Genomic DNA, 115,343 nt, shown 5'->3' on the forward strand with positions numbered 1-115,343 from the left:
CGGTGACGCTCGATTCGTCATCGGCACGCGAAAGGTTGGACTTCGCACACGCTTGTGGTCGACACTGGTCACATGTCCGAAACGACGCAGCCGCAGGAAGCGCAGTTGCTTGAACGTCTGCGTACTCAGGCGCGACCGAGGCTGTCGGTCAGGGGTGCGGCCAAGGCTGCTGGCATGTCGGATTCGAGGTGGAGGCAGATCATCAAGGGCTACCGCCAAGAGACTGCCGACATTCGCGTACCGGTGCGCGCGCCAGCCGAGACGTTGGCGCGCATGGCTGACGTGGTGGGTGCGACACCCGATCAACTGCGCGAGGTTGGACGGGAAGACGCGGCAGATGAACTTGAATCGCTGGGTCTCAACGCGCGCACTTACACCACCGCGCAGATCGCTGGCGAGGGATACGGGGTGCTCGCTGCAGCGGCGCAAGAGGCGAGCCCCCTTCCGCGACGATCTACGCCAAGCGTGTCCGACGGGCAGGATCAGCATTCGCTCGCGGACGCTGCGATTAATCGACTTTTTGGCCGACTACGACGACTCAGTCCTCAGAACATCGTCCGCCTCGACCGCGAGATTGACCGAATGCTCGACGAGCAAGCGCGGATTGACGATGCGATGAAGCGGATCATTGAGCTAAGCGACTACGACCCTGTCGGAGATGAACCTCAGAAGGTAATTGAGGCTGCTCGAAATGCGGAGAAGGCCTTCGCTGATGTGCTGTACAAGTCGTTCAGCGGGAAACTGTCCGCCGATGATGTCGACGTTCTTGCGGCATATGCGGCGGCCGTGAACCGGCGTGTCCACTCGCTCGAAGATGATCTCCTCGACGAGGACAGCTTGTTCTATGAATTCTCGCCCACGGACGAAGACCTGGCCGAGGTGCGGACGATCGTGGAACGCGTTGACCGAGTGACAGGCCCCCTTGCCCGCGCTGTTCGCCAGGGCGGAGACGTCGTCAGGCGAGTTCGCGCGCTTCGGAACATCCTCGCGCATGACCGCAAGGCGATTCCGGACCTCACAATTGACCAGGTGATGGAAATTATCGGCCCGCCGTTCGTCGCTGATACGGTCTCGCTCAGCTACGCGGAACGGCTCGGTGTCGCCGATATCATCCGCCTCTACAACGCGCACAGGCCCCAGCAAGACCGCATCGCATTCAAAGCGATGTGGGATGCCGGTTACCGTTCCGAGCATGCTGATCTGATCCGTCAGGCTTTCAACCATGCCCACAACACGACCCGCGGCGGGTCGAAGTTCTGGAAGGTGGTCGCCGAGCAACTCGGGGGCACCTACGACGGCTTCGGATGGAGACTTGACCCAGCCCCTGATGTATCCGACTACGACCTCGTCGCCCGTACCCGCGATCCCCGTATCGCCCCCGGTGATCCAGGTGCGTATGACGAACCCGGCATGCCAGCGGATCCGGAAGGTCCCGAGACGGGGGCATGAATCGATCCGCATAGCGAGATCGTTTTAGCCCCGAATGCACTAGGCGCCCGCCTCCGCGATGCGCAGCGACTCCCGGAACTGCTCAGCATCCGGTTCCACCCGATACTCCAGCACGCTGCCATCCAGGTCAGCCAACTGCGCCCGCACCTCGTCCGGGGTGGCGTAGAAGAACTCCCGCCGGTTGTTGACCCGGTTCACCTTCTGCGCGGCTAAGCGGCGGTGCAGTTCAGCCTCGACGCCGACGGCGTCGGCGGAGAAGAACAGGGTGTGCACGTCGAAGTTGAACGGCACCGACGCGTCGCCAAGTTCCCGGACCCGGTCCATCGGCTCCAGGCGGCGCGTCATCCCGATCTTCACCATCTTCTCCCCGAACGACCCGAGGTTGGAGATCACATACACGTAGCCGGCACGGATGTTTGCGGCACGGTAGTCGAGATCTTCGATGCCGTGCTGGATCTCTTCGAGCTTGGTTTCGAGGTCGGCGATCTCGTCGTCGCGGCCCTGTGCCCGGAGGGCGGCGACGGTGTTCTCGTAGTGCTGCCGTTCCTTCTCGAGCGTCTTCTCCAGTCGCTTGCGCTCGGCCTCCATCTCCTTCTGGGCTTTAGCTTCTTCGCGGAGTCGGGCGCGTTCCTCTCGCTCGGCCTCCTTCGCTGCCTGCTTGGCTTGCAAGTGCCGGGCGGCGAGGCTGAGCTCGGCGATCCGGAGTTGGTGGTAGCGGGGCGCGATTCGTAGGTCAATGAGGCGGCCGAGGCGCTGTGCCTGGTCGCGGGATTTCTCGACGCGCTTGGTGGCTGCGTCGAGGTTTCCGGCCTTGACAGTGAGGACAGCGTTCTCGGCTTCGGCGTTGTAGGCGCGCAACATCATCTTCGACATGTCGGAGATGAACGTGCGGCCCTGTGCTGCGGAGCCGTTGAAGGTGAACCCCGTAGCGGCGTTCACCGCGGTCTTGGCGCGCACCATCTCCTTGATGTCGGCGCGGACTTGGGCGAGTTTGTCGCCGAGTTCGATGGATGCTTGGGCGGGGTTGGGGAAGTCGTAGAGGCCCGCATCTTGCAGGTCGATGGCGTTCTTCGTGTCGAGGACCTCGCGCCGGAGTTCGGCGAGTTGCGCGGTGGTCTGCTCGATCGTGGTGCGGGTGGCGGCGAGCTGCCGGTCAACGTTCGCGCGTTCGTTCGCTGCCCACTGCTGGTACTGGTCGTACTGGGCGGCGGCCGCGACGTGGGCGTCGCGGATCCGCTGCACATCCCCGGCCCCGGTTGTGTTCAGCGTGTACTCCAGCTGCGCGATGTGGGCTTGAAGCTGAGCGAGGTGCTGTTTCAGCTGTTCGTTCTCTTGCCGCGCGTTTCCGCCGAACATGGTCAGAGGTCCCCCTTCGTAGATGTTCGCCCAGCCCTGAACGATAGTGCAGCGGCGTTGGCAGGGCAGTTGATTGCGTCCAGCAGAGGGGCGGGCCAACCAGTTGGCCCGCCCCTTGCTCGCGTTCACGCATCTCGGCGGCACCGCTCCCGCATAGAATCCGACGCAACAGCCGCTCACCATCCGAAGGGGACCACGATCATGGGACTGACACGCAAGATGATCTCGGCGAGCGGGGCGGGAGAGTGACGATTGGGGCAGTGTCGGGTGCAGACGTGTCGGAAGGCGGGGCGTGAGTCGACCACGAGCATGGCTCAATAGGACGTTTATCACCCCGGATGGCGCGAGTCCCCATGCTCCGCGAGGCCGTATCGGACCGTGGATGGCCCTATTCCTCTCCTTGGGCGTGGTGACCGGTGGACTCCTCACTCTAGTGCTGGCCTGGTTGCCGATACCGCACCATGATGGCTTCTGGTGCTTCCGGTGGCTCGACAACGTCACGGGCGACGGCTGGTTCAACGCTGCACGCACAGCGGTCACTATTCTCGGCGCTCTGGGCATCGGCGGTGCCGCGTACATTGCGTTCCGCCGGCAGGCAGCGAAGGAAGTCGAACGGTACGACGCACTCGACCGCGATCAGCAGGTGATCGAGCGCGCCCTGCACGACCGCACCACGACGGCGGCTGAGCAACTGGGCCACGACAACGCCTCGATCCGCATTGCTGGCGTGTACGCGCTCGCCGCAATCGCCGACGACTGGCTCCGGATCGAGCGACCGGATCAGGCGCAAGCGGTCGTCGAAGTGCTGACGGCCTACTTGCGTAGCGACACTCTGCCAGCCGAAGCCGAAGCCGGAGCCCTAGAACGTTTCATCGCCGGAGCTGAGCGTGCTCGCCAGCGTGAGAATGGTGTGAGGGCGGCTATCATCGGAGCAATCGGTGACCGTCGACAGTCACCCGAAGGGTGGACCCGATTGACACTCAATCTAGTTGGCGCGTACCTGAACGGCGCGCACCTAAACGGTACGAACCTGACCGAGCAAGACCTGGCCGGCGCGGACTTGGCCGGCGCGGACCTGACCTTCGCGGACCTGACTGACGCCGACCTGACTGACGCGGACCTGACCAATGTGGACCTGACCGGCGCGAAGCTGAACGGCACGAACCTGAGCGGTGCGGACCTGACCGGCGCGAACCTGACCGGCGCGGACCTGACCGGCGCGTTCCTGATCGACGCGACCCTGATCGACGCGACCCTGCCCCGCGCGCAACTGATCGGCACGTACCTGGACAGCGCGAAATTGATCGGCGCGAATCTGGCCCGCGCGAACCTGGCCCGCGCGTACCTCGCCCGCGCGGACCTGACCGGTGCGGACCTAACCCGCGCGAACCTGGCTGGCGCGCTTGGTGCCCGTCGTATTCAATTCACTACCGAGCAGTTGGAGTCGATGAAGGTGCAGGCCCCGTTCGACGATTCCGACACCCAGGCCGATGACGGCGAGACGCAAGAGATGGCCGACGTTGCGGACCCTGAAGCTAAGGAGATCGGCGCATGATCAAGGCTCTCCGCACACTCGTCATGACCATCGCCGGGATCGTCCTCGGTGGTCTCGTCTTGAAATGGTCTGAGACCGGAGCCCTGGGCCGGGGATGGGGAAGGGCTGTCGAGGCGGTCGACGGTCGGGCTGAAGCGGTCGCCGCGACCGTGTTCCTGGCTGGAATCGCGGCCCTCGGCCTGTGGGGTGTCGACTACGCGGTCCGCCACCTAGACGCGGCGCGTTCGCTCAACTACCGCGAGTGGGCCGTCACCCGTCAGCATTGGGGAGAGCTCGCGTTCTCCTCGTTCGTCATCGCCGCGAGCGCCGGTGCGCTATTCCTGATCTACGCCTGACTCCGACCACCGACCGAACCTGAAGGGGACCACGATCATGGGACTGACACGCAAAGTCACCTCGGCGAGTACGCTCGGTGCCGTCGACTTCCGTTCCGACAAGGAACGCATCGCCCGCTCCACCCGCCAGGGCGCGAAGGCGACGAAGAAGCAGAACAAGCTGATCGCCGAGCAGAACGACCTCCTCGCGCAGCAGGCCGCGCCGGCACCGTACGTTCAGCAGCCGCAGTACGTCGCGCCTGCGCCGCCGCCCCGCCGTCGGCGCTCGGCCTGATGCAGCGACTCGTCTCGCAGGCTATGCCGCAGCCCACGACGGCACCGCCCGCCGCTGCCCCCGTGCCCCCGCCGCCCGCCGTGCCGGCCGGCTGGTACCCGGATCCGAACGGCGCACCCCTGCAGCGGTACTGGGACGGCGCTGCCTGGACCGAGCACACCGCGCCGCAGGCGCCAGGGCAGTAGGACAACGAGGGGGACAAGATGGCTGGACGCGGGTGGGGGCCGTGGTCGCGGATCAAGCTCGAGGCACTGTCGGATTACCTTTCGGCGTTCACTCGCGCCTCGCAATCCGCGCACCGATCGCTCTACCTGGACCTGTTCGCCGGTGCGAAGGACAACTTCGAGCGTGGTACCGGCAACGTGATCAGAGGGTCGGGACAGCGTGCTTTGTCGACCCAGCCGCCGTTTTCAAAGGTTGTGCTGTGCGAGCTCCAACCTCGCACCGCTGCGGAATTGAAGGCGGACCTGGAATCGGAGTTCCCTGGCCGCGAGCCTGAGGTGTTACCCGGCGACTGCAATGTCACCATGCCGGACTATCTTGATCGGCTCGATCGGCGGTGGCGTCGGGGAGCTGTTTTCGCAATGGTTGACCAGTATGCGGCTGAAGTCCGCTGGGAAACCCTCCAGTACCTCGCCAACTGGCGACAGAACGAGCGCGGATTCCGCGTAGAGCTGTGGCTCTACTTCGGTCATGCGCTGCTCCCTCGTGGTCTGGGAGTTCGGCAGACCGAACCAGACCCGGAGTTCGCCGAGCGAGTCGACAGAATGTTCGGTACGCGGCAATGGCGAGAACTTTGGCATGCCCGTCGCGACGAGGTAATCGATGCGGAGCAGTTCAGAGCCGAATTAGTGAACCTTATGCGGTGGCGACTCGAAAACGAACTTGGTTACGGAGTAACAATTCCGCTGGAGTTCACGAATTCCAGCGGTACACCGATCTACACGGTCATTTTCGCGACGGCCAACGAGACCGGAGCGAAGGTCATGGGCGACGTTTTCGCGAAGCACGGCGTTGAGCTCGCGAAGATGCGAAATCGATCGAAGGCTCAGAAGAAGCTTGACAAGGATCCCGGTGACAGCTTGTTCAGTGCCGATGAGGTGACGGAAATGTTGACCGGTAAGCCGGAGCGTGAACCGCTCCAGCCTCCCGTGGAACCGATGCGATACCCGCCCAACCGGCTCTAGCCAGCCGCTCGGGCGGGCATCTCGTCCCAGAGTTGGCCGTCGAGTTCTCGGCCGAGGGCCTTCGGGGTGCGTCCGCCCCACTGCTTGAAGAAGAATGCGACCTCGGCGTCCTTGCAGGCGTCGCGGATTCCGCGCGCCCATGACAGCTCCATCGGCCGGTAGCGTGGCCCAGATTCGCCGCCGGCGATCACCCAGCTGATCCCGTCCAGGTCGATCCCGTCGAGCGGGCCGAGGAGTGGCTCGCACGACAGGAACCGCACCGCGGCCGGCACCTCACGCAGATGATCGACCCGGTCGAGCACCTTCGACGATTCGACGGACACGCCCATCCAGCAGTTGTCCGGCCAATCGAGCTTGTGTCCGATCCGCTTCAGCCGGAGAGACCGCTTCGTCAGCACCTGGTAGGTGTGCTGCGGCGTCTCCCGCATCACGTCGAAGACATCCTGAATGAACTCGACCGGCACCCGCGCATGGAACAGATCGCTCATCGAGTTCACAAACACGGTGCGCGGCGCGCGCCACCGCTTCGGCTCGCCGAGCGCCTGCGGATGGAGAGTAAGGCCGAATCCGGGGCCCGAGGTTCGAGAGTCGCCGTCGTTCTGGTACTTGTCCGAGCCCATCGCTTTCAGGCGCTTCGCCAGCGTCATCGCGTAGCAGTGATCGCAGCCCGCAGACACCCGGTCACATCCGGTCACGGGGTTCCACGTCGCCTCTGTCCACTCGATCGACGACTTGTCTGCCATGGCTTCTCCAATCCCACGAATCGAACAACTGTTCGCACGACAATTCTATCGCGGCCCCCGACAAACGTGTCTAAATGACACGCATGTAATTCACCTAGTTGCACGACTGTTATTCGAGGTCAGGAGGCATTTTTTCCGACCTCAACGATATCGTCCGCGGTCATGAACCTCTGGCATCCGTGGCGCTGGCTCCGCGACCGCTATCCCGACATCGTCGTGCACCACACGCCGCTCCCATCCGGCCGGATGGGTCAGCTCTCCGGTGTCGAGATCGTCCTCGATGTCTCAGGCCGAGCGGCGCTGCACCCTCACCCACGAGCTGGTGCACATCGAGCGTCGCGGCGCCGAGCATCCCAACCCGGTCGTCGAGATCTCCGACCTGAAGAAGTCGCTCACGATCGCCAACCAGCGGATGTGGGCGTCGATCGGCTACAACCGCGTGCTGCGGGACTCGCACCGCAAGCATGCGCCGCACGCCGATCTACCGGAAGTGCCGGAGCAGCTGCGCGACCTGATCTGACCGCTACCATCACAGGGGACACATTCGGTGTCTGTCCGGTGTTTGGAGGTCGGGTGAGGTCGTACGGGTGGACCACGTCGGGGGAGATCGTCGACAACGAAGCCGAGGTGGTGCGGCGGGTCGCCGCCCAGCTTGATGACGGGGAGCCGCTGCGCGCCGTCGCCCGCCAGCTCAACGACCGCGGCGAGGTCACCGTGCAGGGGGAAGACGTGGGCGCCGCTCACCGTGAAGCGCATGGTGACCTCGCCGCGCATGGTGGGTGACGTCGACGGGTATCCGCCGATCCTCGACCGTGAGCGGTGGGAACGGATCCGCGCCGTGCTGACCGATCCGGAGCGGGCCCGATTCACGCAGAAGGGCGGGAAGTCGTGGATCTCCGGCCTTATCCGGTGTGCGCGCTGTGGGGGCGCGATGTACGCCCAGTCCGGTCTCGACCTGAAGTGCGCCGGCACCCCGCCGGACGGCGGTGAGCCGTGCCGGAAGACGACGATCCGCCGCGAGTTCGTCGAGACCGACTGCGAGAGCCGGATCGTGGCCCGGCTGTCGGACAAGAGGGTGCGGCGGGCGCTCGCCAAGCTCGACCGCGACACCCTCGCCGCGATGGTGGCTGACGCGGAGCACCGCTCCCGGGTCCTCGCGGCCGAGTACGGCGCCGGAACCCTGTCGGAGGCGGCGTTCACTGCGGGCGCCCGCGCCGCCCGCGACACGATGACCGCCACAGCGGGCCGGCTCCGATAGGCCGGGCTGGCTGCCGAGCTACCGAGCGGGGAGGAGGTGGTGTCGTGGTGGGAAGGTCTGCCGACCGACCGCCGCCGCGAGGTCGTCGGGATCCTCCTCGCGGACGTGGTCGTGACGCCGAAGGCGCCGGGTGTCACCGATCGGATCAGCTACACGTGGAAGTGATCGCTGTGTGCCCACATTCTGCCCACAGTTGAGCGGTAAACCCTGGTCGGCGCCGGTAATCATCGGGCAGGAAGATGCACGATAATGGCGGTCTACCACCTTGAGCAGTACCCCGAAACGGGTTCGATTCCGCTTAGCTCCACATCCGCCGCCCACCTGTTCACGCAGGTGGGCGGCTTTTTTCATGCCGGATTGGCGGTCGCCGTCCCGACTTCCGGTCGACGGACCGACCGGGGCGGGTGCGGCGGAGGTGCGCGGTCTCCCGGCCGGCGTCGCAGAGACGACACTCCCGGACGGAGCGCAGCTTCTCTCCGCGGGCGGTCACGACTGTTTCCGTCCGTCGAGCACGGTGATGTGTCCGGCATCCTTCGCGAACCGGTCTTCCGAAGTCGTCACCGGTGACGAGGGCCCATACCTATGATCCGAGAACCACTTTGCGAGGAAGGGGCGATCATGACCGAATTCTGGAAGCTGTGGTTCCAGCGAAAGCGCGGGAACAGCCGGATCCGGACAGGGTTGTGGGTGGTCACATTCGCGTTGGCCGCGCTCGTCCTCATGATGTGGATTTCGGTCGACGCGATGCAGGTCACGACGACGGTGATCGAGGACGGCGTCACCAAGAGTGAGACCAAGACGAATGTCGAGGGTGTCACCGCGCTGATGGGCGTCGTCGTCGCTCCCGTGGTCTCGATCGCCGCAGCGTATTTCGGCATGAGCATCGCTCGAAGCGGCGACGACAACGGCAGGAGTAGCGGCAGCAATACCGAAGGTGACAAGAAGGGGAAGAAGGGTGAGGAGGACGCCGGCGACGACTGAGTCCGTCTTTCGGTCGGTGAGCGCCCGGCCGTTGGGTCGGCCTTCATCGCGCTGCGCGAGTCGGTGACGATCTGTACGAGGTCGCTGGTCGGGCACCTGCCGGACAGGTGGGCTTCGGTCCAGTCGCGGAGTAGGCGCCGTCGAGGTGCCAGGTCGGCAGCGCACTCGGATCTGAACGAGGCAGATCAGAACAGGGGAGTTCTCCATATCCGGGCTCGCCGGATACGCCTAGGCGGACGGCTCGATCGTTTGAGCCGCAGCGCATCCCGGCGGTCGGTCTCTTCCTCCGGAAGGACCGATCCGCGCGCCGGCATGTCGCTCCAGCACGTCCACCGAGTCATCGGGCTCACGCCGAGCACATACCGAAGCACTTTCGACGCGCGGCCCCGGTAGGTTGGCGCCATGGCTATGAGTGACGCGCAGATCGCCACGATCCTCGACCGGGCGGCGTCGGTCGCCGACCCGATCCTCGATATCCTGGCGACGTCGGACCCGCTCAACCTCAAGCCGCGAACCTTCGGCCGCCGCTGGTACGACCTGATCCCGACCCGATTCGGTGACGTGACGGCGACCGCGCTGACCATCGCGGACTGGCCGGGTACCGCAGGCTGGGAGAAGCTGAACCTGCAGGAGCGCATCGACTGGTGGGTGGGCCGGGTCGGGGCGCTCAGCACGCTCGGCGTGGCCTTCCCGGGCATGTTCGGCGCGTGGACCAAGAAGCTCCCGGTCGGCCCGCTCCTCGGGGCCGCGAGTCAGGCGCTGATCGTGCTGGCAGCCGGCCGCGAATACGGCGTGGTCCGGCGCAGCGACCAGATCGCTCTGCTCGGTGCGGTCCTGTTCGGCCGCCAGGTGGACGGGTCCGACATCGACCACGCGCCGCCGCGCGAATTTCCGTCATCCGCGGGGGAACTGACCACGGCCGTCGTGAAGGGTCTCTGGGACATCGCGACCGGCCTGCGAAAACTGGAGAAGGCGCTCGGTGCGCGGCCGCAGTCGCCGGCACTGCTGAGTCACCTCGGCTGGGTGCCGCTGCTGGGTGGCCCGGCCACCTACCTCGGCGAACGGATCGCCCTGCGCCGCGCGGTGAAGGCCAGCCAGGCGTGGATCGACGACCATCCCGAGGCGATCGGCCTCTGACCGGGGAGCGTTGTCGGAGGTGCGTCGTACTGTCCTGACATAACACACACCGTGAAGGGGGGAGCGATGGATCCGGTATTGATCGTTCAATGCGTTCTGCTGCCGGTCGTCGTCATCGACCTGATGGCGAACATCCTGCACACGAGGTCGGTGCCGGGGAGTCACCGGCGATATGTCCTCGCGTCGGTGCGCGCGGTGACCGTGCTCGCGGTGCCGGTCTGGGCCCTGATCGGGCTCGCCGACGATCTCGCCGGCGGCGCGGGTCCTTGGTCGCTCGGTCTGGACGCCGCGTTGCTGATCATGGGTCTGTGGGTCGCGAAGACGTTCTACGACCGTGGCGACGACAACTGGTTCAAAGGCTTCGGACGACGATTCCGGCGCCGCTGGAGAACATTCGTGGCACCCCGGGGCCTGGCGCGGGGTGCCGCGTAGCGACGCCCACCCGTGACTACCGAAAGAGATCGACGATGGCGTCCCGAGACCGCTCGACGACGATCCTGCTCGCGATCGTCGCCACACTGCTGGCGATCGCGGTGGCCGTGGTGGTGACCATCGTCGTGCTGCACCGCGGGACCGGGGATGCGGCGCCGCCGGCGGGGGCCACGGCGACCGTCATCGAGACGGCTCCCGCCCCGCCGCCGGTATCGACGACCACCGAGACGGCCTATGTGCCGCCGCCGGTGCCGACGGGGTCGACGGTGGTCGAGGGCGGGCCGTGTCTGGAGTCAGAAGCGCGGAGTTTCGGTACGGCGGCGGACGGGGAGAGCCTGGTCTGCAACTACATGGGCGCCGACGGCGGCTACGTCTGGGTGGGCCACGCCGAGAACTCGGGCGAGGTCCACGACATCGGCGAGCCGTGCGACATCTCCGTCGACCGCGTCGCCCAGGATCCGAGCGGCAAAGCGATCATGTGCGGGGGCGAGACGTGGGTCGGCGGTCCCTGAAGTCCGGTGACGCCGTGGGGAGGTCCGTCGGCGGTGCCCACGATCGGGTCATCAGCCCCGGGCCTTCGCGGGCTGCGAGTCCCGGAGATGCCGGAACGCCCCGGTGAAATGAATCACCGGGGCGTTCTGGGTGTATCGGTCTCAGACCGCGGAGACGTTCGTCGCCTGCGGGCCCTTGGCGCCCTGCTCGATGTCGAACTCGACGCGCTGAGCCTCTTCCAGGTTGCGGAAGCCGCTACCGGAGATCGAGGAGTAGTGGACGAAGACGTCCTCGCCACCACCGTCGGGAGCGATGAAGCCGAAGCCCTTTTCGCCGTTGAACCACTTGACGGTTCCCTGTGCCATGCTTATTTACTGCCTTCTTCAGAGTGTCAGACCAAGATTCTGGCCCCGGTTCACTATGTCACGTCTCGCCCGGAATTGGGAGACCGGGACGCAGATTTCTTGGTGAACGCTGGTCGGCGGCCTGCGACGGTACCGTGTCCGGGGTGAACTTCCTGCGGAAGCTGCTCTCGACATGGCGGGGCCGACTGCTCATCTTCGGTGTGCTCGCGGTGGTGGCGCTGATGGTGGCCGGTCTGATCGCTTCGGCCCGCCGGGCGGCGGAACTGGCGAAGCAGCCGCCGTCGCCGCTCAGTGCGGTGACCCCGGAACTGTCGTCCCTGACGGCACAGCCGGCCATGCGCTGGACCTTCCCCGCCGAGCAGCCGGAATTCGTGGCGGCACCGGTCGGGGGCGACAGCCGCCGCGTGCTCTACGCACTGCGGGACGACCCGTTCAGCGCCTGGTCACTCGCCGTCGTACGGGCGACGACGGGCGAGCGGATCGCCACCATCGGCCTGGGCGAGAAGACCGCCGTGCCGGACTGCCTGGTGAACGACGCCCGCGCGTTGTGCGCCGTCGGCGGGCCGGACGGCCCGGAACTCTTCTTCCTCGACCTCGACGCGGGCAAGGTGGTTCAGCGTGTGACCGGCACCGGCGCGGCGGCCGGCTACCCGGTGGGCGACGGCTTCCTGGTCTGGTCCCCGGACAGTCCGCCCACCCGCTTCCGTACCGACGGCACCGTCGCGTGGCGGGCGAGCGGCGACTCGTTCGTCGCCTCGCCCGGGGCGCACACGGTCTACGAACTCCACAAGAAGCCCGGTGCCGACGGCGAGGGCATCGTCCGGTCGGCCGACGACGGCCGTGAGTTGGTCAAGATCACCGTCAAGCAGGGACAACAGGTGCGCTACCTCGGCTATCCGGGTGGCTTCGCGCTCGAACGGGGCGGCAACGCGATCCGGTTCTTCGACGGCCGAGGCACGGCGCTGCCCGGCGCGGTGTCGGCCGAAGGCGGGCAGCGGCTCGCGGCGGTCACCATGTCGCCGGTACCCCGGGACGACCGGTTCGACGCCGGGCTCGCGTACCGGCCGCTTCCGGCCGCCCCCGTCCCGGTGGTGCTCGAAGAACGCGACGACCGTGACGTCGTCGTCGTGGCACTGGACCCCGCGCAGAAGCGGAACCTCTGGAAGAAGACGGTGTCGCAACGCGACGCGTCGAAGATCCAGGTGTGGGGTGTGGGCAAGCAAGTGCTGGTCGACGCCGGTGCCGGTCACTGCTACGCCTTCGCGGCCGCGAACGGGTCCGGGGGCGCCATCCCGTGCTCGCCGGTGCTCGGCACCGACGGTGAGGACCTGGCGATGCTGACCTACTTCAGCGACGGCCGGGTCGATACCTCCGCGGTGGTGGCCTACCGCCCGGGAGACGCGGTCCACCAGCGCTGGCGCGTCCCGCTCGACGGTGCGGCGGCGTTCGGCGGCGGCCTCTACGGCACGGAGGGCCGCCTGTCCTGACCCCCGAATAGACTCACGCCGTCCACCCCGGCTGGGGCGAACGGCGTGAGTATCCTCCGACAGGAAATGCGGTCCGGCGATCAGCCGCCGAGGCCGAGGGTGATGGCGATGTGCAGCAGGTCGCCGCCGAAGACGGTGAAGCTGTCGAAGAACTGGGTCAGGGCGGGGAACATGGTGTTTCCTTTCGTTGGGGTGAAGCACATCGTTCGATGTGAGAAAAGCGTTGCACCCCAAGCGCTTTCAGCTCTGCAGTGCGGCGCCGAATCACATTGGAGGCGTCATGTGATGCCACCCATACCCGCTTCCGTGAGGACCGGTTCGCGGCGCTTCACCTCCGGAAACCCCGGCGATCGCCGGATCGGGTCAGTCTGACCGAAATCCTCCGGTCACGCGCTGTTCACTCGCGCGGATCCGGGTGCGGACCGTATCGCGACTTAGGACCCTTGAGTAGTCCTTGAGCTTCGGCATAGAGTGCTGAGGCCGTGGTTTACTCGGCGCCGGACACGAGGGGGACTGTGGCGATGGATCGATCCGAGCAGAAGGCGGCCTTCGGGCGAATCAAACGGCTGGGCGTGCTGTCGTGGTCGGCGCTGGGCGTGATCGCCTTGATCGTGGTGGTCTTCCTCGCTCTGGCCGCGGTCAGCGGCATCCTCATCCCGCTCGCGGTCGCGGTGATCCTCGGCGTGGTGCTGGAGCCGATGGTCGGGTTCCTGGAGCGGCATCGCTGCCCGACCTCCCTGGCCACGGCGATCACGCTGCTCGTCGCGCTGGCGGTCCTCGCCGGCACCATCGCGATCGTCGTCTTCGGGTTCATCGATCAGTGGTCGGAGATCCAGGCCCAGCTGACCGCGGGTTGGGACAGTCTCCTCAAGTGGGTTGAGACGCTCGACATCGAGGATGCCTGGATGGAGCGCGGCCGGGCGGCGCTCGACGACGTGGCCCCCGCGGTCGGCTCGGGTGTCCTCGGCGCGGTGACGAGTACCTTCTACGGCACCATCTCGCTCGTCATGGGTGTCTTCTTCGGCGTCTTCTTCCTGTTCTTCGTCCTGCGCGACAGCCGGCGGTTCGCCGCCTGGTTCGCCACCGTCGCACACCTCGACCTCGGCACCGTCGACGAGGTCACCGAGATCTCCCGCCAGTCGATCCGCGGCTACTTCCGCGGCACCGCGATCACCGCCGTCCTCACCGCGCCGATCTTCATGATCCCGCTGTTCATCCTTGGTGTGCCACTGGCGATCCCGATCTTCATCCTGTATTTCTTCCTCTCCTTCGTGCCCTTCCTCGGGGCGTGGATCGCCGGGGCGTTCGTGGTGATCATCGCCTTCGGATCGGGCGGTACGACGGCCGCGGCGGTCATGGCGGTGACCTTCCTGATCTCCAACGGCACCATCCAGAGCGCGGTCAGTTCGTGGGCGCTCGGTTCGTCGCTGCGGCTGCATCCGATCTCGGTGCTGCTGGCGACCATCATCGGTGGCACCATCGCCGGTCTGCTCGGGATGGTCCTGGGCGCACCGGTGCTCGCGGCCGTCGTGAAGTCGGTGGAGGCGGTCGGTCGACGCCGCCGGGCCGATCACTCGCAGGCGATACCGTCGCCGTCACGGTCGAGCTTGGCGGAGTAGCCGGGCTCGCCGCGAAGCAGCGGCGCCTTGCCCGCGGCCCGGACCGCCGCGCAGTTCTCGTAGTAGACGTCGCCGCCGGCCTGCGGGGTCTCCACCAGCGGCCGGGGCCGCGGCGTCTCGGGCGTCTCGCCGGGGGTGGTCGTCGACGTGTTCTCGTCGGCCGGTGCGGTACCGCCGCACCCGGTGAGCACCCGCGTCATCGCCGCCTTCTCCGCGGGCGTCACCCACAGCCGGTAGGCGGCCTTCACCTCGATCTGCCGGGCCACGTAGGTGCAGCGATAGCGCCGGTTGGGCGGGAGCCAGGTGGCGGTATCGCCGTCGCCCTTGGCCTGGTTGGTGGGACCGTCGACGGCCTGAAGATTGCGCGGGTCGTTCGCGAAGTCGCGCCGTTCGTCGGACGACAGCTGCTGCGCGCCCTTCTGCCACGCATCCGACAGCGCCACCAGGTGATCGATCTGCACCGCCGCGGACGACGACTCGCCCCGGGTGAACGCGATCGTCTTGCCGGTGTACGCATCATCGAGGGTGCCGGCGGCGACGACGCAGTCGCGGGTGCCGGCCTTCGCGACGACACCGGTCAGGTCGCGGCGCAGGATGTCGTTGCGGGTGTCGCAGCCGTTGTGCCCGAACTCGACGTTCACGTCGTCGCTCCAGCGCTGGCCGAACAGGTCGCGCGCGTACCCGGTCTTCGGCGCGCGGCCCTTGACCGGCAGCGTGCCCAGGGTGGTCAGTGCGGCGGTCGCGGCCTGATCGGCGCTCCCGGTGTCCCGGCTCGTCGGTGCCGCCGCGGTGGTGGTGTCCGCTGTCCGGTCCGTACCGGACGCGGCGGCGGCCGACGACGAGTCCGCGGCCCGCATGGTGTCCTGCGGGCCGCACCCGGACAGCGACAGCACCGCGCCGACCGCTGCGGCGAACACGACACGTCGTCGAGCAGTGACTTTCACTCCGACCCCCCGGGTAACTGAAGACTCTCGCCCCAGTATCGCGGATCGACGCGTAGGGTCCGAAATCGTGAGCCTCGACCAGAATGCCTCCGATACCCGGCCCGTCGTCACCGTGATCGCGGGCGAGGTCCGCGGAACCACCGCCGGCGGCATCAGTGCCTTCCTCGGGATCCCGTACGCCGCACCGCCGACGGGCCGGGCGGCCTTCGAGCCGCCGGCCCCCGTCGAGCCGTGGACGGGAGTCCGCGATGCGACGTCGTACGGCCCGACCGCGCCGCAAGTCGGCTATCCGGAACTGATCGCCGCGATCCTCGACAACGTCATCGAACTCGGTGACGACTACCTCAACCTGAACGTCTGGACGCCGGACCCGAATGCCGACGGGCTGCCGGTGATGGTGTGGATTCACGGCGGGGCGTTCGCGCGCGGCTCCAATCGCCTTCCGATGTACTCCGGCGACACCTTCGCCCGAGACGGCGTGGTCGCGGTCGGTATCAACTACCGGCTCGGTGTTCCCGGCTTCGGGTCGGTCGACGGGGCTCCGGAGAATCGCGGTCTGCTCGACCAGATCGCCGCGCTGACCTGGGTGCGCGAGAACATCGCCGCCTTCGGCGGCGACCCCGCGCGGGTGACGATCTTCGGGGAGTCGGCGGGCGCGATGAGCGTCGCGTCACTTCTCTCCTCGCCACTGGCCGAGGGGCTGTTCCAGCAGGCGGTGATGGAGAGCGGCGGCGGGCACATCGCCGCCGACCCCGCCGACGCGCGCCGGGTGACGGCGCGGATCGCCGAGATCGCCGGGGTCCCGGCCGACGTCGACGGCCTCGCCTCGCTGCCGGTGGAGGCGCTGCTCTCCGCGCAGACGCAGGCGGCGCTCGAGCTGACACTGAACCCGGACCCGGCGATCTGGGGCCGCACCGTCGTCGACCAGGGCATGGGCATCATGGGGGTGTTCCCGGTGCTCGACGGTGCGGTGCTGCCGGACGTCCCGGTGGCCTCGATCGCCGCGGGCGCCGGGCGCGGTGTGCCGCTGCTGGCCGGCTGGAACGCCGACGAGTTCCGCTTCTTCCTGGTTCCGACGGGGGTGGCCGCGATGGCGACCCCGGAGCTGGCCCGCGGCATGCTGCTGCGCTCGAACATGGACACCGCCGACCTGGATGCCCGACTGGCCGCGGGGGAGTCGGCCGGCGACGCGCTGTGCGCGGCGCTGACCGCGGTCGCGTTCGCGCTGCCGACGCGGGCGATCGCCGAGCTGCGGGCCGACTCGGCGACGTACCTGTTCGAGTTCGACTCCCCGAGCCCGGTCGCCGACATCCGCGCCGGCCACGCGGTGGAGATCCCGTTCGTCTTCGACCACCTCGCCGACGCGGAGCGGCTCGCCGGACCGGAGCCGGATCAGCGGGTCGCCGACGACATGCACGGCGCCTGGGTCCGCTTCGCCGTCACCGGCGATCCCGGCTGGCCCGCCGGTGAGATCCACCGATTCGCCTGACTCAGCGCCGTCAGTGCGCGAGGAGTCCGGCCAGGGCGCCGGCGAACGCGGTGATCGGCATCCCCGCCGTGCCGAAGGGAGCCTCCCCGGTGCGTTCGGAGCCGGGGATGTCCGGCCCACGATCGACGTAGGGGGTCGGCGTCTCGCCGCGGAGGATCGTCACCAGGTTCCCGAACGCGGTCGAATCGGGATCTTCGAGGTACGCCGAGTGCGCGTCCATCCCCGCGACCAGCGCGCCGGGATGCTTGCCGTGCGGACCGTAGAACCCGGTGTCCAGGCGCTGCACGCCGGGCACCGAGTCCGGATCGCCGCCGTGCACGGCGCCGCCGTACCGCTGCGCCACGTGGATCGGATCGCCGGGCGGGGTCATCGAATAGCGGTGGACGTCCGGGTTCGGGTCGTGCCACGGCGTGTGGGCGACGCCGATGCCCGCGGAGGAGGCGAAGACGACGTTGTCGGCGCGCAGACCGTACTGCTCGGCGGTGCCGAGCACCGAACCGCCGTACGAGTGGCCGATGTAGGTGGTCGGCGCACCGGGTGCCTGCGCGGCGATCTCGGCGTCGAGGGCGCGGCCGAAGCCGACCAGCGAGGCGCCCATCGTCGCGGCCGGTCCCGGGTCGACCGCGGTGCCGGTGACGCCCAGCGGGTCGCCCAGAGTGCTGTGCCCGCCCTCCGGGGCGATCCGCTGCGGCAGGTCGCCGTCGCAGTAGACGAAGACCGGGGCGCCCGAGCGGGCGGCCAGTTCGGCCGCCTTGCTCCGTGACTTGTCGCTGTTCCCGAGGTGGGAGCCGGTCCCCGGGATCAGCACTCCGACGCCGGGCACCCCGGGATGCAGCTCGCCGACCTGCTCGATGTAGCGGCCGTTGCCCGCGAGAGAGAAGGCGATGAACGTGCGGGGGACGAGTTCTCCGTCGCGGCCCCGCACCGGACGGAGGAGATCGGCGAGTTCACGGGCGCGGGATCCGCCGCCGCGGCCCTCCGCGTATTCCACGGCCAGCGCCACGCGGATGTTCACGTTGTTGGCCCGGGCCCGGTCGGCGAACGGGATGCCGTCGAGGTTGCCGAGTGTTTCCGGTCGCGTCGCGAGCAGGACGTCGATCTCCTCCGGCCAGAGCGACTCCCAGTACGCGCGACGCGCTTGCGGCGGCATGCGTTTGAGTGCCTCGATGGCGCCGACCGGCATGTCCCAGCCGCCGCCCGGGGCGGCGATCAGCCGGCCGTGTCCGGTGAGCTGCCCGGCCCGCTCCGTCAGGCCGCGGCCGATCTCCGCGTCCAGGTCGCCGATCCTGTGCAGCAGCGGCGTGATGCGGCCCGCCAGATACGACGCGTCCGCGCTCCGCTCGGCCGCGGTGTGCGTCACCCGGCCGTCGTCGGTCACGGTGAAGCCCGCGGCCTCGGCGGCGCCGACCAGCTTCAGCAGTTCCGAGCGCATCGGGATGAGTTCGCCGCTCGCGCGCCTGCCGTCCGCGGCGACGGCCTCGAGGGCGGTCACCAGGCGCTTGCCGCGGGCCGCCTGAATCTCGATCGCACGTCCGGCGGCATCGTGGGTGGCGCCGATCCAGTCGCCGCCGCCGGACATGGCCGACTGCGCGCGTCCGGTGCCGCCGAAGATCGACTCGGCGCCGCGGTCGACGGTGCCGGTGGCCGGTTCCAGTTGCTCCAGCGGCCAGGCCCGTACCGCGCTGAGGCTGATCACGACCCGCCGCCGATGATCGCCGCGGCGGCGGCCGCGTCCGACTCCTGGGTGAGCGCGTTGAAGCGGCCGACCGCGCGGCCGAGGGCCGCCAGCTCGTCACCGAGGCGTCCGGACGTCTGCTCGGCGGCCTCGGCGCACCGCAGCAGCCCGTCGAGCGTGGCGCACCCGAACGCCGGCGCGAGACCGGGCGTGAACCGCAGCCCGGTGAGGGTCTGCCCCTCGTGCTGCCAGGTGTCGGCGATGGTGTGCAGATGCTCCGGTGTGATCCCGAACTCGCTCATGAGAACCCCCGTGGTCGATGCGATGTCCTCCCATTGACGCGCATCGCGCCTCCGCGTGGGTGGCGCTGTCCACAGGCCGGACGAGTCCGCCCGGGCTGTCCACAGCCCGGGCGGTCGATCTCGGTGTTCTCTTGTGTTCGGTGTGCCTCTGCGCTATACGCCGACCGGAGCCGGGGACAGCAGGCCCGCTTCGGCGTCGGCGAGCAGCTTCGCGACCGTCTCGGTGGAGTCGGTCTTGTTGGTGCCGATGAAGCCGTTCGGTCCGCGTTTGATCCAGCCGGTCACGTACAGACCGGGCACCGGATGCTGATCGGCGACCACCCGGCCGGCGACGTTGGCGACGGTGCCGCGCGCGTCGTCGAACGGCAGGCCCGGGACGGGGCGGCCGCGGTAGCCGATCGCGGTGAAGACGAGCCCGGCGTCGAGGTCGGCGAACTCGCTGTCGGTCGTCGTCCGGCGGAAGCGGACGCCCTCGGCGCGATCGGTGCCCAGAACCCGCTCGGGGGTGAGGCCGAACGCCAGCCGCAGGTACGGTTCTTCCGGCTTCGGGCCGGCCGCGATCTCGCGCAGGAGCACGATCTTCTCGGCGGTCTCGATGTCGTGCACCGCGTCGTCGTCGACGTGTTCCAGGTCGGCGGGGTCGACCCAGACGCGGGCCGGTCCGTCGGCCAGGCCGATCAGCTCGGGCAGCGTGAACGCCGCGTGCTCGGGGCCGCGGCGAGCCACCACGACCACCTCGCGGAGCTGCGAATCACGCAGCGCCGCAAGGGCATCGAGAGATATCTCGGTGACCGCGAGTCGATTGGTGTCCGCGGTGAGGATACGGGCGACATCCAGGGCGACGTTGCCGTTGCCGATGATGACCGCGCGCTCGGTGTCCAGTCGCGGGCCGGCCGTGACGAAGTCGGGGTGGCCGTTGTACCAGCCGACGACCGAGGTCGCGCTCTGCACGCCGGGCAGGTCGACGCCGGTGATCTCCAGCGGCCGGTCGGTCGGCGCGCCGCCGGCCCAGAGCACGGCGTGGTTCTGCTCGCGCAGTTCGTCGAGCGTGATGTCGCGGCCGATCTCCACGTTCAGCAGGATCCGCAGGCGCGGGTTCTGCGCGATCGTGTTGAACAGGTTCACCACGCTGCGGGTCGCCGGATGGTCGGGCGCGACGCCGAAGCGGGCCAGACCGAAGGGCTCGGTCAGCCGCTCGTACATCGTGATGTGGACCTGCCGGTGCTTGAGCAGCTCGTCGGCGGCGTACATGGCCGACGGCCCGGAGCCGACGATCGCGACCCGGAGCGGGTCGGGGGTGCCGTGCAGCGATCTCGGCTTCTCGATCGGCGCGAGCGGCTTGCGCCACAGCGCGCTGACCGGGAACCGGACGGCGTCCGGCGACGGATCGCGGTAGTGGTCCGCGTTCACCGAGGCGAAACGCTTCTGCGTCTCCGGGATCCGGTGGCCGGGGGAGATCGCGCCGACCGGGCAGGCGGTGACGCAGGCGCCGCAATCGACGCAGGTGTCCGGATCGATGTAGAGCATCTCGGCGGTGCCGAAATCGGGTTCGTCCGGGGTCGGATGGATGCAGTTGACCGGGCAGGCGTAAACGCACGAGGCGTCGCCGCAACATGCCTGGGTGACGACGTGGGGCATGGAGTCACTCAGTTCGTGATCGGAGACGCCTCGAGGCGTCTTGCGGTGCTTCGGCTCAGTGCGCGTCGTACGCGGGCTCGCTGCGGTAGCGCGAGGCGCGACCGTAGATGCCCAGGGCCTTCCAGACCCGTCGCGAGACCGGGTTCATCAGGCCGCACTGCTCGGCGAGCATGCGGACGTCGCCGAAGACGTCGATCAGGAAGCGCTCGGAGTCCTCCGACTTCCAGAACATCTCCTTCCAGACGTCGTCCGGGATGTCGAACGTGCGCGGGAAAGCGGCCGGGGGCTTCGCGATGGCGCTGCACAGGATGCGCATGACGAGCGGCATGGTGACCGACAGGGCGAGCCGAGTCGGCTTGCTGCGGCGGGGGATGGTCTCACGCAGGTGGTGGTGGGCGAACGAGATGTGCCGGGCCTCCTCGGCCACGTGCAGCTCCATCACGGCGGCCATCACCGGGTGCACGTTGGCGCCGGCCCGCAGGAAGTCCTTCTGCAGGTGGTCGATCGGCTCCTCGCCAGCCAGCACACCGAAGAAGAACACCGACGGGAAGATGGTGGAGAACAGCGGGATGATCGGATCGATCGTCCGCAGGAAGCGCGGCATGCCGGGCACGTCCATGCCCACCCGGTTCACCATCTCCTGGAACATCAGGGTGTGGTTGCACTCTTCCTTGGACTCGTGCGTCACGTAGCGGAAGCGCTTGTCGCCGTTCTGCAGCTTCGAGGCGTACTGCAGCAGGCCGCGAATCAGGATCGACTCGAACTGCAGGCCGACCTTGGCGACGTTCGACTGCCGCCACATGCCCATCTCGATCTGCTTCTCGATCGGCTGGGCCTTGTACCAGGGGTGCTTGCCGACCGGGTCGACCTCGGGATCGAGGATCCAGCGTTCGTCGTTCGGGATGATCGCCATCTCCGGGGCGTCCCACGCGATGTGCACGTAGGGATCGAAATTCCGGTGCACCGAGGCGGCGGAGAGGTCCTCGACGATCTGGTTGTAGTCGGCGTCGGTCCCGGCCTTGTCGGCGGGCGGCTCGTACGCGATCGGTCGCGGCTGTGTGCTGGTCATGTCGGTCCCTTCGGCGGTCCGGACAAGTCATGCCCGGCAGCGAGAACGTGTTCTGAATCAACGGTGACAGGCCGGGTAGTTCTTGTCAACGAGCGATGTCATGATCTGATCTGATCTGCGGGAAGAAAGAGGCGTCCGCCACAATGGGGCGGTGGACCCGATAGAGATCGCTGTCGTCGCGGTGCTGTGCGTCTTCGCGATCGCCGCCGCCAACACGCTCGCCCCCAAGCTGCGGATCGCAGCGCCGCTGCTCCTCGTCGCGGTGGGTGTGGCGGTGAGCTTTCTGCCCGCGATGCCGGAATTCGACGTGGATCCGGAGATCATCCTGGTCGGCGTGCTGCCGCCGCTGCTCTTCGCCGCCGCGCGAGCCATGCCGGTGATGGACTTCCGCCGCGACTTCCAGGCCATCGGAGCGTTGTCGATCGTGTTGGTGGTGGTGTCGGCGCTGGTGCTCGGCCTGTTCTTCGAGGCGATCCTGCCGAACATCGACTACGCCTTCGGCGTCGCGCTCGGTGCCATCGTGAGTCCGACCGATGCGGTCGCCACCGCGACCATCAAACGACTCGGCGCGCCGAACCGGATCGTCACCGTGCTGTCCGGGGAGAGTCTGTTCAACGATGCGAGCGCCCTGGTGGTGCTGCGCGCGGCCATCGCGGCGACGGCGGGCGGCATCTCGTTCGGCGGCGTGGTGCTCAACTTCCTGTGGTCGCTGATCGCGGCGGTGGCCGTCGGCGTGGCGATCGGCTTGATCAGCGGCCGGTTGCGGGCCCGGATCCGGAACACCGCGGTGGCGACGGCGGTGTCGTTCACGCTGCCCTACATCGCCTACATCCCGGCCGAGCTGATCGGGGCGTCCGGGCTGGTGGCGGCGGTGGCGGCGGGTCTGGTGTCCGGCCTGTCCGCGGTGAAGTACCTGACCGCCGCGCACCGGCAGTCCGATGTGCAGAACTGGCGGACCGTCGAGGTGCTTCTCGAGGGCTGGCTGTTCCTGATGATGGGCCTGGAGCTGTGGACCCTGGTGGTCGAGGTGAGTCACGAACACGAGAGCTGGCTGCACGCGCTGTGGCCGGCCGCGGTGGCGCTGGTGATGATCCTGGCGCTGCGCTGGGTGTTCGTGGTGCCGATGGTCTGGCTGCTGGAACGACGGTCCCGGCGCATCATCGCGCACGAACAGACGCTCGCCGCCATGAAGGACTCGCTCGACCCGCTCGAGGACGCCGACACCCGCGGCCGCCGGTATCACTCGATCATCGACCGGCGGCTGGCCGACATCGACTACTACCGCACCGAATCGATGGGGGTGCGGGAGGGCACCGTGGTCGTGTGGGGCGGTCTGCGCGGTGTGGTGACGCTCGCCGCGGCGCAGACGCTGCCGGCCGACACCCCGTACCGGGCGCTGCTGATCCTGGTCGCCTTCTTCGTCGCCGCGCTGTCGCTGACCATCCAGGGCGGCCTGATGGGGCCGGTGCTGCGCGCCCTGAAGCTACCTGACCAGTCCGCGCTGGTGCGCGCGGAGAAGAAGCGGCTGCGCGGGGAGATGATCGAGGTCGGACGGGAGGTCCTGTCCGATCCGGCCGTGGTCGGCGAGGACTCGCTGATCGCCCAGCAGGTGGAGCTGCTGAACGAGCTGGAGAACCCCGAGGACGAGGACCACGACGACGCGCAGGTGCTGGAGCGCCGGATCGCGACCGCGAAGGAACTGCGGCGGATCCGCCGCCGGATGGTCGCCGCCCAGCGCCGGCGGCTGCTGGAGTTGCGCAACCGCGGCGCCTACAGCTCTGCGGTGCTGACCGCGGAACTCGCCCAGCTCGACGCCGCCGAGCTGAGCATCAGCGGCTGAGCGTCTCCCGGGCCGCGAGCCACATCGCCAGCGCGACCGCGCACACCAGACCGGTCAGCACGAAAGCGGGGCCGAAACCCCAGGCGGTGGCGACCGCGCCGGTCACCATCGGCCCGGTGACCGCGCCCAGATCGGACGACATGCCGTACGCGGCGAGCGCCGAACCGCCGCGCTGGTGGATGCCGAGGACGTCGCCCAGCGCGGCCTGATGGGTCGGCGCGAACAGTCCCGAACCGAGGCCGCCGACGGTGGTGAGGGCCAGCGCCACGGCGAGGTTCGGGGAGTAGCCGAGGGCCGCGGTCGATGCCGCCGCGATGGCGAGACCGGGGATCAGGACGGGGCGTCGCCCGAAGCGATCGGAGAGCCGGCCCGCGGTGAGAATGGCGATCATGTTCCCGCCGGCGTAGAACGCCAGGATGACGCCGGCCCAGGCATCCGAGGAACCGAGGCCCTGGGTCACGAAGAGGGGGACCAGGGCGATGCGCACACCCATCGAGGCCCAGCCCTGGGCGAAGTTGGAGGCGAGGATCGCGCGGTATGCGTCGTCGCGGCACGCCCGGCCGAAGGTGACCGTCTCGACCGGGGCGGTGGCGGTCGCCGGCGTCTGATCCACCCCGTGCGCGGGCACCGGCGGCATCATGGTGGCGACACCGATCGCCGCGATCACCAGGGCCACCGCGTAGACGACGAACGGAAGTTGCAGTCCATAGCCGACGAGCGCCGCGCCGATCAGCGGTCCGGTGAGGTTGCCGATCAGGAAGCCCGCCGAGAAGTACCCGGAGGCGCGTCCGCGGATCTGCGGCGGGGCCAGCCGGATCAGCAGCGCCATCGCCGACACGGAGAACATCGTCGACCCGATGCCGCCGGCGGCGCGGAAGACGAGCAGCTGCCAGTAGCTCGCCGCGAAGGCGCACGCGAGGGTGGACGCGGCGACGATCGCCAGACCGGTCAGATAGATCCGGCGTTCGCCGAGCACGGTCACCAGCCGCCCCGTCGCGGGGGCGAACAGCAACCGCATCACGGCGAACGCCGAGACCACCGCGGTGACCGCCGTCAGGGACACCCCGAAGGTGTCCGCGAACAGCGGCAGCGCAGGGGCGATCAGTCCATAGCCGAGGGCGATGACGACATTGGCCGCCAGCAGGACCCAGAGGCCGCGTGGAAGGTGTTTCAGTGGTGGCGCACGATCATCACCGGCACCTGGGCGTTGTGCAGCACCTTCTGGCTGCGCGAACCCAGGAGCAGGCCGGTGAAGCCGCCGCGGCCGCGGCTGCCCATGACGATCAGCGACGCGGAATCGCCGGCCGCGTCGAGGATGGCCTTGCCGGGCTCCTCGGGGATCACCACGCGCTTGACCGGGACATCCGGGTAGTCCTCGGTGTAGCCGGCCATGCGCTCGGAGACGGCCTCGATGGCCTGCTCGCTCATCTCCTGGATCTCCTCGGCGCTCAGTCCGAAGCCGTGCAGGGCGTCGGCGTCGAGCGGGGTCCAGGTGTGCACGGCGATCAGCTCGGCCTTGCGCAGGTCGGCCTGGCGGTAGGCCTCGGCGACGGCCGGGTCGCTGATCTTCGAGTCGTCGACGCCGACCACGACGGGGCCGTCGCTCAGCTTGGCCTCGGTCGGCACGATCACGACCTTGGACTTGGCGTGCGCGGCGACGCTGGTGCTCACCGAGCCGAGGAACAGACCCTTCAGCCCGCCCAGGCCGCGGCTGCCGAGCACCACCATCTCGGCGCTCTCGGAGAAGTCGATCATCACGTGCGCGGCGTCGCCCTCGGCGATGGAGCCGTGGATGGTGATGCCGGGCGCCGCTTCCTCGGCGACCTTGGCGGCATCCTGCACGTACTTGCTGACCTCACCGCGGATCGCGTCGATCACGTCCTGCGGGATCACCAGCCCGGGAGCGTAGTCGCTCGTGGTGGTCGTGTAGGCCGAGACGATTTTGAGGTCGGCGCCCTCCAGCGCGGCGGTCTGTGCCGCCCAGCGCACCGCGTTGACCGCTTCGGCCGAACCGTCTACACCGACAAGAATCACGCTCATCGTGAGTTCCACATCCTCGATTACCCGCGGCCCGGACACCTCCGGTGTGCATCCGTCAGAAGCCTTGACCTCATTCTGTCCCAAGCGCAGCGCGGATGCACGGACGGAAGGACTTTCTGCTCTACGCGTATTCTGCGTAGGTGTGAACACGCAGGATCGCCCGGCCGTGCCCCAGCAACAGCCCGGAGACGACGACCTGGAACCCCGGCTGCCGCGCGGCGAATTGCGCGAGATGGCGGTTTCGGTGATCGTGACGCTCGGTCTCGCCGCGGCGATCGCGGTCACCGGTGCCGCGTCATCCGGTGTGCCGGCGACGGTCCTGCTGCTGGCCGCCCCGGCCGTCGTCCTGATCGGTGCGCTGGTGACCGGCTCCCGGGCCTACGGGTGGTGGCGCGCCGGCGGTCACTGGCAGATCTGGCAGGGCGGAATGTGGTTGCTGCTGGTGATCTTCCTGATCTGGGCGATGACCAGCATCGGCATCGTGCTCGCGGAGTAGTCCCGCGGCCGGGGGCCGGTCAGGTCCAGCTCGGCAGCCAGAGTTCGGAGTTCCAGAAGTCGTTGGAGACCGGCGCCCCCGTCAGGATCGGCCAGAGGAAGGCGAAGTTCGCCACCACCAGCGCCACATAGACCGAGACGGCGAGGATCGCGAGTACCCGGGTCTGCGAATATCTGCCCTTCGACGCGCTCGCCAGCACGTCGCTGCAGCACAGCGCCAGCCCCATCACCAGGAACGGGGCGAAGGCCGTCGCGTAGAAGTAGTACATCTGCCGGTCGATGGACGCGAACCACGGCAGCATCCCGGCGCCGTACGCGGTGAGCACGGCGGCGTACCGCCAGTCGCGGCGGCCGATCATCCGCCACAGCCCCCAGACGAGCATCGGGATCGAGAGCCACCACAGGGCAGGGGTGCCGACCAGCATCTGGGCGCGGATGCAGTCGCTGCCACCGCACTGATCGGGGCCGTACGAGATGGCGTACAGCATCGGACGCAGGCCCATCGGCCAGGTCCACGGCTTGGATTCCCACGGATGATGATTGCCCGCCGCGTTGGTCAGGCCCTCGTGGAACTGCAGGATGCCGCTCTCGTAGTACCAGAACGACCGGAGGGCGGCCGGCACCCAGGAGAACGGTCCGCCGGTGCCGACCTCGGTGCCCACCACGTAGCGGTACACCGAGCTCTCCGAGCGGAACCACGCGGCGAAGGTCGCGAGGTAGATCGCCACGGGCAGCGCCGCCAGCGAGGCCAGGCCCGCCGGGACGTCGCGCAGCAGCGTGCCCTTCCACGGTTTCGGCACGTGGTACGCCTTGCGCGCGGCGACGTCGAACCCGAGGGACAGGGCCGCGAAGAAGACGATGCCCGACCACTTGGTGCCGAGCGCCAGCCCGAGCATCACTCCGGCGGTGAAGCGGTACCAGCGGAAGCCCAGTCGCGGGCCGAGCGGGCTGTCGCCGATCCGGCCTTCGACGTACGCGCGGTGCAGCCGGGCCCGGACCTGGTCGCGGTCGGCGATCAGGCACGCGAAGGCCAGCACCAGCCAGAGGGCCTGGAAGATGTCGAGCATGCCCATGCGGGACTGCACGAACAGCACGCCGTCGCAGATCGCGAACAGGCCGGCGAGCGCGCCGATCAGCGTCGAGCGGCTCAGCCGGCGCGTCGTCAGATAGACCGCCAGGACGATGATCACCCCGGAGACGGCGGCGGCGAACCGCCAGCCTACCGGGCCGTAGCCGAACATCGCCTCACCGGCGGCGATCATCCATTTGCCGACCGGCGGGTGCACCGCCAGGCCGTACGCCGGATTGTCCTCGATCCAGCCGCCGCCGGTCAGCACCTGCCAGCCCTGCGGGACGTAGTGCTTCTCGTCGAACACCGGGGTGCCCTGGTCGGTCGGATCGCTCAGGTCCCAGAACCGGGTGATCACCGCGAGGATCGTGATGACGGCGCCGACGATGGTGCCGCGCAGCCGATCGGTGGCGCCGAAGACCGGTTCGGGGATCTCCGGGCCGGGTGCCGTGCCGAGGTCTTCGACGCGCGCCCGGGGCAGGACGGTGGCGCGATCGGCGACGGCGGGACTCACCAGGCCGATGGTAGAGGACGGGTAGCTTGGTGCAGGTGAGTGGAGCACTGGTGTTGGCCGGGACACCGATGGGGCAGGCCGGAGATGCGTCGCCGCGGCTGCGTGAAGCGCTCGGTTCGGCGGACATCGTGGCCGCCGAGGACACCCGCCGGGCACGCTCGCTCGCGGCCGCGCTGGACGTGACCATCGGCGGCCGGCTGGTCAGCTACTACGACCACGTGGAGGCGCAGCGCGCACCGCAACTCGTCGAGGCGATCGCCGGCGGGGCGACGGTGCTGCTGATCACCGACGCCGGGATGCCGTCGGTCAGCGATCCGGGATTCCGGCTGGTCGCCGCGTGCGCCGACGCCGGACTGCGGGTCACTTGCCTGCCGGGCCCGTCGGCCGTCACCACCGCGCTGGCGCTGTCCGCGCTGCCCTCCGAACGCTTCTGCTTCGACGGCTTCGCGCCGCGCAAACCGGGTGCCCGCCGCGACTGGCTCGCGTCCCTGCGCACGCAGCCGCGCACGGTGGTCTTCTTCGAATCGCCGCATCGCCTGGCGCAGACGCTGTCCGATGCGGCGCAGGTGCTCGGCCCCGACCGGCGTGGCGCGGTGTGCCGCGAACTGACCAAGACCTACGAGGAGGTGCGCCGCGGCGGCCTCGCCGACCTCGCCGAGTGGGCCGCCGGGGGCGTGAGGGGGGAGATCACCGTCGTGATCGCCGGGGCCTCCGCCGTCGACGACGAGGCGGACCTCGACTCGGTGGTGGCTCGTGCGGCCGCGCTCGCCGATGCCGGGACGCGCCTCAAGGACGCGTGCGAGCAGGCCGCCGCCGGGACTCCGTTCAGCCGCCGCGAGATCTACGAGGCGGTGCTCACCGCCCGCCGCGAGTGACGATCGAGGCCGCCTTGTCCAGGCACTCCTGCCATTCGGCGGTCGGGTCGCTGTCGTAGGTGATGCCGCCGCCGACGCCGAGGGCCATGGTGCCGTCCGGGGTGATCGCCACGGTCCGGATCGCGACGTTCAGGTCGAGGAGGCCGTCCGGGCCGGCGACGCCGACGGCGCCGCAGTAGACCCCGCGCGGATCACGCTCCCACTCCGCGATCAGCTCCGCGGCCCGGATCTTCGGCGTGCCGGTGACCGACGCCGGGGGAAAGGTCGCGGCCAGCAGATCGTCGTTGCCGACGGTCTCCGCGAGCGTCGCCGCGACGGTGGAGACCAGATGCCAGACACCGGGTGCGCCGACCACCGTGAGCAGGTCGGGAACGGTGACGCTGCCGGTGGCGGCGACCCGCCCGAGGTCGTTCCGCACCAGATCGACGATCATCACGTTCTCGGCGACGTCCTTGGCCGACGCGGCGAGCACCAGCGGGTCGACGTCGCGCGGCACGGTGCCCTTGATCGGCGACGACGTGACGCGTCCGCCCCGCCGGGACAGGAACGATTCGGGGGACAGACTCGCCACCGAGCCCCACTCACCGTGCAGGAAGGCGGCCTTCGCGGGGGTGGTGGCCGCGGCGAGATCGGCGAAATAGTCGTGCGGGCGGCCGTCGAGTGAGCCGGTGAACCGGGTGCAGATGCAGGCCTGGTACACCTCGCCGGCGGCGATCGCCTCGCGGCAGGCCGCGACGGCTTCCAGGTGGGGGTCGCGGTCGGGCGGGGTCCAGGTGGCGGTCCACCCGGGCGGAGCGGTGTCGGCGAAGTGCGGAGTCGGGCTTCCCGGTGAGCCCCGATTCGGCACTTCGAGAGTCTGGGCGACCCAGGCGGGGAGGGGCGCGCCGGCCGGGGACTCCCACGACCAGTCACCGTCGCGCAGGATCAGCATCCCGTCGGTCAGGCCGCCCGCGACCTCGGGGAGCGGGCCGGCGTCGCCGTGCACGGGAAAGCCCAGGTAGCCGAGCCAGAACCGGTCCGGCCGGTCGGGCGGGCGCAGGCCCGGGACGATCTCGATCGACGGCGCGATCACCGCATCGCCGTCGCACCAGTCGCCGATCAGGGCGGCGGGACCGGGGCGGCCGTCGGCCTCGGTGCGTGCGGTGAGGGCGCGGAAGAGGTCCAGTGCGGGCGGCGTTTCGGCACGGTTCGTCACGGGGGTGCCTTTCGACACGGGCCTCCTTCGTCGGCCCGGCACAAGTGGCGGGACACGGGCCTCCTTCGTCGGCCCGGCTCAAAGGGCGGCGTTTCGACACGGTTCGTCACTGCGTTCCTCACCGGCTCAACGGGCTTGGTCACTGCGTTCCTCACCGGCTCAACGGGCTTGGTCACTGCGTTCCTCACCGGCTCAACGGGCTTGGGTCACTGCGTTTCTCACCGGCTCAACGGGCTTGGGTCACTGCATTCCTCACCGGTTCAACGGGCTTGGGTCATTGCATTTCTCACCGGTTCAACGGGCTTGGGTCATTGCATTTCTCACCGGTTCAACGGGCTTGGGTCACTGCGTTCCTCACCGTAAGGGCCCGCTTCGGGTCACTGCGTTCCTCGCCGCCGGGGCGGGCTCGGGGTCGACAGCCCCTTGAGCCGCCGGCGAACGAAGTGAGTCGGCGTGTCGAAAGGACCATCGTGACGCGAGGCTCAGTCGGCGGTGGGGAGTTCGACGCGGGGGAAGACCGGTGCAGGCTTGGGCAGCGGGGTGCCCGGAAGCAGGCGCTTGTCGAGCGCGGCGAAGTCGCGGTCGTCGTCGCCCACGGCGAGCAGGTCGAGGACGGTGCCCGTCGCGGTCGGCATCACCGGCTGGGCGAGCAGCGTGACGATGCGGATCACCTCGGCGCACACATACAGCACGGTGGCGGTGCGCTCCAGATCGGTCTTGGCCAGCTTCCACGGCTCCTGCGCGGAGATGTAGCGGTTGGTGTCGGCGAGCGTCGACCACAGCGCTTCCAGACCGAGGTGGATGGCCTGGGCGTCGAAGTGTCCCCGGACGGTACCCAGCAGGGTGCCCGCGGCGTCGAGGAGCGCGCGGTCGTCGGCGGTGAACTCGCCCGGCTCCGGAACGGCCGAGTCGAAGTACTTGCCGATCATGCTCAGCGTGCGCTGCGCCAGATTGCCGTACTCGTTGGCCAGATCGGCGTTGATCCGGGTGACGATGGCCTCCGTCGAGTACGACCCGTCCTGCCCGTAGCTCACCTCGCGCAGGAAGAAGAAGCGCACCGGGTCGACGCCGAACCGGTCGATCAGCGAGTTCGGGTCGATCACGTTGCCGGTCGACTTGCTCATCTTCTCGCCCTTGTTGAACAGGAAGCCGTGCGCGAAGACCCGCTTGGGCAGTTCGATCCCCGCGCTCATCAGGAACGCCGGCCAGTACACGCAGTGGAACCGGATGATGTCCTTGCCGATGATGTGCAGGTCGGCAGGCCAGTAGCGCGCGAAGGTCTCGGGGTCGTCGGGGAAGCCCACGCCGGTCAGATAGTTGGTGAGGGCGTCGACCCAGACGTACATCACGTGGCCGTCGCCGTCCGGGACCGGCACCCCCCAGTCGAAGGTGGTGCGCGAGACGGACAGGTCGTTCAGGCCGCCGGCGACGAAGCTCGCCACCTCGTTGCGGCGCACGTCCGGCCCGATGAACTCGGGATGCTCGGTGTACAGCGCCAGCAACTTGTCCTGGTAGGCCGAGAGCCGGAAGAAGTAGGTCTGCTCCTCCGTCCAGGTCAGCACGTGCCCGTTCTCGACGGCGACGCGGTTGCCGTCGTCGTCGACCCGGGTGTCGTCCTCGACCACGAAGGTCTCGTCGCGGACGTCGTACCAGCCCGAATAGGAGTCGAGGTAGATGTCCCCGGCGTCGACCATGCGCTGCCAGATGGCCTGGCTGGCGCGGTGGTGGTCGTCGTCGGTGGTGCGGATGAAGCGGTCGAACGACGACCCCAGTCGCTCCTGCAGGTCCTGGAAACGGTCCGAGTTGCGGCGCGCGAGCTCGGCGGTGCCGATGCCTTCCTTCTCGGCCGTCTGCTGCATCTTCTGGCCGTGCTCATCGGTGCCGGTGAGGAACCGGACGTCGTAGCCGTCGAGCCGCTTGAACCGGGCCAGCGCATCCGCCGAGATGTACTCGTAGGCGTGCCCGATGTGCGGCACACCGTTCGGGTAGGCGATGGCGGTGGTGATGTAGAAGGGGGGGCGCATAGTGCGTCACAGATTACCGGCGGTAGGGGGCGCAGGCGATCGGCGGCTCCGGCGGCGTGCCCGGCTCGATCGCCGGGATCGGCTTGGTCACCGGAACATCGCTCAGCGTGAACCGTTCACCGAAGTGCGCCAGCTCGATCGGCGGGCCGTCGAGCAGCCGGTACGTGGCCTGGTCGGTGTCGACCGCGACGACGATCCGCGACTCCCGGATCAGCATCCGGAACGACATGTAGTTCAGCCGGGACGGCAGCCGCGGCGCGAAGGTGATGTTGCCGCCGAAGTCGCGCATCCCGCCGAAACCGGCGACGCAGTCGGTCCAGGCGCCGGCCAGCGCCGCGATGTGCAGGCCCGACGACACGTTGTTGTGTAGGTCGTGCAGATCGGTGAACACCGACTCGCACATCAGGTCGTAGGCCAGATCCAGGTAGCCGACCTCCGCGGCGGCCACGGCCTCGCAGCACGCCGACAGCGACGAGTCGCGCACGGTGATCGGGTAGTAGTAGTCGAACACCGCGCGCTTCTCCTCGGCGGTGAAGCTGTCGCCGAAGAGATAGGTCGCGAACACCAGATCGGCCTGCTTCACCACCTGCTTGCGGTACAGGTCGAAGTACGGGTAGTTGAGCAGCAGCGGGTACTTGTCGCGGGAGGCCTCGAAATCCCACTCGTCGAGCAGGGTGAAGGCCTCGCACTGCTGATGCACGCCGTGCGCCTCGTCGTACGGGATGGTCATGTGATCGGCGCACGACGCCCAGAACGTCACCTCGTCGTCGGTCACGCCGAGTTCCCGGGCCACCGACGGCTGCCGGTGCACGACGGCCACCGCGTCCCGAAGCGCTTGCTGCGCAGCGAGATTGGTGAACACGTTGTTGTTGACGATGGCGGTGTACTCGTCCGGTCCGGTGACCCCGTCGATGCGGAAGCGGCCGGCCGTGTCGTGGTGGCCGAAGCCGGCGAAGAAGCGGGCGATCTCCACGAGCAGTTCCACGCCGCACTCGACCTCGAAGGCCTCGTCGTTGGTGGCGCGCAGATAGCGGCCCGTCGCGTTGGCGATGTCCGCGGACACGTGCACGCCCGCGGTGCCGGCCGGCCAGTAGCCCGAACACTCGTCGCCGTCGATGGTGCGCCACGGGAACATGGCGCCGTGCTGGGCGAGTTCGGCGGCGCGGGCCTTGGCCTTGTCGAGCGTGGCGTGCCGCCAGCGCAGTTCCTCGCCGGCCGCGCCGGGCACCGTGTAGGTGAGCATCGGCAGCACGAAGCTCTCGGTGTCCCAGAACGTGTGGCCGTCGTAGCCGGGGCCGGTGAGCCCCTTCGCCGGGATCTGCCGGGACTGGCCGCGGGCGCCGGCCTGCAGCACGTGGAACAGGGAGAACCGGATCGCCTGCTGCAATTCGGGGTCGCCGTCGATCTCGATGTCGGCATCGCGCCAGAACTCGTCGAGGAACTCGGCCTGCTCGGCCTTCAGCGCATCCCAGCCGGTCTCGGCCGCCATCGCGAGGGCGGCCTCGGACTGGGCGCGGAGCGCGGGGACCGAGCGCCGCGCCGACCAGCCGTAGGCGACGTACTTGGTCAGCACCAGCTTGCTGCCCTGCGGGACGGCCGCCGCGACCGTCATCCGGGCCAGGTCGCCGTCGGCCCGGACGAAGACGTCGGCGTTGCCGGGCACATCGAGTTCGTGACCCATCGCCGCGGCCACCGTCAGGCCCGAACGCTTGGTGTGGTGCACCAGGACCGCCGAGGTTCCCTCGCAGTCGGCCAGCGCCGGGACCAGCGGCGCGTCGAGCGCGGCGGCCAGCCGGGGGTCGTTGCCGGGGAGCGGCACCGGCTCGTTGGCCAGCAGATCGGATTGCAGCACCAGTTTCATGTCCTCGCCGATCGGCTCCACCTCGTAGCGGGTGGCGACGATGGTCCGCTTGGTGAAACTCACCAGCCGTTCGCTGCGGATGCGGACGGTGCGCCCGGTCGGCGACGTCCACAGCGTGCTGCGCCGCAGTGTGCCGGTGCGGAAGTCGAGGACCCGCTCGTGGTCGACGGTCCGCCCGTAGCGCAGATCCATCGGCTCGTCCTCCACCAGCAGGCGGATGATCTTGCCGTCGGTCACGTTGACCACGGTCTGCCCGGACTCGGGATAGCCGTAGCCGCTCTCCGCGTACGGCAGGTCGCGGGCCTCGAAGAAGCCGTTGAGGTAGGTGCCCGGCTGGTCCACCGGCTCACCCTCCTCGAAGGTGCCGCGCAGCCCGATGTGGCCGTTGGACAGCGCGAACAGCGTCTCGGTCCGGCCGATCATGTCGACGTCCATCCCGCGCCAGCACAGCTGCCAGGGATTGATGTCGAAACCGTGCACCGGGTGGACGCCGTGCTGCGGGACGTTCGTCGGGTCGGTGTGGCTGGCGGTGTCGCCGTGCGTGCTGTGGGTCGGGGTGTCGACCATGGGACAGGCCTCCTGGCTACTCGGAGAGAAGGTCGTGGAGATCGTCGACGACGACGTCGGCGCCGGCTGCTCGCATCGCGTCGGCCTGGGTGCCGCCCACGCGATCGATCCCGACAACGTAGCCGAAGTGCCCGGCGGCGCCCGCCTGGACCCCCGAGATGGCGTCCTCGAACACGGCGGCCTGTTCCGGAGGCACCCCCATCAGTTCGGCGCCGCGCAGGTACGAGTCGGGCGCGGGCTTGCCGTTCAGTCCCTCGGCGACGATGGTGTTGCCGTCCACCCGCTGTTCCACGTAGCCGGTCAGCCCCGCGGCGTCGAGCACCAGCGCACCGTTCTTGCTGGAGGTCACCACCGCGATGCGCAGCCCCGCCGCGCGTGCCGCGTCGAGGTAGCGCACCGAACCCGGGTAGGGCGTCACCCCGTCGCGCTCCAGACTCGCGATGAAGGCGGCGTTCTTGCTGTCCGCGATCTGGTCGACCACGGCGTCGTCGACCGTGATGTTCCGGGACGCCAGGAAGCTCCGGACGCCGTCGATGCGGGGGCGGCCGTCGACGTAGTCGAGGTAGTCCTGATCGGTGAACGGCGCGCCGCCGCGCGGTCGCAGGAAGTCGTTGAACGCATCCCGCCAGGCGGTCATGTGCAGCGTCGCGGTCGTGGTGAGCACACCGTCCAGATCGAAGAGCAGGACGGTGATCGCAGGTGGTAGTCCGAGCACAATCGGAAACGCTACCCGCACCGGATACGCTGTGCCGGGTGACTGAGCGGCGATTCTTTCAGGTGGATGTTTTCGGTGACGGACCGGCGAGCGGCAACCCGGTCGCGGTGGTGTGCGATGCGGCGGATCTGACCGACGACGAGATGGCCCGCTTCGCGCGCTGGACCAACCTGTCGGAGACCACGTTCGTGCTGCCGCCGACCACCGGCGAGGCCGACTACCGGCTGCGGATCTTCACCCCCGGCGGCGAACTGCCGTTCGCCGGGCACCCCACCCTCGGTTCGGCGCACGCCTGGCTGGCGGCCGGCGGGACTCCGCGCCGCCGCGACTCCGCGGGCGCCGACCTGGTTCAGGAATGCGGTATCGGGCTGGTCACCGTGCGGCACGACGCCGCCGCCGACCGCTATGCGTTCGTCGCACCGCCGCTGACCCGCAGCGGCCCGGTCGACGACGCCGATCTCGACCGCGTCCGCGACGCCCTGGGCCTGCGACCCTCGGATGTGGTAGCCGCGAACTGGGTCAGCAACGGTCCGCCGTGGCTGGCGCTGCTGCTCGACGACGGCCAGACCGTCCTCGATCTGCGCCCGGACATGGGCGCGCTGGGCCCGGAGGACTTCGTCGGTGTGGTCGGGCCGTGGCGGGCGGGTGCCGGCCCCGACGGCGTCGACTACGAGGTCCGCGCTTTCATCCCCGGCGTCGGCGTGCCGGAGGACCCGGTCACCGGCAGCCTGAACGCCGGGATCGCGGTCTGGCTGCGCGGCGGGGGGCTGGTTCCGTCGTCGTACGTGGCCGCGCAGGGGACCGCGCTCGGCCGCACCGGCCGGGTGAGCGTCACGGACGACGGCGACCAGATCTGGATCGGCGGGCGGTGCGCGTCGGTGATCGCCGGGACGGTCGACCTGTGAGCGACGAGAGCAAGGAGCTGTCGGCCAAGGAGATCAAGCGCCGCAAGCGCCGGGAGCCGCCGCCGGACCCGGAACCGCTGCCCGGGCTGGTCGACGCGCACACCCACCTCGCGTCGTGCGGCGGGCGGACCGCCGAGTCCGTCGCCGAGATCATGGATCACGCCGAGCGGGCCGGTGTGGAGCAGGTGGTGACCGTCGCCGACGACATGGTCGACGCCCGCTGGGCGGTGGCCGCCGCGCACTGGGACCCGCGGGTCTTCGCGGCCGTCGGCCTGCACCCGACCCATGCGGCGGACCTGGACGACGCGGCGCGCGCCGAACTGGAGGAGATGGCGGCCGATCCGCGGGTCGTCGCGATCGGCGAGACCGGCCTCGACTACTACTGGACGGTGCATTCGGACACCTGCGCCGATCCGGCCACCCAGAAGGACGTCTTCGCCTGGCACATCGAGCTGGCCAAGCGCTCGGGCAAGCCGCTGATGATCCACAACCGGGACGCCGACCGCGACCTGCTCGACGTGCTCGCGGCCGAGGGTTCGCCGGAGACGGTGATCATGCACTGCTTCTCCGGGGATGTGCCGATCGCCCGCGAATGCATCGACCGCGGCTACCTGCTGAGCTTTTCCGGGACTGTGACGTTCGTCAACGCGGGTGAGCTGCGGCAGGCCGCGTCACTCACCCCGGACGAGCAGATCCTGGTGGAGACCGACGCGCCGTTCCTCACCCCGCATCCCTACCGTGGCCAGCCGAATCAGTCGTATTGCGTGCCGTACACGGCCCGGTGTCTGGCGGATGTCCGGGGCGTGTCTCCCGAACGGATGGCCCAGATCCTGGGGGCCAATGCCCGACGGGCGTACGGGATGCCGTTGCGGTAACGACGGTCTGTTCGTTACCGTACTGTGATCCCTTTTCGGGGGCCCGCCGGTCGGGACGGCGGGCTTGAGTGGTAAGCAGGTAGATTTTCTTGTCAGTTTTCACGCGCATCAATGCGACCAACTCGGTCAGCGCCCGCGTCGTCACCGGCGCGTTGCTGTTCACCGTCGCCGCCGGCGGCGCCACCGGCGCCGTCATGCACAAGGAACTGACCTTGACGATCGACGGTCAGAGCCGCGAGGTCTCCACCATGGCCTTCTCGGTGGGCGACGTCCTCGAGGCCCACGGCGTCCAGCCGAAGTCGGGCGACAAGGTGAACGTCGCGCTGTCGAGCATGCCGCACGACGGCCAGACCGTCGTCGTCGACCGGCTCAAGAGCGTCGAGCTCACGGTCGACGGCAAGCCGGAGATCGTGAAGACCCACAAGAACAACGTCGGCGAGATCCTCGCCGAGCAGGGCCTGACCCAGGCCGCCGTCAGCACCTCGCTGGACCATCGGGTGCCGGTGAGCGGCGGCGACGTCGACGTGATCCTGCCCAAGTCGGTGGTGCTCACCGACGCGGGCAAGACCGAGCGCACCGTCGTCGCGGCGAAGACCGTCGGCGACCTGTTCGAGCGCATCGGGAAGCCGCTGGCGCCCACCGACAAGGTGGTGCCCGCCGCGAGCACGCCGGTCACCAAGGGCATGACCATCAAGGTGACCCGTATCCGGACCGAGCAGAAGACCGTCGACGAGAAGGTCGCGCCGCCGGAGACCAAGACCGAGGACCCGACGCTGATCAACGGCAAGAAGGTCGTCGTGAAGCCGGGTACCCCGGGCAAGGCCACCGTCACGTACAACGTCACGACCGTGAACGGCAAGGTCACCAAGCGCGAGAAGGTCGGCGAGAAGGTCCTCGTCGCCCCGCAGCCGGCCACCGTCCGCATCGGCACCAAGCCGGGTGCCCCGCACGAGCCGTTCGGCGTCTGGGACGCGATCGCGCAGTGCGAGTCCACCGGCAACTGGGCCATCAACACCGGCAACGGCTTCTACGGCGGCATCCAGTTCACCCAGGGCACCTGGGATTCGTTCGGCGGCCAGGAGTACGCGCCGCGCGCGGACCTCGCGACGCGCGAGGAGCAGATCGCCATCGCCAAGAAGGTCCAGGCCGCGCAGGGCTGGGGCGCCTGGCCGCTGTGCACCTCGCGACTGGGTCTGCGCTGACACTGTTTGACACAATGCTCTGGTGAGTGACATAGCGGGCGTTCGGCTCCTCGGCCCGGGGCAGATCCGCGGCCTGGCCGCCGAACTCGGCGTCCGGCCCACCAAGCAGCTCGGCCAGAACTTCGTGCACGACGCCAACACGGTGCGCCGTATCGTCGCCACCTCCGGGGTCGGCCCCGACGACGTGGTGCTCGAGGTGGGCCCGGGTCTCGGTTCGCTGACGCTGGCACTGCTGGAGACCGCGGGCCGGGTGGTCGCCGTCGAGATCGATCCCGTGCTCGCCGCGCGTCTGCCGCGGACCATCGCCGAGTTCGCCCCCGGGCGGGCCGCCGACTTCGACGTGGTGACCGCCGACGCGATGACGGTGCTGCCCGCCGACCTCCCCGTGACGCCGACCGCGCTGGTGGCGAACCTGCCGTACAACGTCGCCGTGCCGGTGATCCTGCACCTGATGACGCACTTCCCGACGCTGCGCACCGTGCTGGTGATGGTGCAGGCCGAGGTCGCCGACCGGCTCGCCGCCGGCCCCGGGGGCCGTATCTACGGGGTGCCGAGCGTCAAGGCGCGCTACTTCGGCGACGTCAAACGCGCCGGGGCGATCGGCCGCAACGTGTTCTGGCCGGAACCGAAGATCGAGTCGGGGCTGGTGCGGATCGACCGGCGGGATCCGTTCGGCACCGACGAGGCGCAGCGGGCGGCGACCTTCGCCGTCATCGACGCCGCGTTCGCACAACGCCGCAAGACCATGCGTTCGGCGCTGGCCGGCTGGGCCGGCGGCGCCCCGCGCGCGGAGGAACTGCTGCGCGAGGCCGGCATCGATCCCGGAATCCGGGGCGAGCGGCTCGACGTCGCCGATTTCGTCCGGCTGGCGCGGGCGGCGGGCACCGATCCGGTGGCGACGCGATGATGGGCGGCGCGACGGCGCGCGTCCCGGCCAAGATCAACCTGCACCTCGGGGTGGGCCCGCTCCGCGAGGACGGCTACCACGAACTGAACACCGTCTTCTGCGCGCTCTCGCTGTACGACGACGTGACCGTGCGCGCCGCCGACGAGTTCTCGGTGACCGTGCGTGGCGAAGGTCAGCACGACGTGCCCGCCGACGCCACCAATCTCGCGGCCCGCGCGGTCGCGGCGATCGCCGAATACGCCCAGGTGCCCGACCCGCAGGTGGCCATCGAGATCGAGAAGCAGATCCCCGTCGCCGGGGGCATGGCCGGCGGCAGCGCGGACGCGGCCGGGGCACTGCTGGCCGCCGCGCGGCTGTGGCGGCTGGATCTGGACCGCGAGGAACTGCACGACCTCGCCGCGAGCCTGGGCAGCGATGTGCCGTTCAGCCTTCTCGGCGGCGCGGCCCTCGGTACCAACCGCGGTGAAGAACTGCTGCCGGTGCTGCACCGCGGCGAACTGCACTGGGTGATCGTGGCGGCGAAGGGCGGGCTCTCCACCCCGGCCGTCTACCACGAACTCGACCGGCTCCGGGCCGGTCGCGGGGAGACGGTGCCGCCACCGGAGCGGCCGGACGAACTCATCGTGGCGCTCGCCTCCGGTGACGTGCACGCGGTGGCGCCGCTGCTGCACAACGACTTGCAGCCGGCCGCGCTCTCCCTGCAGCCGCGGCTGCGGCGGACCCTGCGCGCCGGCGGCGAGGCCGGCGCGCTCGCCGGGATCGTCTCCGGCTCGGGCCCGACCTGCGTGTTCCTGTGCGACGGCGAGGACGCCGCCATCTCGGTGGCGACCGAGTTGTCCGGGCTGGGCGTCGCCAAGGCGGTGCGCACCGCGCACGGGCCGGTCCCGGGCGCGCGCCTCATCCCGGCGCACTGACCGCCGCATTCCCTGCTTGACGAAACGACCTGCTGGACGAAACGAATGGAGAACCATGGCCGCGGGCACCAACACCTCGCTGGTGATCGCCGAGAAGGTGAGTAAGAGCTTCGGCATCAAGCCGCTGCTCGACGAGGTGAGCGTCGGCGTGCACGAAGGTGAGCGGATCGGCGTCGTCGGCCTCAACGGCGGCGGCAAGACGACGCTCCTGGAACTGCTCGCCGGGATCACCGAGCCGGACTCCGGCCGGGTGACCCGGGTCGGCGGCCTGCGGATGGTGACGGTGACCCAGCGCGGCGAGCTGCCGTCCGGCGCCACGGTGTCCGAGGTGGTCCTGGGGGCGGACACCCCCGAGCACGAGTGGGCGTCGGACGCTCGGGTTCGCGGGATCCTGGCCGGGCTCGGCGTCGACGACATCCTCGACCGTCAGGTGCAGGAGCTGTCCGGTGGGCAGCGGCGGCGCGTCGCGCTGGCCGCCGCGCTGGTGACCGACGCCGATCTGCTGATCCTCGACGAGCCGACCAACCACCTCGACATCGAGGGCGTGGCCTGGCTCGCCGAGCATCTCAAGGCCCGCCGCAGCGCGCTGGTGGTCGTGACCCACGACCGGTGGTTCCTCGACACCGTCGCCGCCCGGACCTGGGAGGTCCACTCCGGCCGCGTCGACGAGTACGAGGGCGGCTACAACGACTGGGTGTTCGCGCGCGCCGAACGTTCACGGCTGGCCGACGCCGCCGAGGAACGGCGCCGCAACCTCGCCCGCAAGGAACTGGCCTGGCTGCGGCGCGGCGCTCCGGCGCGGACCTCGAAGCCGAAGTACCGCATCGAGGCGGCCGAGAGACTGATCGCGAACGTGCCGCCGCCGCGTGACACGGTGACGCTCTCCGCGTTCGCCAAGCGGCGGCTCGGGCGGGTGGCGATCGAGTTGGAGAACGCGCACCTCGACGCGCCGTCGAGCGCGGACGGCACCCCCGGCCGCACCCTGCTCGACGACACCACCTGGCGCCTCGCGCCGGGGGAACGGATCGGCCTGGTCGGCGTCAACGGTTCGGGGAAGACGACGCTGCTGCGCGCCCTGGCCGGGGAGGTGCCGGTGACCCCGGGGCGGCGGGTCGTGGGCAAGACCGTCGAACTCGGCTGGCTGCGGCAGGAACTCGACGACCTCGACGAGTCGATGCGCGTACTCGATGCCGTCGAGGAGGTCGCCGGACACATCATGCTCGGCGACAAGGAGCTGTCGGCCAGCCAGCTCGCCGAACGTCTCGGCTTCTCGCCGGCGCGGCAGCGTACGCCGATCGGCGACCTGTCCGGCGGCGAGCGCCGTCGTCTGCAGTTCACCCGCGTGCTGATGGCCGAACCCAACGTGCTGCTGCTCGACGAGCCGACCAACGACCTCGACATCGACACCCTGCAGCAGCTGGAGGATCTGCTCGACTCCTGGGCCGGGACCCTCGTGGTGATCAGCCACGACCGCTACTTGATCGAGCGCATCTGTGACTCGACGTGGGCACTGTTCGGTGATGAGAAGCTGACCAATCTGCCGCGGGGGATCGACCAGTATCTGGAGCGTCGGGCGGCACCGCTCCCGTCGCCCTTCGACGGCGCGTCGTCGCAGGCTCCGCCACGCCAGCTCAGGACCCGCGAGGTCGAGACTTCTGAGCGGTCGGGTCCCACCCCGGCCGAGCACCAGGCGGCCCGCAAGGCGATGAGCCGCGCCGAGCGGACCATGGAGAAGCTGGGTAAGCGGGAGGAGGAGCTGCACGCGGCGATGATCGACGCGGCCGTCGACCCCACCCGCCTCGCGTCGTTGAACGACGAGTTGCAGCTGGTCCTGGCGGACAAGGAGACCGCCGAGATGGAGTGGATGGACGCCGCCGAGATCCTCGGCTGAACGCCGGAGCGACACTAGTCCGCAGCGAGCCGTTCGACGATCTGATCGAAGTACTGCTGGATCGTGTCGGCCAGCGGCAGGGTCTTGTCGGTGTAGAACCATTGCAGCCGGATGCCGTCCAGAAAGGCGACCATCGCCCGGGCCTCCTGGTCGGGGTCGATGTCCGGGCGGATCTCGCCGTTCGCGATGCCGTCGTTGATCAGGGCGACGCCCAGTTTGTGGATCGAATGATAGCGGCGCTGCTCCCAGTCGTGGAACGGAGAGTCCTCGAGGAGGCCCTCCGTGCTCAGCACGATCGAGAACGCGGTCAGATCGGGGTCGGCCTCGACGACGGAGCCCCAGCCGCCGAGCGCGCTGATGGCCGTGAGTCCGCCCGGTTCGATCAGCGAGGCCAGCTGGTCCTGCTGACGCGTCGTCGCCCTCTCGAGCACGGCGGCGATCAGCGCGTTCTTCGTCGGGAAGTGGTGCAGAAGTCCGGCATCGGTGAGTCCGACACGGTCGGCGACGGCGGCGATCGAGGTACCGCGGATGCCGCGCGCGCCGAACAGGCCCACCGCGGCGTCGAGGATGTCGTCGAGCGTGGTCCGGGGTGGGCGCCCGACGGGCCTACGTGGCTCTGCGGTCGGTCGCATGGTCAGGAATCACTTCGACGGAAGGGCATTGGGCCGAGGATACCCGGGGGTGTAATCGTGCGGCCACCAGGTCCATACCTAGTCGCAGCTAGGTATGGTGACCACTCCGCGCGCGGCTCGTCATGCATCCACCGCCCTCGTGCGCCGGAATCAGGCCGGCCCGAGAAGGAACCACGTCCGCTGGTAGCCCTTGCCCTTGACCGGCACCACGCCGCGCGGCTCGAATCTGAACTCACCGGCGAGCCGGTCCCGGACGGACTCGGGCACCTGGATCCGGTCGGGCTCGCCGGTGGACTCCATGCGGGAGGCGAGGTTCACCGCGTCGCCCCAGACGTCGTAGAAGAACTTCCGGGAGCCGACCACGCCGGCGACCACCGGGCCGTGCGCGAGGCCGATGCGCAGATGCATCGGCCGGCCGTCGGGGCCGGGTACCCGGGCGCACTCGGCGCGCAGGTCCAGCGCGAAGCGCGCGAGCGATTCCAGATGGTCCGGCCGCGGGAGCGGAACCCCGCTGACCACCATGTACGAGTCGCCGGTGGTCTTGATCTTCTCCAGCCCGTGCCGGTCGGTCAGGCGATCGAGGGTCGAATACAGCCGGTTGAGGAAGTGCACGACGTCGGCCGGCGTGTTGTGGCTGGACATCTCGGTGAACCCGGCGATGTCGGCGAACAGGATCGAGGCGTCGTCGTAGGTATCGGCGATCTCGCCGGGATCGGGCCGCTTGAGCCGATCGGAGACGCTGCGCGGCAGAATGTTGTCCAGGAGATCCTCGGAGCGGTCGTACTGCTCCTCGAGGGCGGCCTCGGTGCGCCGGATCTGCCGCATGCCGAACGCCATCACATAGGCGGCCAGTCCACCCGCCGCGAGCGTGTTGACCACGAACCCGGTGGTCATCAGCCAATCGGGTGCCAGCCCGGTGTCGTACGGAACGCGGAAATGCAGCACCGACACGGCGGTCGAACAGACGACGAGGCTGACGGCCGTGTAGGGGCCCCGCGCGCCGCCGACGATCATCGGCACTCCGGCGGCCATCGCGAAGAAGTAGAAGAGCAGTCCGGACGAGGTGCCCAGATACACGGTGAGTGCGCACAGCGTGGCCGTGGCGAGCACGAAGAACGCGACGGCGGGAATGAGCGGACCGAACCGGCGCAGCGACGGCACCAGCAGCAACGCGAGGCCGGCGACGACGTTCACGATCGTGACCGCCGACGGCCCGCCGAACGTGGCGCCGGCGGCGGCGAAGCCGACGTTCACCGCGGCGGCGCCATAGGAAGCGCGGGACACGAGTTGTTGCCGGCGGGCCGCGTCGTCGGGCGGCCCGGAGGCGTGCGGCTCCCGCAGACAACGGGTCAGCGTCTCGTCGCGGGCGGGCACGGGGCGTCGCCTATCCGGTCACCGGATGATGACGCGGTCGACGAGGCGGGCGATCTCGGTCGACCCGGCGTGGTTGAAATGCCACTTCAGGGTGCCGTCCTCGTTGGTCTGACCCTCGAACCACGGATCGGTCCGGTTGCAGGCGTCGCGGCCCACCGAGAGGTTCTGGATGTCGATGAAGCTGCCGTCGACGCTTTCGGCGACGGCGCGCAGAATCGTGTTCGCGCGGTCGAACACCCCGCGCATCCAGGCGGCGTCGCCGTCCGGCAGCGGGACCGCCGGGAAGCAGCCGTTCTCGCCGACGAATCCGCCGATGCCGACCATCACGATCTGCGCGCGCGGCTCGTGGGCGCGGATCGCCTTCAGAGCGGCGTGGGCGTCGCGGTCCATCTTGGCCAGCCGGGTGTCGACGAGCTGGGCCATGTCGGCCCGGCCGCGGCAGTTCTTGTCGTCCCCGGCCGTGCGCACCAGGCATTTGCCGAGGATCGACGGCCATCCCATGTCGTTCCCGCCGATACTGACGGTGAGCAGCTGTGCGCCCGCCGGGATCTGGGTGACCTGCGGCGGTCGCGGGTAGTACGGCGCCTGCTGGGCCGTCGACCACAGGTTGGGGCTGGTGGCCCCGGCGCACGAGGTGTCGGTGAAGCTGCTCGGGCGCAGGGTGGCGCGCAGGATCTCCGGGTAGCTGTCGGCTGAGCGCAGACAGCCGAGGTAGTACCCGAGCGTCGGCGTGCGGTGCGTGCCGGCGGCGCGCGAATCGCCCATCGCGACGTAGGGGCCGCCGGTATACGGCTGTACCTTCGACGCGGGCGGCGGCACGGGCTCGGCCGGTGCGGGTTCGGCTCGCACCGAGGCTCCCGGAACCAGGACGGCGCCCAGCACCAGGGCCGCCGTCAGGGCGGCGCGCAGTGGTCGTCGCATCGTGTCCTCGCCGGAGATCGAACAGGTTGGTGAGGGCCGCTTCCCCGACGGCCCACAAGAGAAGGACTCTGCCAGACTTGTTACTGAAGTGACAGATGTGGTTATCGAACGGCGACCGAAGCGTGATGTCGGCGACCACACCGCTCTGCGCTAGCGTGGGGCCCATGTCGTTCATTCGCACCTCGGTCGGCAACGGTGTCGGCGAAATCATCCTGGACCGCCCGAAGGCGCTCAACGCGCTCGATCAGACGATGATCGACGACATGCATCGCGTGCTCCTCGAATGGGGCGACGACGACGCGATCGAGACCGTGCTGGTGACCTCGGCGAGCCCGCGGGCGTTCTGCGCGGGCGGCGACATCCGGGAGATCCGGACCAACGCCCTCGCCGGCGACACGGCCGCGATCACCCGGTACTTCGCCGGTGAGTACGGGCTCGATCAGCTGGTCGCCGAGTATCCGAAGCCCTACATCGCGCTGATCGACGGCGCGGCGATGGGCGGCGGCCTGGGCATCAGCGTTCACGGCGAACTGCGGATCGTCACCGAGAACGCGCTCATCGCCATGCCGGAGGTCGGGATCGGCTTCTTCCCGGATGTGGGCTCCACGTACTTCCTGCCGCGGCTGCCCGAGGGCGTCGGCATGTGGATGGGTCTGACCGGCGCGCGGATCCGCGGTGCCGACGCGGTGGCGCTGGGCCTGGCGACGCATTACGTTCCGTCCGCCGACCTGGACGGTGTGGCGCAGCGGATCCGCGACGGAGCCGGGCTGGCCGACGCGCTCGCCGAGTACCGCGAACCGGTGACCACCGACCTCCCGCTGACCAAGATCGCGAGCTACTTCCCGCTCGGCGCCGATCCGGTGGCGATCCTCGGGGGCCTGCAGGGCGCCGTCGGCGACGAGTGGTGCGACGAGATGGCCACGCTGCTGCAGGCGGCGTCGCCGACCAGCGTCGCGGTGACCGCCGCCCTGCTGGAAGCGGGGGCGCAGAGCTCGCTCGCCCAGTGTTTGGAGCGGGAGCTGCACGCCGCCGAGCAGATCACCGTGACACCCGACTTCGCCGAGGGCGTGCGCGCGGTGCTGGTCGACAAGGACCGGAACCCGTCGTGGACGCCGGCCACGCTCGACGAGGTGGATCCCGCCGTCGTCGCCCGGATCGTCGGCGAGTGACCGGCCGCGCCGGACCCGGCCGACTCAGAGCTGATCGAGCCAGTCGTGGACGACGGCCCGTGCGGCCCCGGCGAGCCGGGGCCCGGCCACGGCCGCGTCGGCGCGGATCTGCCGGGGATCGTGGCCGGTGGCGGCCAGCTCGTGCGCGTGCCCGATCAGCCAGCGCTCGATCCGGGTGTGGTCGGCCTCCAGATGGAATTGCAGGCCCAGCGCGGTGGCACCGTAGGCGAACGCCTGGTTCGGGAAGCCGGGCGTCTGCGCGAGGCGCCGCGCTCGGTCGGGAATGCCGAACTGGTCGCCGTGCCAGTGCAGCACCGGGATCCCGTCCAGCGGAGCCAGCACCGAGTCGCGGCCGTCGGCGGTGAGCGTCAGCGCGCCGTACCCGATCTCGGTGCGTCCGGTCGGCTCGACGGGCGCACCGAGCGCGTCGGCCATCAGCTGGGCCCCGAGACAGACCCCGAGGGTCGGGCGGCCGGCGCGCAGTCGTGCCGCGAGGGCCGCCTTCTCGTCGTGCAGGAACGGGTACGCCGGGGTGTCGTACACGCCGATCGGGCCGCCGAGCGCGACCACCAGATCGGCATCGAGCACGGACGACTGCTCGATCGGATCGAGGCCCGCGTCGAGGTAGTCGACGGTGTGCCCGCGCTCGGCCAGGACCCCGGCGATCAGGCCGAGATCCTCGAAGGCGACGTGGCGGATCGCGAGCGTGCGCATCAGTCGGCCGCGGCCACGAGCGGAGCCAGCGTCAGCGCCGGGAACTCCTTCTCGATGAACTGCAGCCGCCACTTGTCACTGAACAGCGCCAGGATGGCGCCGTCGCTGCGGGTGAAGACCTCGACGCCGCGCTGGCGGGCGAGTTCCGGCGCGCTCGCCTCGTCGGTCCGGCGGGCCAGCGAGTAGCCGAGCGGTTCGATGATGGTGTCGACGTTGAACTCGGCCTTCATCCGGGCGGTCACCACCTCGAACTGCATGGGCCCGACGGCGGCCAGCACCGGGGAGGCGTCGCCGCGCAGGTCGTTGCGCAGCACCTGCACCACGCCCTCGGCGTCGAGCTGATCGATGGCCTTGCGGAACTGCTTGTACTTGTCGGCGGTGGTCACCCGTAGTGACGAGAAGTGCTCCGGCGCGAACGACGGGATCGGCGGATACTGCACCTTCGGGTCGATGTACAGGGTGTCGCCGGGGGCGAGGGCCATCGCGTTGACCAGGCCGACCACGTCGCCCGGATAGGCGGTGTCGACGGTGGAGCGGTCGCGGCCGAAGACGGCCTGCGCGTACTTGGTGGCGAACGGTTTGCCGGTCTGCGCGTGCGTCACCACCATGCCGCGCTCGAACTCGCCCGACACGATCCGCATGTAGGCGAGCCGGTCCCGGTGACTGGAGTCCATCCCGGCCTGCACCTTGAAGACGACGGCGCTGAACGGGTCGGTCACGCCGCGCTCGGCGCCGTCGATTCCGGTCCGCCCGGCCGGCGGCGGGGCGAACTCGACGAGCGCCTCCAGCAGCTGGCGGACGCCGAAGTTGAGCATCGCGGAGGTGAAGATCATCGGCGAGGTCTGCCCGGCCAGGAACATCTCCTGGTCGTGGTCCTGGCCCATCTCGCCGAGGAGTTCACTCTCCTCGACGGCGGCGGTCCAGGCGTCGCCCTCGGCGTCGTGCGCGGCGGCGGGGGAGAGGATCTCCTCCGGCGCGATCTTGGAACCGCCCGCGGTGCGGGTAAACTTGATGAACTGCCCGGTGCGACGATCCAGCAGCCCGCGGTAGTCGCCCGCGATGCCGACCGGCACGTACAGCGGGGTCGGGATGAGGCCGATGCGGTCGGTGATCTCGTCGATCAGTTCCAGCGGCGACTGGCCCGGCCGGTCCCACTTGTTGATCACGGTGATCACCGGGATGCCGCGGTGGCGACAGACCTGGAACAGTTTGAGGGTCTGCGGCTCCAGACCCTTGGCGGCGTCGATCAGCATCACCGCGGCGTCGACGGCGGTCAGCACCCGGTAGGTGTCCTCGGAGAAATCCGAGTGGCCGGGCGTGTCGACCAGGTTGATCACGTTCGGCTCGTCCGGCTCCGGTGCGTCCCCGTCGGCGCCGGTCGGCGTGTAGTTGAACTGCAGGGCCGTGGAGCTGACCGAGATGCCGCGGGCCTTCTCCATCTCCATCCAGTCCGAGACGGTGGCGCGGCGCCCGCCCTTGCCGTGCACGGCGCCCGCTTCGCTGATCATGCGCGCGTGCAGTGCCAGCGCCTCGGTCATGGTCGACTTACCGGCGTCCGGATGGGAGATGATCGCGAAGGTCCGGCGGCGCCTGACCTCGCGGGCGATGGACTCTGAACTCACCTGTCCACGCTATCGGGCGCGCCCGTGGTCAGGCAAAACGCGGCACGTGACGGAAGCTGGCATGAAATTATACTCGAAAGTAAGTTCTAGTCTTCTGTTGCATACACATCACAGTGTGCGTATTCTTTGGGGTAGGGGAAGAACCATTCCCGATCGGCCGGAAGGGGGTCCGTGATGTGTGACGACGACGCGTTCGACGCTCGCGGCCTCCTGGCCGGTCTCTCGCCCGCCGAGCTGGTGGCAGTGATCGGTGCCGCCGAAGGCTCCTTGGCCGAAGCGCCGCTGGCCGCCCTCTCCGAGGACGGCCTTCTCGATCTGCTGGAGTCGCGGGAGCAGGCCCGCCGAATGGGTGTGGCCGTCGATGCGGCCTTGTTCGTGGAGATCTCCGACCGCGGCGCCTGTGCGCGGGCCGGGTACAACACCATGCACCAACTACTCACCCAGGGTCTGCGGATCGGGGAAGGCGAATCCCGGCGCCGCCGGGCCGTGGCGGCCTCGATCGGCCGGTTCACCGCGATGACCGGCCAGCGCCGCGACCCGAAATACCCGGCGACCGCCGCCGCGGTCGCCGAAGGAGCGATCGGTGAGACGCATGTGTCGGTGATCGAGGAGGTGATGGACAAGGTCCCCGCCTCGGTCGACCCCGCCGAACGGGCGAAGGCCGAGGCGATGCTGGTCGATGCCGCCCGGACGTTGAATCCGTCCGGGGTGACGATGGTGGGTAACCGGATCCTCGCTTACCTGGACCCCGACGGCACCCTCGCCGACGACAACGACCGTCAGCGGCAGGCCAAGTTCCGGCTCTCCGCACAGGACCGGCAGCTGATGAGCGCGGTGCAGGCGCGGATGGACCCGGAACTACGCGCCGAGTTCGAGGTCGTGTTCGGCTTGTGGGCCGCCCCGGGTATGAACAACCCCAACGACCCCGACTCCCCGCACGGCGCTGTCGACCAGCCCGGCCTGGACCCCGCCGTCGTGGCGGCCGCGGCCGAACGTGATGACCGGCTGTTGGGCCGCCGCCAGCACGATGCGCTCAAAGCGCTGTTGAGGTGGGTCAACGCCCAGTCCTCCCACGCCCGGCCCGGGAGTCTGCGCAATCAGATCGTGGTGACCGTCACCGACGAAGACCTGGCCCGGCAGGCGGGGGTCGCGTGGACCGCGACCGGGACCCGCATGCCGGTCACCGATCTGGTGAAGATCGCCGCCGACACGGTCCCGTATCTGGCGGTGTTCTCCACCGCGACCGGCCAGCCACTCTACCTCGGGCGGGCGCATCGTCTGGCGTCGCGGGCACAACGACTCGCGCTGTTCGCCCGGGACCGCGGCTGCACCGCCCCGGGCTGCACCCGCCCATTCACCCAGACGCAGATGCATCACATGCCCGACTGGCAAGACGGCGGACCCACCGACATCGACCACCTCGGCGGGGCCTGCGGCAAACACAACCGGTGGAACGGCCAACAACCCGGCGACTGGGAATCCAAGGTTCTCACCGGCGGCCCGGACACCGGCCGGGTCGGGTGGCGCCCGGTCGGGCGAGAAGGCCCGTGGATCGTGAACCCGCTGTTCCATCCCGACAAACTCCGGACCGGCCCGGACACCCCGGAAGAAGACCGCAGTCCGCCGCCGATCGTGAATCACCGACTCGGGGAGGATGCGCAGCACGGCGTCGAAGGGCGCCCCGGCGGGCTCGTCGCATCTCAGCCGGCGGACCGCACGACGTCCGGTGTCGAAGCGCTCCTCGAACAGCACCTGGCAGCCTGACCACCAGCGCGTGGCCGGGCCACCAGGGCACTAATGATAGTGATTATCATGAAAGCATGAAGCGCACTTGGCAGTTCCGGCAGAGCAGTGAGATCGCTGCGGACAGCACGGCGGTGTGGGCTCGGGTGGTCACTCCCGAGGGCATCAACGACGAGATGCGGCCCTGGATGACGATGTCCGTGCCGGGCGGCGCCGAGGACGTCACCATCGACAGCCTCGAGATCGGCCGGCCGATCGGCCGCGCCTGGCTCCGGCTGTTCGGCGTCGTCCCGTACGACTTCGACCACCTGTCGATCGCCGAACTCGATCCGGGCCGCCGCTTCCGCGAGGAGTCCACGATGATCAGCATGCGGCGCTGGACGCACGAGCGGACCGTCGAACCGATCGACGGCGACCGAACCCGGGTCAGCGATGTCATCACCTTCGGGCCCCGGATCGGGCTGGTCGTCGCGGGGCCGCTCCTACAGCGCGTCCTGGCGGCGTTCTTCCGGCACCGGCACCGCAGGCTGGCGGCGCATTTCCGCTGATCTCACTCGAAGGGGATGGGCGGCATGGTGACCACCTGCGCGGCGTAGCTCAGGCCGGCGCCGTAGCCGAGGAGGAGCGCGGTGTCACCGGGCTTGGCGGCACCGGTCGACAGCAGCTGCTCCATGGCGAGTGGGATGGAGGCGGCCGAGGTGTTGCCGGTCGTCTCGATGTCGTTCGCGACCACCGTCGTCTCCGGGAAGTGCAGATTCTTGGCCAGCAGGTCGTTGATGCGTGAGTTGGCCTGATGCGGCACGAAGACGTCGATCTGGGCGGCGTCGACCTTGGCCGCGTCGAGCGCCTTCTGGGCGGCCTTGCCCATCTCGAACGCGGCCCAGCGGAACACCGCCGTGCCCTCCAGCCGCAGATAGGGGCGCTGGACCCGGTCGCCGTCGAGGAAGGTGACCCAGTCGATGTCCTGCCGGATCGCGTTGTACTGGCTGCCGTCGCTGCCCCAGACCACCGGCCCGAGTTCCAGCTGCTTGGTCGGACCGATCACCACGGCGCCGGCGCCGTCGCCGAAGATGAAGCAGTTGGTCCGGTCGGTCATGTCCAGCGCGATCGAGAGCTGCTCGGCGCCGATCACCAGCACGTGGGTCGCGCTGCCGCCGCGCACCATGTCGGCGGCCAGCGACATCGCGTAGCCGAAGCCGGCGCAGCCGACCGTCACGTCGAACGCGGGCACCCCGTTCGCGCCGAGTTCGGTGGCGATCTTGGTCGCGCCGGCCGGGGTCAGCAGCAGGTGCGTGTTGGTCGCCAGGATCACCGCGTCGATGTCCGCGCCGTTCAGCAGCGCGTTCGCGATGGCCTTGCGGCCGGCCTGCACGCCCATCTGGATGACGTCCTCGTCGCGCCGCGCGAAGCGGCGGCTCTTGATGCCGGTCCGCGTGTAGATCCACTCGTCGGACGAGTCGATGTGCTCGCAGATCTCGTCGTTGGTGACTACACGCTCGGGGCGGTAGGCGCCGATCCCGAGCATGCCGAACGTCGTGAGTCCCGAAGGCTGGGCGATTTCCACCATCGTCCCAATGTGGCACGCACGACGGCTACTTGGAAGTAGCACACGCCGATCCGGCGCGCGTCTCAGGCGTCGATGGCGGCGAGATGGGCGGCGAGCGGGCCGACCGGCTGCGAATCGAGAGTGTCGAAGCTGGAGATCTTCGGCGCCGGCGGAAGGGTGACGACGGCGCCCGCGTAGCTCAGGCCCGCGCCGAAGCCGAGGATCAGTGCGGTGTCGCCGCCCTTGGCCTTGCCGGTGGCGAGCATCTCCTCGATGGCGAGGGGGATGGAGCCGGCCGAGGTGTTGCCGGTGTTCTCGATGTCGTTGGCCATCGGCAGGTCGTCGGGGAAGCCGAGGTTCTTCTTCATCAGGTCGTTGATGCGGGCGTTGGCCTGGTGCGGCACGAAGACGTCGATGTCGTCGACGCCGGCGCCGGACTCGGTCAGCAGCGCGGTCAGCGCCTTCGGTAGCGTCACCGCGGCCCAGCGGAACACGCGCGGGCCCTCCATGTAGATCACCATCCGGCCGACCGGATCGGTCTCCGGGCCCTTGCCCTGGTACTCGACGGCGCGGGCCATGTAGGCGACGGTGTCGATGTTCTGAGCGATCGCCTCGGCGTTCTCACCGTCACTGCCGGACACGATCGGCGAGATGCCGTTCTCCTCGGTCGGGCCGATCACCACGGCGCCGGCGCCGTCGCCGAAGATGAAGCCCGTGCTCCGGTCCTCGGGATCGAGGCCGACCGACATCGTCTCGGCGCCGATCACCACCGCGTAGGTCGCGCTGCCGGCCCGGATCGCGTCGGTGGCGGTGCCCAGTGCGTAGCCGAAACCGCCGCAGCCCGCGGAGACGTCGAACGCGGCGATGCCGTTGAGGCCGATGTCGGCGGCGAGGATCGGGGCGCCGTGCGGGGTGTTCGACGGCCAGCTGCTGGTGGCGAACACCAGCAGGTCGATCTTCTCGCGATCGATCCCGGAGTTGACGATCGCGCGCTCGGCGGCCTGACCGGCCAGCAGGCGCATGTCCTCGTCGCCGCTGATCCAGCGACGGTTGCGGATTCCGCTGCGTTCGAAGATCCACTGGTCGGACGAGTCCATCACCTTGCACAGCTCGTCGTTGCTGACGAGCCGGGCCGGCCGATAGGCGCCGATACCCAGCATCGACACATTCTGATGGCCCTCGGGGGTGACCAGCTTCGCCACGCTGCATTCCTGTCTGTCGTGGACCGGCGTCCGTGCACGTCGTCCTGGTTACGAAATGGTAGTGAACGCCGAATGTGTTACTCGTGAACTACCGCCCCGAGACCACATCCGTCACCGCGATTGTGCTCTTGTCCCGGGCGAGCATCGTCAGCAGGCCCCCGATAACCGATAGGACGGCCGCCATCGCGAACAGCAACCAGAAGCCGCCGACCGCCGCGACCAGCCCCGCACCCAGCATCGGGCCGATCAGCTGACCGAGTGCCGCGGCGACGTTCACGATCCCGAGATCGCGTCCGTGGTCCTCCTCGTGCGGCAGCAGATCGGTCGCGAACGCGAGGCCGACGGTGGAGAACGCACCGTAGCCGACACCCATCAGCGCGGCGCCGGCCATCGTGACGGCGAACGTCGGATGCACGCAGATCACCACGCCGGAGACCGCCTGGACCATGGCCGCGACCACCGTCGGAATCCGGCGCCGGCCGGTGCGGTCGGAATAGACGCCGGACACGATCGACGCGATCACCACGAAGATGGTGTAGACCACCACCAGCAGCAGCAGATTGTCCTCGGCGGCGGACTTCTCCTGATCGAGCCCGTACAGCAGGAAGAACAGGAACAGCGACGTGCCCAGCGCGTTGCCGATGTTGGCGATCAGCCGGCCGGCCAGCATCCAGCTGAAGTCGCGGTCGCGCAGCGAGCGCCACGGATCGTGCTCGCGCAGCGCGGCGCGCGTCTCTCGCGGATCCGGCGGGTCGGGCAGCAGGCACGCCGCCCCGGCACCGACGACGGCGATGAGGACGGCGAGGAACAGGTAGCCGGCCAGCACGGTCAGCCCCAGGGTCACCACCGCGCCGACGCCGATCACGATGCCGGCGGCCTGCGACGAGCCGATCGCGGCGCCGGCGGCACCGCGCTGATCGGCGGGCAGCTGGTCGGCGATGAGGGCGGTGAACGCGGCCGAGGCCACCGCGACCCCCACCGACACCCCGATCCACGCGGCGCCGACCAGCAGCGGCCGGTGCGCGAACCCGGTCAGGATCAGGCAGACCGCCGTGCCGAGCGAACCGCCGATGGCCCACACCCGGCGCCGCCCGCCGAGCCAGCCGGGGAAACCCGCCGAGTCGGTGCGGTCGGACAGCGCACCGGCCAGCGGCCCGGCGATCACGCCGACCAGGCCGCCGACGCCGAGGATCAGCCCGGAGACGACCACCCCGTGCACCCAGCGGTCGCCGTCGTCGGAGACCTGACTGTCCAGCTGCAGGGGGAGCAGCAGTTGCAGCGGGGTCAGCTGGACCATCCAGATCACCAGCCACGCGAGGGTGAAGACCGTCATCCATGTCCGGCCGACCCGTGCTCTCATGCGAGGTTCCCGTTCTCCCGCGCCGCCGCGATCACCCGGCGGTACCAGTCGTATGACGCCTTCGGCGTGCGCTCTCCGGTCGCGAAGTCGACGTGTGTCAGACCGAACCGCTGGGTGTATCCGTCGGCCCACTCGAAGTTGTCGAGCAGCGACCATACCGTGTATTCCTCGACGTTCGCGCCGTCCGCCATGGCCGTCGCGACCGCGCGCAGATGCCCGTCGAGATAGGCGATCCGGTCGGCGTCGTCGACCCGTCCGGCGGCGTCCGGCTCCGGGAACGACGCCCCGTTCTCGCTGATGATCAGGGGCGGCAGGGCGTCGCCGTAGCGCCGGGTGAAACCGGTCAGCAGTGCGGTGAGGGCCGCGGGCATGATCGGCCACTCCTCTCCGAACCCGGTGACCGGCACGCCCGGCGTCGGCAGCATCTCGAACGGGATCGGGCCGTCGGCGGCCGGCGCCCCGATCGTCGTCGGGTTGTAGAAGTTGACGGCGTAGAAGTCGGGCCGCTGGGAGATCAGATCCAGGTCGCAGTCCCGGATCGGGAGATCGGGGGCGCCCAGCGGACTCAGATCCGGATAGGTGCCGAGCAGGATCGGCTCGGCGTACAACCGGTTGTGCAGCAGGTCGTAGACGTCTGCGGCCCGCGCGTCGTCGGCGGAGTCGGTGGCCGGCAGCACGTGGGTGTGGTTGTTCGCCAGGCCGACGGCGGCGGCACCGGCGGCGCGCAGGACCGGCACCGCCAGCCCGTGCGCCAGCAATTGGTGATGCACGGTCGGCAGGGCGTCGAACAGCAGGAACTTGCCGGGAGCCAGGGTGCCGATACCGTAGCCCTGCAGTGTGGTCATGGCCGGTTCGTTGAGGGTGTACCAGTGCTGCACGCGGTCGCCGAGGCGCTCGGTGACCAGGGCGGTGTACTCGGCGAAGCGGTAGGCGGTGTCCCGGGACAGCCAGCCGCCGCCGTCCTCGAGTTCGATCGGGAGATCCCAGTGGTACAGCGTCGGGAACGGCGTCACCCCCGCTTCGAGGAGGGCGTCGACCAGGCGGGAGTAGTAGTCGAGGCCTGCGGGATTGGCGGCTCCGCGGCCGCCGGGCTGCACCCGGGTCCAGGAGATCGAGAAGCGGTAGCGGTCCAGGCCGAGCCCGGCCGCGAGCGCGACGTCCTCCCGCCACCGGTGATAGCTGTCGGCGCCGGGGTCGGCCGTCGCGCCGTCGGCCACGCGGCCCGGCGTGTCGACGAAACGGTCCCAGATGCCGGCGCCGCGGCCGTCGGCGGTGCGGGCGCCCTCGATCTGGAAGGCGGCGGTGGCCGACGAGAAGCGCAGTCGCCGGAGCTGGTCGAGTGGGAGTGCGGGAGACACCGCGCAAGGCTAACCGATCGATGCGGGACTCGATACACACTTGTATTGAATTGTTCCGCGGAGTATGTTGCCGAGTGACCTATGACACGTCGGGGAGTCACTGTGAAGAAGAATGCCGTCCGTTTGATGTCCGCCGTCTCGGCCCTCGCGCTCGGGGTGGTGCTCGCGCCGCACGCAGCGGCGATGCCCGACCCCGCACCGCGCGGGGCGCCGTACGTCTCGATCGGCGATTCGTATGTCGCCGCCGGCTCGGCGACCACCAGCGACCGGGACGGGTGTTCGCAGGCCTCCGACGACGTCGGGCACCTGGTGGCGGCCCGGATGCCGGGCGTGCGCTTCGCCGACTGGGCGTGCTCGGGCGCCGCGACCAAGGACATCACGACCGACACCGCGATGGGACCGCAGATCCGCGGCCTCGGCCCGAAGACGAAGTACGTCTCGATCTCCATCGGCGGCAACGACGACGCGCTCTTCGCCGACCTGATTCAGAAGTGCCTGGTCGGGGCGTTCTGCACGCCGGAGGTCGAGAAGGACGCGATGGCCAAGATCGACGTCCTCGGCCCGCGCCTGGACGCCACCTATGCGGCGGTCCGCAAGGCCGCGCCGAACGCGCAGGTGGTCGTCGTGCCGTATCTGCGGATCCTGCCCGATGATCCGCGCGGCTGCTTCGCCGACGTGCTGATGGGCGACGTCGCCGTGCAGCGTGCCAATCGGGTGCAGAAGCGCCTCAACAAGACGATCACCCAGCGCGCCGAGCGCGCCGGATTCACCGTCGTCGATCCGAACGCCGCACCCGGACACTCGATGTGCGCCCCGGACGGTGCGCGCTGGGTCTCGCTGACCGGCGTCGGCCCGGGCGACGACGGCGTCCCGATCCATCCGACGCTCGCCGGGCGCAAGCACGTGGCGAAGCTGGTCGCCGCCGCGTTCCGCGACCAGCGCTGAGGTCTACGGACTCAGCTGTGCGGCGCGGTACCGATGGCCTTCGACGGTCCGGACCGACAGCCCCGTCGCCGATGCGATCTGCCGGTTCGACAAGCCCGCCGCGGCCAGCCGCATGATCTCCCGCTGTCGCGGAGTGAGCCGGTCACCGGCGCGGACGGTCTCCACGGCGACGCTGGTCAGGCCGCGTGCCTGGGCGGCGGCCACGGCCCGCTGCGTCGCCGAGAGTGCCGCCCCCGAACGACCCGCCGTGCGTAGCAGCAGCGCGGCCTGCGCATCGGTGTCGGCGGCCTCACCGGCCATCCCCGCCGCCAGGTAGCCGGCGGCGGCCCGCGTCAGCGCCTCCGGGTCGGCGGCGGCGAGCGCCCTCGCGTGGGCGGCGGCGAGGACGGCACGGGGGCACTGCGGCAGGTCGGCGGCCAGCGCGGTCAGCCGCTCCGCGCACCCGTCGTCGCCGAAGCGGACGGCGGCCTGCAGGCAGTACACCTCCGCGGCGGGCTGGCCGCGCTCCCGGGCGTGCGCGGCGGTGCCGCGGGCCCGCGCCGCCGCATCCGCGGTGAGGCCGCGTGCGGCGTCGAGCCACGCGTGGACCAGATCGACCCGCGGGCGCGCGTACGCGAAGAGGGCGCCGGGCGCGGACCCGAGGTGCGCGGCCATCTCGTCGGCCGTCGCGAGATCGCCGCTCTGCGCGGCGGCCTCGGCGCAGTCGAGCCAGAACAGATAGCGGACGTAATCCGGGGCGCCGCACCGGTCGAGCCCGTCCAGCGCGGTCCGCAGTATCGCGACGGCGCGTGTCATCGCGGCCTCGGCGAACGCGGTCACTCCGGCGAGGCCGGACAGCCAGTGCCGTCCCGGCCCGGCGAGATCGGGGACCAGCTCGACGATCTGCGCCCCGGCGCGAACGGCTCCCGCGATGTCCCCGCACAGATGCCGGGCGTGGATGTCCAGGCAGGCCAGCGAGATCCGCTGGTGCGGGGCCCCGCGCCAGCGGTCACCGTCGGCGTCGCCCGCGCGGATCGCCTCGTCCAGCAGGTGCGGGAGACCGGCGTCCCCGGCCCCGATCACCAGTCCCATCGTCCGGAACGTGCGGGCGAGCTCGGGCAGATTCCCGGCGCCGGTGGGGGCCGAGTGGGACCGCAGCAGGGCGCAGGCCTCCACCGCACGGCCCCGGGTGGCGAGAAGAAAGCCCCGGGCGGCGGCCGCCGTGGCGGCGCCGAGGGTGCCGGCGGCATCGTCGAGGATCCGCTGCGCCTCGTCGGGCGCGGCGCGCGCGGTCACCTGGTTGAGCACGCGCAGGAGTGTCGAGGTGCGGGTCAGCGCCGGCTCGGTGCGCGCCGCGCAGGCCCGGGCCAGCAGTTCGTCGGCCAGATCGCCAGAGCCGGTGACCGAGGCGATGTACCCCTCGGTGAGCAGCGCGGCGGACCGGACCGGACCGGGCCCCACCGCGCGCGCGAAACGGATCGCGAGGGCGAAGTCGAGGCCGCGCACCGCGGCATCGGCACCGCGGACCAGGAGACGGTCCCGGCCGGTGAACCCGGGTTGGTCCAGGGCGAGGGACGCCAGACCCAGTTCCAGGCTGAGGTTCCGGTGGTCCAGCTGCACCTCGCGCAGCCGCGCGGCGAGCAGCGCGCGCAGTCGGCGTCGATGGGCGATCCCGGACGAGGCACGCCGCACGGCGGCGATCATCGGGTGCGCGATCGACACCGCCGGCGCCGCCAATCCGTCGTCGGACACCCGGACGGCCCGGATCAGGCCGGCGGCCGAGGCGGCCGCGAGGGCGCCGTCGGCGGTCATGCCGGCGAGCACATCGCCCGGCAGATCACCGGCCTCCAGCAGACAGTCGAGTACCTCGGCCGCAGCGGGGCCGGCCTGCGCGATCCGGGCGCCGATCCGCTCGGCCACGACGGCCGGGATCTCGGGGTCGCCGTCGAGCGTCCAGATGCCGAAACGTTCGGTGAGGGCACCGGTGTCGCACGCGTGCTGCACCAGCGCCCGCAGGTAGCCGGGCGTGCCGTCGCTGGCGTGCCAGAACCGGGCGGCGGTGCCGGCGTCGACCGGTCCGCCGAGCGCGGCCTCGATCACCCGGCCCGATTCGGTCTGGTCGAAGTCGTGCAGCGCGATGCGCTCGGCCCGCGGGTGCGTGACCAGGTCCGCAGACTCCGGTGACAACGCCGCGTACCGGGTGTACGTGAGGATCACTGGAACCAGACCGCCGATCGCGGCCTCGGCGACCACCGCGAGGGAGGCGTCGTCGAGGAGGTCGACGTCGTCCACCACCAGCAGCCCGGTGTCGCGGGCCAGCGCGCGGACCTGGTCGGACGGCGGATCGGTGGGGTCGACCCAGCGGGCCAGGGCGCCGGTGGGCAGGCCGCGACCGGCGCTGCACGCGGACGACCAGCGGACGGCGGTGCGATCGGCGGCGATCTCCCGGGCCAGACGCGTCTTGCCGACGGCCTCGCCACCGGTGATCACCACGAACCGGCCGCGGCTCGGCGCGAGTGCGCGGCGTGCCGCCGCGAGTTCGGGTCGCCGTCCCACCCACGGCCAGGAATTGACCATGGTGATCATGCTATTCGCCATGCCGGGGTCGCAGCGAGGGAATTGTTCCGGCGCGGACCGGGCCGCCGAGCAGCCGCGATGCCCGGTACAGGTGGCCCTCGACGGTCCGCACCGACACCGACAACTCCTCGGCGATCACCCGGCTGGGTGCGCCCTGCCGGGCACGGTGGATGATCCCGCGCTGGCGTTCGCTCAGGCCGACGTCCCGGTCGGCGGCCCGGAGGGCGGGACTGGTCAGGCCGATCTCCGTCGCGATCCGATCGGCGAGCGCGAGGGCGTCGACGGCGTCGTAGCCGCGGCCGTGCCGCATGAACGAGCTCGCCGCCTGGGCGGCCGCGTCGGCGGCGATCATCCGGTCGCCGGCGTGCTCGTTGTCGGTGGCGAGGGCCAGCAGCGCGTCCGGATCGTCGTCGGCGAGCGCCAGCGCGTGCCGGCCGGTCGTGCGGGCCCGCGGCATCTCGGGGGCGGCGGCGAGCAGCGCCGCCGAGCGTGCGGCGAGGGATGTCGCCCCCAGGCGCAGGGCGGTCTGGACCGCGACGACTTCCAGACCGTGCCTGCCGCGCTCGTGGGCCGCGTCGGCGGCGGCGAGCACGGCGCCGATCGCATCGTCGATCGGCCTCCGGCCGGTCAGGCACCAGGCGCGGCAGAGGGCGAGCCGGATGTCGAGCCGCTGGTGCCCGCGGTGCGGGTTCTCGGCCAGGTACGACAGTTCGCGCCGGGCCACCCGCAGGTCACCGGACTGCGCCGCGGCGTCGGCCCGGGCCAGATGGAAGGGATAGCGGACGAACAGCGGCATGCCGGTGGCGGCGAAGCCGTCGAGCGCACCGGCGCTGAACTCCCCGGCGGCCCGGACGTCGCCCGCGGTGCGGGCGGTGATGCCCCGCAAGCCCGTCAGAAAGTGCTGCGAGACGCCGGGGAACGGGGACAGCCGCATCGCCATTCGCTCCAGCGCGGCCCCGGCGGCGGAGACGTCGCCGGACAGATTCAGGGCGAGCGCCATGAACGTGCACAGCTGGGTCTGCTGGGAGGTCGCCATCACCGAGGTCTCCAGCTGCCCGAAACCGGCGTCGATCGCGGCCAGGAGCGCGCGGTGGTCGCCGACCTCTCCGGTGGCGATGATCCGGGCCGCCGCCGCGACCAGGCCGTTGACGCCGCGACCGTCGACCGGCGTGCGCTGCGCCGGGCGCGGCGGGTCGGCCGGCTGACGGCGCAGACTGAGCCGCGGGTGGCCGTGCAGGGCGGCGATGAACGCCAGATTCGCGTCGCGTGTCTCGGCGCTGGTCGACGGGTCTTCGGCGAGGCGACGCAGGGGTTCGGGGTCGTCGCCGGCCCACATGTTGCCGCCGGCGCGGATCAGGCCGATGGTCTCGCGCAGGGCGGGATCGACCACCTCGATCGACTCGATACCGCCGAACGCCCGCTCCGATCCGGCCTCGTCGCCGACGGCGGCCTGGGCGTAGCCGTACAGGATCCGCGCCCGCACGTAGTGCGGGCTGCCGGGCGCGACGTGTCCGCTGAGTTCGGCGGCGAGCGGCATGTCGAGCACGGACAGCGCGCCCTCGGCGCCGTTCAGCAGCAGGACGTCCCGGTTGGTGGCGCCCGGGGTCTCGGCGGCCAGCCGCGCCAGGCGCAGTGCGCCGCCGTAGTCGTCGTGCGGGTGCGGATCGTCGTTCGCCTCGTCGAGGATGCGCAGGCGCAGTTCGCGGCGGGTCTGCGCGGACAGGGTCGCGCGATGGACCTCGCCGTACAGCGGATGGGCGAGGCGGGTGATCCACGCGCCACCGGGCGCGATCGTGATCACGCCGCGCGTTTCGGCGGCCTCCACAGCGGGGGTTCCGGTGAGTCCGGTGAGGGTCGCGAGCGGCAGTGACTCGGCCTCGGAGAGCACGTCGATCAGCAGACCGAGGCCGTCGTAGGTGTGCCGCCGCAGCATGGACTCGACGGCGGTGCGCAGGTCGTCGGGATACGGGGCGTCGTCCGTCGCATCGACGAGGGCGTTCAGGAACAGCGGGTTGCCGCCCGAACGCCGCCACAGACCGGCCGCGCGCTCGTCGGTGGGCGGGCGCCCGCGCACGGTGAGGAATTCGGTGACCTCTGCCAGCGTGAACTCGCCGAGCTCGATGCGTTCGACGCGGTCGAGCCGGAGGATCTCGCCGACGGCCCGCGGTATCGGTTCCCCGGACCGCAGGGTCAGGATCACCCGCGCGGGGGTGTCGGTGACCAGCTGGTGGATCAGAAAGAGGGAGAAGTCGTCGGCGAGGTGGACGTCGTCGACCACGAGCAGACATCCGTTGGTGCGGCTGAACCGGGCCAGCAGCTCGGCGAAGCGGGGCAACGGGTCGGTGAGCGCCGGATCGGCCCATTTCTCGAAGACGCCGAAGGGCATGTCGCGGCCCGCGGGGTCGGCCTGCGCCCAGTGCACGGTGGTGCCGGGGGCGGCGGTGGCCGCCTCGCGGGCCAGCCGGGTCTTGCCGATGCCCGCCGGGCCGGTCAGCAGCACCACGCGCCGGTCGGGGTGGGCGAGAAGACGGGTGATCCGGCGGCGCTCCTCGGCGCGGCCGACGAAATCGTGGTGCGCGGTCATCGGCTCAGCGGACGTGCAGGGCACGGCTCAGGCCCGGCCAGGCGTGGGCGAGGGCGTCGTCCCAGTACGCGAACGAGTGGGTGCCGGTGGCCGGGAAGTACGTGGTGACCGGGATCGAGAGGCGGTGCAGGGTGTCGACGAATCGGTGACTGCACTCGTCGACCGCGGCTTCGATGGGACCGCCGACGAGCATCTGCTGGATCTTCTGCGGTGACGAGTCGTCGTCGTGCGGTCCCGGGATACCGGTGCCCGCCGACACGAACACGTACATGCCGCGCAGCCGGTGTGCGTTCGATGCGGCGTCGTGCGCGAGCCAGCCCGGCCCACCGGGCGGACCCCACATGTTGGCGACGTCGCCGGCGCCGCGGCCCTCGACGGTGAGCCGGACGTACTGGCTGCCCAGCGGGCCCGCGGTGTCGGGGCAGCCGCTGAACGACGCGACCCCGGCATAGCGGCCGCGGGCGCGTTCGGCGAGGGTGAGCGCCGCACTGCCCGACATGGAGAGGCCGGCGATCGCGGATCGGCCGGTGGTGCCGTAGGCGGCGTCGATCACCGGCGGGAGTTCCCGGGTCAGAAAGGTCTCCCAGCGCTGCCTGCCCAGCATCGGGTCGTCGCGGCGCCAGTCGGTGTAGTAGCTGAACGCGCCCTCCATCGGGATCACGACGGTGACGTTCTTGTCGGCGAAGAACTCGGCCGCGTGGCCGTCGACGGTCCAGGCCGCGCGGTCCTCGCCGCCGCTCGCGCCGTTGAGGAGATACAGGGTCGGTGCCGGACCGCCGGAGGAGGGGAGGAGGACGTCGACGGGGACGTTCCGGCGCATCGACGCGCTGTACACCTCGATCGCCAGGTGCCGCGGACCGAGCACGCGCTGCGTGACCGGGCCGGGACGCGCGGCGGCCGGACCGGCCCCCGGGGTGCCCGGGCCGGCGGCCAGCGCGGCGATCACCGCGGTGATCAGAGCCAGGAGACGACACGGGCGGCCACTCATGATCTCTATCGAAGCCGATCAGGGGGCGTCTGCATCGAGTAGTGGACTACTCGATTTCACCTCACCACGCGTGCACGACGTTCTGAGCCGCCTCCAGGCCCTGCTTCAGCAGAAGCTCGACGGCGTCGACGCCGTTCCCGATCAGCAGATCGACCTCGGCACGCTGGGCGGAGGGGAACGGCTTGAGCACGAAATCGGCCGGATCCTGCCGGCCGGGCGGGCGGCCGATACCGAGCCGGACGCGGGTGTAGTCGCGGGTGCCCAGGGCCTGGGTCAGCGAGCGCAGGCCGTTGTGGCCGCCCTCGCCGCCGCCGCGCTTGAGTCGCACCTGACCGAAGTCGATGTCGAGCTCGTCGTGCAGGACGATCACGTCCTCGGGGGCGACGCCGTAGTACTTGGCCAGCGGTCCGATCTGCCGGCCGGTGACGTTCATGTAGGTCCGCGCCTTGGCGACCAGGACGGGCTCGTGTTCGTTTGAGCCTGTCGACAACCGCACGGTCGCCACCTCGGCGCCCGACTTGCGGTGCACGGTGTACTTCTCGCCGTACGAGAAGACCAGGCCATCGGCGACCATCGCGCCGATGTTGTGCCTGGTCTTCTCGTAAGCGGGACCGGGATTGCCCAGTCCGACGATCAGGGCGGGAATTACTCCGCGGCTTCCTCGGCGGGAGCCTCGGCGTCGCCCTCACCCTCGGCGTCCTCGGACTCGGCCTTGGCGGCCTCGTTCACGGCGACGATCAGGGTGTCCTCCGGGGAGACCAGGGTGCTGCCCTGCGGCAGCTCCAGGTCGCCGGCGGTGATGTTGGTGACGGCCTCGACGCCCTCGACCGACACGGTGATGTTCTCCGGGATGTGCAGCGCCTCGGCCTCGACCTGGATGGTGCTGGCGTCCTGGACGACCAGGGTGCCCGGGGCGGCGTCGCCCTCGATCACGATGTTGACGTCGACGGTCACCTTCTCACCGCGGCGGACCAGCAGCAGGTCGACGTGCTCGATGTTGTTCTTGATGGCGTGGACGTCGACCTGCTTGGTCAGCGCGAGCTGGCTCTTGCCGTCGATGTCCAGGTCGATCACGGCGTTGGTGCCGTTGGCGCGCAGGATGGCGGCCAGCTCGCGGTCGGGGAGCAGCAGGTGCTGCGGCTCGCTGCCGTGGCCGTACAGCACGGCGGGGACCTGGCCGGCGCGGCGGGCGCGGCGCGCGGCGCCCTTGCCCGACTCGGTGCGAACGGTGGTCGTCAGCTTCGGGGTCTGCGACATGAGAATCTCCTCGTTACTCGTATGCGGTGGTTTCGCGGCGCACGACGGCCGAGATCGAGGAACCACACCGCCGAGAGCGGGATTCTGCTTCTCGTCGCGCCGATAACGGTGAACTCCGTGGTGGACACGGGGCACCCTCGCCGAGACAACGTCGTCCACCCTAGATCAGTGCAGGTCAGGTTGTCACATCTACGATGGCGTCATGACGTCTCAGACACCGGAAGACCTGGTCGCCGACTTCTTCGCCGCCCTCGCGCAGCAGCGCCTCGACGACGCGCTGGCGTCGGTGGCCGACTCGATCGTCTATACCAACGTGTCGTTGCCGACCGTGCGCGGGAAGAAGCGCTTCGCGGCGATCATGGGCGCTCTCAACGGGGGCCTCGTGAGCTTCGACGCCGAACTCCGCGCGATCGCCGGGAACGACGACGGCGTGGTGCTCACCGAGCGGATCGACGAGCTCACGGTGGGGCCGCTGCGCATCCGGTTCTGGGTCTGCGGGCGCAACGAGGTGCGCGACGGGCAGATCGTCGTGTGGCGCGACTACTTCGACTTCTGGGACTGCACCCGCGGTCTCGTCCGCGCGCTGGCCGGAGCGGTCGTGCCCACGCTGAATCGCCGGCCGCTGGCCGCTCCGGTCTCCGCGCGGACGGTCGCCGGCTGACGAACTGTCGTTACGCGCACGCCACCGCGAGGCGGAGGGCGCCGACGAGGTAGTCGGTGACCCCGCGATCGGCGACGGTCAGCCGGAAGCCGTGACCGGGGTACTCGCGGCCGATCACGCCTGCGCCGCGCAACACGCGGCCGATCTCCAGACCCACCTCCCCCGGGAGGAAGACGAAGTTGGCCTCACTGCGCAGCACCGGGCAGCCGATCTCGGTGAGGAGGGCCACCAGGCGGTCGCGTTCGGCGCGCATCGCGGCGACCCGCTCGCCCAGTTGCGCCTGCGCACGCAGCGCCACCGGTACGGCCTGCTGCGCGGCGGTGGAGACCGCGAACGGGATCTCGCGTCGTCGTGCGCCGGCCACGGCGGCCGGGGTGCCGAACGCGTAGCCGATCCGCACGCCCGCCAGGCCGTACGCCTTCGAGAAGGTCCTCAGCACCGTCAGATTCGGGAACTCCGCCACCAGTGCCAGGCTGTCCGGTGGCCGCTCGCAGTACTCCACGTACGCCTCGTCGAGGATCACCGGCAGATCGGCGCGCACCGAGCGCACCGACAGCAGCAGGGCGCGGAGCCGCGCCTCGGTCAGCACCGCTCCGGTGGGATTGTGCGGCGAGCACACGATCAGCGCGGCCGTCGACGGTGTCACCGACGCCGCCAGGGCGTCGAGATCGGGGGCTCCGTCGTCGAGGAGCCGGGTCGCGTCGACCCGGTACCCGAGCATCGACGCGAGAATCGCGAAACCGTCGAACGTCGGCGCCGGGGTGCTCAGGTGCGGCGTGTCCCGGCCGGCGGCACGGTGCCGGGCCGCGGCGTCACTCAGCAGCGCGGAGACCACCGCGGTCCCGCCGGGACCGACCACGACGCCCGAGGCATCCACACCGAGGTGCGCGGCGATCGCCGCTCGTGCCGTCTCCGGGCGGAACTCCGGGTAGCGGTTCGCGGTCGCGGCCGTGGTCGCGATCGCCTCCGCGACGGCGGGCAGCGGCTGATAGGCCGATTCGTTGAGGTCGCAGCGGATGATCGGTCGCGGCGCGGTCACGACCGGCCGTTCCACCGGATCGCCGCGGCGGCCGCGAAGTCGCCCGCGTGCGCGAACGCCGACGTCATCACCACCTGGCCGGGCCGTATCCGGCCGGACTCGATCAACGCATCGAAGGTCATCGGCACGCCGACCGCGAACAGGTTGCCGCACTCGTCGAAGGTGTCGGGATGGCGCTCCTCGGGCAACTCCAGCGCCTCCCGCCAGTTGCGCAGGAACACCCGGTTGGGCTGGTTGGTGATGAACCAGTCCAGGTCGGCCGGCCGCACGCCGATCCGCTCGGCCGCCTCGATCGCGACCTCGGGCACCTGCCGGTTGCCGCGGGAGAGGACCTTGGCGATCTTGGCGTTGGTGAAACCGACGTGGATCTGGCCGTCACCGGCTTCCCAGTACTTGCGCGGCGGGGTCGAGACCGCCGTCATGTCGGGTGCGTACTCGCCGTACGAGCGGCTGAGCGTGGTCAGCACCGGGTTCCCGCCCGTGCCGAGGGTGAGCGTGGCCACCGCGGCCCCGTCGCCGGGGATGGCGGCCTGGGCTTTGCCGCGGACCTGCTCCTGAACGAAGATCTGCCCGGCGCTGTTCTGCGCCAGCGCGATCAGCGCCTTGCGGCCGCCACGCGCGGCGAGCAGTGCCCCGCCGATCTCGATCAGATGGGCGAAGGCCGCGCAGCCGCCGTTGTGAACGTCGAGGACCGTCGCCGGGTCCAGGCCCAGGCGGTGTGCCACTTCGCCGCCGCATCCGCGCACGGGCACCTCCGGCAGCTGACTGTGGGTGAGGAGGACGTCGACGTCGTCGAGATAGTCCGGGCCGTGGCGGTCGGTGAGAACCGCCGCGGCGCTCACGATCATGTCCGCGGAGGTCTCGCCGTCGGCGGCATGGTGCCGGAACGCCGGGGCGCGGAACATCACGTTGCCGGCGAGGTCGTCGTCCTCGGCGAAGGCGGCGAAATACGATGACGGCACCCGGTTCGCCGGACGGTAGGTGGCCAGGTCGGCGAGGGCCACGGGCGGGGTGGCGGCAGCGGTCATGCGCGCATCCATTCCGGGGTCAGGGGCCGGCCGGTCCGATGACGGTGTTCGGCGATCCGGGTGAGGTTGTCGAGTTCTATCCGATGGCCGGCCCAGAACATGTCCCACAGGTCGCCGACCCACTCCTCGCGGTCGGCCGGGGCGATGTCCGGGTAGGGGTTCTCGTCGTAGTAGGGGTGGTGGCAGTTGGTCCACAGCACCACCGAGCCCGGTCTGTTCAGTACCAGCTGGGCGTCGACGACCCGCATCAGGTAGATCATCCAGAGGTCGCCGCCCTGGTCCCACGCGCAGTGGTAGTCGACGGTCATGGCGTCGGGATTGGCGACGGTGCGCACGAAGAACTCGGTGCCGGGGTTCAGCATGTCGTAGCCGACGTAGAGCCCGGGGTCGTCGTCGCACGGGCGCAGGCCGCGTGAGCTGTAGGTCCACTCTTCGAGCGACCTGGTGTGCGCGAGCCACTCGTAGAGCTCCCGCGGCGGGGCGTCGACGAATCCCTGGATCGTGCAGAAGTCGCCGAAGATCTGGTTGTGCGGATAGACCGACCGGATCATGTCGACCACGCGGAAGGTGTTCTCGGCGCGGCCGTGCGTCTCGATCCGGATCACGCCGTCGAGCGGCGGTCCGGCGTCGAGATCGGTCCGGCTTCCGGGTACGGAGGTCATGGGGTTCCCTTCAGAAATGGGCCGAACGGTGGAATCTCGTCGGGATCGATGTCCACCACCAGGCAATTGGGGCCCGGCCGGGACAGGAGCCCGGCGCAGGCGGAGGACAGGTCGGTGGGTCCGGCGGCGCGCCGCACGTCGAGCCCGGGAAACATGGCGGCCAGCCCGGCGGCGAGGTCGGCCGCGCCGAATCGGTTGAGGCCGGGGTCCGCGGTGGCGGGGAAGTAGAGGTTCTCCCGCGTCACGCACATGCCGTGCGCATTGTTGTTGAGGACGATGAGGGTGATCGGCGCGTCGTACTCGATCGCGGTGTGGATCTCCATACCGTGCATCAGGAACGAGCCGTCGCCGGCGATGACGACCGTCCGGGTCGCCGGGTTCGACGATGCCCCGCCGATGGCGGCACCGATGCCTGCCGCGATGCCGTAGCCCATGCCACCCATACCGAGCGCCACCACGAAGCGGCCGTCGCCGAACGGCAGATGGTGGATCGCGGCGGCCCCGGCGTTTCCGGCGTCGGCGAACACGCTGCACCCGGCGGGCAGGGCCGCCCCGATGGTCTCGATCGTCTCGCGCATGGTCAGCGGTCCGGTGATCCGCGGTGTGGACAGGAACTCGCGAGGCCGCGCGGGCCGGACCGCCGGTCCGGCGAGGCCGCGCAGCGACGTCAGCAGCGCGCCGATCGCATCCGGCAGGTTCGGTGTGGCGAGGTGTTCGACGCCCGGGACGCGCGGGGCGGCCCGGCCGAGATGGATCGTGTCCGCGGCGGCGATCGCCCCGTCGAGACCGGCTCGATCGGTCAGCGACAGTCGGCAGCCCACGACCACCAGGACCTCGGCGGCGGCGATCGCGGCGTGCGCCGAGGGATGCCCCATCACCCCGGTGACGCCGGGGCAATCGGTGTCGCCGACGTCCCGCCCGCCGGGCGAGACCACCAGGTCGGCGCCGAGCCGTCGGGCGAGCGCGCGCAGCGGGCCGGCGACGCCGGACCGGGATGCCTCCTCACCGGCCCAGAAACAGATGCGCGCGCCGCGCAGGCAGGCGCGGCGCAGCCGGTCGGCCACCTCGGTCACCTCGGGCGGCGGGGGACTCGTGGCCCGATCGTCGGCCGCGACGCCCCGGCGGTCCGGTGCCGCGGCGGCCTGCACGTCCTTCGGGATGATGAGGGCGGCGGGCCTGCCCCGGGAGAGCGTGGCGGCCGCCTCGTCGACGGCCTCGTCCAGTCCGGCCGGCTCATCGATGACGCGGCAGCATCCGACCACGCCGGACAGGACGGCGGGCAGGTCGATCGTGTCGGGCGGCGCGAGCATGTCCTGGAATCCGCCGCGCCCCACCGTCGTTCGCGGTGCGCTGCCGATGATCGCCAGGACCGGCACCCGGCTGTCGTACGATTCGCCGAGCGCGGGCACCACGTTGAGGGCCGCGCCGCCGGAGGTGGTCAGCACCGCCACCGGGCCGCCGCCGATCCGGGCGAGACCGTCGGCCATCGCGCCCGCGCCGAACTCGTGCTTGGCGATCACCGGGGCGATCCCGCGATGGCGCACCGCGGCGTCGAAGACGTCCTCGGCGTTGGCGCCGTGCACCCCGAACAGGGTGGATACGTGCAGGCCGGTGAGGCGTTCGACGAGCCGGTCGGCGACCGTCGGGCTCGCCTGGCTCACCGGCCGACAGCGGCCAGGAACCGGTCCATCGTGCGTTCCGCCAGCGCGGTGATGGTGAGCGAGGGGTTGGCCAGTCCGACCGCGCCGGGGCAGAACGCGCCGTCGACGACGAAGAGATTGTCGTAGCCCTTGACCGAGCCGTCGGCGTTCGCGGCCTTGCCGATCACCACGCCGCCGAGCCCGTGGAACGTGGCGCCGGAGCCGAATCCGGCAGCGCGAGAGGAGATCACGAGCCCGTTGTTCGGGGTCCCGTGCCGCACCTCGGTCATCTGGTGGAAGTGCTTGGCGAAGGCGCCGGCGCGGCGGTCCAGCACGCTCGTGCCCTCGGCGAACGGGTAGTTCAGTTCGGTGCCGCGGGTGGCGTGGACGTAGTCGATGGTGCCGCGTTCGGGGGTGTGTACCTGAATCAGATGAGTGAGCGCGGCCCCGCCGAGGGGTGCGGGGAACGGTGCGGCCTGGTAGATCATCGAGGCCGGGCCGCCGGGCAGCCGGTCGTCGTGGATCCGGGCGTAACCGGGGCCGCCCTGGCGCGGCCCCTGGGCGTCGCGCAGGTTGGTGCGGACGATGAGGAAGTCGCCGTTGCCGCCGAATCCGTCGCCGACGGTGCCCGGGAGCGCGGGCAGTGCGCCTTGCGCCCGAGCCCGGACCAGCAGCGACGTCGTGTGGTACGAGCCCGCGGCCAGGAACAGGTAGTCGGCCTCGGCGGTCACCGTGCGCACGGTGCGGTGGTGGTCGTCGATCAGCCGGGCGCGCACCACGAAGCCCTTCCGGCGGTGGCGGGGCCGGATGTCGAACACCTCGTGCATGGGTTTGACGACGACGTTGCCGGTGGCCTCGGCGGCGGGCAGGTAGTTGTGGTCGACGGAGTTCTTGGCGCCGCTGTTGACCCCGTAGGACAGGTCCCCGACGCTGACTCCGGGCCGTGCTTTTCCGGCGAGCTCGCGGCGGACGAGGTCCCAGTCGACCGCGAAGTCGGGGAAGGTGGGCGTGACGCCGTACCGGGCGATCGTGTTCAGCCACGTGCGCGCGCCCCGGTAGTTGGGGGTGGACAGGATGTCGCGTGGCAGGCCCGTGGCGTTGAGCATCTTCCGGGCCCGCGGGTAGTACGTCGCGGCCAGCTCGTCGTAGCCGGTGCCGCCCGGGAAGACCTCCTCGAAGTCGGCCTTGTTCGGCTGGATCGAGAAGGCGCCGAACACGAGCGACCCGCCGCCGACACCGGCACCGTGCACCGATTCGAGGCCGTTGCCCTTGATGGTCTCCAGCACGCCCGGGTAGCGCTCGACGGGAACCTGCATCGAGCTGGAGATCCCGGCGGTATCGGAGAACCAGGCGGCGCGCTTGTCCGGGTTGTCGAAGGTGGCGAACGTGTTGCCGTCCTTGCGGATCGGCCAGCGGCGACCGCGCTCGAAGACCGTGGTGCGGAAACCGGCCTGGCCGAGCCGGAGCGCGGCGACGGCGCCGCCGAATCCGCTGCCGATGACGATCGCGGTGGGGGCGCCGGGGTCGGCCGCGGCCGGCCCGTCGATCGATCCGGCGGCCGCGGCGCCGGCGAGGACCGCGGACGTTCCGAGGGCACCGCGCAGGAAGGTGCGGCGCGACAGCTGAGAGGTCGCTGAGCGAGAGTGGGGCACGGCCACACCCTAGCCCACTAGTTAGCTTAGGGAAACCTAACGTGTACGAATTCGATCGGCGGCCCGATGTCGCTACAGGATCTCGTCGACGCTCTCGATCGGGCGGGCCAGGCGGGTGCCCTTGTCGGTCACCACGATCGGCCGCTCGACCAGCACCGGGTGCGCGACCATCGCGTCGAGGATCTCGTCGTCGGTGGCCTCGGCGAGGTTCAGCTCCTTATAGAGGGCTTCCCGCTTGCGTGCCGCCTGGCCCGGCGTCAGGCCCGCGTCGGCGAACAACCGCTGCAACTGCTCGCGGGTCCAGCCGGTGTCCAGGTACTTCACCACGGTGGGCGCCACACCCGCATCCCGCAGCTTGTCGAGCGTCTTGCGGGAGGTCGAGCAGCGCGGGTTGTGGTAGATCGTCGCGTCCATGACAGCCACCGTATCGTGCTCCCGCCGACGTCTGATAGCGCCCGGGCCGGCGGGATACGGTGGGTCGATGAGCGAATTCCGCGACGGGCTTCGAGCGCTGCCGGTCTTCCCGGAGGAACTGCCGGCCTTCGATTGCTCGGCGTTGCCCGGCGAACCGATGGGAATGGCCCGGGAGTGGCTGGCGACGGCGATCGCCTCCGGCGAGCGGGCGCCGCACGCCGCCGCGTTCATCACCGTCGATGAGCGGGGCCGCCCGGCGACTCGCAGTCTCACCATCAGGGACATCGACGAGCGGGGCGTCCATGTCGCCAGTCGCCGCAGTTCGCGCAAGGGACGCCAACTCGCGCTGAACCCGACCGCGTCGGTGTTCTTCTACTGGCGGGAACTGGGCCGGCAGCTGGAGTTCGTCGGTACCGCGGTGCCGCTGTCCGCTGAGGAGTCGCTGAACGACTGGTGTGAGCGTCCCACGTACTCAGGGCTCGACGAGCCCGACTGGCAGGTGTGGGCCGTGCGCCCCGACCGGGTCGAGTTCCTTCAAGCCAGCCACGACCGCGCGCATCGCCAGGCGATCTATCGTCGGCGCCCCGGCGGCTGGGACGTTACCGGCTCCGAACCGGCGGGACGCTGACGGGGCGCCCGGTCAGGCGTTTCCGTTGAAGAGGCTGGTCACCGAGCCGTTCTCGAAGACCTCGCGGATGGTCTGCGCGAGCAGCGGCGCCATGGTCAGGACGGTCAGGTTCGCGAACCGCTTGTCCTCCGGGATGGGCAGGGTGTCGGTCGCGATCACTTCCTTGGCACCGCACGACGACAGCCGCTCGGTGGCCGGATCGGAGAAGACGCCGTGCGTGGTGGCGATGATGACGTCGCCGGCCCCGGCCTCCTTGAGGACCTTCACCGCGCCGGCGATGGTGCCGCCGGTGTCGATCATGTCGTCGATCAGCACGCAGGTCTTGCCCGCCACCTCACCGACCACGCGGTTGGCGACGATCTGGTTGGCGACATCGGGGTCGCGCGTCTTGTGGACGAACGCCATCGGGGCACCGTCGAGCGCGTCGGCCCACTTCTCGCCGACCTTCACGCGGCCGGCGTCGGGGGAGACGACGCAGATGTTGTCGGTGCCGTAGTTCTCCCGGACGTACTCGGCCAGCTGGCCCTGCGCGTGCATGTGGTCCACGGGGCCGTCGAAGAAGCCCTGGATCTGGTCGGTGTGCAGGTCGACGGTGATGATGCGGTCGACGCCGGCGGTCTTGAGCAGGTCCGCGATCAGGCGGGCCGAGATGGGCTCGCGGCCGCGGTGCTTCTTGTCCTGGCGGGCATAGGGATAGAACGGCAGCACCGCGGTGATCCGCTTGGCCGAGCCGCGCTTGAGCGCGTCGACCATGATCAGCGTCTCCATGATCCACTGGTTCACCGGGAGCGGACAGCTCTGCAGGACGAAGGCGTCGCTGCCGCGCACCGACTCCTCGAAGCGCACGAAGATCTCGCCGTTGGCGAAGTCGCGGGCCGTCTGCGGAACGATCTGCACACCCAGTTCCTGAGCCACCGCTTCGGCGAGTTCGGGGTGCGCACGCCCGGAGAAGAGCATCAGGTTCTTCTGTGCGTCGGTGGTCCACTTCATGAGTTGCTCTCCTCTTGGGCTGCCCGGGCCGCCTGGGCCGCCCGGCTGGCGGGCCGCTTGCGCAGGACCCAGTTCTCGATGTTGCGCTGCTCGCCGGCCGAGACGGCGAGCGCCCCGGCCGGAACATCCTCCCGGACGACGGTGCCCGCGCCGGTGTAGACGCCGTCTCCGATGGTCAGGGGGGCGACGAACATGTTGTCCGAGCCGGTCCGGCAGTGCGAGCCGATCACGGTGCGGTGCTTGTTCTCGCCGTCGTAGTTGACGAAGACGCTCGACGCCCCGATGTTGGTGCACTCGCCGATCTCGGCGTCGCCGACATAGGTCAGGTGCGGCACCTTGGTGCCCGCCCCGATGGCGGCGTTCTTGGTCTCGACGAAGGTCCCGATCTTGCCGTGGTCGCCGAGGTCGGTGCCCGGTCGCAGGTAGGCGAACGGGCCGACCAGGGCCCCCGCCCCGATGATCGCGCCGCTGCCGTGGGTGCGGATCACCTGGGCGCCCTCGCCGACCACCACGCCGTCGAGCGTGGTGTCCGGGCCGATCAGCGCGTCGGGGCCGATCACTGTGCGGCCGCGCAGCTGGGTACCGGGCTCGATGGTGGTGTCCTGGCCGATCACCACGTCGACGTCGATCCAGGTGGATGCCGGATCGACGACGGTGACCCCGGCGAGCTGGTGCCCGCGGACGATGCGCCGGTTCAGTTCGGCGGCGAGTTCGGAGAGCTGGGCGCGGTCGTTGCAGCCGGCCACCACCGCCGGGTCGCCGACCACGTGGGCGGCGACCGTCCGGCCGGCCGCGCGCGCGATCGCGACCACATCGGTGAGGTAGAACTCGCCCTGCGCGTTGTCCGAGGTCAGTTCGCTCAGCGCCGCGCGCAGCAGGTCCGCGTCGAAGGCGTAGATCCCGGCGTTCACCTCGGTGATCGCCAGCTCCGCGGGGGACGCGTCCTTGTGCTCGACGATGGCGGTCACCGCGCCGTCGTCGCCGCGGACGATACGGCCGTAACCCGTCGGATCGTCGACGACGAAGCTGGTCAGCGTGACCGCGGCACCCGATCCGGTGTGCTCGGCGATCAGTGCGCGCAGGGTGTCGCCGTCGAGCAGCGGGGCGTCGGCGACGGTCACCAGGACGGTGCCGCTGAAGTCCGCCGGAAGTCCGGTCAGGCCGGCGCGGGCGGCGTCGCCGGTTCCGAGCGGCTCCTCCTGGAGAGCGACGGTCAGCGCGCTGCCCAGATGGCCGGCGACCCGCTCGATCTCGGCGGTCACCTTCTCCCGCTCGTGGCTGACCACCGGGACCACATGGGCGGGCCAGACGTCCTCGGCCGCGGCCAGGGCGTGGTGGACCAGCGAGCGCCCGGCGATCCGGTGCAGGATCTTCGGGGTCTTCGACTTCATCCGGGTGCCCGCACCCGCCGCCAGCACGATGACGGCGAGCCGCTGGTCGTACGCGCGATCGGGCTCGTACGCGCCGCTGGGCTGTCGGCTCAATGCATCTCCTCCGCGGTGCACGCTGCGTGGCGGCGCTCTGTCGAGTGCCGCCGGAAATTCTACGCTGGCCCCAGTAGTGTTCCGGACATGAGCACTCAGAAAGTAGCAATTGTCACCGGTGCGGCCCGCGGTATCGGCGCCGCCGTCGCGCGTCGTCTGGCCGAGGACGGGATGGCCGTCGCCGTCCTCGACCTGGACGCGCAGGCTTGCGCGGGCACCGTGGAGCAGATCACCGCCGCGGGCGGCAAGGCCATCGCGGTGGGCGCCGACGTATCGAACGAGGACGACGTCGCGATCGCGGTCGATCTCGTCGTCGCCGAACTCGGCGCACCGACCGTGCTGGTCAACAACGCCGGCGTCCTGCGCGACAACCTGCTGTTCAAGATGAGCGTGTCGGACTGGGACACCGTGATGGCCGTGCATCTGCGCGGCGCCTTCCTGATGAGCCGCGCCTGCCAGCGTCACATGCTCGACGCCGGCTGGGGCCGCATCGTCAACCTGTCGAGCACTTCGGCGCTCGGCAACCGCGGCCAGGCCAACTACTCGGCGGCCAAGGCCGGCATGCAGGGGTTCACCAAGACCCTGGCGATCGAGCTCGGCAAGTTCGGCGTCACCGCCAACGCGATCGCCCCCGGCTTCATCGAGACCGACATGACCCGCGCGACCGCCGAGCGCATGGGTGTCCCGTTCGACGCCTTCCTCCAGGCGTGCGCCGACGACACCGCGGTGAAGCTCGCCGGTCAGCCGGAGGACATCGCCAACGCGGTGTCGTTCTTCGCCGACGAGCGCGCCCGCTATGTCAGCGGCCAGGTGCTGTACGTCGCGGGTGGCCCCAAGGCCTGACCGGCACGACGACGCGGGGCCCCGGACGTGGAATGGAATCCAGGTCCGGGGCGCCGCGCATCGGTGGTCCGGCCACCGGCCCGCGCCGTCGGTGTCAGCGGTAGTGGGGGTTGTTCTGCGTCGGGATGGCGATGTTGATCGGCAGCCGCAGCTCGGACATGTAGAGCAGCACGAACTGGCGGAGGATCTCGTCGAAGGTCCAGTAGATCGCCGGCGGTGTGCCGATCTCCAGCAGGCCCTCGCGGACCGCGATGAACGGGCCCCAGGAGGTTTCCAGCAGCGGCGTCCACACCGGCTCACGGGGGATTCGCAGCCAGTCGGCGATCTTGTCGCCCAGCATGAACCGGGTGAGGGCCCCGAGAACCCCGCGACTGAGCAGCGACAGGTCCAGTTCGTGTCCCAGATTCAGCAGCATGTCGGCCAGCTTGATGCCCTCCGGGGTGGGTGCGAGGACCGGATCGAGCACCTGCTTCGCTTGCGCCCGGGCGGCCGCCCAGGTGGCGGGCAGGTACTCGTCGCGGATGCCGAGGTAATGCCCGGCCAGCTGCCACGAGTGCAGGAAGCCGGCCGACTCGGCGTCGTCGACCGGCACCTGCCACACCTTGAGCAGGCGCATCACGGTGGTCGGCAGGCTGTGCCAGGTGACCATCATGTCCGCCTGGCTGATCGGCAGCTTCTGCTCGGCCGAGGCGGCCCAGTACGGCGACTTCGGTAGCACCGCGCGCACCCCGGAGTGTGCGAGACGGGTCTTGATGCAGGTCACGGTCATCTCGCCGGTGCTCTGGTAGGCGTTCGACGTGCCGATGTCGTAGCCGAGTTTGGCGGTCTTGGAGATGCGGTCCTTCATCGCCGCCCCGCCCCACGAGTAGTAGACGGCGCGGGCCTCGTGCGGGATGACGGTGCTCATCATGCCGCTCGCGAAGCCGTATAGCGCGCCCAGATAGGTACCGCGTTTGGCGTTGAAGGCGGTGGCGGCGGCGAGTGTGCCGGGGTCGGTCCAGGCGGGTGGGCGCCGGGCGCGGGTGAGGAAGTCGTGCAGGTCCGCGGGCAGACCGGCCGGCAGCGGCTGCCCGTTCTGCGTCCACGACCGCAGGAGGGCGTTCACCTCGGGAATCCGGCCGCGGCGGGCCAGTTCCGCGACGATCTCGTCGCACTCCGGATCCCACGTGGTGCGTGGATCGGCTCCCGTTCCGGCACCCGGGACCGAGGCGGCCGGCGACCACGTCCAGGGGCTTGCCTGTCCGGCCGCGAGTAGGGCGCCGGCGCCGAGCGCGGCGCCGCCCCTGACGACGGTTCTGCGGTTGAGCTGATGCATGTTGGTGCTCCTGACGATCGCCCGACTCGATACTGAATGAAACAAATATGCTCAGTGTGTAACACTGTGACAGGGAGTGGCGTGGATCACAAGAGGGGGCGGTGACGTAACTTTGAACCGGGCCGGGGTGGTCAGGAGGAACGGCGTGGGATCGGACGGTCCGGACGTGGTGGAAGGCACGCTGATCGAGCGTGCGCTCCGTCAGGCGGCGCGCGACGGTGCACAGACGACGGATGTGCGGCAGGACAAGACGCGCACCCGGCTGCTGGATGCCGCCTACGACCAGTTCTGTGAGACCGGGATCGCCCGCGCGTCGATGGAAGAGGTCGCGCGCCGGGCGGGCACCGCCCGGATCACCATCTACCGCAAGTTCGAGAGCAAGGATCAGCTGGTCGACGCGGTGATGCTCCGGGAATTCCAGCGGTACTTCGGCGAGTTCGTCGCCGAGATGGGCAAGGCGACCACCGTCGCCGAGCGGGTCGTCGCGGGTTTCGTCACGTCGCTGCGGACCATCGGCCGCAATCCGCTCATCACCAAACTGCTGGAGATCGAGCCGGCGCTGGTGCCCGGGGTGGTCGGCGGCGGCGACAGCCGGACGATGTTCGAGGTGCGCGACTTCGTCGCCCAGCAGATCGCCCGCGAGCAGGAGTCGGGCAATATCGCCCGGACGGTGTCGACCGTGCTCGCCGCCGATCTCATCGTGCGGATCACCGGATCGTTCCTGACCTCACCGAGTGATCTCATCGAACTCGACGACGAGCCCGCGCTGACGGCGCTCGCGCAGGAGTTCATCCTGCCGCTCGTCGGCCTCTCCGCCTGATTCTTCGCCACTCGTCCGCGTCTCCGCGGCGGCTTGTGCCGCCGTCTCGGCGACCGTCGCACCGGCTCGATGAAACAAAAGATTGAAAGTTGTCGCATCGCGACTCGATCCCATGTTACGGTTCCGTCGCGGTTGTAACATCAGCCGCGCGATTCGGTGATTTGGGGATCAACGATGGCGTTTGAACTGCCCGCGTCCAAGGGGCCGGTCCGTGACCTCGCGGTGGAGGCCGGCCACACCCTCGGGTTCGCTCTGCAGTCGGTCGGCGGTCTGGTCGTGGCGATCGCGCGCTTCCGGCTGTCGCTCAGCGAGACGCTCAACCAGCTGATCTTCATCGGCAGGGTGAGCACCGGGCCGTCGTTGCTGCTGATGATCCCGGTCGGTGTGTTCATCGCGGTCTCGGTCGGGGAGCTCGCGGGACGCATCGGAGCCGGTGGCTACTCGGGCGCGGTGGTGGCCTTCATCATCGTCGGTCAGGCGGCGGCGCTGGTCTGTGCGCTCATGATGGCCGGCGTCGCCGGATCGGCGATCTGCACCGATCTCGGCTCCCGGAAGATCCGGGAGGAGATCGACGCGATGGAGGTCATGGGCATCAACGTGATCGAGCGGCTGGTGGCGCCGCGGATCGCGGCGGCCATCATCGTCTCGCTCGTCCTGTGCTCGCTGATCACCGTCGTCGGCGTCGGCGCCTGCTACGCCTACCACCTGTACGTGCAGCATCTGCCGGCCGGCGCGTTCCTGGCGACCTTCAGCCAGTACGGGCGCCTGAGCGACTTCGGGACCGCGCTGATCAAGGCGTCGCTGTTCGCGCTGCTGTCCACCATCGTCGCCTGCTTCAAGGGGCTCCATGCCCGCGGCGGGCCGAGTGGGGTCGCCGACGCGGTCAACGAGGCCGTGGTGATCGCGTTCGCGCTGGTCTTCATCTTCAACACGATCCTCAGCGAGCTGTACTCGGTGATCGTGCCCGCCGTGGGGTCGTTCTGATGGTCTCCGCGGATCTCACGCTGCGCGTGCGCGACGGCTATCGGCGCCGGGTGGACCCGCTGGCCGACGGCCTCGTCACGTTCGGTGAATACGTCACGTTCAGCGCCCGCGCGGTCGCCGCGATTCCCTACACGCTGGTGCACTATCGCCGGCACGTCGTCCGCCAGATCGCCGAGATGACCTTCGGCACCAGATCCCTTCTCTCCGGCGGCGGCACCCTCGGCATCGTCCTCGCGATGTCGCTCGCCGCCGCGATGATGCTCGGCGTCGAGACCTACCGCGGTCTGCAACTGGTGGGGATGACGTCGCTGTCCGGGATGCTCGCGGCCATCGCGAACACCCGGGAACTCGCGCCGGTGGTCGTCGCGATCGCCCTGGCGGCGAAGGTCGGTACGGGCTTCACCGCGCAGATCGGCGCCATGCGGATCTCCGACGAGATCGCCGCGCTCGACGTGATGGCGATCCGGTCGATCCCGTTCCTGGCGACCACGCGGGTCATCGCCTCGATGGTCTGTGTGCTGCCGATCTACATGATCGGTCTGCTGGCCAGCTATCTCGCGACGCGCATGGTCGTCGTCTGGTTCCACGGCGAGTCGCCGGGCACATACGACTACTACTTCCACCTGGCCCTCGGCCCCAGCGATCTCCTCTTCTCGGCCACCAAGGCGGTCGTGTTCGCCGCCATCGTCACCCTGGTGCACTGCTCCTACGGCTACTTCGCGTCGGGCGGACCCGAAGGAGTGGGCCAGGCGGCGGGCCGCGCGCTGCGCACGTCGATCCTCGCGATCGGCATCTTCGACGTGATCTTCACCTTCGGCCTGTGGGGCCTGGTCCCGAAGATCCCGGGATTGGGGCTGTAGCCGATGACCGTCATGCTTCCGGGCAGGCCGGTGTCGCGGCGCAGCTACGTGCTCCGTGCGCTGGTGGCCACCGCGCTCATCGTCGCGTTCTCGCTGTGGATGATCGCGCGCAGCACCGGCGCACTGTCGTCGGACCCGACCGTCTACGCGGACGTCCCCGAATCGGTCGGGCTGATCCAGCCGGGTGCTCCGGTGCGCTATCACGGCATCAAGGTCGGGGAGATCACCTCCGTCGAGGCCGGCACCCGGTCCTCGCGGATCGAGGTCACGGTCGGCCACGACCTGCTCTCCCGGATTCCCCGATCGGTCAGTGTCCGGGTGCTGCCACGCACCTTCTTCGGGGACATCTACCTGCAACTGGTGCCCGCCGAGGGCACCTCGACCGCGCGCAGCGGGTCGTTGACGCCGGGCTCGGTGCTCGGTGTGGACGACGGCCCGGACGCGGTCAACCTGTACGGGATCTTCACCGAACTGTCCGGCCTCATCGCCGAGGTGCGGCCGGACCAGCTGAACGTCGCACTGGCCGCGGTCGACAAGGCGATCGGCGGCCGCGGGGATCAGATCGGCGTCATGATCGACGACTGGTGGGCCGCCTCCCGCGAACTCGAATCATCGGTGAACGCGTTCCTCTCCGCGACGCCCACGTTCCGGCGGGTGGCCGAATCGCTGCGGCGGGCCACCCCGGACATCCTGGAGACCATCTCGTCGGTCACGAACATCTCCCGCGGGATCGCCGACCACGGCGGCCGGCTGGGCGTCTTCCTCACGGCGGCAAGCGGATTCGTCTCCGCGTCCGGGTCCTTCCTCGCCGAGCAACGGAAGAACCTGATCACCGTCCTCGACTCGACCGGGAAGATCCTGTCCACCGTCGCCGCGAACCCGTCGGGAATCACTCGCACGGTGCTCGAGGCCGACAAGTTCGGCGCGGCCGGAACCATCCTCTTCTCCACCGGCCGGTTCGACATCACCGCCGTGCCGACGTTCTCCCAGCCGATGCCCTACACCGCGGCCGACTGCCCGCGATACGGATCGCTGCGCGGTGCGCAGTGCTTCGGGACCGGAACCGGGGTGGGAACGGGGCCGGTGCGCGGACCCGGAGAGCCCAACGGCACCGTGCTGCATCCGAGGAAGCCGGTGACGGCGGAACCGTCGTCGTACACCGGGCCGGAGGTGATCGACGGTGCGGCCGAGGCCCCGGGCCTGCACGCCATCGAGGGTGCGGTGCGCCCGGCGTCGACGAGCCGTGACGGTGCCCCGAATCCGGCGACGGTGTACATGCTCGGCCCGATGGTCCGCGGCAGCGAGGTACACCTCTCATGACCACACTGTCCGTGACGACCGCGATCAAAGCCTTCCTGTTCGTGCTGGTCGGCCTGCTGGCGGCGGTGCTCGTCGTGAACACTCTCCGGGTGCCGCTGCGCGGCCCGGCCGACGGCTACGTGCTGATGTTCACCGACGCGGAGGGGCTGACCGAGGGCAATCCGGTGAAGATGTCCGGGGTACGCATCGGCCGCGTGGAGTCGGTCACCCGGCAGGCGCAGCCCGGCGGTACCGCGCTGGCGAAGGTGACGGTCCGGATCGAGCGTTCCCACCCGGTGCCGCAGCGGGTGCGGGCGGCGATCCGGTACGGCGACATGCTCGGCGCCCGGTACATCGCGCTGTCGCCCGGCGACGAGAGCACCCCGGAACGCCGGGGCGCGCAGATCCCGGTGGCGGCCACCACGGCGCCGATCGACCTCACCGCGCTGATGAACGGGTTCCAGCCGCTCTTCGCCTCGCTCAAACCGCGGGAGGTCAACGAGCTGGCCCAGGGCTTCGTCGACACCTTCGCCGGCCGCACCAAATCGGTGGAACTGCTGCTGCGCCAGATCGGATCGCTGGGCGCCAACCTGCGCGCCAACAACGCCGTCTTCGCGCGGCTGGTGACCAACCTGAACACGCTGATGACGGCGGCGGAGGAACACAGCGGCGAACTGGGCGATCTCTTCTCCGGACTGGGCCGGCTGACGTCGGCGATCGTCGGCGACGACGGCGATTTCACCCGCCTGATCAGCTCCGGTGACCGCGCGCTGAGCGCGCTCGCCCAGATGATGACCGCCGGCGGCGACTCCTTCGCCGGAGCCCTCTCCGGACTGACCGACGTGACCGCCGCCTGGATTCCGCAGACCGGGAAGTTCGAGACCTTCCTGACGCGTCTGCCCGCGCTGGCCGACAAGCTCAACCACAGCGGGCGATACGGAGGATTCATGATGCTCTATCTCTGCAATTTCACCCTCAAGGCCGGGGACCTGGAGGCGAACATCTTCGGCCCGCTGCACTCGCCGGTGTGCAGGTAGGCGGCCGCGATGTTTCTCGTCAGACTCATCGACGTCTTCGTCGGTGTCCTGGAATTCGTCTTCAAGGGCGACAAACGGGGTCAGGGCGCCTCGCCCGCGGTGCTGGGCACCGCCGGCATCGTGACCCTCCTCGTCCTGGTGCTGGTGGCGGTCGGCGTGCCGCAGGTGACCTACCGGACCGGGACGGTGCCGTACGCCGCCGAACTGGCGAACGCGGGCGGACTCACCACCGCGGACCCGGTGCTCGTCGCGGGTGTGCCCGCGGGGCGGATCGAGTCGATCTCGCTGGCCGGGGACCGGGTGCGCGTCACCTTCCGGCTCGATCGGCACCAGCCGCTCGGCGACCAGACCCGGGCCACCGTGCGGCTGCGGACCGTGCTCGGCAAGCGGTACTTCGAGGTGACCCCGGCCGGTACCGGCCGGGTCGGACCGAACGACACCATTCCGCTCGCACGCACCGACTCGCCGTATTCGCTCGACGATCTCTCCGCCGACACGGTCGACGCGGCCTCCGGGATCGATCCGGAAGTGGTCCGCGCGATGATGTCGACGATGCACTCGCTGGTGCCGGACTCCGGTGATCTGTCCGCCGCGATCGAGGGGGCCGGCGGCGCCGCGCTCGCCGTCGCCGGGACCGGCGATCAGCTGAGCAGACTGCTGACGATGTCTCAGCGGCTCGCGCAGGTCACCGCGCAGCAGTCGGACGCCTTGTCGACCGCCATGCGCAACACCCAGGCGATCGTGCAGACACTGGTCGTCCGCAAAGCGGTGCTGACCCGGCTCGCCGACAACCTCCGGCTGGTGCTCGATCGCATGGCCCGGACCTTCCCGACGATCCCGATGGGCCGGCTCGTCGGCAACATCGTCGCGGTCACCGGCACGCTGAAGGCCAACGCCGCGAAGGTCGACCAGATCCTGACCGACCTGCCGCCCGCGATGCGCACGATCACCGACGCCACCGGCAACGGGAACTGGGCCGACGTCACGTCGCCGTCGGCCGTGATTCCGGACGGCATGCTGTGCGTCCTCGGCGTGATGCAGGGGTGCCGCTGATGACCTTCCGTCAAGTCCGCGAGGTCCGCCGCCGCAAGCGCCGCGGTGGCCGGATCCTGCTCGCCCTCCTGCTGATCGCGGCGCTCACGGTCGGCGGCTGGTACGCCCTGATCCGCCGGCCCGACGTCCGGACCGTGCACGCCGACTTCGCGTTCGTCAACGGCCTGTTCGCCGGATCGCGGGTGACGGTCCTCGGTGTGCCGGTCGGGCGCGTCGACAAGCTCGAGCCGCGCGGCGATCACGTCCACGTCAGCATGACCGTCGACGGGAACGTCGCGCTGCCGGCCGACGTCGGCGCCTTCGTCCTCAATCCGTCGGTCATCAGCGAGCGTCACCTGGAACTCGGACCGGCGTACCGGGGCGGTCCGCGATTCCCCGACGGCGGGACCATTCCGCTCACGCGTGCGCATTCGCCGATCGGCTTCGACCAGTTGCTCTCCAGCCTGGGCACGCTGACCGAGATCCTCGATCCGGGCGACGGCCCCGGCACGGCGGACCTGGGTTCGCTGATCGGCACCACCGCCGCGGCGTGGGAGGGCAAGGGCCCGGATCTGCACCGCGCGCTCGACCAGCTCGCCGCCGCGAGCGGCATCGTCGGTGCGCGCGGCGAAGACCTCGAAGGGCTGATCACCGGACTGGATCGCCTGATGACGGCCTTCTCGGCCAAGCAGGTCTCCCTCGACGGACTCATCCGGTCGATGGGCGAACTGTCCCGGCAGTGGAACGCCGCCGACCAGGACGTCTCCGCGCCGATCGCCGACCTCAAGACGGTCTTCGACCAGATCAGCGACTTCGTGCTGCAACACGGGAACGACGTCGGGACGGTCGCGGAGAACCTGGAAGCACTCGGGAAGGTGCTCGTCGCCAACCGTGCCGGCCTGGCCGAGTTCATGGATCTGGCGCCGCTGATGATGCAGAACCTGTCGAGCACGATCGGCCCGGACCGGCGCGGCCGGATCCGCCTCAACGTGTCGACCACGCTCACCCAGTTCGCCACGCTGAAACCGCTCTGCGACCGGTTCCCGATGCCGCTGTGCGTCGGCGCGGGACTGACCAACCCGATCTCCTTCCCGATCTCGGCCTCCGATCCGCTCGGCATCGTCTCGGCGATCACCGGCGGCCGGCTGCCGCCGAAGCAAGGGGGACCGCGATGAGCGCGCGGCGGTGGATCCGGCGACGCGGTGGCCGCCTGCTGGCCCTGTGCCTGGTGGTGTGCACGCTGTCCGGCTGCGGGGTTGGCCTGCAGGATCTGCCCATCGCCGGATTCCGGGACACCTTCGGAGTCACCGCGGACCTGGTCACCGCCGACGGCGTGGTCGACGGTGCCGACGTCCGCAGCGGACAGCAGGTGATCGGCCGGGTCACCGGGATCGCGCTCGACGGGCACACCGCCCGGCTGACGATGGCGCTGGATGCCGGGACCGACCTGCCGGCCAACGTCACCGCGGCCGTGGAGATCCCCTCGGCCCTCGGCACCCCGTTCATCCGGCTGAGTGCGCCGGAGCACCCGGAAGGCAGGCTCGCCGCCGGAGCGCACATCGGTGTGGGCAGCACCTCGGTCGGTCCGCAGATCGAGAGCATGCTCGCGGCGTTGGGCAACGTGGTCAGCGGCAGCGGTGTCGGCCAGTTGCAGTCGGTGATGCAGAGCCTGAACGAGGCGTTCGCGTCGCGTTCAGACAAGGTCGGCGACCTGATCGACACCCTGAACCGCCTGCTCGCGAAGTCGTCGTCGTTCACCGGTGATTTCGATGCCGCGATGACGGCCGCGGCGCAGGTCAGTGAGCTGCTCGCCGCGCAGGAAGACAAGATCACGCAGTTCCTGGAGCAGACGCCGCGCGCGGTGGACGTGCTGGCGCAGCAGCGCGATCAGATCGCCGGCCTCCTGAAGCAGACCGGTGACCTCGCGGCCAACCTCGACGGGGTGGTCGACGGCACCACGACCGATCTGAACCGGCTGGTCCCGGATGCGGCGAAGCTGGTCGATGCGCTCGCCGGTTTCAACAGCCGCGTCGGCCAGACCCTGACCAGCATGAACGGCTTCATGGCGAACATGTCCCGGGCGATCCGGGGCGACTACCTGGTGTTCGACGGTGCCCTCGACATCCCGGGCGGCATCGACAAGATCCTGACCGGCGGGCTGTTGCTGTCGGGACAGCCGTTGCCGACTCCCGGCGAGCTCGGCGACCTGCTCACCGGAGGTCTGGCCGGACCGCGGAAGAAGGGCGAGCGATGAGAGACCGTTTCCCCGTCGGCACCGTGCAATTCGTGCTCTTCATCGTCATCTCGGCGGTGGTGATTCCCTTCGGCATCCACTACATCGCCGGGCCGCAGGGTTTCGGGTCCACCCTCCGGCTGTACGCCGTGATGGACGACGCGTTCGGCCTCACCAAGGGCACCGGCGTGAGCGTGCGGGGGGTCGACGCCGGCACGGTCGTATCCGCTGGGCTGAACCCGGATGGCGGCGGCGCGCGGGTCGAGTTGGTCCTGCGCGGCGGCACACGCATTCCCCGTGACTCGTTCCTGCAGGTCACGATGGCGTCGATGGCGGGAATCCAGAGCGTGGACATCGTGACCGGGCGCGACGACGGCCGATACCTGCACGACGGCGACCGGCTCGCGGCGCCGGCCGACCGCCAGCCGATGCAGATGGACGCGCTGATGTCCCGGGCGGCGTCGCTGCTCCAGACCTTCCGGACCGGGACACTCGCGTCGGTCAGCACCGAACTGTCCGCGGCGTTCGGCGGGGACGACGACTCGCTCGAGAAGCTGGTGACCAACGGGTCGGCGCTGGCCAGGCTGGTCCGCGCGAACGCGCCGATGCTGCGCTCGCTGCTGGGGGACTGGCTCGATGTGCTCGGCGCGATGGATCAGACGCGTGCGGACTTCGAGTCCGGCATGGCGTCGATGGCGACGTTCACCGATCAACTCGATGCCGCCCAGCCGGTGTTCGTCTACCTGCTCGACCGGTCACCCGCCGCCCTCGATCGCGCGACCTCGCTGTTCGACAAGTACCGCGGCACCTTCGGCGGTGTGCTGGCGAACCTCGTCGCGGTGGAGCCGATCATCAGCGACCGGTCGTCGTCGCTGGCCACCGGCCTGCGGACCATCCCGCAGGGGCTGCTCGATCTCCGGTCGATCGTCAAGAACGGCCGCGCGGACTTCGCCCTCATCGGCACTCAGGGCCCGGTCTGCCTGTTCTACGACGAGCCGCGCCGCGCGGTCGGCGACCTCTCGCCGTCGCAGCCGAACCTGACCCGCTACTGCCCGCCGGGCAACGGCTACGGGCAGCGCGGGGCGGTGAACGCGCCGCGGCCGAATCAGCTCGGGACACAGAACTGGACCTCTCCCGGTGGCGTCTCCGGACCGCCCGCCGTCGACGACCCGCTGTTGATCCCCAACGGCACCGAACTCCTGCAGATGTGGGCGCAACTCCTGGAAAGGGCACGCAATGGCAACTGACACCGTCGAGGACGTCGAGGAGATCGACGACATCGAGATCGCCGAATCGGCCGCCGAACCGGCCTCGGTGCCGCGCCGCAGCGCGCCGGTCCGGCGCTCGCCGGCCGAGCGCCCGCGCTGGATGAGGTGGGCGGTCGCGGTCCTGATCGCCGGCCTGATCGGTGCCACCGGTTTCTTCGGCTACCGGTACTTCGCCGGCGACGACGCTCCGAGCACGGCCTCCTCGTCGCAGGCGGCGGTCCTCGGTGTCGCCAACGACTACGCGGTCAAGCTGTCCAGCTTCGACTATCGGGATCTGGACAAGAACCGCACGGCGATCGCGGCGATGTCGACCGCGGACTTCGGCAAGAAGTACGACGAGATGGTCAAGGCCCTGACCGAGATCGTCGCCAACGGCAAAGGGGAGGCCACCGCCGAGGTCTCGCATTCGGCGGTCGAGTCGCTGAAGGGCGATCAGGCGACGGTGCTGCTCTTCGTCGACCAGACGGCGAAGAACGTCGTCGCGCCGGAGGGGCGCAGCCAGCCGTACCGGATGGTCGTGAAGCTCAAGAAGGTCGACGGCCGCTGGCTGGTCGACGACGTCGAAACGGTGTGAGGAGAACCGCGATGACCGAGACAGAGAACCCCGCCCTGAGTGAGAACCCGCCGCAGACGCGGCCGGGCTACCACATGAAGTATCTGCCGGACCTGGACGAGACGCGGCCCGAGCTGCGGACGGCGGACACCCGGATCACCATCACGACGCGCAAACGCCGCGTCACCAGTCTGCGCAAGCCGGCCGCGGCGCAGGAGGCGATGGACTTCTGGTCGTTCGCGGGCGCGGCGGCGAACGTCGTCATGCAGCTCGGCTGGCCCGAAGTGGCGTACGGCGTGATGGAGAGCAAGGTCGAATCGGGCACCCTGATGCGTCATCCGTGGAAGCGGGCGCGGACCACGACCATGTACCTCGCGGTGGCGCTGCTGGGCACCGAGGAGGAACGCCGGGCGTTCCGGGAGGCGGTGAACTCGGCGCACCGGCACGTGAAGTCGGACGCCCGCAGCCCGGTGAAGTACAACGCGTTCAACCGGGAACTTCAGCTGTGGGTGGCCGCGTGCCTGTTCATCGGGCTGGAGGACAGTCACCAACTGCTGCACGGCCTGATGAACGAGGAGGAGGCCGAGGCGTTCTATCAGTCGGCGAAGCCGCTGGGGACCACGCTGCAGGTGCCCGAGGACATGTGGCCGGCGACGCGCGCCGACTTCGACCACTACTGGAACGTCGCGTGCCAGCGGGTGGTGATCGACGACACGACGTGCGACTTCCTCAATGACCTCGTCGATCTGAAGATGATCAATCCGCTGATCCGGTTGCCGTTCGTCAACCTGCTGCGGTTCCTGACGATCGGCTTCCTGCCGCCGCTGTTCCACCGGCAGCTCGGGCTGGAATGGACCGACGATGACCGGCGGCGGTTCGAGCATCTGTTCACGTTCGTCTCGATCGTCAACAAGTTCCTGCCCAAGTGGTTCCGCGTCGGGGGAAGCCGGATGCTGATGAAGGATCTGCGCCGCCGGCTGAAGCACGACAAGGCGATGATCTAGGGCCGCCGGGGGAGAACGATGTCCACCAAGCGCCGTCCCACCCTCCGGAGCGTCCTCGATGAGCCGAGTAGTTACCTGCTGTGGCCGCGGGCGGCGCTGATGCAATTGGCGCATCCCTCGATCGCGCCGACCGAGGTGGAGAGCGGCGCGTACGCCAACCGCGGTGCGCAGCGCTGGCGGGCGACCATCGACTATCTCCGGCTGGTCGCCGAGGGTGACGACGACACGCTGGACCGGCTGGTGCGGGAGGTGAACCGCATCCACGCGACGGTGGGCGTGCCGGAGGGGCCCGACGGTCGCCGATCGCGCCGGCCGGTGTTCGATTCGGACGGCCAGCGCTGGGTCGCGGTCACCTGGTTCCTGAGCATGGTCGACACCTATCGGCTGCTGATCTCCGAGATCGACGACGACGTCCTCGACCAGTTGCTCGCGGACTTCGCGCGGGTCGGCGGGCTGCTGCAGATGGACGTGTCCGGCTGGCCTGCCGACTACGCGGGGCTCACCGAACTCGTCGCCGGTGTCGAACGCGGCTACCCGCCGCGGTTACCGCGGTCGGGGCCGGACGCGCCGCCCGAGCAACTGCTTCCGGGCGATGTGGCGGCCTCGGTGTTCTCGGCGTACTCGCTCCCGCTGCTATATGTGCGGTGGGCACCCAAGGTCCGGCTGCTGACCTGGGGGATGGCCGGCCCGCTGCTCCGCGGGGTGTACGGCATCGAGTGGAACGACGGCCACCAGGCCCGCTTCGAGCGGCAGGCGCGCCGCTGGCGCCGCGCGCTGCGGACGTGCCCGGGAGTCGTGCGCCGGCGAAACGGCCGCAAGGGCCGCCGCAAGGCGGCGCGGCGCCTCCGCGAGTACCAGGTGCGGTCGTACACGGAGGCCAAGGCACACGAGCGGCGCCTGGCCGCGCGGAGTGAGACGGGATAGCCCCGGTGGCGACGCCCGGGCCCGGACGTCGCACACCGCCGCTGTGGCACAATCGTCAGCGCGTCTTTCTCCCGTGGTGTAATCGGCAACACTTCTGATTTTGGTTCAGACATTTCAGGTTCGAGTCCTGGCGGGAGAGCCACCTGTCAGCCGATTTCGCACCGGATCGCATCCAGGCTGTCCAGCTCTCGCCCGTACGCGATGCGCGCCAGCTCGGTCCGGTTGGCGGCGCCGAGTTTGGCCAGCACCGATTCGATGTGCGCGCGAGCGGTGCGGACCGAGATGCCCAGTGCCTCGGCGATCCGGTCGTTGGACCAGCCGCGGGAGGCGAGCCCGGCCACATCGAGTTCACGCGGGGTGAGTCCCTCCGGTGTCCCGGTCCGCCACAGGCACAGGAGCACCCCATCGGCGACGGCGTCGGTCCGCACCGACCACCACTGGCCGTCGGCACCGCGCCGCCGGAACCGCAGTGCGCCCGTCGACCGCGCATGAAGGACGGCCAGCCGGGTCATCGCGGCGGCGTCGAACGGGCTCTGTGACGGATCGCCGAGGCGCACTTCGGCGCGGCCCCCGGCCAGGTACACCACGAGATCGGCGGGGTCGGCGTCCGGGCGGATCTGCGGCGCGGTCAGCCCAGCGATCTCGGAGGCGAACAGCGTCAGCGCGAGGCGGTCGTCGTCGCCCAGCGGGCGTCCATGGGTCGAGCTCATCGCGATGAATCCCGGGCGGCGGCCGGTCGCGTCGATCCCGCCGAGCGGCAGTGTGAGACCCTCTCGGAATCCGCAGGGCCGCAAGGCTTCCTGGTACGTACGCGAGTCACGGAAGTCGAAGGGCAGATCGACGAATCGGACCGCGATGTGGCGCTGGAGCGCGTATCGGTGCGCCGGGCATTCCCGCGCATAGGTCGAGGCGACGAAATCGGCGGTGGCGGTGGGGTAGTCGAGGTTCACCAGGATCGGCTGCGGGGCGCGGTTCGCCGGTTGCCGGCCGATCAACGTGGCGCAGTCGTATCCGAGGCCGTCGCGAAGCATGCGGACGGGCTCGGCGATCGGCGCCTCACCGCGACCGGCGGCACGCACCGCGTCGGCCACCCGGGTCCACCATGTCAGGCCCGGGGCCATAGGCACCTCCCAGCGCTGTCGCGGTCGGACGGGGCCGACCGCCTCGGCCGTTCGGCCGATGTGTCGTGTGACACATCTTGCCATCGTCGACGGTGCGCGTCCGGTATCGGGCCGGACGCTCGACGATCAGAGGAGAGCACATCATGAACTTCGACGAGTACACAGCACTCGACGCGACCGGGCTGGCCGCGACCATCGCCGCGGGCGACCTCACGGCGGCGGAGGCCGCCGAATTGGCGACCGACGCGATCAACGCCGTGAACGAGGAGATCAACGCGGTCGCCGGCGGACCGTTCGGCCGGCCGCTCGCCTACGCCGACGACGGGTGCTTCGCCGGAGTGCCCTTCGTCATCAAGGACCTGATCTGCCATGCGGAGGGCGTCCCGACCCGGATGGGGACGCGCATGCTCGGCGACGGGCTGGTGCCGCCGGCCGATACCCACCTCATGGAACGGTTCCGGGCGGCCGGCCTGGCGACCGTCGCCGTGTCGACCACACCGGAGTTCGGCTTCAATGCCAACACCGAGGCACTGGCCTACGGTTCCACGCGCAACCCGTGGGACACCGGCCGCAGTGCGGGCGGCTCCAGCGGCGGCTCGGCGGCGCTGGTCGCCGCCGGTGCGGTGCCGATGGCGCACGCCAACGACGGTGGCGGATCGATCCGCATCCCGGCGGCCTGCAACGGGCTCGTCGGACTCAAGCCCAGCCGCGGCCGCGTGCCGCTGGGCCCCGACCTCGACAGCAACGCGCTCAGCGGTCTCGCCGCCGAGTTCGCGGTCACCCGCTCGGTTCGCGACGCCGCAGCCCTGCTCGACGCCGTCGCCGTCCCGTACCCGGGAGACCGTGTCCTGATCGCCCCGCCGCGTCGTCCGTTCGCCCAGGAGGTCGGTGCCGATCCGGGCCGGCTGCGTATCGCGCTGCACACCGAGGCCTGGTCGGGCACCGCCGTCGACCCGGAGGTCGTCGCGGCGGTCGAGGCCGTCGGCCGCGCCCTCGAGGCGGCCGGTCACCGGGTGGACCGTGCCGCCCCGGCCTTTGACTGGGAGTCGTTTCTGGAGGCCACGGTCACGACCTGGGCGGCGTTCCTGGCCGAATCGGTCGCCGCCGTCGAGGCGATGACCGGGACCGTCGCCGGCCCGGACAATGTCGAAGCCACCAGCTGGGCGTGTATCCAGTACGGCCGCGAACTCCGCGCGCTCGACCTGGCGGCCGCCGGAGCCGTCTTCACCGCCGTCTCCCGCACCGTGGGCGAGTTCTTCACCGGCTATGACGTCCTGCTGACCCCGACCACCAACCATCCGCCGATGGAACTCGGCTATCTCAACGCCGACGAACACGATCTCGACGCGCACGGCTGGACGCGGCGGATCTTCGATGCCTTCTCCTTCACCCCGCTGTTCAACACCACCGGGACCCCGGCGATCAGCCTGCCGCTCGGCCAGTCGAGCGAGGGACTGCCGATCGGGGTGCAGTTGGCCGGTCCGATGTGCTCGGAATCCATGCTCCTACGGCTCGCCGCTCAGCTCGAAGCCGCGATGCCGTGGGCGGGCCGCATCCCGGCGGTGCATGCGAGCAGGATCTGACGCACACCGGTAGGTTAGGTAAACCTATGCAAGTGTAGGCTGACCTACACTATGAAGGTTGTGTTCTCGGGTCGCCGTCGGCTTCCTCTCGTCCTCCTGCTGGTTTCGCTGCTGTTCGGCACGATGATCTCCACGGCGGCGCCGGCCCGGGCGGCCGGGGCGCAGGTGGTCTCGCTGACCCACCTCGACCAGAATCTCTGGCGGGTCGTCGTGCGCTCGCCGGCGATGGGTCACGACATTCCGTTCCTGCTGCTCCGGCCGCGCACCGACGCGGCCGGAGCGCCGACCCTGTACCTCCTCAACGGGGCCGGCGGCGGCGAGGACGGCGCCAACTGGCTGGCGCAGACCGACGCGCAGAAGTTCTTCGACGGCAAGCGGGTCAACGTCGTCATTCCCGAGAAGGGCCGCGGCAGCTACTACACGGACTGGCAGAGCGCCGACAGCAAGCTCGGCAAGCCGATGTGGCAGACCTTCCTGACCAAGGAACTGCCGCCGGTGCTCGACGCCGCGCTGAACAGCAGCGGGCGCAATGCGATCGCCGGACTGTCGATGTCGGGCACGTCGGTCCTCAACCTCGCGATCGCCGCGCCCGGCCTGTACCGCACGGTCGCGTCGTACAGCGGATGCGCACTCACCAGCACCCCCGAGGGGCAGGCCGCGGTCCGCGGGATCGTCTACACCGCCTCGAGCGCGGACGCGACCAACATGTGGGGCGGTCCCGCCTCGCCGGCCTGGCGCCGGAACGACCCGTACCTCAACGCGGCGAAGCTCCGCGGCTCGCGGATCTACCTGTCCAGCGGCAGCGGTCTGCCCGGCCGGTACGACACGCCGCAGGAACAGGCGCCCGGCGCACCCCCGCTCGCCGACCAGATCCTGGTCGGCGGGGCCCTGGAATTCGCCGTCCGCTACTGCACCGACCGGATGGCCGCGCGTCTGCGTGAGCTGCACATCCCGGCGCAGGTGCACCTCCCGGCGACCGGCACCCACTCCTGGAACTACTGGCGCGACGAGCTCAAGCGCTCGTGGCCGACGATCGCCGCCGGCCTGCACTCATGACCGCGTCGCTCGACCGGGCGACGACCGCGGGCCGCTGGCTCGCCGTGGCGGCCGAGCGCGGGGATGCGCCCGCACTCGTCACGCCCGAGGCGTCGGTGTCCTTCGCCGAGGCGGGGGAGCGTTCCGCGGAACGCGCACGGGCCGTCGCCGCCGCCGTCGGTGAACCGGGACGACCGGTGGCGGTCACGACCGAATCCGACGTCGAGTCGGCGATCGCGATCCTCGCCGTCCTCTGCTCCGGCCGGCCGCTCGTGGTGCTCGATCCCTTCCTGCCCACCGAGCGCCGGGACCACATCCTGCGGCTCTCCGGTGCGCTCGAACTGAGTCCGGCCCAGATCGCCGAACTGCCACCGTCCGGCGGCGCGGTGCCCGACCCGGAGCCGCATCAGCCGGCCGTCATCGTCTTCACCTCCGGCTCCACCGGCGCCCCCAAGGGCGTCGTGCACGGACAGCGAAGCTGGGTCAACCAGGCCCGCGACGGACACGACGTGCTCGGCCTCGGGCCCGGCGACGCCGCCGCGGTGCTCCTGCCGCTGAGTTTCGGCGCGGGACTGGACGCCCTGCTCATGCCGCTGCTGAACGGTGCGGGCGTGCTGCTGTGGGACGTGCGCCGCCGGACCGCCGCCGGCCTGCACGACTGGCTGTCGCTGCACCCGGCGACGACGCTGCACTGCACCCCGTCGCTCCTGCGGTCCTGGCTGGGCGGGCCGAACGCGCCCGGCGCGCTGCCGGAGTTGCGGTTGGCGACCACCTGCGGCGAGCCGGTGTACAGCACCGACGTCGCCGCTCTGCGCGCGACGCTGCTGCCCGCCGACGGCGTGTTCTGCAGCTGGTCGGGTTCGTCGGAAGCCGGGAATCTCGCCTTCAACCGCTTCCCGCCCGGGCGGCCGCTGCCCACCGGTCCGCTGCCCGTCGGCCGCCCCGCCGCCGACAAGACCGTGCGCATCGTCGACGCCGACGGTGCCGAGGTGCCACCCGGCGTCACCGGGGAGGTGACCGTCGAATCGGCGCATCTGGCCCTGCGCTACCACGGCGATCCGGAGCGCACGGACCGTCGTTTCCGTCCGGCGGGCGAGGGCCGGACGGTACTGCGCACCGGCGACCTCGGCCGATTCGATGCGCACGGCGAACTCCATCTGCTCGGCCGCCGCGACGACGCGGTCAAGATCCGCGGCTACCTGGTGGAGCCGATCGAGGTCGAGACGGCGATCCGCGCGCTGCCGTGGACGGTCGACGCCGTGGTGACCGCCGACGCCGGGCGGCTGATCGCGCACGTGGCCGTCGACCGCGAGAAGTGGTCGCCGTCGCCCGCCGAGATCCGGACCGCGCTGGGAAAGACGCTGGCGCCCTGGATGATTCCGCGCGACGTCGTCGTACTCGCCGAACTCCCGCGCACCGAGCGCGGCAAGATCGATCGCGCCGCGCTGCCCGCACCGGCCACGCGTGATCCGGAGCCGGTGCGCGGTCCCACCGAGGCGGCGCTGCTGCACCTGGGGTGCGATGTCCTCGGCCTCGACACCGTCGGGCGGAACGAGGACTTCGTCTCGCTCGGCGGTGACTCCCTCGCCGCGGCGACCATGCTCACCGAGATCCGCGATCGCTGGCTGGTGGAGATCACCTCCTCCCGCTTCGCCGCCGATCCGACCATCGCCGGACTCGCCCGGCTGCTCGACGCCGCTCACCGGGACCGCCGCCGCTCACAGGCGGACGGCTCGCTCACCCGGCTGCGCGACGGGGACGGGACCCCGCTGTTCCTGGCCGCGGGAGCCGGCAGTCCGGCGGCGAGTCTGCTGCCCCTGGTCCGGGAACTGGGCGGCGACCGGCCGGTCTACGGTCTCCAGGCGCACGGCCTGGAACGACGCGGCCGTGCCGACCGATCCGTGCGCGCGGCGGCGGTGCGCGCCGTGCACGACATCCTCTCGGTACAGCCGCGCGGCCCCTACCTGCTCGCCGGCTACTCCTTCGGCGCGTTCGTGATCCTCGAAGCGGCGACCATCCTGCGTGCCCGCGGCGCCGAGGTGACCCGCGTGGTGCTACTCGACGCGCTCTTCGAACCCGACGCCGCCGCCCGCACAGCGTTGCCCGAGCGGGACGAGGTGGCAGCGTGCGCCGACACCGCGGACGCGGCGAAGCCCGGCGGTCTCGCCGCCCGGTGGAACGCGCTCGCGATGCGCTTCCTGGTCGCCACGGCGGGACTCTGGCGGCTCCCGACCACGCTGCAGTGGACCGTCTTCTGGGATCTCGGCCGCCGGCTGCTGCGCCGTCACCGGCCGACGCCCTATCCGGGCCGGGTCACGCTGATCGCGGCCACCGACAATCACGACGATCTCGAACGCTGGGCGGCGATCACCACCGGCGACCTCGCCGTGACCCGGGTGCCCGGCGACCATCACTCCATGATGCGTGCCCCGCACGTGACCGCCACCGCCGCGGCGCTGCGCGCCGCGATCGCCGAGCGCGAGACCAACGAGCAGGAGCCCGCCCGATGACCGACGCGCCGCGCACCCGGGTGATCGGGGTCGTCGCCGCCTTCGAGCCCGGGCCCGAACTGGTCGAGGTGGTGCGCGCGGCGATACCGCAGGTCGCCTCGCTCATCGTCGTCGACGACGGCTCGCCCTCGCTGCGGACCGAGCCCACCGGCCCGGCGCGGCGGGCGCTCGACGTCTGCGCCGACCTCGGCGCCACCGTCCTGGAGAACCCGGCCAATCGCGGGATCGCCCACACGCTCAACCGAGGCGTCCGGCGTGCACTGGACGAGGGTGCCGACGCCGTCCTCACTCTCGACCAGGACACCCACCTCGACGACGACTACCTCGAACGGGCCGTCGCCCACCTGCATCTCGCGGCCGGCCTCGGCTTGACCCGCGTGACGGTCTCGCCCGCCCGCATCAACGACGACGTCGCCCCGTTCTGGTTCGCCGAGAAGGGCCTGACGCTGGCGTTCGAGCCGATCCAGTCGGGCCTGGTGATCACCCGGGGCCTGTTCGAGGAGATCGGCCTCTTCGAGGAAGAACTGTTCATCGACTGCGTGGAGACCGAGTTCTATCTGCGGGCCCGCGCGCACGGGGGGCACGCGCTGATCGTGCCGGGCACGCGGATCGTGCACCGGCTCGGCACGCCCGCCCGCTGGGTGCCGCCTCGCCTGTTGCGCGCGGTCCTTCGCGGCTGCGGCGCCGGGATCGAGTTCTCCGAGGATGCGCCGTTCCGGCACTACTACATCGCCCGCAACCGGCTGACGCTCTACCGGCGCTACGGCGCCGCCGAACCGCTGTGGTGCGCCGTGTCGATCGCGAAGGACACGCTCAGCCGGGGCCGCGCGATGCTCATCGGCTCTCACCGGATGCGGCGGGTGTACCTGAGCGCCGCCGGCGCCCGCGCCGCGTTGCGCGGGGAGACCGGGAAGATTCCACCGCGGACCCTGCGCCGCGCCGGACTGGGGGCGACGGCGCCCGGTCGGCCCGAACGTCCCCCGGAGGCCGATCGCGGTCTGCCGGAATTGGTGTCCGTGGTGATCCCGGTGCACAACGGCGCCGACGTGATCGACGACCAGCTCGCCGCGCTCGCCGCGCAAGACTATGACCGGCCGTTCGAGGTCCTCGTCGCCGACAACAACTCCACCGACGGTCTCCGCGATCACCTCGACGGGCACCCGCTGACGCAGCGGCTCACGCTGCGCTGGGTCGACGCCTCCGGCCCGGCCGGCGCGTCCTACGCCCGCAACGCCGGGGCGGCCGCGGCCGCCGGCGACTTCCTCGCCTTCTGCGATGACGACGACCGCGTCTCTCCGCGATGGTTGACCGAACTGACCGCCGTCGGGCGGCGCTGCAGCGCCGTCGGCGGTGCGGTCGAGACGCACTCGCTCAACGGTGCCGACGCGCAGAGCTGGCGGCAGATGCTGCCGCCGGAGATGCCGTACGAGTTCCTCGGCTTCCTGCGGGTGTCGCCGACCTGCAATCTCGGGGTGTGGAAGGACCGGTTCGAGCAGGTCGGCGGCTTCGATACGGCATATGACCGCGGCGCCGAAGACGCCGACTTCACCATCCGCATCCAGCTGGCGGGCGGCGTGCTCGGGCACGCGCCGGACGCACTCGTGGCCTACCGCCTCCGGGACACACTGCGCGGGATATGGGACCAGTCGGTGATGTGCGGGGAGGGCGACGCCCGGCTGTACGCGGAATACCGCGGCTACGGACTCCCGAAGCGGCCCTGGTACATGACCGCCGACGTCATCGCCTATCTCCTGCTGCGGAACCCGCTGCTCCCGACCGCGATCACCCGGGTGCCGACCGGCCGCTGGCTGTTCCAGGCCGGTAACCTGCTGGGCCGGATCAAGGGCAGCCTCCGCCACCGCTGCTGGTACGTGTAGGGCACTTCGTCTTTCGGGCCGGTGCGGGAATCACCGGCTGTCATCAATGGGCAGGCGACGACGCGATGATGGCGATGATTTGGCTCAGCCACTCGCGCGCAGCGGCGACGTTCGGCAATACCGATGTCCGACCGGCGACCTCGGTCTCCGAGCGTGCGTCGGCACAGGCGAGCTCCCACCCCTCCATCGAGCGCAACGGGAGTGGCGGCCATATCTGCTGCCGTCGCCAGTCGAATGTTCGCACGCAGAAGCGGTGCAGGCTCCGCAGATCGGGGTCAGCGTTCCAGAGGAGTTGTAGGTCGACCAGATCATGCGCACGCGCGTAGGCGGGATCGGTGACGGCGTGGAGCTTCTGCGCGATCTGATACTCCAGATCGACCAGTTCGACAGGCTGCAACTCGCCGAATCCGAAGTGTGCACCGAATTGCACCAGCTCTCCGTCGATCTCCTTCTGTGTGTGAGCGCATGGATCGATCTCGGGATCGGATACCTCGACATCGAGAGCGCCCCAGGCGCTGCCGAGGAAGGCGATCGATACCCGGTACGGGTGCATCACGTATTCGGGGCGGGCGAGCCCAGGATCGTGAAGCTTCACCGGTCGCACAGTCGCGGTGAATGCGACGCGATCCGGCGCGTCCGGATCGCGGCGTCGTGCGCCCTTCGAGGGCGGCACCATTCCCCAGCCGTCCGCCAGACGCGCACGGAACGCCCGTTCGAACTCTTCACCGCGGACGGAGGTGGAGACGTCGAGGTCGGATGTGGCGCGCGTACCTCGCTCTCCGAAACGCAACTTCACGCCCATGCCGCCCTTGACCGCGACGGCGTCGGGGAGCAACTGCGAGACGATCAGGGTGCACAGCATCACCCGCGCACGCGCGACGGGGATGCCCAGCTCCGCCGCGACCCGGGTGAGCCTGTCATTGAGCTGAGTCACGTTGAGCGGCGGAGTCACTGCGCTCATGACGACGCGATCTTTCCGGTGGCGGCGTCCTGATCTGCGATCAGGTCTCGTCGCAGCGCCTCGTCGGCCAGCAGCTCCCACCGGTCCGGAGGCATTCGGCTCCGCATGTCCGCCAGTGCCCGCCGGACGGTCGTCGCTGGAATGCCGTCATAGCGAGCGAGATCCTCGTCGGATACGTCAGACCGGTACTCAAGATCCATCCACTCGGGGAGAACACGTCGCACGCGTCGGCGGGTGCCCACGCGGATCTTCGGAGGATTGAACTGTCCGATCCGGAGCAGATCGAGCACGGATTCGCGGTGCAGGAACGCGCCTTCGCCCGCGAGGGCCACAGCGATCGTCGGCTCGGTGAACGGCGTTGTCGGCACGTCGCGGTGTGTGTAGACACCCTTCCCGTACGCAAGAAGGGCGCCGCGCGCCGCAAGCTTCCGGAGCTCCACGGCCGGCACTCCCGCATCTTCCGCGTCGGCGACGGTCACCACACCGTTTCGGGATGCGGCGATCTCCCACAGGTCATGTCGATAGCCCATCGATCCTCCTGTCAATACCGTACCGGATTCGGTACGGTATTGACCTGCCGGCCTATCCGCGCTGGGCGGCGCGGCGGTAGCCGGTGAGCGTCGGCCGGGTGAACGCGGCGAGCAGCACCGCCGACCAGACGACCGTCAACGCCAGCGGCTGCGCGATCGGGCCGCCGGTGGCGAGGCCCTTGATCGCGTCGACCGCGCAGCTGAGCGGCTGGTACTCGACGATCGGCCGCAGCCACGCGGGATAGGCCGAGGCCGGGACGAAGCCGGTGTTGAAGAACATCGCCAGATTGGTGCCGATCGCGACCCATTCGACGATGCGGGAGTCGCCGCCGCGGAGCGCCAGGGCGGTGACCATCATGGAGAACGACACTCCGAACATCAGTGCCACCGCGATGATCGCGAGGTATCCGGCCGGACCCGTCTGGATCCGGAAACCGATGATCGTGCCCACGGCGAGGACGGCGCTCACCGTCACCACGATCCGGAGCGCTTCGGCGGCGAGGCGGCCGGTCATCGCCGACGCGCGGTGCACGGGCAGCGTCCACATCTTCGACAGCAGACCGCTGGTCCGCTCCCGGCGCAGCCCGAGCCCGCTGATCGCCGAACCGCTCATGGCCCCGACCAGCGCCACCATCGGCACCATGCCGAAGGCCTGCGAGGTGCCGGAGTAGTCGCTGACCGTGCGGTCCAGGATCAGCCAGAACAGCAGCACCATCACCGCCGGGAAGAGCAGCGACTGGAGCAGCGTCGGGATGTCGGTGCACCATTTGACGACGATCCGCTCGGCCTGCAGCGCCGACGCGCGCACCAGGGAGCGGCCGCTCGTCTCGGGGGCGGCGGTGTCGCGGGCGGGGAAGATCAGAGTCACGGGTACAACCGCCGATGCGTCTGGGTGTAGTGAGCGGCGGCGATGAACACCGCGGCCAGCGCGGCCAGCCAGATCAGGGCCGGCCGGGCCGTCGCCCAGTGCGGATCGCCGGCGGCGAGGTCGCGCATGGTCGCCGCGAAATGGGAGATCGGCTGGTTGCGCGCGAACGGCTGCGCCCAGCCGGGGAAGCTCGACTCGGGTACGAATCCGGTCGACAGCATGCCGAGGACCAGCTGGGGGAGGACCAGCAGCTGGGAGGTGGACTCGGGATTGCGGGCGACGAGGCCGAGCGAGTCCGCCCCGATCGCGAGGACCAGGCCGACCGCGAGCGAGAACGCGAGGAAGCCGGCGGTGTCGACGGGGCCGCCGTCGAACGAGAAGCCGAGCAGCGTCCCGAACACCAGGGCGACGGTGATGGAGATCGCGGACCGGACCAGCGAGGTGGTCATCCGTGCCGACAGCGGGACCAGCGGCCGCACCGGCATCGAAGCCAGCCGCCGGGTCATCCCGCGAAGCCGATCGAGGGTGGCGCGCTGGGCGGCGGCGACCGCGGTGAAGGCCACCGCCTGCAGCACGATGATCGGCATCAGGAACTGCCCGTAGTCGACGCCCCGATCGGCCATGATGAGGCGCAGCGGCAGGTAGAAGCCCAGCGCGAAGACGATCGGCATGACGACGGCGATGGTGAACTCGCCCTGCTTGTGCGCCGACCGCAGACCACGGGCGGTGAGCGCGGCCCACTGCCTGCCGAAGGTCCAGCCGGTGGCGACGACCTCCGGGTCGGCGCGGTCGGGCCAGGTGAGGCTCACGATGCCGCGCTCGGCGCGGGGGCCGCGTCGTCGGTGAGCGCGAAGAAGACGTCGTCGAGCGACGGGCTGCGCAGCCCGATGTCGCGCAGCCCGATGCCGGCGGCCCGGGCGAGCGCGATCACCTCGGCCATGGTGTCGACCCCGTCGGGGGCGGCGAGGCTCACCCGGCCCGGCTCGGCGACGGCCACCCGATGGCCCGGGCCGAGTCCGGCGCTCACCGCGTCGGCGAACCGCGCGGTGTCGCCCGGCTCGGTCAGTTCCACCGCGCAGGCGACGCCGCCCACCCTCTCCTTGAGATCGGCGGCGGTGCCGTGCGCCACCACGCGGCCGCGGTCGAGGACGATGATGTCGTCGCTCAGCCGATCGGCCTCCTCCAGGTACTGGGTGGTCAGCAGGGTGGTGATGCCGTCGTTCTTGAGCAGCTCGACCAGCTCCCACACCTCCTGGCGGCTGCGCGGGTCCAGGCCGGTGGTCGGCTCGTCGAGGAAGACGACGGATGGCTCGACGACCAGCCCGCAGGCGATGTCCAGCCGGCGCCGCATGCCGCCGGAGTAGGTGTGGACCGGGCGCTTCTCGGCGTAGGCGAGAGCGAAGCGGTCGAGCAGTTCGTCGGCGCGGGCCGCGGCGGCGCGTCGTCGCAGGCCCTGCATGCGGCCGAAGAAGACCAGATTGTCGCGGCCGTTGAGGGTTTCGTCGAGCGCGGCGTACTGACCGGTCAGTGAGATGCTCGCGCGGACCCCGGCACCGTCGGTCACCACGTCGTGCCCGGCGACGACGGCGGTCCCGGCGTCGGGTTCGGCCAGCGTGCACAGGATGTCGACCAGGGTCGTCTTGCCCGCGCCGTTGGGTCCGAGGATACCCAGCACGGTTCCGCGGGGCACCTCGAACGACACTCCGCGCAGGGCGTGGACGTCGTCGAAGGACTTCCGGAGGCCGTCGACCAGGACGGCGGGCGATGTCATCTCAGCGGTGGACATTACGTTAAGGTTAGCCTCTACTAACTCTCATTACTAATCCTCGGAGTGCAAGACCGTTGACCCTGAACGACACCCGTTCCGCCACCGCAGATCTGGCGGTGGTCCCCCTGTCGGCTGCCCAGCGCAGCATCTGGTTCGCGCAACAGCTCTCCCCCGAGACGCCCCTGGTCATCGACCATTTCGTCGATGTGACCGGGCCGCTGGACACCGCGCTGCTGGCCGAGGTGGGCCGCCAGGTGGTCCGTGAATTCGGGTGCACCATGGTGCGCCTGATCCCCGGCGCGGATCCCGCCGGAGCCCCCGTTCAGCTCCTCGACGACGGCGCCCACGACCGCCTCGATCACTTCGACTTCCGCGACCACGAGGACCCGGAGGCGGCGGCGCGGGCGTGGATGGATCACCACTTCCAGCGCCCCCTGGACCTGTTCAGCGATCCACTGATGGAGTCGGCGACGCTGCGCCTGTCGGAGGACCGCTACTTCTGGTACACGCGCGTGCACCACATCGCGCTCGACGGCTTCGGTGCGTCGACGTTCACCGACCGGGCGGCGGAGGTCTACACCGCGCGCGCCGCGGGCCTGGCCGTCCCGCCGTGCCGCGCCGGGAGTCTCGCGCAGTTGCACGACGAGGACGAGAAGTACCGCGCCTCGACCCGCTTCGACCGCGACCGCGAGCATTGGGCGCAGCGGCTGCGGGCGCTGCCCGATCCCGTGCGGTTCGCCGGCCCCGCGGATCGGCTGGCCCGGTCGATCACCGCGGGCGCCCTGCTCGACACCCGGTTGCAGGCCGACGTCGACTCCTACTGCGTCGCCCACGACACCACTGTCGCCGCGCTCGTCACGGCCGCGGCCGCCGTCTACGTCGGACGCATGAGCGGCACCGACGACGTCGTGCTGAGCCTGCCGGTGACCAGCCGCACCAACGCACTGCTGCGGCGCTCGGGCGGCATGCTCTCGAACGTCGTCCCGATCCGCAGCGCGCCCGGTCCGGACACCACCGTCGGGGAACTGCTCACCAGCGTGACCACCGAACTCAGCGGCGCACTGCGCCACCAGCGGTTCCGCTTCGAGGACATGCTGCGCGACGCGGCCGGCCGGGGCGCGGACGCGCCGGGCGGCCGCGGGTTCTTCGGTCCGGTCGTGAACGTGATGACCTTCCACAGCGAGATCACGCTGGGGGAGTGCACCGGCCGCAGCACGGTGCTGAGCACCGGGCCCACCGAGGACCTGGCGTTCACCGTCTACACCGGGGGTGGGCGGCTGCGCATCGACCTCGAGGCCAACTCCGCCGCCTACTCGCCGGAGGCGCTCGACGCCCACCACCGGCGCTATCTCGCCGTGCTCGCGATGCTCGTCCGCCGCGGACCGCGGGCTCGCCTCGGCGAGCTCGAGACGATGGCCTACGCCGACCGGCTCCGCTACGTGCCCGCGCGCGGCCGCGCGGCGGCCGAACCCGAGCTGCTGCCCGATCTCCTCGCCCGCGTCGCCGCGCACGATCCGGAGGCCGTCGCCCTCGTCGCCGACGGCGTCGACCTGCGGTACGACGAACTGGCACACCGCGTGCACCGGCTGGCCCGGATCCTGATCGGCCGCGGTGTCGGACCCGGTGAGACGGTCGCCGTCCTGCTGCCCCGCGGCCGGATGAGCATCGTCGCCGAGCTGGCCGTGGTGACCGCGGGCGGCGCCTTCGTCCCCGTCGATCCGGCCCTGCCCGACGAGCGGATCGCCTATCTGCTCGACGACAGCGGAGCCCGCTACGGCATCACCGGACCGGGCGGCGCGCACCGGCTGCCGGTCGGGGACGTCCGCGACTGGGTGCACCTCGGGTCCGCCGCGCTCCGCGAGGAGTTCGCCCGCACGCCGGCGCAGCCGGTGACCGACGCCGATCGCCGGAGCCCGCTGCGGGTGGACCACCCCGCCTACCTGATCTACACCTCCGGCTCCACCGGCCTGCCCAAGGGCGTCGTGATCACGCATCGGGGCCTGGCGTCGTTCTGCCGCGAACAGAACGACCGCTACGACGTCGGGCCGGGCGCACGCACCCTGCATTTCGCCTCGCCCAGCTTCGACGCATCGATCCTGGAACTGCTGCTCGCGTTCGCCTCCGGGGCGACGCTGGTGGTGGTCCCGCCGGACGTGTACGGCGGCGCCGAACTGGCCCGCATCCTGTCCGGCGAGCAAGTGACCCACGCGTTCCTGACCCCGGCGGCGCTCGCCTCGGTGCCCCGCGACGGACTCGACCAGCTGCGCACCGTGATCGTCGGCGGCGAGTCGTGCCCGGCCGAGCTCGTGTCCCGCTGGACGCAGCCCGCGCACCCCGGCGGCCGCCGCATGTTCAACGCCTACGGCCCCACCGAGGCCACCATCATGGCGACCCTCGCCGGGCCGCTGGATCCGGCCGCCCCGGTCTCGATCGGCGCCCCGATCACCGGGGTCACCGCCGTGGTCCTCGACCGGAGGCTGCGCCCGGCGCCCGTCGGCGCGGTCGGCGAGCTCTATCTGGGCGGTCCGGGACTGGCCGCCGGCTACCACCGCAGGCCGGGGCTGACCGCCGCCCGCTTCATCGCCGACCCCTTCGGGGCGCCCGGCGACCGCCTGTACCGGACCGGCGACCTGGTGCGCTGGCGGCCGGGCGGCGACCTCGAATACCGGGGACGCGCCGACCGGCAGGTGAAGATCCGCGGATTCCGGATCGAACTCGGTGAGATCGACTCGGCGATGGCCGCGTGCGACGGCGTCGGATTCGCCGCGGCCGAACCCCGGCGCACCTCGACCGGCCAGACCGCGCTGGTCGGCTACTACACGGGAACGGCGAGCCCCGACGCGCTGCGCGATCACCTGCACGCCGCGCTGCCCGCCCACGCACGACCCGCCGCCCTCGTCCGGCTCGACGAAGTGCCGCTCACCGCCTCGGGGAAGCTCGACCGCGACGCACTGCCCACGCCGGTCGTCGCCGCGGCACCGTACAGCGCGCCGCGGACGGCGGCCGAACGCGTCGTCGCGGACGCCTTCGCGACGGCGACGGGCACCGATCGCGTCGGCCGTGACGACGACTTCTTCGCCCTCGGCGGCGATTCGCTGATCGCGACCCGGCTCGTCACCGATCTGGGTGCTCGCTTCGGCGTCGACCTGCCGGTGCGCCGCGTCTTCGAGGCGCCGACCGTCGCCGCGCTGGCCGCCGACCTGCAGCAGGCGGAGCCCGGCGGCGCACCGATCGGCCCCGCCCTCGCGCGCCGCGCGGATCCGGCGGCCGACGTCGAGGTGTCCCCGCAGCAGCGGCGGATGTGGATCGTCAACCAGCTCGACGACCGTCCGGCGCTCTTCAACATCCCGCTCGCCCTCCGGCTGCGCGGCCCGATCGACATCCCCGCCCTGTCGACGGCACTGCTCGACGTCGTCGAGCGCCACGAGACGCTGCGCACCCGGTACCCGGAGGGCCCCGACGGCCCGATCCAGCAGGTGCTGTCCGTCGGCGAGGTGGCGGCCGGCTTCGCGCTGACGCCGGAGGACGTCGCCGAGCAGGCGCTGCCGGCCCGGCTCACCCGGCTCGCGGCCACGGCGTTCGACGTCACCGCCGCCGTCCCGCTGCACGCCGCACTCCTGCGGCTCTCGCCCGATGACCACGTGCTGGTGTGCGTGGTGCACCACATCGCCGCCGACGGCTCGTCGACCGCACCGATGGCCCGCGATCTGGCCGTCGCCTACCACGCGCGCCGGGCCGGGCACGCCCCCGCGTGGACCCCGCTCCCGGTGACCTACCGGGACTACACGGTCTGGCGCCGGGCCTGGGCCGACGAGACCGGCTCCGCGGAGACCCAGCTCACCTACTGGCGGGAACGGCTCGCCGGGCTGCCCGACCTGCTGGCCCTGCCCACCGACCGACCGCGACCCGCGGTGGCCGGCGCCCGCGGCGGCGAGCTGCACCAGAGGATCGACAGCGACCTCGTCCGGCGGCTCCGCGAGGTCGCGGCGGCCTCCGGCACGACGCCGTTCATGGTGGCGCACGGCGTCCTCGCCGCGACACTCGCCCGGCTGAGCGGCACCGACGACATCGCCGTCGGCACCCCGGTCGCCGGCCGGATGCATCCGGACCTGGCCGACCTGGTCGGCATGTTCGTCGGGACCGTCGTCCTGCGGACGCCGGTCGATCCCGGCCGCAGCTTCCGCGAACTCCTGGACACCGTGCGCGAGGGCGATCTGGAAGCGTTCGCGCACGCCGACGTCCCGTTCGACCGTCTCGTCGATCAGCTCCGGCCCCGCCGTTCCGCGGCCTACCACCCGCTCTTCCAGGTCGGCTTCTCCTACCAGAATCTGCCCCCGGCGGCGTTCGCGCTCGACGGCGTCGACGTCGAACTGATCGAACCGTCGCTCGGTGTCGCGAAATCCGACCTGCACCTGACCCTCGTCGAGGGCGCTCCCGACGGCACCATGCGCGTCCAGTGGGACTTCGACCGCGACCTCTTCGACGCCGCCACCGTCGCTCGCTGGCACCGGCTGTGGACGGAGCTGCTCGCCGCGGCGCTCGACGACCCCGAGACGCCGGTCGGCGAGCTGGCGACCGGCCGCCCGACCGGCGTGCTCGCCGGCCGGCACAGCGCTCGGATGCCGGCGACCCTCACCGAACTGCTCACCTCGTCGTTCGGAGCCTTCGCCACCCGCGTCGCGGTGTGCGAGGACAGCGGCACCGCGTCGACCTACGGCGAGGTGTGGCAGCGGGCGAACCGGCTGGCACGGCGCCTGCGGGCCGCCGGGGTGGGTCCCGAGGTCCGCGTCGCCGTCGCGATCGTGCGCTCGGCGCCGATGGTCGACGCCGTGCTCGCGGTCCTGCTCGCCGGCGGCGCCTACGTACCGCTCGATCCGGCGGCACCCGCGCGGCGCAACGCGCTGGTGCTGGACTCGGCCGCCCCGGCGCTGCTACTGGTCGCCGGGGAGCGGCCCGCCGGGATCGGGGACGCCGGGATTCCGGTACTCGACGTGACGGCACCGGACGGCGACGTGCCCGAGGTGCCGCTGCCGCTGCCGCATCCGCAGAACACCGCCTACGTCATCTACACGTCCGGATCCACCGGCACCCCCAAGGGCGTGGCCGTCCCGCACTCCGCCATCGCCGCGCAACTGCGCTGGAAGCGCACGGCCTTCCCGCTGGGACCGGGGGACACCGCGGTGCTCAAGACACCGCTGACCTTCGACCTGTCGGTCTGGGAACTGTTCTGGCCCCTGGTCACCGGGGCCCGGCTGGTCCTCGCCGACCCCGAAGGGCACTTCGATCCCCGGTACCTCGCCGGGCTGATGCGGCGCTGGGGCGCCACCGTCGCGCACTTCGTCCCGTCGCTGCTCGACGCCCAGCTCGACGCGGCCGCCGACGCGAGCCTGCCGCCACATCGGCTCGACTGGGTGCTCTGCATCGGCGAGACCCTGACGCCGGCGACCGCGCAGCGCGCCGCGAGCGAGCTGTCGGCCCGCGTGTTCAATCTGTACGGACCCACCGAGGCCGCCGTCGGCATCACCTCCGGGGAATGGACGCCCGACGACGCCGAGCGCGGGTGCGTTCCCGTCGGCGTCCCGGTCGACGACTCCGCCGTCCTGGTCCTGGACCGGCGGCTGCACCAGGTGCCGGCCGGTGTGGTCGGCGAACTCTATCTCCGCGGTGTGCAGCTCGCGACCGCCTACGACGGCCGCGGCGATCTGACCGCGGACCGCTTCGTGGCCGACCCGGACGGCGACGGCGCCCGCCTCTACCGCACCGGTGACCTCGCCCGCATCCGGCCCGACGGTGTTCTGGAGTTCCTGGGCCGCAACGACTTCCAGGTCAAGATCCGCGGTCAGCGCATCGAACTGGGCGAGATCGAGGCGGCGCTCGCCGCCGACCCGCGGGTCGCGGCCGCCGCCGTCGCCGCGCGCGACGGCAACCTCGTCGCGTATCTCGTCGCCGCCGGTGGCGACGGTCTGGACGTGCCCGAGGTGCTCGGTGCGCTGCGCGGCCGCCTGCCCGCCTACATGATCCCGGTCGCCGGCGTGGAGATGGCGGTCCTGCCCCGGGGCATCCACGGCAAGGTCGACCGGGCCGCGCTGCCCGCCGGTGGAGCGGCCCCCCACCGGCACGTCGATCCGTCGACGCCGACCGAACTCGCGCTCGCCGCGCTCCTGGCGGAGCTGCTCGAACCCGGCGCCCCGATCGGCGCCGACGACGACTTCTTCGCGCTCGGCGGCAATTCGCTCCTCGCCGCCCGGCTGTCCGCGCGGATCGGCGACGACCTCGGCGTCGCCCTGCCGGTCCGCGAGGTCTTCGAGGCACCCCGCCTGGCCGACCTCGCGCGCCGCGTCGAGAACGCGAAGACCCTCGGCCGCCCGGTCCTGCGCCGGGCGGAGCGGCCGGACGTGATCCCGCTGAGCCGCGCCCAGCAGCGCATGTGGCTGCTCGACCGCCTCGAACCCGGTTCCGCGCTCTACCATCTCCCGCTCGCACTGCGCGTCGAAGGTCCGCTGGACCCGGGCGCGCTCCGCCGCGCCGTCGCCGCGGTCCTGGCGCGCCACGAGGTGCTGCGCACCACCTATCCCGCCGAACTCGGCGTCCCGCGCCAGGAGATCCATCCGGTCGAGACGGCGATGGACCTCATCGACCTGGAGTTCGGCGCCCGCGGCACGGTCGCCGAGATCGCCGGCCGGCCGTTCGACCTGGGTTCTTCGATCCCGCTGCGCATCGCCGTCATCGACGAGGCTCCCGGCGTCCACGTGATCGTGGTCGTGGTGCACCACATCGCCGCCGACGGCTGGTCCGTCCGGTTGCTCACCAGGGAACTGCTCGACGGCTACGCCGGGAACCTCGATGCCGCACCGCTGCCGGTCCAGTACGCCGACTTCGCGCTGTGGCAGGAACTCCTGGCCGACAGCCTCGACGATCAGCACGCCTTCTGGCGGCAGACCCTCGCCGGGCTGCCCGGCCCGATCCCGCTGCCCATCGATCGGCCGCGTCCGCCGTCGCCCTGCCACGCCGGCGACACCGTCGAGTTCCGGCTCGACGCCGACCTCGTCGGAGCGCTGCAGGGGCTGGCCCGCGCCCGCAACGCGTCACTCTTCCACGTGGTGCACGCCGCCGTCGCGATCCTGCTCGCGCGGCTGTCCGGCACCGCGGACATCGTCGTCGGCACCCCGGTGTCCGGCCGCGGCGGACGACTCCTCGACGGTCTGATCGGCATGTTCGTCGAGACCGTGGTGCTCCGCACCCTCGTCGACCCGGATCTGCCGGTGCACCGCCTGATCGACGCGGTGGCGACCGCCGACCTGGCCGCCCAGGCCAACGCGGAATACCCGTTCGAGCGGATCGTCGACGAATTCGAACCCGACCGCGGCGGGGCGCACCACCCGATCTTCCAGGTGATGCTCGCCTTCGGGGACCCCGCGCCCGGTCCGTTCACACTCGGCGACCTCACCGCGACCTCGCTCGACTACGAGGTACCGCTGGCCCGCTTCGACCTGCACCTGACCTTCGACGTCCCGCTCGGCACCGGCGGCGTCGACGGACCGGTGCGAGGGCGCTGGACCTACGCGAGCGAGCTGTTCGACCGTTCCACCGTCGCGGGGTTCGCGCGCATGCTGACCGTCGTGCTGCGCGCCCTCGCCGCCGATCCGGCGGCGCGCGTGCACGACGTGCCGCTGCTCACCGAGGCGCGCCTGCGCCGCATCACCGGCGACTGGGGCGGGGCACCCGACGACTCCGGGGCACCCGAGCACACCGGAGCTCCCGGGACGCTGCCGGATCTGCTGGCCGCCGGCGGGACCGGTGACATCGTCGACGCCGCGGCGACGGTCCGCGGAGCGGACTTCGCCGCCCGCGTCGCGCGCACCGCGCGGGCGCTCATCGCCGTGGGCGCGGGTCCGGAGACGACCGTCGCCGTCGCCGTCGACCGGTCGATCGACATGCTCGCCGCGATCCACGCCGTCGTGCTCGCCGGCGGCGCCTATGTGCCGCTCGACCCCGATCAGCCGGCCGCCCGCCTCGAGCGCATGCTGGCCACGGCCGCGCCGGTCGCCGTGATCGCCGACGCCCGCGGACAACGGGCCCTGCCGCTGTGGCTCACCGCCCCGGTACTCGACGCCGCCGACCCCTGCCACGACCACGACGACGCGCCGGTGACCGACGCCGACCGGCGTGCGCCGCTGCGGCCGGGGCATCCCGCGTACGTGCTGTTCACCTCGGGCTCCACCGGGGAACCGAAGGCGGTCAGCGTCAGTCACGAAGCGATCGTGGCGAGGCTGAGCTGGATGCAGGCGCGCACGCCGATCGGCGCCGCCGACACCGTCCTGCAGAAGACCCCGATCACCTTCGACGTCTCGGTCTGGGAGCTGTTCTGGCCGGTCGCCACCGGAGCGCGGCTGGTCCTGGCCGCGCCCGGCGCCCATCGCGACACCCTCGAACTGGCCGACCTCCTCGCCGCCGAGCGCGTCTCCGTCGTCCACTTCGTCCCCGCCATGCTCGACGCCTTCCTCGCCTCCGGAGACGGCGGCCCGCTCCCGCCGTCCCTGCGCCTGGTCTTCACCAGCGGTGAAGCCCTGGGCTCGGCGTCCGCGGCGGCGCTCCTGGCGCGGACCGGCGCGCAACTGCACAACCTGTACGGGCCCACCGAGGCCGCCGTCGACGTCACCGCGCTGGCGGTGCGGGCCGCCGACCTGGTCTCGCACCGATCGGTCGCGCTCGGCCGGCCGACGCCGGGCACCGCCGTCTACGTGCTCGACGAGCGCCTGCGGCCGGTCCCCGCCGGGGTCACCGGCGAGCTGTACCTGGCCGGTGTGCAACTGGCGCGCGGCTATCACGGCCGCGCGGACCTCACCGCGAGCCGGTTCGTCGCCTCGCCGTTCGGCGACGGCGCGCGGCTCTACCGCACCGGCGACCTCGTCCGGTGGTCGCGCACCCAGACCGCCGACGGCGCCCCGGTGCTCGACTACCTGGGCCGCGGCGACTTCCAGGTGAAGATCCGCGGCCAGCGCGTCGAACTCGGTGAGATCGAGGCGGTGCTGCAGCGGCATCCGCGCGTGCGGGCGGCCGTCGTCGTCGCGACCGCGGACCCGCTCGCCGGTCCACGGCTCGTCGCGCACGCAGTGGCGGACTCCGGAGCCGAGGCGGCCGAACTCCGCGCGTATCTGTCCGCGCACCTGCCCGAGCACATGGTGCCGTCGCACATCCTGACCCATCGCGAACTGCCGGTCACCCGCAACGGCAAGGTCGACCGCGCCGCGCTGCCGGCACCGACGGACACGGGGTCCACGGCGCCGGCGCGCGCCGCGGCCACCCCGCACGAAGCGCTCGTGCTGGACCTCGTGCACGACTTGCTCGGCCCGTCGGCGAGTCTCGACGACGACTTCTTCGCGATCGGCGGCAATTCACTGATCGCCACCCGGCTGGTCGCCGCCGTCGCCGCGCGCACCGGCATCCGGGTCCCGGTGCGGGCCGTGTTCGACGGTCGCACCCCGGCCGCGGTGGCCGCGACGATCGATCGCCTCGCGCCGGAACAGCGGGAACAGCCGGAACAGCCCAGCCCGGCGGACCCGATCGCACGTCCGGCACGGATCCCGCTCGCCCCCGCCCAACTGCCGATGTGGCTGCACAACCGCAAGGACCCGGAGTCGGTCGCCTACCTCATCGTGGCGCCGGTACGCCTCCCCGGGCGGCTCGATCCTGCCGCGCTGACCGCGGCGCTCGGTGACGTGCTCGAACGCCACGAGGTGCTGCGCACCGTCTATCCGGAGGGCGACGGTGACACGGAGGGCGATGGGGCCCCGCACCAGTCGATTCGCGAGACCGCCGACTGCGATCCGGCGACGCTGCTCACCGTCGTCGTCGACGACGCCGCGGACCGGCCCGCCGAAGAGCGGGCGCTGGAGGCCGCCCTCGGCGCACCGATCGACCTGACCCGGGACCTGCCGCTGCGGGTCGTGCTCTGCCCGGACGGCGACTCCTCGGTGCTCGTGCTCGCGATCCACCACATCGCCGCCGACGGCTGGTCGCTGCGCGTGCTGGCCGCCGACCTCGAGCGGGCCTACCGGGCACGACAGGCGGGGGAGCGGCCGGACTGGACGCCGCTGCCGCTCCACTACGCCGATCATGTGCTGACCCGGGCCGGGCAGGTGACCGACGTGCGCCTCGCTTACTGGCGCGCACGACTCGCCGGTGCACCGCTCGATCCGGGCTTCCGGTCGGCGCCCGAACCGGACGGCGCCGCCGAAGGGGCCGCGGCCGGCGAGGTGACCCGCCTGACCCTGGACGCCGCCGAGGTCGGGGTGCTGCGCGCCGTCGCCGACGGCGCCCGCACCTCGGTGTTCGCCGTGCTGCACGCGGCCCTCGCGATCACGTTGAGCCGCAGCGGATCCGGCCGTGACCTGATCATCGGCACCCCGCTGTCCGGCCGCACCGACCCGCGGGTCGCCGAGCTGGTCGGCATGCTCGTCACGATGGCGCCGCTGCGCACCGTGCTGCGCCCCGGCGACACCTTCGGGCAGGTGGTCGAGCGCTCGCGCGACGAGATTCTCGGCGCCCTGGACCACGGCGGCGTCGACGCCCTCGACATCGCCGACCACCAGCTGGTGCACGTCACCCTGACCGTCGACGAGGATGCCCGCCACCCGGGCACCCTGGACGTCGACGTGCCGGTCGCCCGGTTCGACCTCGAGTTCACCGGGGTGCCGAACGCCGACGGCGGCCTCGAACTGAGCGTGCTGCACGGTGATGTGTACCGCCCGGAGACGGCGGCGGCACTGCTCGCCCGTCTGGTCCACGTCCTGCGGCAGGCGGCGGCCGAACCCACCCGGCCGCTGACCACGCTCGACGCGTTGCTGCCCGCCGAGCGCGCCGCCCTCGCGACGCTGACCGGGACCGTTCCGGCCCCGGCCCGCTACCTGCACGACATTCTCACCACACCCGGCTGGCGGCTCGACGGCCTCGGCGAGCGTGAATTCGCCGAGCACGGCAACCGGTTGGCCCGTGCGCTGATCCGCCGCGGCGCCGGGCCGGAGACCGTGGTCGCGCTGTGCCTGTCCCGCTCGGCGTGGTCGGTGATCGCCATGCGGGCGGTCGCCGCCACCGGTGCGGCGTTCGTGCCGATCGATCCGGCCTACCCGGCCGAGCGGATCGCCTTCATGGCGGGCGACTCGTCGTCGTCGATCGTGGTCACCACCCGTGCCGACGCGTCGTGCCTGGATGCGCTCGACCCCGCGCTCGCCGCGGCGGCGATGATCCTCGACGACCCGGGCACGCGGGCCGACCGTGATGCGCTCCCGGCCGGCCGCGTCGACGACGCCGAACTCCGCTCCCCGCGGCACCCGGACCAGACCGCCTACCTCATCTACACCTCGGGTTCCACCGGCCGCCCGAAGGCCGTGGCGGTGAGCCACCGCGGCCTCGCGTCGTTCGCCGCCGAACAGCGCCGGTACGGCGCCGATGCATCGAGTCGTGTACTGCACTTCGCCTCCCCGAGCTTCGACGCGGCGCTCCTGGAACTGCTGCTGGCCGCCGACGCCGGCGCGACCACCGTGGTGGTTCCGGCCGGCGTGTACGGCGCCGCCGACCTCGCCGCGGTGCTGCGCGATCGGGCCGTCACGCACGCCTTCCTGACCCCGGCGGTGCTGGGCACCGTCGACCACCCGCTGCCGCGGCTCACCACGGTGATCGTCGGCGGCGACGCGTGCCCGCCGGCGACGGCACGGCACTGGGTCGGCCTCGGCAAGCGGTTCTTCAACGCGTACGGGCCCACCGAATCGACGGTGATGGCCACGCTCACCGGCCCCCTGGCCACCGGCCACACCGACCCGATGCCGATCGGCACGGCGATCACCGGGGTGCGGGCCCGCGTGCTCGACGTCGACCTCACACAATGCCCGCCGGGCGTGAACGGCGAACTCTATCTGTCGGGTCCGGGGCTGGCGCGCGGCTATCACGGCCGCGCCGGTCTGACGGCCGGCGCGTTCGTCGCCGATCCGTCCGGCCGCCCGGGCGAACGCTGCTATCGCACCGGCGACCTGGTCCGCGCGGTCCCCGACGGGCGCGGCGGTCTCCAGCTCGTCCATCTGGGACGCGTGGACCGCCAGCTGAAGATCCGCGGCCACCGCATCGAGACAGGCGAGGTCGAGGCGGCGGCGCGGACCTTCCCGGGCGTCCGGGCCGCGGCCGTCACCGGCCGGCCGGGACCCGACGGCGGCACCGCTCTCATCGCCTATGTGGCGAGCGAGGACGGACTCGACCGCACGGGTCTCACCGAGCACCTGCGCGCGCAGCTGCCGTCGTACGCGGTGCCCGCGGCGATCGTCGAACTCGATGCGCTGCCGCTGACGGTCTCCGGCAAGGTGGACGAGCGTGCCCTGCCCGCTCCCGAGTTCGGGCAGACCGGTTTCGTCGCGCCCGTCACCGAGCCCGAACGACTGGTGACCGCGGTCTTCGCCGAACTGCTCGGCCGCGAACGGGTCGGCGTCACCGACGACTTCTTCGCGGCGGGCGGCAACTCGCTCAGCGCGGCGCAGGCGGTGGCGCGGATCCGGGCGGCCTCCGGCGCCGGTCTCTCGGTGCGTGACCTGTTCACCGCGCCCACCGCGCGTGAACTCGCCGCGCTCCTGGGGGACTCGTCCGGCGAACCGGTGCCCGAGCTCGGCGCGGTGCCGCGCCCGGAGCGCGTCCCGCTGTCCCCCGCGCAGCAGCGGATGTGGTTCCTCAACCGGTTCGACTCCGATGCCCTGACCGAGAACATCCCGGTGGTGCTGAAGTTCCGCGGGCAGCTCGACGCGGACGCGTTCGCGTCGGCGCTGCACCGCGTCGTGATGCGTCACGAGGTGTTGCGGACCGTCTATCCGGACGGACCCGACGGCCCTTGCCAGGTGGTGCTGCCCGCGACGTACACGGGCGCCGCACTCGCCGTGAAGTACGGCCTGCCCGACGCCGAGGTGTTGCGCGCCACCGTGCGGCGCGGTTTCGACGTCACCCGCGAGGTGCCGCTGCGCGCCACGCTCTGGACCTCGCCGAGCACCGGTGAGCACCTGTTCGCGCTGGTGCTGCACCACATCTGCGCCGACGGCCTGTCGATGACAGTGCTCGCGGGCGAGGTCGCCGCGGCCTACGCGGCCGGGCGCGCCGGGCGGACGGCCGAGTTCGGTGAGCAGCCGGTGCAATACGCGGACTACGCGATCTGGCAGCGGGCGGTGCTGGCGACCAGCGCGGCCGGTCAGCTGGAACGCTGGCGAGAACGTCTCGACGGCGCGCCCGCGGTGATCGATCTCCCGGTCGACCGGCCCCGGCCGGTGCACCCGTCGCGCCGCGGTGCGCGCGTCGAGTTCGCCGTCGACCCGGAGCTGTACACCCGGGTGACGTCGTTCGCCCGCCGCCACGGGTCGACCCCGTTCATGGTGGCGCACACCGCCTTCGCCGTGCTCCTCGGCAGGCTCGGCGACAACCGGGATGTCGTGATCGGCACGCCGGTGGCCGGCCGCGGTGAGGAACACCTGGACGCCATGGTCGGGATGTTCGTCAACATGCTCGCCCTGCGGACGGTGCTGTCGCCGGACCTCTCCGGCGCCCAGGCGCTCGCCGTCGCCAAGGACGCCGCCCTGCACGGCTTCGCCGATGCCGCGGTGCCCTTCGACAGCGTCGTCGACGCACTGCACGTCCCGCGCACCACCGCGCATCACCCGGTCTTCCAGGTGGCGCTCTCGTTCCAGAACATCGGACCGCTGCGGCTCGCGCTGCCCGGCGTCGAAGTCGAGGTGATCGACGACGACCAGCACGTGGCCGAGTTCGACCTCCACCTCACGCTGTCCGACGCCGACGGATCCGGCGGGCTGCTCGCGCAGCTGGAGTACGCCACGGATCTGTTCGACGAGGAGACCGCGCGGGAGACGGCCGCGCAGTACCTCCGGGTCCTGACCGGACTCGTCGACACGCCGGAGACCCCGATCGGCGATCTGGAACTTCTCGACCAGGCGAGCGCGCGGCGGCTGCGGTCCGCCGCGCCGCGGCCCGCTGAAGACTGCGGCGGCCTGGCCGACGCCTTCCACCGGCAGGCGCTGCGTACACCGGACGTGCCGGCCGTCGTCGACGGCGACCGGACTCTCTCGTACCGGCAGTTCTCGCAGATCGTCCTCCGCCTGGCGGCCCGCCTCGCCGCACGCGGCGCCGGTCCGGAGACCACGATCGCCCTCACCGCACCACGCGGGCTTCCGCAGCTGGTCGCGATGTATGCGACGGCGTCCACCGGGGCGGCCTACGTGCCGGTCGACCTCTCGGCACCGGCGCGCGCCGACGCGATCCTCCATGCCGTCGAGCCGCTGCTCGTCCTGGGCGCCGACGACGTCGATGTCGACGCCCTCGCGGCCGGTGAGCCGGTGGATCCGGAAGCCTTCCTCGGCAGAGCGCGACCGGAGAGCCCCGCCTACGTGATGTTCACGTCCGGGTCGACGGGAGTCCCGAAGGGCGTCAGCGTGCCGGCCCGGGCTGTCGGCGAGCAACTGCGGTGGATGCAGGAGCGGTACCGGCTCACCGGCGACGACGCGGTGCTGGTGCGGACCGCCGCCGGGTTCGATCTCTCCGTCTGGGAGTACTGGTGGCCGCTGCGGACCGGAGCACGGATCGTGCTGGGCGAGTCCGGCATCGAACGCGACGGCCGGGCTCTGCGCCGGGCGTTCGCCGACCACCGGATCACCGTCGTGCCGACCGTGCCGTCCGCCCTGGCGATGGTGCTGGAGTACGGGGCGCTGCCATCGTGCGTGCGCAGCGTGCTGTGCATCGGCGAGGAACTCCCGGCCGGACTCGCGGCGCGCGTCGTCGGCGGCGGCACGGGCACCGAGATCCACAATCTGTACGGGCCGACCGAGACCGCGGTGAGTGTGACCGGGTACACGGTGACGCCGATCGTCGACGGCCGCGTCCCGATCGGCACCGCCCAGCCGTCGGTCACGCTGCGGGTGCTCGACGAGCGGCTGCACCCGGTGCCGGACGGCGTGGCCGGGGAGCTCTACCTCGGCGGCGTGCAGCTCGCGCGCGGCTACCACGGCGATCCGGTGCGCACGGCGTCGTCGTTCGT

General features: G+C 70.6%; 94 protein-coding genes and 1 tRNA gene (1 of these 95 cut by a window edge). 51 read left to right on the plus strand and 44 right to left on the minus strand.

The features are described from left to right. The first annotated feature begins 72 nt into the window (after positions 1-72). Entirely contained in the window at positions 73-1,449 is a 1,377-nt protein-coding gene (locus tag ACSEEN_RS01520; protein ID WP_440712086.1) for a hypothetical protein, read from the plus strand. A 39-nt stretch (positions 1,450-1,488) separates the two neighbouring features. On the opposite strand, the gene ACSEEN_RS01525 is transcribed toward ACSEEN_RS01520, so the two are convergent. Continuing rightward, positions 1,489-2,934: an SNIPE associated domain-containing protein gene (locus ACSEEN_RS01525; RefSeq protein WP_440712087.1), complete on the minus strand. Its 1,446-nt coding sequence runs from the start codon at positions 2,932-2,934 to the stop codon at positions 1,489-1,491. Between the two features lie 253 nt (positions 2,935-3,187). Here ACSEEN_RS01525 and ACSEEN_RS01530 point away from each other — a divergent pair, with 253 nt between their 5' ends. Genes ACSEEN_RS01530 through tcmP form a run of 5 tightly spaced genes read left to right on the plus strand, consistent with a single transcriptional unit; the run spans position 3,188 to position 6,156 of the window. Beyond that, a complete protein-coding gene (locus ACSEEN_RS01530; protein WP_440712088.1) occupies positions 3,188-4,360 on the plus strand; it encodes a pentapeptide repeat-containing protein in 1,173 nt (390 codons plus the stop codon). After that, positions 4,357-4,695 (plus strand): hypothetical protein, encoded by a 339-nt coding sequence (locus tag ACSEEN_RS01535; RefSeq protein ID WP_440712089.1) that lies wholly within the window; start codon positions 4,357-4,359, stop codon positions 4,693-4,695. Before ACSEEN_RS01530 ends, ACSEEN_RS01535 begins: the two co-directional genes overlap by 4 nt. A gap of 37 nt (positions 4,696-4,732) precedes the next feature. Beyond that, positions 4,733-4,969 (plus strand): hypothetical protein, encoded by a 237-nt coding sequence (locus tag ACSEEN_RS01540; RefSeq protein WP_440712090.1) that lies wholly within the window; start codon positions 4,733-4,735, stop codon positions 4,967-4,969. A gap of 23 nt (positions 4,970-4,992) precedes the next feature. Next, positions 4,993-5,154, plus strand: coding sequence for a DUF2510 domain-containing protein (locus ACSEEN_RS01545; protein ID WP_440712091.1), 162 nt, complete (start codon positions 4,993-4,995; stop codon positions 5,152-5,154). Positions 5,155-5,172: 18 nt separating this feature from the next. Continuing rightward, on the plus strand, positions 5,173-6,156 hold the full coding sequence (tcmP, locus tag ACSEEN_RS01550; protein ID WP_440712092.1) for a three-Cys-motif partner protein TcmP: 984 nt from the start codon (positions 5,173-5,175) through the stop codon (positions 6,154-6,156). Here the strand turns inward: tcmP and ACSEEN_RS01555 are convergent. Beyond that, positions 6,153-6,899 (minus strand): DUF5131 family protein, encoded by a 747-nt coding sequence (locus ACSEEN_RS01555; protein WP_440712093.1) that lies wholly within the window; start codon positions 6,897-6,899, stop codon positions 6,153-6,155. The two genes, tcmP and ACSEEN_RS01555, sit on opposite strands and share 4 nt — an antisense overlap. Positions 6,900-7,179: 280 nt before the next feature. Here ACSEEN_RS01555 and ACSEEN_RS01560 point away from each other — a divergent pair, with 280 nt between their 5' ends. From ACSEEN_RS01560 to ACSEEN_RS01595, 8 genes are all read left to right on the plus strand, one after another. Next, a complete protein-coding gene (locus ACSEEN_RS01560; RefSeq protein ID WP_440712094.1) occupies positions 7,180-7,419 on the plus strand; it encodes a hypothetical protein in 240 nt (79 codons plus the stop codon). Between the two features lie 53 nt (positions 7,420-7,472). Beyond that, complete coding sequence (locus ACSEEN_RS01565; protein ID WP_440712095.1) at positions 7,473-7,682, plus strand: hypothetical protein; 210 nt, start codon at positions 7,473-7,475, stop codon at positions 7,680-7,682. Next, positions 7,654-8,157: a hypothetical protein gene (locus ACSEEN_RS01570; protein WP_440712096.1), complete on the plus strand. Its 504-nt coding sequence runs from the start codon at positions 7,654-7,656 to the stop codon at positions 8,155-8,157. Before ACSEEN_RS01565 ends, ACSEEN_RS01570 begins: the two co-directional genes overlap by 29 nt. A gap of 39 nt (positions 8,158-8,196) precedes the next feature. Continuing rightward, complete coding sequence (locus ACSEEN_RS01575) at positions 8,197-8,322, plus strand: hypothetical protein (RefSeq protein ID WP_440712097.1); 126 nt, start codon at positions 8,197-8,199, stop codon at positions 8,320-8,322. Between the two features lie 417 nt (positions 8,323-8,739). Beyond that, positions 8,740-9,138 (plus strand): hypothetical protein, encoded by a 399-nt coding sequence (locus ACSEEN_RS01580; protein WP_440712098.1) that lies wholly within the window; start codon positions 8,740-8,742, stop codon positions 9,136-9,138. Positions 9,139-9,540: 402 nt separating this feature from the next. Then, the gene (locus tag ACSEEN_RS01585; protein WP_247866521.1) at positions 9,541-10,275 is read left to right on the plus strand and encodes a hypothetical protein; all 735 of its coding nucleotides are present in this window, start codon (positions 9,541-9,543) and stop codon (positions 10,273-10,275) included. A gap of 66 nt (positions 10,276-10,341) precedes the next feature. Beyond that, positions 10,342-10,707: a hypothetical protein gene (locus ACSEEN_RS01590; RefSeq protein ID WP_247866522.1), complete on the plus strand. Its 366-nt coding sequence runs from the start codon at positions 10,342-10,344 to the stop codon at positions 10,705-10,707. Between the two features lie 35 nt (positions 10,708-10,742). Beyond that, complete coding sequence (locus tag ACSEEN_RS01595; protein WP_298440528.1) at positions 10,743-11,219, plus strand: hypothetical protein; 477 nt, start codon at positions 10,743-10,745, stop codon at positions 11,217-11,219. Between the two features lie 141 nt (positions 11,220-11,360). On the opposite strand, the gene ACSEEN_RS01600 is transcribed toward ACSEEN_RS01595, so the two are convergent. Continuing rightward, positions 11,361-11,564: a cold-shock protein gene (locus ACSEEN_RS01600; protein ID WP_247866524.1), complete on the minus strand. Its 204-nt coding sequence runs from the start codon at positions 11,562-11,564 to the stop codon at positions 11,361-11,363. 143 nt (positions 11,565-11,707) lie between these two features. On the opposite strand from ACSEEN_RS01600, the gene ACSEEN_RS01605 reads away from it, so the two are divergent. Further along, positions 11,708-13,051: a PQQ-binding-like beta-propeller repeat protein gene (locus ACSEEN_RS01605; protein ID WP_298440524.1), complete on the plus strand. Its 1,344-nt coding sequence runs from the start codon at positions 11,708-11,710 to the stop codon at positions 13,049-13,051. Positions 13,052-13,572: 521 nt separating this feature from the next. Continuing rightward, positions 13,573-14,670: an AI-2E family transporter gene (locus ACSEEN_RS01610; protein ID WP_247866526.1), complete on the plus strand. Its 1,098-nt coding sequence runs from the start codon at positions 13,573-13,575 to the stop codon at positions 14,668-14,670. Here the strand turns inward: ACSEEN_RS01610 and ACSEEN_RS01615 are convergent. Continuing rightward, the gene (locus tag ACSEEN_RS01615; protein WP_440712099.1) at positions 14,622-15,587 is read right to left on the minus strand and encodes a GmrSD restriction endonuclease domain-containing protein; all 966 of its coding nucleotides are present in this window, start codon (positions 15,585-15,587) and stop codon (positions 14,622-14,624) included. The two genes, ACSEEN_RS01610 and ACSEEN_RS01615, sit on opposite strands and share 49 nt — an antisense overlap. A gap of 94 nt (positions 15,588-15,681) precedes the next feature. Between ACSEEN_RS01615 and ACSEEN_RS01620 the strand changes: the two genes are divergently transcribed. Next, on the plus strand, positions 15,682-17,103 hold the full coding sequence (locus ACSEEN_RS01620) for a carboxylesterase/lipase family protein (protein WP_440712100.1): 1,422 nt from the start codon (positions 15,682-15,684) through the stop codon (positions 17,101-17,103). A gap of 10 nt (positions 17,104-17,113) precedes the next feature. On the opposite strand, the gene ACSEEN_RS01625 is transcribed toward ACSEEN_RS01620, so the two are convergent. The 4 genes from ACSEEN_RS01625 to ACSEEN_RS01640 all read right to left on the minus strand — a co-directional run bounded on the left by ACSEEN_RS01625 (position 17,114) and on the right by ACSEEN_RS01640 (position 21,787). After that, on the minus strand, positions 17,114-18,799 hold the full coding sequence (locus ACSEEN_RS01625; protein ID WP_440712101.1) for an alpha/beta hydrolase: 1,686 nt from the start codon (positions 18,797-18,799) through the stop codon (positions 17,114-17,116). Beyond that, on the minus strand, positions 18,796-19,080 hold the full coding sequence (locus ACSEEN_RS01630) for a hypothetical protein (RefSeq protein WP_247866530.1): 285 nt from the start codon (positions 19,078-19,080) through the stop codon (positions 18,796-18,798). Before ACSEEN_RS01630 ends, ACSEEN_RS01625 begins: the two co-directional genes overlap by 4 nt. 153 nt (positions 19,081-19,233) lie before the next feature. Continuing rightward, positions 19,234-20,718, minus strand: a complete 1,485-nt coding sequence (locus ACSEEN_RS01635) for a 4Fe-4S binding protein (protein WP_440712102.1) — start codon at positions 20,716-20,718, stop codon at positions 19,234-19,236. 55 nt (positions 20,719-20,773) lie between these two features. Continuing rightward, complete coding sequence (locus tag ACSEEN_RS01640) at positions 20,774-21,787, minus strand: AurF N-oxygenase family protein (protein WP_247866532.1); 1,014 nt, start codon at positions 21,785-21,787, stop codon at positions 20,774-20,776. Positions 21,788-21,938: 151 nt separating this feature from the next. Here ACSEEN_RS01640 and ACSEEN_RS01645 point away from each other — a divergent pair, with 151 nt between their 5' ends. Further along, positions 21,939-23,627 (plus strand): cation:proton antiporter, encoded by a 1,689-nt coding sequence (locus ACSEEN_RS01645; RefSeq protein ID WP_440712103.1) that lies wholly within the window; start codon positions 21,939-21,941, stop codon positions 23,625-23,627. Here the strand turns inward: ACSEEN_RS01645 and ACSEEN_RS01650 are convergent. Continuing rightward, entirely contained in the window at positions 23,617-24,801 is a 1,185-nt protein-coding gene (locus ACSEEN_RS01650; protein ID WP_440712152.1) for an MFS transporter, read from the minus strand. The two genes, ACSEEN_RS01645 and ACSEEN_RS01650, sit on opposite strands and share 11 nt — an antisense overlap. Continuing rightward, a complete protein-coding gene (locus tag ACSEEN_RS01655) occupies positions 24,798-25,667 on the minus strand; it encodes a universal stress protein (protein ID WP_440712104.1) in 870 nt (289 codons plus the stop codon). Before ACSEEN_RS01655 ends, ACSEEN_RS01650 begins: the two co-directional genes overlap by 4 nt. Before the next feature lie 142 nt (positions 25,668-25,809). On the opposite strand from ACSEEN_RS01655, the gene ACSEEN_RS01660 reads away from it, so the two are divergent. After that, entirely contained in the window at positions 25,810-26,163 is a 354-nt protein-coding gene (locus ACSEEN_RS01660) for a hypothetical protein (protein ID WP_440712105.1), read from the plus strand. A gap of 19 nt (positions 26,164-26,182) precedes the next feature. On the opposite strand, the gene ACSEEN_RS01665 is transcribed toward ACSEEN_RS01660, so the two are convergent. Next, positions 26,183-27,712 (minus strand): dolichyl-phosphate-mannose--protein mannosyltransferase, encoded by a 1,530-nt coding sequence (locus tag ACSEEN_RS01665; protein WP_440712153.1) that lies wholly within the window; start codon positions 27,710-27,712, stop codon positions 26,183-26,185. A gap of 68 nt (positions 27,713-27,780) precedes the next feature. On the opposite strand from ACSEEN_RS01665, the gene rsmI reads away from it, so the two are divergent. Continuing rightward, positions 27,781-28,620: a 16S rRNA (cytidine(1402)-2'-O)-methyltransferase gene (rsmI, locus tag ACSEEN_RS01670; protein ID WP_440712106.1), complete on the plus strand. Its 840-nt coding sequence runs from the start codon at positions 27,781-27,783 to the stop codon at positions 28,618-28,620. Here the strand turns inward: rsmI and ACSEEN_RS01675 are convergent. From ACSEEN_RS01675 to ACSEEN_RS01690, 4 genes are all read right to left on the minus strand, one after another. Further along, positions 28,601-29,815: an aminodeoxychorismate synthase component I gene (locus ACSEEN_RS01675; RefSeq protein WP_440712107.1), complete on the minus strand. Its 1,215-nt coding sequence runs from the start codon at positions 29,813-29,815 to the stop codon at positions 28,601-28,603. The two genes, rsmI and ACSEEN_RS01675, sit on opposite strands and share 20 nt — an antisense overlap. Positions 29,816-30,297: 482 nt before the next feature. Beyond that, positions 30,298-31,839, minus strand: coding sequence for a methionine--tRNA ligase (metG, locus tag ACSEEN_RS01680; RefSeq protein ID WP_247866536.1), 1,542 nt, complete (start codon positions 31,837-31,839; stop codon positions 30,298-30,300). 13 nt (positions 31,840-31,852) lie between these two features. Beyond that, positions 31,853-34,135 carry a glycoside hydrolase family 65 protein gene (locus ACSEEN_RS01685; RefSeq protein WP_440712154.1) on the minus strand — a complete coding sequence of 761 codons (2,283 nt, stop codon included), beginning with the start codon at positions 34,133-34,135 and terminating at the stop codon, positions 31,853-31,855. A 148-nt stretch (positions 34,136-34,283) separates the two neighbouring features. Further along, positions 34,284-34,982, minus strand: coding sequence for a beta-phosphoglucomutase family hydrolase (locus ACSEEN_RS01690; RefSeq protein WP_298440503.1), 699 nt, complete (start codon positions 34,980-34,982; stop codon positions 34,284-34,286). A gap of 38 nt (positions 34,983-35,020) precedes the next feature. Here ACSEEN_RS01690 and ACSEEN_RS01695 point away from each other — a divergent pair, with 38 nt between their 5' ends. From ACSEEN_RS01695 to ACSEEN_RS01720, 6 genes are all read left to right on the plus strand, one after another. Continuing rightward, complete coding sequence (locus ACSEEN_RS01695) at positions 35,021-35,887, plus strand: PhzF family phenazine biosynthesis protein (RefSeq protein ID WP_440712108.1); 867 nt, start codon at positions 35,021-35,023, stop codon at positions 35,885-35,887. After that, positions 35,884-36,762, plus strand: a complete 879-nt coding sequence (locus ACSEEN_RS01700; RefSeq protein ID WP_371307430.1) for a TatD family hydrolase — start codon at positions 35,884-35,886, stop codon at positions 36,760-36,762. The genes ACSEEN_RS01695 and ACSEEN_RS01700 overlap by 4 nt, the downstream gene beginning before the upstream one ends. Positions 36,763-36,851: 89 nt before the next feature. Beyond that, the gene (locus tag ACSEEN_RS01705; RefSeq protein ID WP_247866539.1) at positions 36,852-37,964 is read left to right on the plus strand and encodes a resuscitation-promoting factor; all 1,113 of its coding nucleotides are present in this window, start codon (positions 36,852-36,854) and stop codon (positions 37,962-37,964) included. A 22-nt stretch (positions 37,965-37,986) separates the two neighbouring features. After that, entirely contained in the window at positions 37,987-38,871 is an 885-nt protein-coding gene (rsmA, locus tag ACSEEN_RS01710; protein WP_247866540.1) for a 16S rRNA (adenine(1518)-N(6)/adenine(1519)-N(6))-dimethyltransferase RsmA, read from the plus strand. Further along, positions 38,868-39,785, plus strand: coding sequence for a 4-(cytidine 5'-diphospho)-2-C-methyl-D-erythritol kinase (locus ACSEEN_RS01715; protein ID WP_298440493.1), 918 nt, complete (start codon positions 38,868-38,870; stop codon positions 39,783-39,785). The genes rsmA and ACSEEN_RS01715 overlap by 4 nt, the downstream gene beginning before the upstream one ends. 55 nt (positions 39,786-39,840) lie before the next feature. Further along, on the plus strand, positions 39,841-41,676 hold the full coding sequence (locus tag ACSEEN_RS01720) for an ABC-F family ATP-binding cassette domain-containing protein (protein ID WP_440712109.1): 1,836 nt from the start codon (positions 39,841-39,843) through the stop codon (positions 41,674-41,676). Positions 41,677-41,690: 14 nt separating this feature from the next. Here ACSEEN_RS01720 and ACSEEN_RS01725 read toward each other — a convergent pair whose 3' ends face one another. The 3 genes from ACSEEN_RS01725 to ACSEEN_RS01735 form a co-directional block, all read right to left on the minus strand. Next, positions 41,691-42,308, minus strand: coding sequence for a TetR/AcrR family transcriptional regulator (locus ACSEEN_RS01725; protein ID WP_440712110.1), 618 nt, complete (start codon positions 42,306-42,308; stop codon positions 41,691-41,693). Between the two features lie 150 nt (positions 42,309-42,458). After that, entirely contained in the window at positions 42,459-43,682 is a 1,224-nt protein-coding gene (locus ACSEEN_RS01730; RefSeq protein ID WP_440712111.1) for an adenylate/guanylate cyclase domain-containing protein, read from the minus strand. A gap of 18 nt (positions 43,683-43,700) precedes the next feature. Then, a complete protein-coding gene (locus ACSEEN_RS01735; protein ID WP_440712112.1) occupies positions 43,701-44,603 on the minus strand; it encodes an SGNH/GDSL hydrolase family protein in 903 nt (300 codons plus the stop codon). Between the two features lie 164 nt (positions 44,604-44,767). Here ACSEEN_RS01735 and ACSEEN_RS01740 point away from each other — a divergent pair, with 164 nt between their 5' ends. Next, positions 44,768-45,772 carry an enoyl-CoA hydratase/isomerase family protein gene (locus tag ACSEEN_RS01740; RefSeq protein WP_440712113.1) on the plus strand — a complete coding sequence of 335 codons (1,005 nt, stop codon included), beginning with the start codon at positions 44,768-44,770 and terminating at the stop codon, positions 45,770-45,772. 24 nt (positions 45,773-45,796) lie between these two features. Here the strand turns inward: ACSEEN_RS01740 and ACSEEN_RS01745 are convergent, their stop codons facing one another. Both ACSEEN_RS01745 and ACSEEN_RS01750 read right to left on the minus strand, forming a co-directional pair. Then, positions 45,797-46,486, minus strand: coding sequence for a glutamine amidotransferase (locus ACSEEN_RS01745; protein WP_440712114.1), 690 nt, complete (start codon positions 46,484-46,486; stop codon positions 45,797-45,799). Beyond that, a complete protein-coding gene (locus ACSEEN_RS01750; protein WP_440712115.1) occupies positions 46,486-48,108 on the minus strand; it encodes a peptide chain release factor 3 in 1,623 nt (540 codons plus the stop codon). Before ACSEEN_RS01750 ends, ACSEEN_RS01745 begins: the two co-directional genes overlap by 1 nt. Before the next feature lie 174 nt (positions 48,109-48,282). On the opposite strand from ACSEEN_RS01750, the gene ACSEEN_RS01755 reads away from it, so the two are divergent. Both ACSEEN_RS01755 and ACSEEN_RS01760 read left to right on the plus strand, forming a co-directional pair. Further along, entirely contained in the window at positions 48,283-49,872 is a 1,590-nt protein-coding gene (locus ACSEEN_RS01755; protein WP_298445203.1) for an HNH endonuclease signature motif containing protein, read from the plus strand. A 56-nt stretch (positions 49,873-49,928) separates the two neighbouring features. Next, complete coding sequence (locus ACSEEN_RS01760; protein WP_298445200.1) at positions 49,929-50,399, plus strand: Rv1443c family protein; 471 nt, start codon at positions 49,929-49,931, stop codon at positions 50,397-50,399. A gap of 2 nt (positions 50,400-50,401) precedes the next feature. On the opposite strand, the gene ACSEEN_RS01765 is transcribed toward ACSEEN_RS01760, so the two are convergent. The 4 genes from ACSEEN_RS01765 to ACSEEN_RS01780 all read right to left on the minus strand — a co-directional run bounded on the left by ACSEEN_RS01765 (position 50,402) and on the right by ACSEEN_RS01780 (position 55,317). Next, complete coding sequence (locus ACSEEN_RS01765; protein WP_247866551.1) at positions 50,402-51,418, minus strand: beta-ketoacyl-ACP synthase III; 1,017 nt, start codon at positions 51,416-51,418, stop codon at positions 50,402-50,404. Between the two features lie 62 nt (positions 51,419-51,480). After that, a complete protein-coding gene (locus ACSEEN_RS01770; RefSeq protein WP_440712116.1) occupies positions 51,481-52,599 on the minus strand; it encodes a beta-ketoacyl-ACP synthase III in 1,119 nt (372 codons plus the stop codon). 88 nt (positions 52,600-52,687) lie between these two features. Then, complete coding sequence (locus tag ACSEEN_RS01775; RefSeq protein ID WP_440712117.1) at positions 52,688-53,959, minus strand: MFS transporter; 1,272 nt, start codon at positions 53,957-53,959, stop codon at positions 52,688-52,690. Then, a complete protein-coding gene (locus ACSEEN_RS01780) occupies positions 53,956-55,317 on the minus strand; it encodes a GH1 family beta-glucosidase (protein WP_440712118.1) in 1,362 nt (453 codons plus the stop codon). The genes ACSEEN_RS01775 and ACSEEN_RS01780 overlap by 4 nt, the downstream gene beginning before the upstream one ends. Positions 55,318-55,443: 126 nt before the next feature. Here ACSEEN_RS01780 and ACSEEN_RS01785 point away from each other — a divergent pair, with 126 nt between their 5' ends. Then, complete coding sequence (locus tag ACSEEN_RS01785) at positions 55,444-56,262, plus strand: SGNH/GDSL hydrolase family protein (RefSeq protein WP_440712119.1); 819 nt, start codon at positions 55,444-55,446, stop codon at positions 56,260-56,262. A gap of 3 nt (positions 56,263-56,265) precedes the next feature. Here the strand turns inward: ACSEEN_RS01785 and ACSEEN_RS01790 are convergent, their stop codons facing one another. The 5 genes from ACSEEN_RS01790 to ACSEEN_RS01810 all read right to left on the minus strand — a co-directional run bounded on the left by ACSEEN_RS01790 (position 56,266) and on the right by ACSEEN_RS01810 (position 63,647). Then, positions 56,266-58,818 carry a helix-turn-helix transcriptional regulator gene (locus ACSEEN_RS01790; RefSeq protein ID WP_440712120.1) on the minus strand — a complete coding sequence of 851 codons (2,553 nt, stop codon included), beginning with the start codon at positions 58,816-58,818 and terminating at the stop codon, positions 56,266-56,268. A 10-nt stretch (positions 58,819-58,828) separates the two neighbouring features. Further along, entirely contained in the window at positions 58,829-61,402 is a 2,574-nt protein-coding gene (locus tag ACSEEN_RS01795) for an AAA family ATPase (RefSeq protein ID WP_440712121.1), read from the minus strand. A gap of 4 nt (positions 61,403-61,406) precedes the next feature. After that, positions 61,407-62,390 (minus strand): alpha/beta hydrolase, encoded by a 984-nt coding sequence (locus tag ACSEEN_RS01800; RefSeq protein WP_440712122.1) that lies wholly within the window; start codon positions 62,388-62,390, stop codon positions 61,407-61,409. A 61-nt stretch (positions 62,391-62,451) separates the two neighbouring features. Continuing rightward, a complete protein-coding gene (gene pth / locus ACSEEN_RS01805) occupies positions 62,452-63,027 on the minus strand; it encodes an aminoacyl-tRNA hydrolase (protein ID WP_440712155.1) in 576 nt (191 codons plus the stop codon). An 8-nt stretch (positions 63,028-63,035) separates the two neighbouring features. Then, positions 63,036-63,647, minus strand: coding sequence for a 50S ribosomal protein L25/general stress protein Ctc (locus ACSEEN_RS01810; protein WP_247866557.1), 612 nt, complete (start codon positions 63,645-63,647; stop codon positions 63,036-63,038). A gap of 202 nt (positions 63,648-63,849) precedes the next feature. On the opposite strand from ACSEEN_RS01810, the gene ACSEEN_RS01815 reads away from it, so the two are divergent. Then, positions 63,850-64,308, plus strand: a complete 459-nt coding sequence (locus ACSEEN_RS01815; protein WP_440712123.1) for a limonene-1,2-epoxide hydrolase family protein — start codon at positions 63,850-63,852, stop codon at positions 64,306-64,308. 10 nt (positions 64,309-64,318) lie between these two features. Here ACSEEN_RS01815 and ACSEEN_RS01820 read toward each other — a convergent pair whose 3' ends face one another. The 6 genes from ACSEEN_RS01820 to arsC all read right to left on the minus strand — a co-directional run bounded on the left by ACSEEN_RS01820 (position 64,319) and on the right by arsC (position 70,743). After that, positions 64,319-65,347 (minus strand): pyridoxal phosphate-dependent aminotransferase, encoded by a 1,029-nt coding sequence (locus tag ACSEEN_RS01820; protein ID WP_440712124.1) that lies wholly within the window; start codon positions 65,345-65,347, stop codon positions 64,319-64,321. Beyond that, complete coding sequence (locus ACSEEN_RS01825; RefSeq protein WP_440712125.1) at positions 65,344-66,375, minus strand: 3-oxoacyl-[acyl-carrier-protein] synthase III C-terminal domain-containing protein; 1,032 nt, start codon at positions 66,373-66,375, stop codon at positions 65,344-65,346. The genes ACSEEN_RS01820 and ACSEEN_RS01825 overlap by 4 nt, the downstream gene beginning before the upstream one ends. Then, complete coding sequence (locus ACSEEN_RS01830) at positions 66,372-67,037, minus strand: SRPBCC family protein (protein ID WP_440712126.1); 666 nt, start codon at positions 67,035-67,037, stop codon at positions 66,372-66,374. Before ACSEEN_RS01830 ends, ACSEEN_RS01825 begins: the two co-directional genes overlap by 4 nt. Beyond that, on the minus strand, positions 67,034-68,698 hold the full coding sequence (locus ACSEEN_RS01835) for a thiamine pyrophosphate-binding protein (protein WP_440712127.1): 1,665 nt from the start codon (positions 68,696-68,698) through the stop codon (positions 67,034-67,036). The genes ACSEEN_RS01830 and ACSEEN_RS01835 overlap by 4 nt, the downstream gene beginning before the upstream one ends. Continuing rightward, positions 68,695-70,329 (minus strand): GMC oxidoreductase, encoded by a 1,635-nt coding sequence (locus ACSEEN_RS01840; RefSeq protein ID WP_440712128.1) that lies wholly within the window; start codon positions 70,327-70,329, stop codon positions 68,695-68,697. The genes ACSEEN_RS01835 and ACSEEN_RS01840 overlap by 4 nt, the downstream gene beginning before the upstream one ends. A 72-nt stretch (positions 70,330-70,401) precedes the next feature. Next, positions 70,402-70,743, minus strand: a complete 342-nt coding sequence (gene arsC, locus ACSEEN_RS01845; RefSeq protein ID WP_440712129.1) for an arsenate reductase (glutaredoxin) — start codon at positions 70,741-70,743, stop codon at positions 70,402-70,404. Between the two features lie 67 nt (positions 70,744-70,810). On the opposite strand from arsC, the gene ACSEEN_RS01850 reads away from it, so the two are divergent. Continuing rightward, positions 70,811-71,371, plus strand: a complete 561-nt coding sequence (locus tag ACSEEN_RS01850) for a pyridoxamine 5'-phosphate oxidase family protein (RefSeq protein WP_440712130.1) — start codon at positions 70,811-70,813, stop codon at positions 71,369-71,371. 12 nt (positions 71,372-71,383) lie between these two features. Here ACSEEN_RS01850 and ACSEEN_RS01855 read toward each other — a convergent pair whose 3' ends face one another. Beyond that, positions 71,384-72,361 carry a ribose-phosphate diphosphokinase gene (locus tag ACSEEN_RS01855; RefSeq protein ID WP_247866564.1) on the minus strand — a complete coding sequence of 326 codons (978 nt, stop codon included), beginning with the start codon at positions 72,359-72,361 and terminating at the stop codon, positions 71,384-71,386. After that, positions 72,358-73,845, minus strand: a complete 1,488-nt coding sequence (glmU, locus tag ACSEEN_RS01860) for a bifunctional UDP-N-acetylglucosamine diphosphorylase/glucosamine-1-phosphate N-acetyltransferase GlmU (RefSeq protein WP_440712131.1) — start codon at positions 73,843-73,845, stop codon at positions 72,358-72,360. Before glmU ends, ACSEEN_RS01855 begins: the two co-directional genes overlap by 4 nt. Before the next feature lie 87 nt (positions 73,846-73,932). Between glmU and ACSEEN_RS01865 the strand changes: the two genes are divergently transcribed. Continuing rightward, positions 73,933-74,688, plus strand: coding sequence for an SDR family oxidoreductase (locus ACSEEN_RS01865; RefSeq protein WP_440712132.1), 756 nt, complete (start codon positions 73,933-73,935; stop codon positions 74,686-74,688). 94 nt (positions 74,689-74,782) lie between these two features. On the opposite strand, the gene ACSEEN_RS01870 is transcribed toward ACSEEN_RS01865, so the two are convergent. After that, positions 74,783-76,003 carry an oxygenase MpaB family protein gene (locus ACSEEN_RS01870; protein ID WP_440712133.1) on the minus strand — a complete coding sequence of 407 codons (1,221 nt, stop codon included), beginning with the start codon at positions 76,001-76,003 and terminating at the stop codon, positions 74,783-74,785. Between the two features lie 145 nt (positions 76,004-76,148). On the opposite strand from ACSEEN_RS01870, the gene ACSEEN_RS01875 reads away from it, so the two are divergent. The 13 genes from ACSEEN_RS01875 (at position 76,149) to ACSEEN_RS01935 (ending at position 88,159) form a co-directional block, all read left to right on the plus strand. Beyond that, complete coding sequence (locus ACSEEN_RS01875; RefSeq protein ID WP_298441556.1) at positions 76,149-76,823, plus strand: TetR/AcrR family transcriptional regulator; 675 nt, start codon at positions 76,149-76,151, stop codon at positions 76,821-76,823. 174 nt (positions 76,824-76,997) lie between these two features. Beyond that, a complete protein-coding gene (locus tag ACSEEN_RS01880) occupies positions 76,998-77,807 on the plus strand; it encodes an MlaE family ABC transporter permease (protein ID WP_298441554.1) in 810 nt (269 codons plus the stop codon). Then, on the plus strand, positions 77,807-78,667 hold the full coding sequence (locus tag ACSEEN_RS01885; RefSeq protein ID WP_247866568.1) for an MlaE family ABC transporter permease: 861 nt from the start codon (positions 77,807-77,809) through the stop codon (positions 78,665-78,667). Before ACSEEN_RS01880 ends, ACSEEN_RS01885 begins: the two co-directional genes overlap by 1 nt. Positions 78,668-78,670: 3 nt before the next feature. Beyond that, complete coding sequence (locus ACSEEN_RS01890; RefSeq protein WP_440712134.1) at positions 78,671-79,987, plus strand: MCE family protein; 1,317 nt, start codon at positions 78,671-78,673, stop codon at positions 79,985-79,987. Then, a complete protein-coding gene (locus ACSEEN_RS01895; RefSeq protein WP_247866570.1) occupies positions 79,984-81,003 on the plus strand; it encodes an MlaD family protein in 1,020 nt (339 codons plus the stop codon). The genes ACSEEN_RS01890 and ACSEEN_RS01895 overlap by 4 nt, the downstream gene beginning before the upstream one ends. 9 nt (positions 81,004-81,012) lie before the next feature. After that, positions 81,013-82,056 (plus strand): MCE family protein, encoded by a 1,044-nt coding sequence (locus ACSEEN_RS01900; RefSeq protein WP_440712135.1) that lies wholly within the window; start codon positions 81,013-81,015, stop codon positions 82,054-82,056. Further along, a complete protein-coding gene (locus tag ACSEEN_RS01905; RefSeq protein WP_298441547.1) occupies positions 82,056-83,210 on the plus strand; it encodes an MCE family protein in 1,155 nt (384 codons plus the stop codon). The genes ACSEEN_RS01900 and ACSEEN_RS01905 overlap by 1 nt, the downstream gene beginning before the upstream one ends. Continuing rightward, complete coding sequence (locus ACSEEN_RS01910) at positions 83,207-84,289, plus strand: MCE family protein (protein ID WP_440712136.1); 1,083 nt, start codon at positions 83,207-83,209, stop codon at positions 84,287-84,289. Before ACSEEN_RS01905 ends, ACSEEN_RS01910 begins: the two co-directional genes overlap by 4 nt. Beyond that, the gene (locus tag ACSEEN_RS01915) at positions 84,286-85,515 is read left to right on the plus strand and encodes an MlaD family protein (RefSeq protein WP_440712137.1); all 1,230 of its coding nucleotides are present in this window, start codon (positions 84,286-84,288) and stop codon (positions 85,513-85,515) included. Before ACSEEN_RS01910 ends, ACSEEN_RS01915 begins: the two co-directional genes overlap by 4 nt. Further along, positions 85,505-86,110: an Rv1363c family protein gene (locus tag ACSEEN_RS01920; protein ID WP_440712138.1), complete on the plus strand. Its 606-nt coding sequence runs from the start codon at positions 85,505-85,507 to the stop codon at positions 86,108-86,110. Before ACSEEN_RS01915 ends, ACSEEN_RS01920 begins: the two co-directional genes overlap by 11 nt. 74 nt (positions 86,111-86,184) lie before the next feature. Beyond that, on the plus strand, positions 86,185-87,093 hold the full coding sequence (locus ACSEEN_RS01925; RefSeq protein WP_440712156.1) for an oxygenase MpaB family protein: 909 nt from the start codon (positions 86,185-86,187) through the stop codon (positions 87,091-87,093). A gap of 18 nt (positions 87,094-87,111) precedes the next feature. Beyond that, a complete protein-coding gene (locus ACSEEN_RS01930) occupies positions 87,112-88,017 on the plus strand; it encodes an oxygenase MpaB family protein (RefSeq protein ID WP_440712139.1) in 906 nt (301 codons plus the stop codon). A 67-nt stretch (positions 88,018-88,084) separates the two neighbouring features. Then, positions 88,085-88,159, plus strand: a tRNA-Gln gene (locus ACSEEN_RS01935). A 4-nt stretch (positions 88,160-88,163) separates the two neighbouring features. On the opposite strand, the gene ACSEEN_RS01940 is transcribed toward ACSEEN_RS01935, so the two are convergent. Next, positions 88,164-89,138, minus strand: a complete 975-nt coding sequence (locus ACSEEN_RS01940) for a LuxR C-terminal-related transcriptional regulator (protein WP_298446376.1) — start codon at positions 89,136-89,138, stop codon at positions 88,164-88,166. 143 nt (positions 89,139-89,281) lie between these two features. Between ACSEEN_RS01940 and ACSEEN_RS01945 the strand changes: the two genes are divergently transcribed. The 4 genes from ACSEEN_RS01945 to ACSEEN_RS01960 are packed head-to-tail and all read left to right on the plus strand — an operon-like array spanning position 89,282 to position 96,143. Continuing rightward, positions 89,282-90,721 (plus strand): amidase, encoded by a 1,440-nt coding sequence (locus ACSEEN_RS01945; protein WP_440712140.1) that lies wholly within the window; start codon positions 89,282-89,284, stop codon positions 90,719-90,721. Positions 90,722-90,772: 51 nt separating this feature from the next. Next, on the plus strand, positions 90,773-91,777 hold the full coding sequence (locus tag ACSEEN_RS01950) for an alpha/beta hydrolase (protein ID WP_440712141.1): 1,005 nt from the start codon (positions 90,773-90,775) through the stop codon (positions 91,775-91,777). Continuing rightward, positions 91,774-94,266, plus strand: a complete 2,493-nt coding sequence (locus ACSEEN_RS01955) for an AMP-binding protein (RefSeq protein WP_440712142.1) — start codon at positions 91,774-91,776, stop codon at positions 94,264-94,266. Before ACSEEN_RS01950 ends, ACSEEN_RS01955 begins: the two co-directional genes overlap by 4 nt. Beyond that, complete coding sequence (locus ACSEEN_RS01960) at positions 94,263-96,143, plus strand: glycosyltransferase family 2 protein (RefSeq protein WP_440712143.1); 1,881 nt, start codon at positions 94,263-94,265, stop codon at positions 96,141-96,143. Before ACSEEN_RS01955 ends, ACSEEN_RS01960 begins: the two co-directional genes overlap by 4 nt. 43 nt (positions 96,144-96,186) lie before the next feature. Here the strand turns inward: ACSEEN_RS01960 and ACSEEN_RS01965 are convergent, their stop codons facing one another. The 5 genes from ACSEEN_RS01965 to ACSEEN_RS01985 are packed head-to-tail and all read right to left on the minus strand — an operon-like array spanning position 96,187 to position 100,288. Continuing rightward, entirely contained in the window at positions 96,187-97,104 is a 918-nt protein-coding gene (locus ACSEEN_RS01965; protein WP_440712144.1) for a nucleotidyl transferase AbiEii/AbiGii toxin family protein, read from the minus strand. Next, complete coding sequence (locus tag ACSEEN_RS01970) at positions 97,101-97,634, minus strand: type IV toxin-antitoxin system AbiEi family antitoxin domain-containing protein (RefSeq protein ID WP_440712145.1); 534 nt, start codon at positions 97,632-97,634, stop codon at positions 97,101-97,103. Before ACSEEN_RS01970 ends, ACSEEN_RS01965 begins: the two co-directional genes overlap by 4 nt. 52 nt (positions 97,635-97,686) lie before the next feature. Further along, on the minus strand, positions 97,687-98,502 hold the full coding sequence (locus ACSEEN_RS01975) for an ABC transporter permease (RefSeq protein WP_440712146.1): 816 nt from the start codon (positions 98,500-98,502) through the stop codon (positions 97,687-97,689). Beyond that, positions 98,499-99,311 (minus strand): ABC transporter permease, encoded by an 813-nt coding sequence (locus ACSEEN_RS01980; RefSeq protein WP_247866594.1) that lies wholly within the window; start codon positions 99,309-99,311, stop codon positions 98,499-98,501. The genes ACSEEN_RS01975 and ACSEEN_RS01980 overlap by 4 nt, the downstream gene beginning before the upstream one ends. Beyond that, a complete protein-coding gene (locus ACSEEN_RS01985; RefSeq protein WP_440712147.1) occupies positions 99,308-100,288 on the minus strand; it encodes an ATP-binding cassette domain-containing protein in 981 nt (326 codons plus the stop codon). The genes ACSEEN_RS01980 and ACSEEN_RS01985 overlap by 4 nt, the downstream gene beginning before the upstream one ends. 56 nt (positions 100,289-100,344) lie before the next feature. Here ACSEEN_RS01985 and ACSEEN_RS01990 point away from each other — a divergent pair, with 56 nt between their 5' ends. Next, on the plus strand, positions 100,345-115,343 hold the 5' portion of the coding sequence (locus ACSEEN_RS01990) for a non-ribosomal peptide synthetase (RefSeq protein WP_440712148.1). Its footprint extends 2,065 nt past the window's final position; only the first 14,999 of its 17,064 coding nucleotides appear in the window; its start codon is at positions 100,345-100,347; the stop codon falls past the right edge of the window.

The organism is Gordonia marina, assembly GCF_052036135.1.
Classification (GTDB): domain Bacteria; phylum Actinomycetota; class Actinomycetes; order Mycobacteriales; family Mycobacteriaceae; genus Gordonia.

Bases quoted from the DNA above. Each gene is read 5' to 3' on its own strand.
- ACSEEN_RS01595 (WP_298440528.1), top strand. From the start codon at position 10,743: ATGGCGTCCCGAGACCGCTCGACGACGATCCTGCTCGCGATCGTCGCC.
- metG (WP_247866536.1), bottom strand. From the start codon at position 31,839: ATGCGCCCCCCCTTCTACATCACCACCGCCATCGCCTACCCGAACGGT.
- ACSEEN_RS01950 (WP_440712141.1), top strand. From the start codon at position 90,773: ATGAAGGTTGTGTTCTCGGGTCGCCGTCGGCTTCCTCTCGTCCTCCTG.
- ACSEEN_RS01955 (WP_440712142.1), top strand. From the start codon at position 91,774: ATGACCGCGTCGCTCGACCGGGCGACGACCGCGGGCCGCTGGCTCGCC.
- ACSEEN_RS01930 (WP_440712139.1), top strand. From the start codon at position 87,112: ATGTCCACCAAGCGCCGTCCCACCCTCCGGAGCGTCCTCGATGAGCCG.
- tcmP (WP_440712092.1), top strand. From the start codon at position 5,173: ATGGCTGGACGCGGGTGGGGGCCGTGGTCGCGGATCAAGCTCGAGGCA.
- ACSEEN_RS01530 (WP_440712088.1), top strand. From the start codon at position 3,188: ATGGCCCTATTCCTCTCCTTGGGCGTGGTGACCGGTGGACTCCTCACT.
- ACSEEN_RS01790 (WP_440712120.1), bottom strand. From the start codon at position 58,818: ATGGTCAATTCCTGGCCGTGGGTGGGACGGCGACCCGAACTCGCGGCG.
- ACSEEN_RS01640 (WP_247866532.1), bottom strand. From the start codon at position 21,787: ATGACCAGCACACAGCCGCGACCGATCGCGTACGAGCCGCCCGCCGAC.
- ACSEEN_RS01610 (WP_247866526.1), top strand. From the start codon at position 13,573: ATGGATCGATCCGAGCAGAAGGCGGCCTTCGGGCGAATCAAACGGCTG.
- ACSEEN_RS01685 (WP_440712154.1), bottom strand. From the start codon at position 34,135: ATGGACGTCGACATGATCGGCCGGACCGAGACGCTGTTCGCGCTGTCC.
- ACSEEN_RS01555 (WP_440712093.1), bottom strand. From the start codon at position 6,899: ATGGCAGACAAGTCGTCGATCGAGTGGACAGAGGCGACGTGGAACCCC.
- ACSEEN_RS01580 (WP_440712098.1), top strand. From the start codon at position 8,740: ATGATCCGAGAACCACTTTGCGAGGAAGGGGCGATCATGACCGAATTC.
- ACSEEN_RS01735 (WP_440712112.1), bottom strand. From the start codon at position 44,603: ATGCGACGACCACTGCGCGCCGCCCTGACGGCGGCCCTGGTGCTGGGC.
- ACSEEN_RS01760 (WP_298445200.1), top strand. From the start codon at position 49,929: ATGAAGCGCACTTGGCAGTTCCGGCAGAGCAGTGAGATCGCTGCGGAC.
- ACSEEN_RS01745 (WP_440712114.1), bottom strand. From the start codon at position 46,486: ATGCGCACGCTCGCGATCCGCCACGTCGCCTTCGAGGATCTCGGCCTG.
- ACSEEN_RS01755 (WP_298445203.1), top strand. From the start codon at position 48,283: ATGTGTGACGACGACGCGTTCGACGCTCGCGGCCTCCTGGCCGGTCTC.
- ACSEEN_RS01560 (WP_440712094.1), top strand. From the start codon at position 7,180: ATGTCTCAGGCCGAGCGGCGCTGCACCCTCACCCACGAGCTGGTGCAC.
- arsC (WP_440712129.1), bottom strand. From the start codon at position 70,743: ATGGACGCGACGATCTACCACAACCCGCGCTGCTCGACCTCCCGCAAG.
- ACSEEN_RS01830 (WP_440712126.1), bottom strand. From the start codon at position 67,037: ATGACCTCCGTACCCGGAAGCCGGACCGATCTCGACGCCGGACCGCCG.
- ACSEEN_RS01715 (WP_298440493.1), top strand. From the start codon at position 38,868: ATGATGGGCGGCGCGACGGCGCGCGTCCCGGCCAAGATCAACCTGCAC.
- ACSEEN_RS01985 (WP_440712147.1), bottom strand. From the start codon at position 100,288: ATGTCCACCGCTGAGATGACATCGCCCGCCGTCCTGGTCGACGGCCTC.
- ACSEEN_RS01785 (WP_440712119.1), top strand. From the start codon at position 55,444: ATGTCCGCCGTCTCGGCCCTCGCGCTCGGGGTGGTGCTCGCGCCGCAC.
- ACSEEN_RS01970 (WP_440712145.1), bottom strand. From the start codon at position 97,634: ATGGGCTATCGACATGACCTGTGGGAGATCGCCGCATCCCGAAACGGT.
- ACSEEN_RS01590 (WP_247866522.1), top strand. From the start codon at position 10,342: ATGGATCCGGTATTGATCGTTCAATGCGTTCTGCTGCCGGTCGTCGTC.
- ACSEEN_RS01915 (WP_440712137.1), top strand. From the start codon at position 84,286: ATGAGAGACCGTTTCCCCGTCGGCACCGTGCAATTCGTGCTCTTCATC.
- ACSEEN_RS01570 (WP_440712096.1), top strand. From the start codon at position 7,654: ATGGTGACCTCGCCGCGCATGGTGGGTGACGTCGACGGGTATCCGCCG.
- ACSEEN_RS01865 (WP_440712132.1), top strand. From the start codon at position 73,933: ATGAGCACTCAGAAAGTAGCAATTGTCACCGGTGCGGCCCGCGGTATC.
- ACSEEN_RS01725 (WP_440712110.1), bottom strand. From the start codon at position 42,308: ATGCGACCGACCGCAGAGCCACGTAGGCCCGTCGGGCGCCCACCCCGG.
- ACSEEN_RS01855 (WP_247866564.1), bottom strand. From the start codon at position 72,361: ATGAAGTGGACCACCGACGCACAGAAGAACCTGATGCTCTTCTCCGGG.
- ACSEEN_RS01535 (WP_440712089.1), top strand. From the start codon at position 4,357: ATGATCAAGGCTCTCCGCACACTCGTCATGACCATCGCCGGGATCGTC.
- ACSEEN_RS01815 (WP_440712123.1), top strand. From the start codon at position 63,850: ATGACGTCTCAGACACCGGAAGACCTGGTCGCCGACTTCTTCGCCGCC.
- ACSEEN_RS01775 (WP_440712117.1), bottom strand. From the start codon at position 53,959: ATGAGAGCACGGGTCGGCCGGACATGGATGACGGTCTTCACCCTCGCG.
- ACSEEN_RS01795 (WP_440712121.1), bottom strand. From the start codon at position 61,402: ATGACCGCGCACCACGATTTCGTCGGCCGCGCCGAGGAGCGCCGCCGG.
- ACSEEN_RS01965 (WP_440712144.1), bottom strand. From the start codon at position 97,104: ATGAGCGCAGTGACTCCGCCGCTCAACGTGACTCAGCTCAATGACAGG.
- ACSEEN_RS01545 (WP_440712091.1), top strand. From the start codon at position 4,993: ATGCCGCAGCCCACGACGGCACCGCCCGCCGCTGCCCCCGTGCCCCCG.
- ACSEEN_RS01900 (WP_440712135.1), top strand. From the start codon at position 81,013: ATGTTTCTCGTCAGACTCATCGACGTCTTCGTCGGTGTCCTGGAATTC.
- ACSEEN_RS01945 (WP_440712140.1), top strand. From the start codon at position 89,282: ATGAACTTCGACGAGTACACAGCACTCGACGCGACCGGGCTGGCCGCG.
- ACSEEN_RS01825 (WP_440712125.1), bottom strand. From the start codon at position 66,375: ATGACCGCTGCCGCCACCCCGCCCGTGGCCCTCGCCGACCTGGCCACC.
- ACSEEN_RS01905 (WP_298441547.1), top strand. From the start codon at position 82,056: ATGACCTTCCGTCAAGTCCGCGAGGTCCGCCGCCGCAAGCGCCGCGGT.
- ACSEEN_RS01960 (WP_440712143.1), top strand. From the start codon at position 94,263: ATGACCGACGCGCCGCGCACCCGGGTGATCGGGGTCGTCGCCGCCTTC.
- ACSEEN_RS01520 (WP_440712086.1), top strand. From the start codon at position 73: ATGTCCGAAACGACGCAGCCGCAGGAAGCGCAGTTGCTTGAACGTCTG.
- ACSEEN_RS01880 (WP_298441554.1), top strand. From the start codon at position 76,998: ATGGCGTTTGAACTGCCCGCGTCCAAGGGGCCGGTCCGTGACCTCGCG.
- ACSEEN_RS01630 (WP_247866530.1), bottom strand. From the start codon at position 19,080: ATGAGCGAGTTCGGGATCACACCGGAGCATCTGCACACCATCGCCGAC.
- ACSEEN_RS01800 (WP_440712122.1), bottom strand. From the start codon at position 62,390: ATGAGTGGCCGCCCGTGTCGTCTCCTGGCTCTGATCACCGCGGTGATC.
- ACSEEN_RS01655 (WP_440712104.1), bottom strand. From the start codon at position 25,667: ATGAGCGTGATTCTTGTCGGTGTAGACGGTTCGGCCGAAGCGGTCAAC.
- ACSEEN_RS01720 (WP_440712109.1), top strand. From the start codon at position 39,841: ATGGCCGCGGGCACCAACACCTCGCTGGTGATCGCCGAGAAGGTGAGT.
- ACSEEN_RS01540 (WP_440712090.1), top strand. From the start codon at position 4,733: ATGGGACTGACACGCAAAGTCACCTCGGCGAGTACGCTCGGTGCCGTC.
- ACSEEN_RS01850 (WP_440712130.1), top strand. From the start codon at position 70,811: ATGAGCGAATTCCGCGACGGGCTTCGAGCGCTGCCGGTCTTCCCGGAG.
- ACSEEN_RS01885 (WP_247866568.1), top strand. From the start codon at position 77,807: ATGGTCTCCGCGGATCTCACGCTGCGCGTGCGCGACGGCTATCGGCGC.
- ACSEEN_RS01810 (WP_247866557.1), bottom strand. From the start codon at position 63,647: ATGTCGCAGACCCCGAAGCTGACGACCACCGTTCGCACCGAGTCGGGC.
- ACSEEN_RS01940 (WP_298446376.1), bottom strand. From the start codon at position 89,138: ATGGCCCCGGGCCTGACATGGTGGACCCGGGTGGCCGACGCGGTGCGT.
- ACSEEN_RS01890 (WP_440712134.1), top strand. From the start codon at position 78,671: ATGACCGTCATGCTTCCGGGCAGGCCGGTGTCGCGGCGCAGCTACGTG.
- ACSEEN_RS01765 (WP_247866551.1), bottom strand. From the start codon at position 51,418: ATGGTGGAAATCGCCCAGCCTTCGGGACTCACGACGTTCGGCATGCTC.
- ACSEEN_RS01740 (WP_440712113.1), top strand. From the start codon at position 44,768: ATGTCGTTCATTCGCACCTCGGTCGGCAACGGTGTCGGCGAAATCATC.
- ACSEEN_RS01600 (WP_247866524.1), bottom strand. From the start codon at position 11,564: ATGGCACAGGGAACCGTCAAGTGGTTCAACGGCGAAAAGGGCTTCGGC.
- ACSEEN_RS01910 (WP_440712136.1), top strand. From the start codon at position 83,207: ATGAGCGCGCGGCGGTGGATCCGGCGACGCGGTGGCCGCCTGCTGGCC.
- ACSEEN_RS01920 (WP_440712138.1), top strand. From the start codon at position 85,505: ATGGCAACTGACACCGTCGAGGACGTCGAGGAGATCGACGACATCGAG.
- ACSEEN_RS01585 (WP_247866521.1), top strand. From the start codon at position 9,541: ATGGCTATGAGTGACGCGCAGATCGCCACGATCCTCGACCGGGCGGCG.
- ACSEEN_RS01870 (WP_440712133.1), bottom strand. From the start codon at position 76,003: ATGCATCAGCTCAACCGCAGAACCGTCGTCAGGGGCGGCGCCGCGCTC.
- ACSEEN_RS01895 (WP_247866570.1), top strand. From the start codon at position 79,984: ATGACCACACTGTCCGTGACGACCGCGATCAAAGCCTTCCTGTTCGTG.
- ACSEEN_RS01925 (WP_440712156.1), top strand. From the start codon at position 86,185: ATGAAGTATCTGCCGGACCTGGACGAGACGCGGCCCGAGCTGCGGACG.
- ACSEEN_RS01635 (WP_440712102.1), bottom strand. From the start codon at position 20,718: ATGCCCCACGTCGTCACCCAGGCATGTTGCGGCGACGCCTCGTGCGTT.